This is a genomic window from Paenibacillus sp. 1SOY10, assembly GCF_056836745.1.
The window spans coordinates 1-115,343 of sequence record NZ_JBXENK010000004.1 but is presented as its reverse complement, the minus strand read 5'-3'; the positions used below and the strand labels follow the sequence as shown (position 1 = coordinate 115,343).

Sequence of the window (115,343 nt, the reverse complement as noted above, 5' to 3'; positions counted from 1 at the left end):
GGCGATCCTTCTATGCTGCTTAGCCAGTTTGGAGGCCCGGAGTTCTTTGGTTACCTGGCACCCGATATTGACCAGCAGGTGGGGGGCATTTTGATGAAGTTCATTCAGGAGATCATCTTCGCTTCCATGCTGGCCTACGTCTTCGTTCAATGGTACAAGCAGGAGAATCGGGAGTCTGCCGAAGAAGAAATACCGCCTCGTTCCATCATTTGAGGCTTTAAAAATATAAGAAACTCACCGTTTAGGAGGAAGAAACTTGGATCTTTATATGTTGTTCCCGACGATCAGCACTTCTTTTATCGTCATCAGTGCCGTGCTGGTAGCGATCGGATGGTGGCAAATTATTAAGGGCAAGCGGGAAACCCACAAGAAGACCATGATCGCGGCGGCTGTCGCTGCATTGCTGTTCTTCATCATTTATATGTCCCGTACTGTGTTTATTGGCAATACCTCATGGGGAGGACCCGACAGCTTGAAGGGCTATTATCAGACCTTTCTGATTTTCCACATTATCTTGGCAACAGTAGCCGCGGTCTTTGGGATTACCACACTGGTACTGGGCTTCAAGGCGAAGTATGCGAAGCACCGTAAGTGGGGCAAGGTTACCTCAATCATCTGGTTCCTGACGGCAATCACCGGTGTAGCGGTATATGTGCTGTTGTATCTGCTTTATCCGGGCGGTCATACGAAGCCGGTCTGGGAAGTTATTCTCGGCATGTAATGAATTTATGAAGTCATGAAAATAGCGATACGAGGGAGAGTTCCTTCGCATCGCTATTTTTTTATGTGCAATAAAACACCATGACGTGACTTGACTTCATGCTAAAGCACAGTATATAGTGTGTATAAAGATATATACAGTATACACACCTTTGTATATTCACATACTGTTAATACTGTAAAGGAATGAAGGAAGGTGGATGCGTGTTGAATCCATGGAAGGATGCATGGGCTCTCGCGGAGAGAGAGCTGCGCCATGACCGATTTTACGTAATCGCAAGTGTCATTTTCATGTTGTATCTGGGGTTAATACTGGCCACGATCGTTCATTCAGGAGATGAATCACAGTTTATGTGGCTACCTTTGGGCAATTACCTGATGCTGACGGTTGTCCCTCTGACAGGGTTCTTCTTCTCCCGCAGGAACTTTAATTACATCAAGGAAGATTCCTATACGCAGTTGCTCCGTTACTATCGGACATTGGCAATTCCGTTAAACACCATAATGCGAGGGAGACTGACCCAGTTGGCATTGGCAATATTGGTAAACAGCTTGTTTTTTTACGTGGCGTTTTATGTCTTTCTGGTCATGATGGGTAATTCATGGTTAGAGGCAGATACGATTGTGGCTTTTGCGTTCACCTGGCTAGGATATGGTTTGTTACTTAACGGAGTCTTCATTTATTATGAATTTCTCACTAGCGGCCGAGTCTATTTCTGGATAACGTTGCTTTTCATGATTATGTTGGGCTTGGTGGCTATTATCATGAATGTGTGGCGAATTAATCTCATAGAGATCACATTGGACTTCTCCCTGCGGTATGGCCTATTATCTCCGCTCCTGTGGGGGACGTTGCTTGTTGGAGGAATTGGACTTTCTCTTCTAAGCATGATCACGAGGCGGAAAATGGGGATGAGGGATTTGGCATAATGAGGAACATGCCATCGTGCAAAGGCGGGGGTGAGTAAAGGGTGTGGATTCCCATTCAAATCAATGAGAATAGCGCTGAGCCGCTATATCATCAAATCGAATCGCAGCTCAAGTCACTGATTGTTAGTGGGCAGATTGAAGAAGGAACATTGTTGCCGTCGATCCGGGAATTTGCAAGTGCCTTGAAGTGTAGCGTAATCACGGTTCGTCGAGTGTACCAGGATCTGGAGAACGAAGGCCTGCTCCGTACGAAGCAGGGTACAGGCACCTTTGTAGCCAAGGTTAGTTCGCAGGAACGTGATGAATACCGTGAGGCCGTCGTATGGAAGGCGCTTGAGGCCGCAATCGATGCTGCGAAATCACTGAATTATGATGAAGAAGAGCTAACTCGTTTATTTACACAAATGATGGAGCAAAGATATAAAGCAACGTAAGAGCGATAAGGGGGGAGACTTATGGAACAAAGCCTGGCTGTGGAACTGCGGGGAGTCGTGAAGCGCCGCCGTAGAAAAAAGATCGGCCCTATTCACCTGCAAATTCCGCAGGGGTACGTCGTAGCGTTGGTAGGAGCTAATGGATCGGGAAAGAGTACGATGCTGAAAATGATTCAGCGGACCCTCCGGCCGGAAGAAGGAGACATCTGCTGGTTTGGTGAGGCCTATGCTGGAGAACTGCCGCTGGAAGTACATCAGCAACTGGGATACGTAGGGGAAGTACCTGAGAGTGAAGAGAACTTAATGACTGCTGAGCAGGCGGCACGATTTCGTTCACGTTGGTATCCGACCTGGGATGAGGAACGATTGCAAGAGTTACTGCATCGGTTTGAAGTTCCTTATCATGAGCGCTTAAATCGAATGTCCAAGGGAGAACGACGCAAATTCGAAATTGCGGCTACTCTGGCGACCAGGCCCAAGCTACTGTTGCTGGATGAACCGTCATCAGGCCTGGATCCCTTTGCTTGGAAGAAGTTGATTGAGTTACTCCAGGAATGCATGGAAGAAGATGTAACCATCCTGCTGGCCACGCATGTCATAGATGAAGTGAAACGTTTGGCCGATTACATCGTACTTGTTCATCAAGGACAAACAATGGGAATGATAGAGAAGGATCAGCTTTTTGACAGTTGGCGAGAGGTATGGGTTCGTAGCGCCGGAGTGGGGCTGAAAGATCTGCCAGGAGTTGTGGTGATTCGGGAGGAAGGACCTTCTCTTAGCAAGCTGGTGGTGCAGGAGCCTCATCTTGGTGAACTGGAGCAAGTGCTTGAGAATAGCGGGGTACAGGTCCTGCAAACCCGAAGTCTGGAGCTTGAAGAAATATTGGAACTGTGGATGCAAGGTTATCCGCCTGCTGGACTTGCTCCAGAAGCAGCAACTTATTCATGAGATTAATCAATAGGAAACAGGGAAGGGAGAGAGAGTATGACACATCCATTAGTGTTAAATCAGGTCATGAAGCAGTTTGGAGAGAAGACGGCGGTAAGCCCAATTTCACTACAGGTTGAAGAGGGGGAGATTTACGGCCTCCTGGGGGCCAATGGCGCAGGCAAAACAACAACGATGCGTATGGTGCTCGGCTTGATCTATCCGGACGGTGGACATATAACGTATCATGGCAAGCCGTACAGCAAGGAGCTTCAATCCTTGATGGGATATCTGCCCGAGGAGCGGGGGTTGTATCCTAAGGTGAAGGTGAGCGATCAGATTATCTATTTGGCCCGTCTACGGGGGATGAATGGAGCGGAGGCTGATAAGAATCTGAAATACTGGCTGGACCGCTTTGATGTACCCGAATATTACGACCAAAGAATTGAGGAGCTGTCCAAGGGGAATCAGCAGAAAATGGGCTTTATTGCCGCCATCGTTCACAAGCCGAAGCTGGTCATCATGGATGAAGCGTTCAGCGGGCTTGACCCGGTGAATGTGGAGTTACTGAAGGCCACGGTGAAGGAACTGCGGGATCAGGGAACGAGCATCTTGTTCTCCACGCACCGGATGGAGCATGTGGAGGAATTGTGCCGGAACATTACGATACTGCACCGCTCACAAACGGTGCTGCAAGGCAGCCTACAGGACATTAAGAAGCGCTACCCCCGTGAAGAGGTGGTCTTGCATACGGCTGGAGAGGTCATGGGGCTACAAGAAATTCCGGGCGTGCAACGGGTGGATCGTAGCGACCGGGGGTATGTGATTCGCATAACTCAAGAATCGGCCGCACAGCAGATTTTACGCAAGGCGATGGAACTTAGTGTCGTTGAGCATTTCGAAATCAAGGAGCCAACCCTGAATCAAATCTTTATCAAAGAGGTAGGTGAATCCAATGAATAAAATGCAGACGGTAATTGCCTTTACATTCATGAATAAGGTGAAAACGAAGTCTTTCGTAATCACTACGCTGGTGCTGGCTTTGTTGGTATCTGTAGGTCTTCATGTGCCGTACTTTATCGACCGCTTTACTGGAGGAGGGGAAGCGTCGTCGCAGCAGATCGGTATCGTTTATAACGAACAAGCCGAGCTGGCAAAATCGCTGGAAGCCTATATAGAGAAACAGCCTACGGAAGATTACAAGCTGGTTCCTTACGAGGATGCGGAGGAGGCTGTGCTGCGTCAGGCGGTTCAAGCCGAGGAGATCGATGGTTACCTTATGTTTGGCCAAAGTGCAGAGGGAAGCTTCCCGACGGTTACCTATACCTCGGAATCCGGCACGATTAGTCCGGGTCTGCAGATGACGCTGCAAGCCGCCCTGCAAAACGTCAAGGCAGAATATTTGACCAAGGGGATGCTCAGCGAGGAGCAGATCGCGGCTTTAAATGCTCCTGTACAGCTTGGTTTAGCTCAGGTCTCTACCGGTACAGCGCAAGCGGAGGGGGAAAAGGCCGGGGTATTCAATTATGTACTGGTCTACGTGCTGATTATTCTGTTCTTTATGACGATTATGATGACCGGGAATATGATCTCGGCTGAGGTCACTGCGGAGAAGAGTTCGCGAATTATGGAAATTCTCATTACCAGCGTGTCTCCACTGGCCCAGATGTTCGGGAAAATCATCGGGATGTTCTATATCGGACTGCTGCAAATCGGCATCTTTGCCGGCGTTATTGCACTGAACATCTCACTGCCTTACAATCGGTCGGTCTTGGCTGACTTCAACTTGAATGTATCCGATATTCGCGTCGAAGTACTCATTCTGGGGTTAATCTTCTATGTACTTGGTTACTTCTTGTATGCGACGTTGTTTGCGGCAATCGGCTCGCTGGTGAGCCGTACAGAGGAACTGGGGCAGGCGGTTATGCCTATCACCATGCTATCCCTGGCCGCCTTCTATATCGGTATCTTCAGCCTTAGTACACCTAATTCACTATTGATGAAGGTGAGTTCCTATATTCCCTTCGTCTCGCCGGTATCAATGATCGTGCGGGTAGGTATCGGTTCACCGCCAATCTGGGAGATTGTCTTATCGTTAGTAGTGTTAGTTATTGCCATTTTCGTCTTCGGGTGGTTATCCGCGAAGATTTATCGCACAGGCGTCTTGCTATATGGTAAACGTCCGACCTTCAAGGAACTGCGCAAGGCGATGAAGGCTTACAAAATATAAAAAATAAAGAGCAGGGAGAGGATTATTTTGATGAAGCATTGGAAGAGGTTATTACTATCCTTAACATTATCGGCAAGCTTACTGGTTACTGCGGTACCGGCTATGGCGGCTCCACAGGATGCGGCGGTCAAGGTTGACCAGGCTTTGCTGGATTATGATGCCCATACACCGATCATTGAACAAGGCACAGCCCTGGTTCCGTTACAAGCTACACTTGAAGCCTTGGATGGAACCTTAACGGAAGCTGCGGACGATACGATTACTGCGGTAATCGACGGTCAGACCATCACACTCAAGAGCAAGCTCGTTCAGGTTGATGGCGTAACCTATGCACCGATTCGCATAGTGGGCCAGGCAGCAGGCTATGATGTACATTGGGATGCGGCTACCCGTACTGTCTTCCTGCTGTCCAAGACGGCTCCCGATACCGTCCAGTCAGGTGGACGGGGCTTCCTGTGGGAGGTCGAGAGCAATGGTAATACGGTCTACCTGGTAGGCTCCATGCATATTGCCGATGACAGCTTCTATCCGCTCCGTGAGGAGTTTGAGGAAGCTTTTGCTGAAGCGGACTATCTTGGCGTGGAGATTGATGTCAGCAAGGCGGCCGATGAGGCTAATCAGAAGCTGATTACGGATTTGGGGACCTATCAGGATGGAACCACGTTGAAGGATCATATTTCCGGCGAAACCTACGCCAAGCTGGGCGAGATCCTGGAGCAGGCCGGGGCGGAGGCTAATTCGCTGGATGCCTTTAAGCCTTGGGTAGCGGAGACCACAATCAGCAGTCTGAAATGGATGCAGTCGGGATATGAGGCCTCTGCGGGAGTAGATTTGTATTTTGTTCAGAAAGCGATAGAACGGAATATGCCGGTTATTGAACTCGAATCCTATGAATCCCAACTTAGTATGTTCAACGACTTCTCCAAGGAACTGCAAGAGAAGAACCTGAAGGCCGTGTTGGATAATTATGATGAGCTGGACGATAGCGTAGATCAAATGGCCGAGATGTGGAAGACGGGTAGTGATGAGGACCTGCTGGAGATGACCAATAGCATGGCTGAAGACGAGGAATATTATAAGGCTATGCTCGTAGACCGCAATATCGGGATGGCTGATAAGATTGCTGGGTACCTGAAGAACGGCCAAAATGAAGAGTATTTCATTGTGGTAGGTGCAGGCCATTACCTGGGCGATCACGGTGTCGTGAAGCTGCTGGAGGATAAAGGCTATACCGTAGTTCGTAAATAAGAAAAAGCTGATTCAAATGAAACGTCAACCCCTGAAGTGCGTAAAGAAGGTCCCTGGCCTCATTTTTACGTCATTTCTGGAGCGGGTTGACGTTTTTTGTGTATAATGAAGCTTAATTTAAGCGGGAGGGAATGCAGGATGGAGAACGAGGAAAGATTCAAAGCCTGCCTGCTGGGCGGAGCCATCGGAGACGCTTTGGGCTATCCTGTGGAGTTTATGAGCCTGGAGCAGATTAGAACGCAATACGGACCCGAGGGAATTACAAGGTTCACTTTGGACAAATATACAAAAAAAGCCTTGGTGTCGGACGACACGCAGATGACGTTATTTACGGCGGACGGCATTGTGCGGGGATATGAACGTTGCAGTGAACGGGGCATCGGTTCCTTTGTGGGCAGCGGGGTATACCCGGCTTACTTAAGATGGCTGTATACACAGACTGGGCGCCTGGATCATGAACATTGGCTGCGTCCTGAGAGGGGTTTGGGAGACGCGGGAAGACGCTGGATTCTGGATGTGGAAGAACTGCACGCTCGCCGGGCTCCCGGACTTACCTGTCTTTCCGCTCTGGAAAGCGGTAAGGTAGGCACGATGGAGCAGCCGCTTAACGATAGCAAGGGCTGTGGGGGAGTGATGCGGGTAGCGCCCGTAGGGTTGTTTTTGTATAATGATCCGGAATATGCGTTTCGTACAGGTTGTGAAGTAGCGGCGCTGACGCATGGGCATCCTACCGGGTATCTGGCGGCTGGGGCCTTGGCGCTGATGATTGCCGAATTGTTGAACGGTAACACGATGGAGGGGAGCGCAAGCTCCGCCATTCAGGAGCTGACCAGGTGGAAGCAGAGCGCAGAAACGTTGACGGCCATGGAGCAAGCGATGGAACTGGCGAGCAGCCATCTTACTGCGGAGGATGCCATCTCCCGTTTGGGCGAAGGCTGGATTGCCGAGGAGGCGCTGGCGATTGCTTTATATTCCGCTTTACGGGAAGAGGAATTTACGCAGGCTCTGGCCGTGTCCGTGAACCATAACGGAGATAGCGATTCAACCGGGGCCATCTGCGGGAACCTGCTGGGAGCGCGGGACGGGATGGCGGTCATCCCAGCTACCTGGCTGAGTCAACTGGAGATGAAAGACTTTATCGAGGAAATCGCGGATACGTTGCTGCGTACTTGTGAGCGGAAAAATCATAGATAGTAGAGGCAGGGGACTTCTTTGGCGGAGGTGAGAACGGGTTGAGCGAGACCACGATACTGGTTGTAGAAGATGAACGCAAGATTGCCCGTCTTCTGCAAATTGAATTGGAAAGCGAAGGCTATGCCGTTAGCTTGGCCCCGGACGGCGTTGAGGGATGGGCTGCGTACAAGGCAGGTGGAATCGCACTGGTTCTGCTGGACGTCATGCTCCCCGGGATAACCGGTATTGATTTATTACAGCGAATCCGGGCGGTTGATGTAAAGACGCCGGTTATGATGCTGACGGCCAAAGGCTCGGTCACAGACAAGGTCACCGGGCTTGATCTGGGGGCTAATGACTATGTAACGAAGCCTTTTGATATGGAAGAACTGCTAGCCCGCATCCGCGTGCTCCTGCGCCAGACTCCAACTGCTAATGGTGCCCAGGCAACGGGAGAGCCTGATCCTGATGAGTGGCTAAGCGCTGCTGATCTGCGTCTTAATGAGGCTACCCGGCAGGTGGAGCGAGCGGGTCAGGAGATTGCACTAACCCAGCGGGAATTCGATCTGCTGGCGATGCTCCTTCGTCATAAGCGACTTGTTCTGGGCAGGGAACAATTGCTTAACCAGGTGTGGGGGTTTGAATACACGGGGAACACCAATGTGGTAGACGTATATATCCGCTATGTTCGCAAGAAGGTGGATGAAGGCTTTTCTCCGGAATTGATTCATACCGTAAGGGGCGTGGGGTACGTGCTCCGCGATGCCACATGAAGCTGGGGAGCAAGATTCATTTATACTCGTCGGTGTTGTTTGCCGTCTTGCTGCTTGCGGCGAATGTGACGGTGTATACGGTGTTCCACAGACTGATGATGGATCGGGAGATGAGCCAGCTATTGGCCGAAAGTCAGCAGGCGGCGGACGCTCTGCGCACGGCGGAAGGACGCACGGCGCTAAACGGGTTATTGCGGGCCTATGTACCGCTGGACGGAACGCTCCGCTGGGTGGAGCCCTCGGGCGAGGGCAGCGCCTTGGTTGCTTCCGGCAATCAACTGGAGCTGGGACGAGAGGAGCAAACCTTCTATAGCGAACGCAGGCTGGAGCAAGTGACGATTGACGGGGAGCGCTACGGCTTCGTATCGCTTTCGGTGATTGGCCCAAGCGGCTCGGTGGCCAATGTCCAGATGATGTCCAGTCTGGTGGAGCTGACGGAGCTCCTGCGTATTTTGCGTCTGGTGCTGATCAGTGTGTCGGCAGCCGTGCTTGTCCCTGTGGTCATTTCCAGCGGCATTCTGGGCCACCTTGTGATGCGGCCGATTGCAAGCATGACGGGCACCATGCGGCGTATTATCCGTAGCGGGGAATTCGCCCGGCTGAAGCAGACCGGCAAATCCCGGGATGAGCTGGCCGAGATGGGCGATACATTCAACGAAATGATTGGGCTGCTGGAGGAAAGCTTTGTCCGTCAGGAGCAATTCGTATCTAATGCTTCTCATGAATTAAAGACTCCACTGACGATCATTGAGAGCTATGCCAGTCTCTTAAAGCGGCGGGGAGCAGAACGACCGGACTTACTGGAGGAATCTGTAGAGGCGATTCATTCGGAGGCCGTGCGGATGAAGACGATGACGGAGCAACTGCTGCTCTTGGCGACCTCCAAGCGGGAATGGAAGGCAAATATGCAGGCTGTCCAATTGGTTGCTTTCGCCGAACAGGTCTCCACCGTGTTCTCCCAGGTGCACCAGCGCAACGTTACGGTGATTACGGGCTTGGAACCTGTACCCGTAGCTCCTGTGGTCCCGGAAGATAGCATTGCCCAAGCGACAGATCATGATGTAACGGCCTGGGCAGACGAGGATATGTTGAAGCAGGTTCTTTTTATCTTGCTGGATAATGCTCGGAAATATAGCCAGGGCGATATTGAACTTGTGGTAGGGAGACGGCAAGAAGCCGTATTTCTTGCGGTTAAGGATAGAGGAGAGGGAATTCCGCCGGAGGATCTTCCTCATGTATTTGAACGGTTTTACCGGGTAGATAAAGCACGCAGCAGGCAGCAGGAAGGAGCCGGGGGAACGGGACTCGGCCTGTCGCTTGGAAAGGAACTGTGCGAAGCGATGGGAGCTCGGCTTGAACTGGAGAGTGGTCTTGGAGCAGGAACTACAGCCAGAATTTGGTTGACGAGTTCTATGCCGGAGGATTTGGCTTGACTATTAGCCCTGACAGACAGGAGGAGAGAAGCATGCAGAGGTTCACTTGGAAGAGTAGGCGGCTAGCGGCTCTCGCTCTGGCTGGAGGGTTGCTGTTAATCGTCATTGTGGTATGGATGGTGTATAGAGCCGATAGCGGTCCCAAGCTCACGCTTGCCGAAGCCGAGCAGAGAGTGCTGAACACCTACGAAGGGAGTATTGTAGATAGTCGTCTACAAGGGGCTGACGTTGTGGTCTTTCTGAAAACGGGACAGGGCTTATACGAATTGATTGTAAAACGGGACAACGGAGATATCGCGGAGATTCGGCGGTTGGAGGAGTACGTTCAGGAACCGCCAACAGTGAGCGATGACACGGAGGGAACTGCCCCTGGTCAGGATGATTTGTCTGCGGGTCCCTCTGATCCTGAGGGTGAACCTGCCACAGAAGACCCTGGAACGGTACCGCCGCCAACCCAGCCGGACAATAAGCCGTCTGCACCGCATACGGATGGTTCCATCTCGGAGAAGGAGGCAACCGAGCTGGCCTTGAAGAAGGTGTCTGGCCGTGTGAAGGATATTGATATTGAAGATGAAGGCGGGACGTGGTATTACCTGATTGAGATCGAGACTGCGGATGGCCGCGAGGCGGAAGTGCAGTTAAACGTTGCTTCGGGCAAGGTAATCTCCGTAACCTGGGACGATGATGATACCGACGACGATGACGACGATGATTCCGAATAAGCTTTTTTATCATCAAATTCTAATCTTCTTGTAATGCTTCTCTTAGATTGCCCCGGTAAAGTAGTAAGCGTACCGAAGATACCAGAGTCACCAAAGAGAACGAACAAGAAGAACTGAAGGAGATGAATTCGGATGAATAACAAGAAATCATGGATGCTTGGCGTTGGACTGGTGGTGGCGTTGGCAGGCACGAGTGCTGTCGTTGCTGCTGAGGCTGCGACTGCCTACATTGGCAAGGAGAAGGCCAAGCAGATCGCGTTGAAGGAAGCACCAGGCAAGGTGACGGACGTGGACTTGGAGCGCAAGCTCAGCGTGGCCTACTATGAGGTAGAGATTGATCGGCAGGATAGCCAGCGTGAAGTGGATGTTCATATTGAGGCTATCACCGGTAAGGTACTGAAGGTAGAAGAGGATGATGATAATCGCAAGTGGGCAGCTACTCCAGTAATAGGTAATGGCAAGGGTACAGCTTCAAAGCCCGCAACAGCGTCCAAGTCCATTACGAAGGAACAGGCTACCAAGCTGGCACAGCAGGCAGTGAAGGGCGAAGTGATTCGCGTGGAGACGGACTGGGATGATGACGATAAAGAATATGAGGTTACGCTTAGAACCGCTTCCGGTTATGCGGAGGTAGAGATATCGGCTTCTACCGGCAAGGTGCTGGACATTGATTATGACGATGATGACGACGACTACGATGATGATCATGACGATGATCACGATGACGACGATGACGATGACAGAGATTAAGTTTAGGCCTCCAATCACGCATGGCGTGGATTGGAGGTTCTTTTTTTGTATATTCAGGTGGAGCAGAGAGCTTAGGAACGTGGCTCTTTGCTTCGTGTGAATCGTTGTCGATATTTGCGTGGGGACAAGCCTTCCAGCCGGGTGAAGCAAGCCGTGAAGTAGGCAGCCTGACTGAAGCCTACTTGCTCGGCGATCCGTTCTACAGCCAAATCCGTTTGCAGCAAGAGCAGCTTGGCTTGCTGGATGCGCAGGCGCATCAAGTAGACGGCGGGGGAGCAACCGAACACCTTCTGCATACAGCGAGCGATATATACCGGGTGAAAGTTAATACTTTCCCCTAATTTTCGGGCAGAGAACGGCTGCTGATAATGCTCGCGCAGGTAGGATGCTGCTTTCTCCGCACAGGCTAATGTTGGAGATGGATTGGTATCCGCAGCAGAGGCGGATAGCTCCACAATGATGTTCTGGAAGAGAGCTTGTTGCCGCAAGCGCACGCCGTCCATGTGCAGACTTTGATTCATCTCGACCAATTCATCCAGCCAGCCGAATACCTTCTGCGGCTGCGCCAGCTTGGTGAATTGTCGCAGTGGAACCGTATATGGAGTTGCCGTGAATGCAGGTGAAGATAAATGGCTTTGAAGATCTGGCTCACCCCCCAGAGTTCCGCGTTCCGATTCCTCATTTTCTTCGATAACTTTCCATTCCCCCAAGAGCTGAAAATGCAGCCAATGATGCAGTGTATTCTCTGTACAGCCGGTAATGGCATAATGATAGCAATCCGGGCGGAGAATCAAGGAATGTCCTGCTCGAACCTCATATTCACGTCCTTCTTCGCCAATGTAAAGACAGCCGTACACGACAACCAACAGATCGAAGGCGCCGATATGTTGCCGACTGGGGTGCTTGCCGCCAGCAGGAATAATTGATGAACCGCTTACAATGTAGTGGGGCAAGGGAGGAGCTACAAATTCGATAACGGGGGTCATCTTCGGGCATCCCTTCTTAGGTTGGAATAATGAAAGATTGGGTTGATTCATTGATACATTGAGCTTAGTATAACATCTATAATGTGTTTCATGCTAACAAGAAGATAGAGAATTCGTAAGGCTTCTCGTTCTACAGGAGGTTGTAATAGTGAAAAAGAATAAGAGCGCTGAAAAGGATAAATTCTCCTTATGGCTGCTCGCCTGGCCCATATTCATTGAGTTGTTTCTGCAAATTTTATTAGGTACTGTCGACACACTGATGGTTAGCCGAATATCCGATAATGCGGTGGCGGTTGTTGGCTTCTCCAATCAGCTCTTTAATGCCTTGACCACGCTGTTCGCCACAGTGGCGAGCGGAGCGGGAATTGTGATCGCACAAAAAATCGGCTCAGGGCAAGAAGAAGCTGCCCGTACGGTAGCCATTATTGCTTTTAAAGTGACGGCCGGAATTGGTATCTTCCTCAGTGTTCTGTTGGTTGCCATACCAGGGCCTATTGCAACGATATTACAACTTCCTGCGGAACTGCTACCTCTGGCGAGAATATATATATCCATCGTTGGCGGCGGAATGATTCTGACAGCGATGATCTCCATGCTCGGTACGGCCATCCGTAATACGGGGAATACGAAGGGGCCGATGTATACCGCGGTGGCGATGAACGTCATTCATATTATTTTGAACTACGGCTTTATCTTCGGGGCATTTGGCTTCCCACAATGGGGCCTGACAGGGGTCGCTATCTCAACAGTCGTCAGCCGTCTATTGGCTACGATTGTCCTGCTGTTCATCTTTGTCGGTACCTTCCGGCGAAAGATTGGCCTTAAGGATATGGCCATATTCGACCGTGGCTTGTTCAAGGAAGTGCTGGTAATTGGTTGGCCGCTCGGGGTCAATTCGGCAAGCTGGGTATTCTCGCAATTGGCAATTTTCTCGTTCCTTGCCGTATTGGGCTCCACTGAGCTTGCGGCGCGAACCTATATGAATACATTGGAATCATTTTGCTTTATGTTAGGCTTCTCCCTGGCGATGGCTGCCCAGATCCAGATTGCTCATTTGTACGGGGCAGGCAAGACGAAGGAGGCCTATCGGGCTGTGTTCCGCGTGCTCATTCTCGGTTTGCCACTGGTAATTGTTAACGCCTTTATCCTTGTCTTATTTGGACCAAAGCTGCTTGGGGTGTTCACCCAGGATACAGAGATTTTGGCCTTGTGTGCTTCCTTGCTCTGGCTGAATCTATTGTTACAGCCCGGCAAAATGATTAATATGGCGATAGGCAATTCGCTAAATGCTGTTGGCGATACGCGATATACCATGAATATTTCACTAATCTTCATGTCCATCGTAGCCACTGGTGGCTCCTACCTGTTCGGTATTTCGCTGGGCTGGGGCATCATTGCCATTTATGCCAGTATGATTGCCGATGAATATATTCGCGGAATACTGTCCTATTTCCGCTGGAAGGGCCGCAAATATTTATTAATGAAGGAAGATGAACTGCTTCGCGAGCAGGCTGCTGAACAAGAGACGGTATTGCAGCCTGGAGTGAAGGGGCTGGCTAGCCCCTTGTGATCTTCTCATAGCAAAAAGCCGCAGGTTATTTCCCGATCATGGGAAGCAGCCTGCGGCTTTCTTAATATCCTGTTCAGTTATTCCTCGGGTTTCACTCGGTCGGGCAACTGTTGTACATAACTATCTGACAGGCGGAGCAGTTCAAGGGCACGATTGAACTCGTCCTCGGTCGTCAGTGATTGCTGAGCCTTATCTGTAGCCAGCGGATGCTCTGTCCCGTCGCTGTATCCGGCGCCTGGTATGAACAAGGCCTCTTCATTCAGGAAAGAGCCGGAAGGCAGGTAATAACGCTGTGGTAGCAGGTTATATCCGGTTTGGTTCAACAGGTCCTCTCCAAAGTGCAACTGCTGGTCCAGATTAATGCCTAACAAATTAGCCACTGTCGGCAAAATATCGACCTGACCTCCCACATTGTCCTTCACCGACGGAGGTTCTCCAGGAATGTGTAGAATTAGCGGGATATTAATCATATCCTTGTACGTATATTCCCGTCCGTAAATCTCCTGCATCAGCGCCAAGCCTTGCTTATCCAGCGAATACATAGGTAAGCCAAGATGGTCACCATAAATAACAATGACGCTATTGTCCCAAATACCCTTTTGCTGCAAGTCTTCTACAAATTTCCCGAGCGCATAGTCCGCATAGCTTTGAGCCCGCAGGTAGTCACCCACCATATTGTCCTGGTACTGCTCCGGCAATACAATCTTATCCTTCTCCGGCGGCGTCGTGTACGGATGATGCGCAGTCATGGAAATAACATGAGAGTAGAATGGCTGACCACTTTGCTGTGTTTTGTCCATCACTTCCGCTGTTTTCTTATAGAGCACCTCATCGGATGGGCCGAAAAATACAGTATCTTCGGTTCCGAAGAAAGGCTGATCATAATACCGATCGAAGCCAATCGCATCGTAGAGCTCCGCACGATTCCAGAATTCGACCACATTGGTATGGAAGGTTGCCGTATCGTAGCCTTGCTCACGCAGTAATTTCGGCAGGCTCGGCAAGTCCTTGCTAGGATAGTTCTGCGTAGCCGCTTCATTATATGGAATATAGAATGACGTATTGACTACAAATTCAGCGTCAGACGTATTTCCTTGCCCTACCATCTGATAGAAATGCTTGAAGTAGATGTTTTCTTTCGCGAGGCGATTCAGGTTAGGTGTAATTTCCTTACCATCCACCTTCAGATCAATCAGAAAGTTTTGGAACGATTCCAATTGAATAATAATCAGGTTCTTACCTTCGGCAACGCCAAAATAATTCGGTTCATCCGGAGCAGTAATGCCCTTCAATTGATTGACTTTCGCTTGAGTAATCTCCTTGGCATCGACCAAATCTTCCTTCTTGCTGCTGGAGAAGATCGTGTAGGTCTCATAGTTGAGAATACCCATTTGCTCCGCCTTCTTAATCTCGTTCATGCTAGCCCGGTTCGGCCAAATATTAAATAGGCAGACCAGGAGCGAAATACCAAAGATGACGGCAATCACTCCGGTGCTGGCTTTCTTTAAGTTAAATAAATTTTTCAGCTTCTCTGCGCCCTTCTTACGGAACAGCCAGAAGCCAATAACAATGATATCCAGGAAAATGAGCAAATAGTAAGGGGCCAACAATGAGAATACGCTATTTTTCACAGCCGTAACCTGATTGACCTGCTCCAGAGCATGATAGGTTACCATAACTCCATAGTATTTGTGATACATGATAGCCGCAAAGAACACGGCAGTAACGACCAGGTTCACAGTCAGGTAGAGCCCGATCTTCCGTTTGGAGGCGAACCATTCAATCAGGCAGAACAGAACCCAGACGAACGGAATTTCCTTGAGCAGTGGCCCCCATGGAGGGACCCCATCAAAGATAGCCATCCAAACCAGATAAATTTTCAAAATCATAATAGCGGAGAAAAAAACAAACGGCTTGATGTTTGCGAGCCGAATGCGATTTAGTTGTAGCACGGCGTGTTCCTTCCTTTCCGCAAAATGGTTCGCTATGACGTGCAGGGAGCATTGAACTGCTTTGCGCGTTTACATTAGCTTTACATTTTTGACGCTCCTAATATAATACATGAAATGAACGCAAGAAGAAAATAATTCAATTCACTCAATTAGCAGGAATTTCCACGCAAATCCAGATTTATGTGAGGTTTCTGGTCATTATCGAGAGCTTGCGACCTTTTTGGCCTGATTCATGGAGAAGAATGAAGAGGGAGAAGCCCAGGGGGCTGGAATCGGAGTAGAAGCGCAATGAGGTAGCTGCCTAACATAGAAAAGGCAACGGCACAAAAGGCAGGCCGCTGCCAGATCGGAAAACTTTGCTAGCTGTTGGTTATACGGGTGTGGGAAGCTCTGCATTTAATATAGAAACAAAACGTTCCAGGAAGACTTGATCTTCGGCATCAAACCGTCCCTTGAGCGGGCTGTCTATGTCCAGAACACCTAACAAATGATTGTCCTTAACCAGTGGCACGACAATTTCGCTGTTGGAGGCTGCATCGCAGGCGATATGTCCCGGAAATGCGTGGACATCCTCGATGCGAAGTGTTTCCCGGCGCTCTGCACTTGTTCCACAGACACCCTTGCCCAGAGGAATGCGGATGCATGCCGGCAAGCCCTGGAACGGACCAAGAACAAGTTCCTTACCATCATATAAATAGAAGCCAACCCAATTAATATCTGTTAAATAGAAATTAAGTAATGCAGCAGCATTAGCCAAATTGGCTACCATGTTGCTCTCTCCCGCGATTAACGCTTCCAGTTGCGTCAACAGCGCCTGTTGCTGCTCTTCACGGGAGCCTGAATAAGTGTCCGTCTGAAACATGTATACATCCTCCTTGATCGCCCTTTGCTATAACAGCGAGACTAATCTCATCTCATTATAATAAAGTGTGCTAAATTTTATCAAATTTGCAAAATATGTTTTTTGGCATCATGAGGTAAAATAGGGTCAAGATTAAAGAAAAGGTGATCTTATGGTACCTGAATCCTCAAAGGGCGTACGCCTTAATAATAGAAAAGTAAGCAATGATTTGAAAGCGACTATCGAGCATTTGCGGTTGGAACTGATGAATGCGGCCACGCAGGACAATTTTAGCAGCGGAACTGTGCTGGAATTAAGCCAACGTCTGGACCGTTATATTGTGCTGGCCCAAAGCCAAATGTTGGGCAAGCAGGTCTCTTCCTTTGACTCGTAAGCCTCAAGTGTGATTAGCTAGAATCATGCTGGCTTGATGAGACAAGGGAGGATACAGACGTGTACAAATGCGGCGGAGATATTCCCGCGTTGGAAGGAGAACGTATTCGGCTGCGTCGTATGGGGCGCAGGGATGCCGAGATCATGTTCCAATATTGGAGCGACCCGGTGGTTACGAAGTATATGAATGTTCCAGCCTTTGCTTCCGTACAGGAGACATGGGAGATGATCAGCTTGCTCAACGGCTTGGCCGAAAGCGAGGATGCGTTGCGTTTTGGCATCGAATTGAAGGAAGAGCGCAGACTGATCGGCAGTTGCGGCTTTAATGTCTGGGAGCTGTCCGGTGCCTACCGTGGTGAGATTGGCTATGATCTGGGGCTTGAATACTGGGGGCACGGCTATATGTCGGAGGCGCTGCGTATGCTGCTTGCCTACGGTTACGAGACGATGGGGCTGAATCGGATCGAGGCTTTGGTGGACCCCCGCAACAAGGAATCACGCAAACTGCTACAAGCCTTCGGCTTCACAGAAGAAGGTCTGCTGCGAGAGTATCAACAAGTGGGTAACGGCTTTGTTGACCTGCTGATGTGTGCTTTGCTTAAGCAGGAATACTACTTGTCAGAAGCGTAGGAGAGTCGTTATCGTCGAGCGTTTGGACCCATTTGCTTGGGTCTGCTACCTGCTTCCTTCATCTTTCTTTTTTTCACACGTTCCTCTATAATTGAGGCTTATGGAATCATTGACATGTGATGGAAGAGGAAAGGAAGTCAGGTTTGGTTATGGCGAAGGTTACGCTCAGACGCAATTACATACTTATTGGACTGCTCTTGTCCACATTTCTGGCCGCGATTGAAGGTACGGTGATTGGCCCGGCTGGTCCGCGCATCGTCGGCGATTTGGGTGGGGCTCATTTGCTGGGCTGGGTATTTACCGCCTATTTGCTGGCTATGGCTGTCACTACGCCTGTTTTTGGCAAGATTAGCGATTTGTTCGGCAGAAAGCCGGTATTCGTCATCAGCTCCCTGTTGTTCCTGACAGGGTCTATTTTGTCCGGGATTGCTCAGGGCATGGGGGAGCTTATTGCCTTTAGGGCGCTGCAGGGCATCGGAGCCGGGGGCTTGATTCCGGTTACGTTTACAATTATTGGTGATATTTATTCGATAGAAGAACGCTCCAAAATTCAGGGCTGGCTCAGCTCTGTTTGGGGCATTTCGTCGTTGATTGGACCGCTGCTTGGGGGATATGTGGTCGACTCGCTCAATTGGCGCTGGGTCTTCTATTTCAATATTCCGTTTGGACTACTCTCTCTGATCTTTATTATTCGTTATTTGCATGAAGAAATCGAGAAGCGGAAGGCGCGTATTGATTACGCGGGGGCAATCACCTTTACAGTCGGAATATCGGCCTTATTGATTGGGCTGGCTACGGGTGGACAGCAGCTTGCCTGGTCTTCCCCAGCTATGCTGGCACTGCTAGGCGGGGCGGTGGTCTGCCTTGTCCTGTTCTTCCTTGTAGAGAAGCGGGCGGCGGAACCACTCGTTCCGCTTAAGCTGTTCCGCATTCGCGATATCGCCTTCTCCAACCTGGCCAGTCTGCTAGCCAGTGCACTGCTCATTGGCCTAACCTCGTATTTGCCGCTCTGGATTCAAGGTGTTCTTGGGAAGAATGCGACAATCTCCGGTCTGGTTCTGGCACCGATGTCTATCGGCTGGATGCTGGGATCGGTACTCGGCAGCCGTTGGCTGATTTCTCGTGGTTCTCGCTATACGTCACTTATCGGCATGATTATCATTGGGGTGGGTGCTACAGGCCTTTCCTTAATGAGTGAAACTACACCGCTTTGGATTATGCTTGTATGCAATGCTTTGTATGGTATTGGCTTTGGCTTTTCGTTTACCGTCTTTACAATTATTGCGCAGTCTTCGGTGGGTTACAGTCTGCGTGGTGCCTCTACGGCCCTCAATTCGTTCGTCAAGTCTATGGGCCAGACGATCGGGGTGACCGCCTTTGGAACGTTGATTAATCTTCATATTGCTGCGCAAACGGTAGGTAAAACCTTTAACGGAACACCGATCTCTCAGGATGATATCGATCAGTTGCTCTCTCCGGAGAAGGTCCATCTGCTCCCCCCGGAGCTGTGGAGTGAACTGAAGCATGTCCTTGGAGAGAGTCTGCATACCCTGTTCATCGTCATGGCGGTCATTGCCGTTGTAGGCGTAATTAGCGTACTCGGTCTGCGGAACCGGACGCCAGGCGAGGAGCAGAACCGTGCTTCCAGAGATATTGCACAACGCGACTTATAGTGCGTGTTCAGAAGGTTGGTTTTTCAGGACCAAAGCTGATGCTTCCGATGTGCGTTTTTTCAAAACGCTTGAGTTAAATGAAGCTAGGGACGGCAGGAGCGGAGCTATAAGTTTTCGGAGAAAACTACTTCGGAAGCATGGGTACGTGAGCAACTAAAATGTTTCTGAAGGAAACATGCTACGGAAGCATACGCTAGGCCCGGCTGAATTCAAGATTCGATGTCGAATTTACTTTTTATAACCGAAGCTCTAACGAGGTATAAAATAAGCTGCACCTCCACAACTTAAAATGGGACTTTAAAAAGTCGAGTTTCACTTCTCAAGTTACTTCGTGATCAACAGGCGACTTTTAAAATACCTTTTAAGAAAAGGGGAGGTGCAGCATGAGCAGAGAACTGAATATAGATCAATCCACGTTGGTCAACGCCTGGCAAACTCAGCTACCGGAGTATTTGAACCCCGGAGATTCTGCGCAGGTCCAGGCCGATCTTGCCGACCCGGATAGCTTGCGGATTCATATCAATGCCGCAGGACGTCAATTTTATTCCTTTGATTTTCAGTGCTCCTATATGGACCCACGTGAGGTTCGTGTCGAGTTGGTGGATGTGGAGCGGGAGGGCCGCACAGTTGCGGAGAGCAGCACGGAGATTCAAGAACTGACCGGAGACTATGTCCGGCATATTCATGAATGCGCGCAAGCATTGGCATCGTTAACCAATCCGTAGATGAGGCCCATTCAACGAATAGAGGCTGTTCCCCCAATCACGATTAGAGTGAAGGGAGAACAGCCTCCGTTTATTTTCGCAGGAGCGGGGCCAGTTTCTCAGCTTCGCGTCCCATTTTCTTCAGTAGCTCAATCATCGTTTGCTTCTCCTCATCGTTCAGGCCACTGAGGGCATGGTCGATGCGATCGGAAAATTCCGGATAGAGCTGGTCCATCAGTTCCTGTCCTTGCGGGGTCAACTCCGCGTAGATCACGCGGCGGTCACGTGGGCAAGGGGTACGGTGCAGGAGACCGGCAGCCTCCAGCTTATCAATGACATAGGTGACATTGCCGCTTTGTAGCAGTAGCTTGGCCCCAATTTGCTGAATCGGCTGAGAACCTTTGTAATAAAGAACCTCCAGTACCGCAAATGCAGTAGGGTTAAAGCCTTGTATTTTACTTCCCGTAACCGCGTGCTCGTTAACGCTCTTGAACGATTTGGCAAAGACCCTGTACAAATGCAGGGATAAATCCGTTCCGCGTTCTTCGGTTTTTAACATGTGCATCCCGCCTTATATTTTACTTGTGAATATTTGAACTTGGTTGGAATTAGTGTAATCTTAATGCACCGGAGAATTAAAAAAAATATAATTTATCACAATTTTCAGTTTTTTTAATGTAAATATTTTGCTGATTTTTCGAGGGGATCGCAAACTGTCCCGGCTGAATTCAAGATTCGATGTCGAATTCACTCCTCGAACAGCTTCGTTCTGGGAAGACGACTTTTTGAAAATCCTCTATAATAGAAAAAACAAGCAGAGATGGAGAGATGAGACTTGGAGCAGGCGTGGCTGGAAGTACAAATTGATGAAGCAGGCTATGAACCGGGTCATCCTGCCATTGAGCAAGTGTCGTTCAGCGTCCGTCCGGGGGTATTGACGGGGCTGATCGGTCCCAATGGAGCCGGGAAGAGTACAACGCTGAAAGCGATTCTTAATCTGCTTCCCTTTGCAGAGATGTCGGTGGAGTTCCATGGTGGACAGGAGCATCATTATGCTTATATTCCCGAGCAGCCGGTATTTTATGACAGCCTGACGTTGTGGGAGCATCTGGGGCTGGCGGCAGCGGTATACGGGATGGAGGAGCCGGTGTTCGAAAAGGAGGCCGGGGCATTGCTGGACAAGTTCAGGATGACGGAGGCCAGGGATTTGCTGCCGGGAAGCTTCTCCAAGGGAATGCAGCAAAAAATGATGCTGATGATCGGCTTTCTAAGCCGGCCCAATATATATATTGTCGACGAGCCCTTTATCGGGCTTGATCCAAGGGCGACGAAGGATTTTCTAGGCTTGCTGGAGGAGGAGAGGCAGCGTGGAGCCGGAGTGCTTATGTCAACGCATGTCCTTGATACAGCGGAACGAATTTGTGATGATTTTGTACTCATTTCCAGTGGTCAGATTAAGGCGAAGGGGACACTTGAGGACATTAGGGCAATCGCTAATTTGCCGGGCGCTACGTTGTTTGATTGCTTTGACGTATTGACATAAGGTTATGGGGAGGAAGAGCATATGTGGCTGGCCAGCCTTAAGGCTCTTACGATAAATCGTTTGTTTGTGCGACGGTGGAAGGATCGTTTGCGGGAGAAGCGAGATATTTTACGCTTTACCTTTGACGGAATCGTGATGCTCTATATCGGTGTTCCCGCCTTATTGCTGGGGGGACGGGCCTATTACGGATTGTGGCAGGATGAACTGCCGAGTTGGCTTGCCGAGCTACCTTATTCCTATATTCCGGCAGCGCTCATTCTCTTTATGTATGGTACAGGGGGAGTCTCGTTCTATATTGAGAGGGCGGACATCTTATTTCTCCGGCAACGGCCGAAGTGGATCAACGGCGTCATGCTGCGGGGACTCGTTGTTTCTGTAGCTGCGCAGGCTTTATTACTGCTGACTGGCTGCGCTTTGCTCAGCCCGGTGCTTGTCCGTGTCTTCGGGATGAACTTGATAGATATGGGGTTGTTGTATGTTTTGCTCTTGGCCAGTAAGTGTGTGCATATGCTGCTGGCCCAATTGCTGGGGATATTGACGCGAGGCTTGCGACAAGTGCTGCTTCGCGCTTTAGGGTATTCAATGCTGGCTGCCGGTTTGGGCGTATCCATGACGCTTGGAATCCTTGGCAATGACGGTAGCGTATGGCCCGCTATATCGTTGCTGAGCGTGCTGGCAGTCTGTCTCGCCTGGTTTCGGTTCCAATTGCGGGGGAGATTCGCGGAAGAAGTGCGCGAGGAGGAACGCCAGAAGACGAGGCTTGTTTCTTTGTTGCTATCCTCCGTAGTGGAGCGACCCAAAGCACCCCGTACCGGGGCGCAGAAGCCTTGGCTATTCCGCCGTATGCGCAGATTGACCCGTTCTCGTCTGCCAGCGGCCCGCATGGCTGAAGCATTAACAAAAGCCTTTTTTCGCGGAACAGAACGGAAGCAATATATTCAATTTACGCTCATCGGGGTGGGGGCCATTTTGCTCATACCTTCTCCCGTCCATCTTATCGTATATGTAGCGTTGCTCTTACTCATGTTGTTTTGGCTGGGAGGGCACCGGCGGGCCTTCTTCCGCTCGGAGTGGATGAAGCTGGTCCCGCTGACGGATACAGCGGAATATCGAAGTGCCGCTACCGCCATGATGCTCTTGTTGCTTCCCGCTGCTATCCTGTTCACGGCTGCGTTCGCGCTCAAGCTGTTCCCCCTGGTGTGGGGCTTGCTTGGTAGCGTCCCAGCGGGAGTTCTTATCGCCTGGTGGCTTGGCCATCTGTATGGAAGTGTGGGGTTGGCATTCAAGCGTACACGCTAAAATGTCTTACGATCGCTGCCCCTCATATATAGCTACGAGCCTCTTGTCCCGCATGATGTCCTGCTGTATAGCCGGTGGTGAAGGCGGCGGTAATGTTATATCCGCCCGTATAGCCGTGAATATCGAGAACCTCCCCGCAGAAGTAGAGGCCATCCATCAGCTTGGAGCCCATGGTCCGGGGATCGATTTCCTTAAGATGTACACCTCCGCCTGTGACAAAGGCTTCTTCGAAGGACCGGGTACCGGTTACCTGGATACCAAAGGTCTTAAGCTCCGCAACAAAGGCTTGCCACGGTCCCTTGGGCAATTGCTCGAAGGTTGTTTCTGCGGCAAGTCCCGCTCGGGCGAATAGCAAGGGAAGCAGGCGCTCGGGCAGGGTCCCTTTCAACACATTCTTAAGGGCCTTCTTTGGCTCATCCGCTGCCAGATTCCGCAATTGTTGCTCCAATTCCTCCGTGCTTAGATCCGGGAACAGGTCAAGAATCAGGGTGACATCTTGTCCGCCGTTCTTTTGCTTCACGCTCCGAATAAAACCGCTACAGCGCAAGGCAATAGGTCCGGATAAGCCGAAATGAGTGAATAGCATATCGCCAAGGTGGCTCACCACGATCTTGCCCTTAGGATTCAATACAGACAAGCGGACATTGCGGAGCGATAGGCCTTGTAACTCTCGGCTCTGAATGAACGGTTCGCGGGATACGATCGGCACTTCGGTGGGATACAGATCAGTGATGGTGTGGCCAGCCTGCTGGGCCCAAGGATAGCCATCGCCAGTGGAGCCCGTATGTGGAACGGATTTCCCTCCGGTAGCGACGACGATGGCCCGAGCATCTATGGTTTTGCCGCCTTCCAGGGTAACGCCCAAGGTTCTGCCCTCGCCATAGCGGATTTCCTTGACGGGATGATGGACCAGCAGGTGGACACCCAGGGAACGGGCCTTGCCAATCAAGGCATCAACCACAGATTTGGCCTTATCGGAGACGGGGAACATTCTCCCGTTATCCTCCTCCTTCAAAGCGATGCCCAGCCCTTCGAAGAAAGCGATAATATCCCGGTTGCTAAACAAAGAGAAGGCGCTATACAAGAACCGTCCGCCCCCGGGAATGTATGTGATTAACTCATCAATTTCCTTGACATTGGTTACGTTGCAGCGGCCTCCACCGGAAATACCCAGCTTTCGCCCTAGCTTATTCCCCTTGTCCAGGAGTGCAACTTCTGCACCTTGCTCTGCGGCGGCGATGGCAGCCATGAGACCAGAGGGGCCCCCTCCGATGACGATGACGTCGACCTTTTTCATATTTTTCTCTCCTTTATTTGTACTTAAATACTTATTTGAGCAGATGCCTCATTGTAAAACGTCAAGCCCTGTGATTTAATCGAAGCAAGAATGGCATTCTTCCGTCCGGGGAGGGAGAACATGGATGTTGTAAAAGAAATGGTGCTTCAATTGCTGCTCGCCGGCCTGCCTGCATTTTTGTTTCCATTAATATCTGAGAATAGAGGCTCGTTCGCCTGGCGGCGTACCGATGTTGCCGAGGGTGCTTCTTTCGTTACCGGACTAACATTGATTTGCACGCTGAGCATCGTGTTATGCAATATCTTTGCTACCCGCTTGTGGGACGATGTTCCGCTGAACTTTGCCATACTCCCCTTGTTTGCCCTGATGTTGTATGGTCGACTCAGTGCCGGACTTATCATGACTTTCCTGCAGCCATTACTTTATTTATTATTGGGCTGGGGTCACACACCCACCGGATTTATATATGAGACAAGCTTACTGCTGTACCCCTTTGTGCTGCTGTCCTCACGCTTCTTCAGAAGACAGGGAAGGCAGGGGAAGGTCATCATTCTGTCGTTATTCTTCATGGCTGGAGAACTATTGATGAATGTCTCGCCCTTTCTGACAGGTACCCCTCTGATATTACCTCAAACTCATTTCCTTATAGCGTTATCCACTGGAATTTTAGTCTCATTGGTGGCTGGCAGTGTATTTGTGCATATGATTGAGAACGCGCTCGACAAAGCCAAGTTGCGTGGGCAGGTTGCTCGGCTATCGCGGGAATATTTCCGTGAAGCGGAGAAGCTTCAGCAGATGATGGATGCGGCGCCCCTCAGTATGGTATTGCTCGATCAGCAAGCTTCTATTATAGCGATAAATGATACATTTCTACAATTATACCGTACTCAGCGTAAGGAGGACGAGCATGTCAGCCGCGAGGACCTATTGCTTCGCAACCTTAACGATGTTCTTGCAGGGGGGCCCATTGAATCGCTTGCCGCTCGGGTTAATGCCGCACTAACGGGAAATGCCAAGACCACGGAGCTATTGAAGAGTAATGATCATATTTATTTTACCAGCATCTCAACACGCTATAAGAGTCATTCGGACGAAGTGCTTGGTGCTGTGGCCATCATTCAAGATATTACAGAGCTCGAGATGCTGCGTATGGAGCTTAACCATGCCGAGCGGCTTAGCCTGGTGGGGCAGATGGCCGCAGGCATCACCCATGAAATTCGCAACCCGATGGCTGTTGTCCGAGGATTCCTGCAATTAATGCGGGAGAAAAGTCCGCCCACGCTGGATCATTATTACCGTATTGTCATGGAGGAACTGGACCGGGCTAACAGCATCATCAGCGACTTCCTTTCTTTGGCCCAGAATAGACCGATCGTCAGTGAAACATGCCATCTGGAGGAGATTGTTAAGGAACTTACGCCGTTGCTGTGGGCGGATGCCAACCTGCGTGGGCAGACTATCGAGGTGAAGCTGGACGACTCGCTACCTGCATTAATATTGAATCCTAAGGAAATCAAGCAGCTCATTCTGAATTTGGCGCGTAATGCTATGGAGGCCATGGAGGATAAGGGGGAACTGACGCTCGCGGCAACTACTACGACCACTGGAGTTGTCCTGATGGTCAGAGACACGGGTCCGGGCATTCCCTCTGAGCAGCGGGACAAGCTGTTTGAACCATTCTTTACGACGAAGGCGAAGGGAACGGGGCTGGGCCTCAACCTGTGCTTAAGTATTGCGGAGCGTCACGGAGGAACGCTAAGTGTGGATTCTCAAGAGGGGAAGGGGACAACGGTCACCGTATTTCTCCCGTTCTCCGCTGCTCCCGATTAAGAGCCTACACGCGGGTGAAAGAGTTGCTATCCGGTGCTAGAAATGTATAATTAAATTGATATGGCAAAAGGCATTGTTCATGCGGCCGATACGCCATTTAAGTATGCCTAAGGAGTGATTTGGAAAATGTCGATGTCATTTGACCAATATATGCGTGATATGGTTCAACCGATGAGAGATGAGTTAACGGTATTGGGTATTCAGGAGTTGCGTACGCCAGAAGATGTAGAGGAGAAGGTGCCTGCATCTCAAGGAACGGCACTGATTGTTGTCAACTCGGTCTGCGGATGTGCAGCAGGTCAATGCCGTCCGGGCGTCGCGCAGGCGCTGGCGCATGATTTGACGCCGGACCATCTGTTCACTGTATTTGCCGGACAGGACAAGGAAGCGACAGCCAAGGCCCGTGAATATTTCGCACCTTATCCTCCTTCATCCCCATCCATCGCCTTGATGAAGGATGGAGAATTAGTTCATTTCATCGAGCGCCACCAAATCGAAGACCGCTCGGCCGAGGAGATTGCTGCCGACCTTACCGGGGCATTTGATCGCTTCTGCCGATAAGGCAGCGATTGGAGCGGTAGCGCAGGTATAAGGCTAGCGCCCCGAAGTAACGGTAACTCACCGGTACGTTCGGGGCGCTTTTTAATTTCTATAGAGTTATTCAGGCTCAATCCAAAAATCAGTGTTTGACCAAAGACATCTATAGAACGGAGGGTCGTAGGGATTCTGGAGAAACGAAGTGTTCGCCTTTGCGAGTGGATTTCTACCTTATAGGAATTTAATAAATCAGGAAATCCAGGAACAATAGCGATCGGAAGAATCCTACGAACCCGGAGGGCCTCATTGCTCCCATGTCAAGCACTGATTTCGGTGTTGAGCCATTATTCAAACCTTACTTTTTGAACGCGCATTGATTTGTGACAAAACAGAAATTTGGAGGGGCTGAAGAGAGATGAGTTTGCAGCAGGAGATTATTGAACGCCTGGGCGTGAAGCCTGTCATTATTGTGGAGGAGGAAGTCCGCAAGCGGGTGGATTTTCTGAAGGAGTACGTCAAATCCTCCCGCACCACTGGTTTGCTCATTGCGATTAGCGGCGGTATTGATAGTGCGGTGGCTGCTGCATTATGCAAGCAAGCTACGGATGAGCTGACCTCGGAGTCAGGCCAGTCCTATATGACGCTTGGGGTATTTCAGCCTTATGGTCAACAAGAGGATATCGGGCATAGTTATGAGGTAGCCAAGGCCTTCCATCTGGAGCACACAGTAGAGACCAATATTGAAGAGGCTGTTAATGAGATTGCCCTGGAAGTGGAGCATAATTTCAAAAATATTGGCAAGCCCCGTCACATCAGCCATCAAGGCAAGGGCAATGTCAAGGCACGGACACGGATGGTCATGCAGTATGCGCTGGCTTTCGAGTTTAACCTGATTGTGGTTGGTACGGATCATGCCTCTGAGGCAATTACGGGCTTCTATACGAAATGGGGCGACGGGGCGGTTGATATTACTCCGCTCAGTTCATTGAACAAACGTCAGGTTCGGCAGCTTGCTGCTCATCTGGGCGTACCCCAAAGCATTCTGGACAAGGCTCCATCCGCCGGCTTGTGGGAAGGGCAGACTGATGAGAAGGAACTGGGCATCAGCTATGACGATAACAGCGATTATTTGGAAGGTAAGGAGATTGATCCGGCCGTCAAGGAGCGCCTGGAGGCTTTCTACCTGCGTACTGAACATAAACGTAGCCCCATTCCCGGTATTTAAAGGTGAACATGCCATCATACGCAAAATATGAACGCGAGCAGAAAAGGGACACCAGACTGCCGCGTTTTTTTATTTTAACGAGCTTAATAGCTATTGATTGAATCTTTCGAGCTTCTTATTCGTATAAATACATGACTGACTACATAGCGTTTGATTCTGAATTATGTAACATTAATGGTATGAAGTAGTAAGAAGCGGGTTTTACTTTGTGGGGAGGGAACAGTTTTGAAAAATGTATTTACGGTTTTTGTTTCTCCAGAGGAGACGTTCAAACGGGTAAGGGAGAGCAAGCTTGCCTGGCTTTACGCCTTGATTGCAATAGTGGTTTTGTCGGCTGCTGTTATCTTTATTCAATCATCCATGCTGGATAAGGAAATTATTCGGTCGCTGCAAAGTCAGCAAATTGATACTTCATTGCAGGAAACTGTGATGGCCACAGCCAAGACTACTGCCTATGTCATGGCTATCATTGTGCCAGTTATTCTGGCGTTCATCACGGGGCTGCTGCTGATGTTGCTTAATCTGGTCGTTCGCGGGGAAGGCAAGTATATGCAATTCGTATCCGTGGCGGCTCTTTCGGCAATGCCGGGAGTAGTGGGCAGCATCATTGCCAGCGTTGTGGCTCGCGCGGCGGGTGCACAGTCAATGACAGACGTGTCGCTTAGTCTAGGTGCGTTCATCACGGATAAATCCAGCGCTCTGTATCATTGGCTGTCGATCATTAATCCATTCAGCTTGTGGAGCTTGTTCTTGTATGTTGTCGGTGCTTCGGTCATGATGAAGCGTCCGCGCAAAACCGTAGGGACCTGGATTGTGATAGCCTGGCTGCTTCTGTCGGTCGTTTCGATTCTTATGCTTTGATGCTTGGATACAGTAATTATTGCTTGTGCTCCTTATACATTCTTTAGATACGGGATAGGTGATGGACTTGTTTAAGAAAAAATGGTTCTGGGGCGTTGTGATCGGACTGGTTGTAATCGTCCTTGTGCTGGTAAATCTGCTGAATACAAACGGAACAGCTAAAGTAAGTACCGCTGAAGTGACAAAAGGCTCCATTGTTGAACAGGTATATACCAATGGTAAGCTTGAGGCGGGCGAGGTTACTTCGGTCTATTCACCAGCCAGCGGCGTGGTCCAGACAGTCAAGGTGAAATTGGGAGATACAGTGAAGAAGGGGCAACCGTTGTTGTCCCTTGAGATGGATCAGGTCAAGGAACAGTTGGACAAGGAGCAAATTAATCTCCAGTTGACCCAGGCCGAGCGCCTGGCTGCCAAGAAGCAACATTTTGAGAGCTTCAAGCAGGCAGTGGGTGAGAACCCGGATCAGGAAATGGAAGAGCTTGACCTGACTTCCTTTGATTTGCGCATTCGTAGCAGCGAGCTAACGATCCAGTCCTTAAATAAGCAATTAGCTAACTCCAGCGTACTGGTTCCGGCGGATGGTGTGATTACTTCGCTTGCAGTTGAAGCGGGTCAAATGCTGGCGGAAGGAACTGCGCTTGCCACTATTGCTGATGTGAGCAGCTACAAAGTGACAGCCTATCTTAACGAGCTTGATGCAGGCAAAGTATCCGAAGGGATGCAGGCGGTGGTGACGGGAGAAGCCTTTGAAGGAGAATATGAGGGGAAGATTACTTATCTGTCGCGTACCGCTGGCCTGGCAGATCAGACTTCCAAGGATACTTCGGTAGAGATGACCGTTACATTGGACAAGGTGTCCCCGGAACTGCGAGCAGGTTATAATGTGACGGTTGAAATGGAGATTCCGGATAAAGAGCGACTCCTGGTACCTATCAATGCCGTTCAATACGACGGAGAGAAGGCTTATGTCTATCAGGTGAAAGAAGGCATTGCAACACGGGTTGAGGTGACCACTGGCAAAGAAAGTGAAGATCAGATTGAATTGGTTACCGGAGTTGTGGTTGGCGATGTTATTGTTACCGAGGGGGCCGATACTCTGCACGACGGAGCCAAGGTGGAGACGAAATGATTACGCTACATGGTATTACTAAGGTGTATAAGAACGGGCCACTAGAGGTGCAGGCGTTAATGCCCTTGGATCTACACATCGAGAGTGGAGAATTCGTCGCGATCATGGGTTCGTCCGGCTCCGGCAAATCGACGCTGATGAATATCATCGGTTGTCTGGATGTGCCTAGTGATGGCAGCTATGAGCTGGATGGGGAGCCCGTGCAGACGTTAAGTGAAGAAGAACTCGCCAAGGTACGCAACCGCAAAATTGGCTTTGTCTTTCAAAGCTTCAATCTGTTGGGTCGGCAGACAGTTCTGCAAAATGTGACGCTTCCCATGATGTATGCAGGCCTCTCCCGCGAGAAACGCAACGAGCGAGCCCTTGATTTACTGGCCAAAGTTGGCTTGGCTGAGCGGGTCAAGCATCGTCCAACCGAGTTATCCGGGGGACAAAAGCAACGGGTCGCCATCGCCCGGGCGCTAACGATGAATGCTCCATTACTGCTGGCCGATGAACCGACAGGGAATCTGGATACCAAGTCTTCTTATGAGATCATGGCTTTATTCAAGCAAATTCATGACGAAGGCACAACGATTGTATTGGTTACTCATGAGCCGGATATTGCGGAGCATGCCGATCGCGTTATTACGTTCGGGGATGGCAGAATACTGAGCGACAAACGCAAAGGAAGTGAACGCTCATGAGCATATGGGAAAGTATTCTCGTTGCCCTGGACAATCTGAGAATGAACAAGCTACGCTCCTTCCTGACCATGATTGGTATCGTGTTCGGCGTGGCTGCGGTAGTGACGGTCGTCTCCATTGGACAGGCTGGGCAGTCTTCTATCATTTCCATGGTATCGAATTATAATGATGGCTATTTCGTTGTCTATCAGAATTATTCGGAGGGCGATACGCTTGTGGACTTCCGGATGCGCGACCTTGCTGATATCCGCAAGCTGCCAGGAGTACGTTATGTCTCCTCTTCGACCACGTATGGGATGAGCGGTAAGTATAAGAAGGATACCCTTAACATGACCATAACGGGGACAACTGCAGATTTGCACAAGATGCAGAAGGTTGAGATGCTGACCGGGCGCTTCTTCACCGCCCAGGAGGAGCGGGCTCGTCAGAAAGTGATTATCGTAGATAATAAATATGCTGAGAAGCTGTATGGCTCTTCTGAAGGGGCCATTGGCCGCAAAGCCACTTTATCGGGCGGTGTCTTCCGTATTGTGGGGGTATACAAACCACAGGATAACATTATGAGCGGTATGGGCGGGGAGCAATACAGCGGCTTTGCCCCGGTAACAGCAATGCCTGCCGGAGAGAATGGAGATAACGAGCGGTTCAATATGATTGAGGTATTGGCCGCTTCTCCGGAAAAAATCGATGACACCGTGGTAGACGTCAAGAAATGGCTGGCTGAGAAATACAAGCTGGAGGTCGATTCCTTTGCTTCGCAAACAGGAAAGGAGGCCGAGCAAATGGTGGCCAGTACCTTCTCCATACTGCAGACGATTATCGGCTCCATTGCGGGAATTTCCTTGCTGGTCGGAGGGATTGGCGTCATGAACATTATGCTGGTCTCCGTGACAGAGCGGACCCGGGAGATTGGGATACGGAAAGCCATTGGGGCGACGCCTGGCACCATTATGCTGCAATTTATGATCGAGGCTATTATATTATCATTTATCGGAGGAACGCTGGGTGCACTGTTGGGGCTATTAGCCGCTTTTGTATTTTCGTTAATCTCCGGGTTGCCGTTTGTCGTCTCCGTAGGAGCGATCTTGCTGGCCTTTGGCTTCTCGGCAGCCGTGGGAATATTCTTCGGTCTATACCCGGCGAATAAAGCCTCCAAGCTGCATCCGATTGAATCACTGCGTTACGAATAAAGAGGATAAAAGTGCGAGTTCAAAAAGTGGGGTTTGCAGGACCAAGAAGGTTGGATGAAGCCAGGGACGTAAGTAGCGGAGCGTAGACAGATCTACGTGAGCAACGGAAGGCCCGGCTGAATTCAAGATTCGATGTCGAATTACTCCTCGAACAACTTCGTCCTGGGAAGACGACTTTTTGAACAACCTCTAAAAGCATCTATTGTCCATCACCTATGAACGATCTCCTCTTTACTCTTTACAAAATTGTGGTAAACTTGTTTTGTTACAAGAAAAATAAATCAATGCAAGTTATATTCTCATTTTGTTGTAATAAGTGTGAGTTCAAAAAGGGAAGACGACTTTTTGAATAACTCCTATAAGATGATAAGTAGGTGGACAATAGATGCTGGAACTGTCTATTAATGATCCTGACCGCTTGGTCAAGGTGGCGCATGCGCTGAGTACGCATACACGAATCGGCATAATTAAGTTGTTGTTGGCCAAGCCCAATGTGAATGTCTTGGAAATTGCGGAGAAGCTTGATATTCCAGTCTCTACGGCGGCCAATAATGTCAAGGTGCTTGAGGACGCTGAGTTAATCGTAACTGAACTTCAGCCAGCGACGCGCGGAGCGATGAAAGTGTGCAGCCGCAATTTTGACGATGTGCATATGATATTGAACCCAAGCGCCTATGACCACAATAGGGGCAAGGTGCAGGAAGTTGAAATGCCAATCGGCCATTTCATAGATTTTGACATTGTGCCGACCTGTGGGATGGCTAATGGGGCCGGGATCATCCTTCAAGAGGATGATCCGAACAATTTCTATCATCCGGACAGCCGGAGTGCTGAGCTTATTTGGCTTCGCAAGGGCTGGATTGAGTATCGCTTCCCACGTAAATTCCCTGACGGGGCAAGGCTTCGCTCGTTGGAGTTCTCCGTAGAGTTATGCTCTGAAGCGCCGAACTACAACAATGATTGGCCTTCGGAGATTACCGTATGGGTTAATGATATTGAGATTGGCTCATGGATATCTCCCGGCGATTTCGGTGATCACAGAGGGAAGCTGAACCCTTCATGGTGGTATGATAATAGTACGCAGCATGGGCTGCTCAAGACGTGGTCCATTGATATGAGCCGTAGCACAATCGACAAAGAGAAGTGCTCCGATGTAACGTTGTTTGATTTGCGCCTCGACACCAAGCCGTTCATTACGTTTCGAATTGGCCTCAAGCCCGATGCCAAGCATCAGGGAGGACTTAACTTGTTCGGCAAGGGTTTTGGTGACTATGCGCAAGGAATTATCATGCGTCTGGAGTATGATTGACGGCTGCGGTAACAAGAGTCGTTGTTCAATTTCCAACAAGCTTTAAAAGGAAATACAAGGAAGCCCTCATATCCCCGAATCAGGTGGATAAAGGAGGGCTTCTTTTTTATGTAAAGAAACAATAATAATAAAAGAAAGCGTTGACAATAAAATAGACGGAGGGTAGTATCTTAATTAAATACGAAATAATTGTAATAAATTAATTATTTTGTGAAGGAGAAAAGAGACTACATGACGACAGAAGTGTATATCAAGGACTACCCTAGGCCGCAGTTTGTTAGGAAGGCTTGGGTCGATTTGAATGGGCAATGGGATTTCAAGTTTGATGACGGCAACAAAGGTGAGCTGGAGAAATGGCAGGATGATTTTTCCGGTGATATGAAAATTACTGTTCCTTACACTTATGAAACTCCAGCCAGTGGTATCGGGCAACAAGATCATCATTCGAATGTTTGGTATAATCGTTCCTTCGAGGTTCCAGAGGACCTTCAGGGCAAGCGATTGATCTTGAATTTTCAGGCAGTAGATTATGTCGCTAAGATCTGGGTGAACGGAGTTTACGTGGGCAGCCATCAAGGCGCTTACACGGCTTTCTCATTTGACATTACTCCTTATGTGACGGCAGGCGCGGATAATCGCTTGACGGTGAAGGCTGAGGACAGCATGGATGCCACCCAGCCGAGGGGGAAGCAACGTTGGGTGGAGCAGAATTTCGAATGCTTCTACGTGCAAACGACAGGGATATGGCAATCGGTATGGATGGAGGTCGTCGATCCTGTTCATCTCGGATCAGTGAAGATTACCCCTGACATTGATCATGCCTCGGTGAAGTTTCAATTTCAGGTCAATGGGCCATTAAATGATCAGGAAGTACGCTTGGAGACGATTATTCGGCTCAAGGGGCGTCAGGTGAAGAAGACAAGTCTGGTTATCGACCGTGCCTGGCTGGATCTGGACGTTGATCTAATACATGAAGCCAATGGACCTTGGAAGTTAAGTCTATGGGCACCGGGTAGCCCCAACCTTTATGACGTGGAATTCAATGTCTACCAGGGAGAAGAAAGAATCGATCAGGTGCATTCCTACTTCGGGATGAGAAAAATTTCTATCGAGAAGGGTAGAATTCTGCTTAATAACCGTCCGCTGTACCAACGTCTGGTGCTGGATCAGGGATATTGGCCGGATACTCATTTAACTCCTCCGTCCGAAGAAGCTTTGATTAAGGATATTGATTTAACCATGCAGATGGGGTATAACGGCGTTCGCAAACATATGAAGGTAGAAGACGCGCGCTTCCTTTATTGGTGTGATGTTAAGGGGCTTCTGGTCTGGTCTGAAATGGGAGCTACCTATGAATTTAACGATACAGCTATGCAGAAATTCTCCACCGAGTGGATGGAAGTAGTTCGTCAGCAATACAATCATCCGAGTATTATTACTTGGGTTCCGTTCAACGAGTCCTGGGGTGTCCTGCAAATCTTCAAGAACAAGAACCAGCAAAAGTTTACCGAATTTATTTATCACATGACTAAAGCCTTCGATCCAAACCGTCCAGTTATTACGAATGATGGTTGGGAGCATACGGTGTCGGATATTCTCACTTTGCATGACTATATCGGCACTGGAGATGAATTCACCAAACAATATAAGAACAAAGAGGTCATCGTTAACAATGAGCGGACCTTTAATCATCACAAGTATGCCTTTGCGGACGGTTATTCCTATAAAGGCCAGCCTGTACTGATCAGTGAATTCGGAGGAATTGCCTTTACATCGGATTCCGGCTGGGGTTACGGTAAGCAAGAAGCTTCTGAAGAAGCTTTCCTGGAGCGGTTCCAGGGCCTGCACGAGGCGATCAAGGATCTTGATTATATCGTAGGTTATTGCTACACCCAAATTACCGATGTGCAGCAGGAAACCAATGGTCTACTGACAGAAGATCGTCAGCCGAAGGTCTCACTGGAGGCTATCCGCGAGATTAATCTAAAATAAATGTGAGTTTCAGGAGGATACGATATGAGCACGGCCTTATTTCGCAACCCGCTTCTGAATAATGGTCCAGACCCCTGGATCGTTAAGCAAAGTGACGGATTCTATTACATGATGGTGACGGCGGGGAACCACCTGGCTTTGCGGCGCAGTCGTACGATTACGGGATTGGCAGATGAGGAGCCCACAGTCATATGGGCTCCCTCGTCGCCAGGACCATATTCGCATCATCTATGGGCCCCTGAGTTGCATGAGATTGACGGGGTTCGGTATATCTATTATACGGCGAATGACGGAGGAGGGGACGATACACGCAGAGTCTGTGTACTGCAGCTCTCCGGAACGGACCCGATGAAGGATGAATGGGTGTTCAAGGGGGCTGTAAACACCGAGCATCCCGGATTGGATGGTACGGTGCTGGCCCATAACGGAGAGCTGTATTTCTTCTATTCCGGGTATGGGCATTTCCCGGATTACGGTTCTGCTATCTACGCGGCCCGAATGGTTAATCCCTGGACGTTAACCGGTCCAAATGTACTAATCACAGCGCCAACGGCGGATTGGGAGAAGCAAGGGGGCATGGCAATTAATGAAGGACCTGCCTTCTTACGGCGATCCGGTCGTATTTTTCTCATCTTCTCGGCGAGTGCTACATGGTCTGATGACTACTGTTTGGGACTGACTTCTATTTCGGAGTCAGATGATTTGCTGGATGCCTCTGCTTGGGATAAGCATCCTGGTCCGGTATTTGCTCAATATCCGGATCATAAGGTTTACGCTCCCGGTCATAACAGCTTCACCGTATCCCCTGATGGACAAGAGGACTGGATTGTCTATCATGCCTACGATTACTCTGAGGCTGAGCAGAAGCGTTCTGAGGCAAGACCACGTAGTACAAGGGTTCAACGCTTCGGCTGGACAGATGAGGGAAGCCCTGACTTCGGCAAACCCAATTCGCTTGATACGCCGCTTGATCGCCCTTCCGGTGAGGTATAGGAACGAAATGTGGATATTCAAATAATTTGATACAAAAAAAATGTATCAAATTATTTTTTATCACTATGAAAGCGTTGACATAGAGCGGTGAAGGGCCTATAATTTCGATATAGATACAAAATAATTGTAACAAAACATAATATTAATTTGTATCTGACTTATATCTGAACGAAGGGGGATATCATTTCTTTATGAGATTTGATCATGGGAGGATTACTATGAAAAACACTTCAAAACGCATTCTTCATCTCTTATTGGTTGCGATCCTGGTTATGGTTACGGTGACGGCGTGCAGCGGCGGCGACAACAAGGCTGACAAGGCCTCGGACGAATCGAAGAATACGGAGAACGTCCCGAAAAAAGAAAATAATTTTGCTGATATAAGTCAGGATATTCGTGGAAATACGGCTCCAACGCAGGAGCAAATCGATCAAGTGAACTTATCCTTGAATGATACTTATCTGGGTGATCCGTTTGATGAAGTTATCCCTAGTGATTACTCAGCCTATCCGGTAGAAGGCGATGTGACGCTGGAGGTATGGATGCCAGCCAACTCCGACATCCCCGACATGAACAAACATGCCATTCAGAAGCAAGTAGAGAAGCTTACAGGCATTAAAGTGAATTTCATCACCCCGCCGATCGGACAAGAGGCGGATGCCTTTACCCTGATGATCTCTTCCGGCGACTTGCCAGACATCATCATTGGCCCGGGGCGTTACCCAGGAGGATTTGAAGCCGGTGTGAATGATGGCGCTTATCTCGATTTAACAGATTTGATGGACAAACATGCACCTAATTATACAGCATGGCGCAACTCCGATGAAATGCGTAGAAAGACAACCGTTACGGATAATGGTAAGCTACTGGGCTTCTACGGCATCGCTCCTTATTCGGAGTGGACGTGGTTCGGGATGCTCATTAAGCAAGAGGCGCTGGACAAGACGGGACTGGACGTGCCGAATACGATTGATGAATGGCACACGTTCTTGACGAAGGCGAAGGAAGTAGGGTTTACGGAGCCTTTGAACTATGGCTCGAATTACGGTCAAATCTTTACAGGGATTCTTAATGGCGCCTACGGTGTGTGGGACTGGACCTTCCTTGATGGAGATGGCAAGGTAGCATGGGGACCTGCACAGCCGAAAGCGAAGGAATACTTGGCAACGATGCAGCAATGGAACAAGGAAGGTCTGCTGAATCGCGACTGGGCTACGGCTGACTTTAACCAAAGAATGGCCTCGGCAGTGTCCAGCAAGACTGCAGTCATGATGGACTCTCCGGATACGATGTGGAGCTATTGGAAGCAGCAAAATGACATTGATTTCGTTGGAGCGCTGAACCCGATACTGAACGAAGGAGATAAGTCCGGTACCACTTACCGGAACTTTAAGAGAGCGGGCATTGAAGCCGCCATCACGACTCAGGCTGAGAATGTCGAGGCAGCCATGGCCTGGCTTGACTTCAACTTCTCCAAGAAGGGCTGGGAAATCCTTAACTATGGCGAGTATGGCACGGTACATTTGATTGACGAAGCCGGGATGCCATATTATCCGGCAGACAGCTACATTTACAAAGACCCGGATGGTCAGCCTGTTTCGGTAGCCTTGAATAAATATCGGCGTCATGCTTGGCCGAGCATTCGCGATGAGCACAACTCCAATCCGTTAATTGTGGCCGAAGGAAGCTACTCAGGAGATATTCGAGAGTATTGGACGGAGAATATGGATGCCAGCATGGCGCCGCCGCCGATCTCCTTTACGAAGGAAGAAGCCTCCAGGGAAGCAGAATTAGGTAATCAGTTATCCACACTTCGGGGAGAATATTTCGCCAAGATCATTAAGGGTGAATTACCGGTGGATGCTTATGATAAATTCCTGACAGAAGCCAAGAAGATGGGGCTGGATGAGTTCCTTAGCATTCATCAGGCCGCACTGGATCGTTATAACGAAAGATAAGGTTGTTCAATTATTTAAATAATAGGTAGGGTGACGAGGGGATGCATCGGCCAAAGCCAGTACCCCTCGTTAGCTGTACCGACGTCAAATCTGGGACATAAGAGCAGGTGATAGGTCATGGAAATAACCCCGGGATTAGAGAAAGCAAAACCTCCCATTAAGCCCACGAAAACAGGAAATATCGGAAGCGTCATTAAGAAAGATTTCAAGAAGCATTGGTTCGCCTATATGTTGGCGATACCGGTCATTGCCTGGTATTTAATCTTTTGCTACGGACCGATGTGGGGCGTGATGATTGCCTTTAAGGATTTTAAACCGTTGCTTGGTTTTGCCCAAAGCGATTGGGTAGGCTTTAAGCATTTCGTTGATTTCTTCCAGGGTCCTTATTTCTGGCGGGTTGTGAAGAATACGTTGATGCTGAATGTGTGGGGCCTTGCCTTCGGGTTTACGGCACCCATTGTTTTGGCGCTACTTCTTAATGAGGTGCGTGACGGAAAGTTCAAGAAGTCCATTCAGACGATTACGTACATGCCTCACTTTATTTCGCTGGTCGTTGTTTGTGGTATTATTCATATCTTTACGGCGGACGAAGGGGTCGTTACGCAAATCATTCAGTTTTTTACCGGCAAGGAATATACCTCGCTTCTGGGGTATTCCAATTTCTTTAGACCGATCTATACCTTCTCGGGTATATGGCAAAATATAGGCTGGGATAGCATCATCTACTTGGCTGCCATGAGCTCCATCGACCCTGCGTTGTATGAAGCAGCGGATATCGATGGGGTTGGGCGAATCAAGAAAATGTGGTATATTACGCTGCCGCAAATCGCACCGATCATTGTCATTCTGTTCATCTTTGCCGTGGGTGGCTTGATGGCCTCCGGGCATGAGAAGATCATTTTGCTCTATAACCCATTGACCTATGATACAGCGGATGTCATTGCCTCCTATGTGTATCGACGAGGCTTGAGGGAAGCAAGCTTAAGCTTCTCCACGGCCGTTGGCCTATTTAGTGCAGTGATTAACTTTGGCTTGCTGTGGGCGACGAACAAAATCGCCAAGCGGACATCAGAGGTTAGCTTATGGTAAGAAAGAAGGATGCGATATGACAGGACAGGGAGTTATCAGCAGAAGAAGACGGAAGCCCCGGGGAGACCGGGCGTTCGACTATTTGAATTATACGGTGCTGACCGTAATTACATTGGTCTGTTTCTACCCGCTATTGCATATTTTATTTGCTTCAGTCAGTGATCCAAATGCGCTAATTGCTCATAAAGGGGCGCTGTTCAAACCACTTGGTTTTACGCTGGACGGGTATAGACTCGTATTCAAGGATACCAGCTTGCTAATCGGTTACCGCAATACAATTATTTATGTAGGCCTCGGCACGTTTGTTAATATGGCCATGACCATCATGGGGGCATTCGTATTGTCGCGGAGAGATTTGTATTTTAAAAATTACATCATGATCATGATTACGGTCACCATGTTCTTTGGCGGCGGGTTGATACCGTGGTTCTTGCTGATGAAGGATATCGGTATGTACAACAATCTGTGGTCCATGGTTCTGCCTACGGCCTTGAGTACATGGAATATCATTATTCTAAGAACCGGATTTCAGGCCCTTCCGGTTGAGTTGGAAGAGGCGGCGACGATTGACGGAGCTAGCCAAGCTAAAATTTTGCTGCGCGTTATTTTGCCTTTGTCCAAAGCGACCTTGGCTGTTATTTTCCTCTATTATCTTGTAGGGAACTGGAATTCATGGTTTAACGCTATGGTTCTGTTGAAGGATCGCCATCTATTTCCGTTGCAGCTATTAATGAAGGAAATATTGGTGGCCAATGATTCCACGGCGACGACGATTGGTAGTGCAGGTGGTGTAGTGATTAACAGTGCCGAGAGCTCGACGGCTTTCCGGGAACTGGTTAAGTATTGTGCCATTGTCGTGTCTACCGTACCGATCTTGATGGTATATCCGTTCCTGCAGAAATACTTCGTTAAGGGTGTATACGTTGGTTCGATTAAAGGCTAAACGCTTCATGAACCCAAATAAGCATAGCATTGGAGTCGATAACAGTGACAGTGAAATCTAATGATGTGGCCATCCCGCGTTCGGAATATCCAAGGCCTCAATTTGTCCGTCAGGATTGGTTATGCCTGAATGGAGAATGGGACTTCCTATTTGATGATGCCGATGAAGGCGAGGGGGCAGGCTGGTATTTTAAAGGAGCTTCGGCTCCGTTCACGCAGAAAATATCGGTTCCCTTCACTTTTCAAAGCAAGCTGAGCGGCATAGCTGATCCTGCCTTCCATGACATCGTGTGGTATCGCCGTACTTTCGAGGTACCAGAGAGTTGGAGTGGCAAGCGAACGGTACTGCATTTTGGCGCAGTTGATTATGTAGCCAAGGTATGGGTGAATGGTCAACTGGCGGCAATTCATGAAGGTGGGCATACTCCCTTCCATGCGGATATTACTTCGCTGCTGAAAGCCGGGAGCAATACGATTGTACTGCGGGCGCAGGACTACAGCCGTGATGTAACCTTGCCACGGGGCAAGCAATATTGGCTGGAGGACTCAGCCAGCATCTTCTATACGCGGACAACGGGCATCTGGCAGAGCGTCTGGCTGGAGCCGGTGTCGGCCGTTCATTTGGACAAAGTGATGGTTACCCCGGATATTGACCGCAATGAAATTCGCTTGCGTACTTTTATAGAAGGCTTGCCTATCGGTAGCGGTTCCGGTGTTAAATTACGAGTGCGGATTTCGTTCCAGGGAGAAATGGTAGCCGAAGATGAATATATGGTTAAGGGTGCTGAGCAGACTCGCACCATCGGCTTGAATGACTTTACTGATCATGGTCACGGACGGTTGTGGAGCCCGGAGCATCCGAACCTGTACGATATAGAATACAGTCTGGTGCAAGCAGGGGAATGTGTCGACGAGGTATCCAGTTATTTTGGGATGCGTAAGGTGTCTATTGAGAATGGCAAATGGTCGTTGAACAACCGTCCTTATTATCAGCGGCTTGTATTGGATCAGGGGTACTTCCCGGAAGGTCTGCTGACGGCTCCTACGGATGAGGATATAAAGCGTGATGTGGAACTGACAAAGGAAATGGGCTTCAATGGAGCGAGAAAGCACCAGAAGACGGAAGATCCGAGATTTTTGTACTGGTGCGATAAGCTGGGTTTGCTGGTCTGGAGCGAAGCGGCGAATGCGTATGAGTATTCGGAGCAATATGTTCGCCGTTTTACGAAGGAATGGATCGAGATTATGGAGCGGGATTACAGCCATCCTTGTATCGTAGTTTGGGTGCCGCTCAACGAGAGCTGGGGTGTGCCTAATGTGCAGATTGATCAGCGTCAGCAGCAGCATGGGCTCGCAATGTACCATCTGACCAAATCGCTGGACCTGACCCGTCCTGTCGTATATAACGATGGGTGGGAGCATATGCTTACAGATCTGGTCACGATTCACGATTACGAGAGCCGCCAGGAAGTGCTGGAGGAACGTTATGCAACTGCGGAATCAGCAGTTCAGGCCATGCCAGCGAACCGTCGTATCTTTGTAGGGGGCGCATCCTATCAAGGTCAACCGATCCTCGTGTCTGAGTTTGGCGGCATTGCCTTCAAGAAGAGCGATTGGGAAGGCTGGGGATACTCTGGTGCGGACAATGAAGAAGACTATCTCCGCAAGCTTAAGGCTGTGGTGGATCCGATGTTCTCTTCCCCGATCATTCAGGGGTATTGTTATACCCAATTGACGGATGTGGAGCAGGAAATCAATGGCTTGTTGACGTATGACCGGGTGCCGAAGGCGCCGCTTGAGGATATTCGCAAGATCATGACCGGAGCATAACATTCGCGAAAGGCGGGATTGCGACAATGGCAATAGCCGGGACGGGAGTCGTAAACTTTTATAATGTGCTGCTACAGGATGGAGCTGACCCATGGGTGTATAAGCACACGGACGGGTATTACTATTTCACAAAAACCACCGGCAATAACGTGACGATTTGGAAATCCCGGCACTTGACGGATCTCGATGCGGGTCAGACCCGGGCCATTCCAACAGGAGGACATAACATATGGGCGCCCGAGCTTCACTATATTAACGGAGCCTGGTATGCGTATTATGCCAAGGATGACGGGGACAATGCCAATCACCGCATGTATGTTCTGGAGAATACCAACGCCGATCCACTGCAAGGTACATGGCAGGACAAAGGGAAAATTACCGATGCGACCAATAAGTGGGCTATCGATGGCACGGTATTACAGGTGAATGGACAATTGTATTTTATCTGGTCCGGCTGGGAAGGCGACGTGAACGTCAGTCAGCAATTATATATCGCCCATATGAGCAATCCGTGGACCATCGATTCTGCGCGGGTGGAAATCTCGCGTCCTACCCTGGCGTGGGAGACGAATCATTCCCCCCTCATTAATGAAGGGCCGCAGGTTGTCGTGCGAGGGAGCCAGATTTATCTGGTGTACTCCGCCAGCGGCAGTTGGACGGATGATTATTGTCTGGGCTTGTTGACGGCGGATGTCTCGGCAAATTTGCTTGATCCGGCTTCGTGGCACAAGCGCAACCAGCCGATTTTCAAATCCGGGGGCGGGTTGTACGGGCCGGGACATCATTCCTTTACGAAGTCGCCTGATGGCACCGAGGATTGGATTGTCTACCATGTTGCTAAATACCAAGGGGCAGGCTGGAATCGCGAGGTGCGATTGCAGAAATTCACTTGGCATGCTGATGGTACGCCGAACCTGGGGGTGCCAGCTAATCCGAATGCCCCGATTGCCTTGCCTTCGGGCGAAGGCTCTCGTGTTCGGTACGAGGGAGAACAGGGGACGTTTGCCGGTGTAGCGTATGCCTCGGGAAGTCCAAACGGTTCGGGCGGGCAGAAAGCAGGCCATATTGATACGCCAGAAAGCTATGTACAGTTCGAGATTGAGGTTGCGGTGTCAGGTGAATATGTATTGCTGGCCCGAACGGCCAACGGTACCACTGGTGCTTCATGGTCTCATCTGATGCTCAGTGTAAATTCCGCTCCCGCCAGTCCATTCTATATTACGCATAAGGGCTGGGAGAACTGGGGGCTATCAACCGCGAACATTCATCTTACAGCGGGGACGAATACCATTCGCTTCTCCAAGGGAGATGGATATGGCGAAGTAGACTTCTTCGACATCAAGCCGAAGTAAGCTTAGAGTTTAGAAAGCCAGTGCAGGGAGCTTGTCAAAGCTTCCGGACACTGGCTTTTTTTGATGTAACCGCTCATTGGGGGGAAGTGCAAATGCACAACTAGTGGGAAATTCTCCCTCAAATCTATAGAAAAAGGCTGAATTTTGAGATTTAACTGGAAAACCTCCCTATAAATCCGTACTTTACGGCCATATTTGGCGCTTTAGTCCGAATTATATGGAGGAATTCCCTATAATCATGTTTTATTACTCTCAAAGCGATTTTTATATGGAGATTTTCCCGTTAATTAGAGAGATTCAGAATGTTGAGAATGGCCTCTCTTCTGCAAACAGCTTAGTCTATAGAGATAGAGATGGTAGCTGTATCCATTATGATTTGGCTACGGGTTGAACCGGAATATAGATGTCGATTTGCTTGCCTTCCTTCGGCCAGCAACGTTCGTCGTACCACTCAAAATCAGGGGCAGCTACTTGTTCATAGCCTGATGTAGGGAACCAGTCGGTAAAAATATCGTCCCAGGTTTGCTGAATGGAAGCAACGAATTCGGTCTGGCTAGCTGGGGGCGTTGTGAATATGGCATATGTCGTCGCCGGAATGGTGTATTCGGTCAGTCCCTCGGGAACGGGCGTTGATTCACTGACTTCGAAGCCGATGATATAGAGGAAGGAACCGTCCTCATTTAATGTAGTACATACGCCTAATTCAACATTGGGATTTGTCTTGCCTGGTACGGTTCTTCCCCATTGCTCCTGAATATATTGTTGCCAAAAGGCGGGGATCTGGGCGTTGTTCTGTCCTTCAACGGTGGTTGTGTTCATAGAGTAGCCCATAATGCGCATGGCTGGCAGTGACTCGATACGATATTGCATGTCATAATCTCTCCGATCATAGGTTATTGGGTTGTTCATGTTACGCAGCAAATTGGCTTTGGATACAATGCAGGTCAGATGACCTTGCTTGCGGCATTCCGTCGGTAACATACCGAACATTTTGCGGAATGCCCGGGTGAAGGCCTCGTGGGAACTAAAGCCGCAGCTCAAAGCGATGTCCAGTACCTTCAACTCGGATGTGGTTAGCAGCTCAGCCGCTTTGGAGAGTCGCCGCTTGCGGACGTAGGAAGTCATCGTGTCTCCTACAAAATACAGAAAGGTGCGGTGGAAATGGTATTCAGAATAGCCCGCAGCCTTGGAAACCCCGGCTAGTGTAAGTTCTTCCCCTAGCCGTTCTTCAATATAGTCGACACTTTGTTGAATGATGGTGATTTGGTTCATGAACCTATCCTCCAGACCGGTCAATAAGAGGTAGTGATTAAGTTAACTATAAGCTTAGTATAGTCCAGTATAACGGTAGTTTCTTGATCATGCTTGCTCTTTATAACGCAGATTCGCGTCGTGGGTCGTTCCCTGTTACAATGGGAAATGGCAGTCGCTTACCGACAGGGAAGCTGGCCGGGTAACGAAGGAAGAGGGGATTTGCCTTGATTCTTGGAGTAGGACATGATGTAGTGGACATTGAGCGTATTCAGCGCATGCTGAACGGAGCCGCAGGCGAACGTCTGCGCAGAAGAATTCTAACACCTGCTGAACTGGAGCTACCTGGGCAATCTGCTCGACCTGCTGAATTTCTGGCGGGACGCTTTGCGGCGAAGGAAGCGCTCAGTAAGGCTTTTGGCTGTGGCATTGGAGGTGTCCTCGGCTTTGGCGATATGGAGATATTGCCAGATCAGGCGGGTCGTCCGGCTGTCACGTTATCAGCAGCAGCATGGGATCGCTTGGCGCTGGACAAGCAGGGGAGTGGCCGCTGTGTCATACATCTTAGTATTACGCATGAACGGCAGTTGGCTTCGGCCTTTGCCGTTGTGGAACGCGTGGAATAGAAGGAGAGCAGGATGCAGGAGAGCAAGGTTTTCTTTAGTACGGAGTTGCTGATATGGTACGAAGGGGCGAAGCGGGATCTGCCTTGGCGCAGACATCGTGATCCTTATTATATATGGGTGTCGGAGATTATGCTTCAACAGACGCGGGTCGATACGGTGATTCCTTATTTTCAGCGTTTCATCGAGCGCTTTCCGACGGTAACGGCTTTATCGGAGGCGCCGGAGGAGGATGTCCTCAAGTGCTGGGAGGGGCTCGGCTATTATTCGCGGGCCCGCAATCTGCAAGCAGCGGCCCAGCAGGTTGTACAGCGGCACGACGGAATCGTGCCGGATAATAAGGCGGAGATCTCCGCCTTGAAGGGGGTTGGCCCCTATACGACCGGGGCAATCCTTAGTATTGCTTTTAACCGCCCGGAGCCGGCGGTGGATGGTAACGTCATGCGGGTGCTATCGCGTTACTTCATGATTGAAGAGGATATCATGAAGACGGGGACGCGCACCTTGATGGAAGGATTGGCCGCGGAGCTGATCCCGCAGGGACGGGCCTCGGACTTCAATCAGGCGTTGATGGAACTGGGCGCGCTGATTTGCACACCCAAATCCCCGCAATGCCTGATTTGCCCGGTCATGGCCCGCTGCACCGGCAGGCTTGAGGGCGCGGAGGAGCGCCTGCCGGTCAAGACCAAGGCGAAGCCGCCGCGGCCGGAGTACCGGCTCACCGCCGTCGTGGAAGGCGGCGGTGACCTGGCCGGCCGCGTGCTGGTGCGCCGACGGCCGGACACGGGGCTGCTCGCACGGATGTGGGAGCTGCCGCATATCCCGGCCGCCGCCGTGGCGGGCGAAGGCGCCGGGCTGCCAGACGGCCCGGCGATGGACCGCCTGGCCGCGGAACTGGCCGGGGCGGGAGTTATCGCCCGGCCGCAAGGGGCGATGATGAACGCGGAGCACACGTTCAGCCACATTCATTGGAACCTCCGCGTCTTCCGGTTTGCGGCGGAGGTTTCAGGCACAACGAGCCGCGGCGTGCCGGGCGCGGCCCGGATCAATAGCGCTAGCGCCAGTGGTTTTGCTCAAATGGCTGCCGTTGCCGAGAGCACAGCCGGGTACGAGACGGCTGGTGATGCTGGTGACGTTGACGTTACTGGCAGCGCGGGCAGCACGACTGAATATCGTTGGATTACCCGGCAGGACATGGACAAGCTGGCTTTTCCTAATGTATTCTTGAAAATATTAAACAGTTACTTTCAATAACTAGGTCGATTCTTATGACTTGCGCATTAGCGGGAAATAGTCATGCTAATTGGCTGATATCAGGCCTGAAACTCGAATTAAAGGGAAATTCTCCTTATAATTTGAGCGATTTCTCTCGAATCACTGTGAATCGGAAGAATTAACTGGAGGATTTCCATATAAAAGCAGCAGATATAGGTGTTTGCAGCATTTTAGCTGTAGAATTTCCTTCTAATTATAAGTTGAACGATAATTACATCCAACCCGTACAACAACAGCCTTCTTATCCATGTCAAAAGTAGATAAGGGGCTGTTATTTGTTGGTTTGAGGACGGGTTCTCCCGGCATCGGCTTTTGAGGAACAAAAGGGTAAGGTATGTCGGATGTTAGGATGAACCACTTTAACCAACGAATCGAACCAATTTAACTCAACCAGCACGACCAACTCACCAGCAACCCAACCCCTCACCTCACACACCCTAACTTTTCCACTAACCTTACGATTTTTCTATCCTCTTCTACCCACCATACTGACCCCTCCACCATAAGGAGCCACATCCATGAACCCAAGTATCCGGTAAGTCTCATTAATGGTATATTTATACGTATATTGATAGTAGTTAACCCTACGGATGCAGCTTGGACACTTTGCCTCAAAGGAGAGAAGCGGATCATGAAATTGGCCGAATTGGGGGGAGCTATCCCCAGGGAGAAAGTATTGCTGGACAAGAGATATCCACTTTACATTGCAGAAACGGTCGGTGTGAATACCCACTACCAGAAGCTGCATTGGCATGACGTGCTGGAGATTAACTATATTTCTTCCGGGTGTGGCTACTACATTATTAATGGGAAGTCCTTTGAATTCAAGGAGGGGGATATTCTCCTGATCAATTCCAATGATCTGCATTGTGCCTACGAGATGCGTGATCTGGTTATTCTGGTCATTGAATTTGATATGGCCTGGTTCGCCGGGAGCCTCCGTTATGATCCGGAGATTTTGGCTCCATTTAAAGAAATGGGCATTCATTTCACGAATCTGCTGGATCGCAACTCACCGTACATCAATGAGCTGCGCATTTTATTACAAACCATGCTGAGGGAGCATGAGCAAGAGCAACGTTCTTACATCTCTATGGTGCATGCCTTGCTGCTGCAATTCCTGTCCTGCGTCAATCGCTATTTTCGTTCAAATGTGGCACATCAAAGTCGCTCGGAGATCGGTTCTATGCAGCTAGAGAAGGTGCGGCAAATTATCCATACCATGGAGGAGAAGCTGGCTCATCCCTGGACTCTGGAAGAGTTAGCCGCTTCCGCCTATCTTAGCCCCTCCCGGTTCAGCGATATTTTTCGCCGGGCAGTGGGTCGACCTCCCCTTGAATACCTCATCCAACTACGTCTGGAGCATGCGCTTCGACTGTTGGAGACTACTCCGCACAAGATCAGCGACATTGCGATGGAATGTGGCTTCCGCAGTCTGTCCAATTTTAATCACTTATTCCGCAAGCATTTTGATATGTCTCCTAAGCACGCTCGAACTCATATAACCTCAAAATAAAGAAAAGCGCTTTCAATTTCCATGAAAATAACATAAACATAACATTGGAAGTTTCATATGTACGAATTTAACGTTAATCATCCAATTTTCAGTAAAATATCGTTGCTTTTCAGACATTTAACGGGAGAATGTAGCTAAATAAGCTTATAAAATAGTCTCAAATGGAAGAAAACCTTACGCAAGAGAAGGATGCGTAAGGTCTTTTCTTCAAAAAAAGGGGGGGACGCTGCTGCAACCCGGTATACACAAAGAGAAAAAGGGTTTGAACCGGCCTAGCCGAAGCTTCAAGCCTAAATTGATGGAGAACTTCCTCAGACAGTGGGATGTTCAGTTGATGGTCTTGCCTGCCCTGTTGTTCATCCTGGTGTTCAGCTATATCCCCATGTACGGGGTACTGATGGCGTTTCAGGATTACAACATTTTTACAGGCTTTATGGCAAGTCCGTGGGTGGGCTTCAAGCATTTTGAAATGTTCTTCCATGCCCCAGAGTTCTGGAGTGTTATCCGTAACACGGTAGTCATCAGTTTGCTTAAGCTGTTTATTGGATTTCCAGCTCCGATTCTGCTCGCGTTAATGCTGAACGAAGTGCATAACCGGGTATTCAAACGGACCATCCAGACTATTAGCTATTTGCCACATTTCATCTCGTGGGTTATCGTTTCCGGGTTTGTTACCTCGCTATTGTCAACGGATAACGGAAGCTTCAATATTCTGCTGCAGCAGCTTAACCTGATTGACAAGCCTATCAATTTCTTGTCTATTCCAGAGTATTTCTGGACCATTCTCGTGACGACAGGGGTTTGGAAGGAGATTGGCTTTTCCTCCATCGTGTACCTCGCCGCCATTGCAGGAGTAGATCCCCAACTCTATGAAGCGGGAGCTATGGACGGAGCCAGCCGGCTGCGACAGATGTTCTCCATTACGCTGCCTTCCATTTTACCGGTTATTATCATTTTCCTCATTTTGAACATCGGCAATTTGCTGAACGCAGGGTTTGAGGACATTTTGCTGCTGGGCGCAAATCCGGTGCTACGGGATGTGGCCGATGTCATCGACACTTACGTGTACCGTGTTGGGATTCAGAACAACAGATATTCTTATGCTACGGCTGTCGGATTGTTTAAGGGAGTGCTTAGTGTGGCGCTGTTGGCCGGGGCTAACTATGCAGCGCGCCGATCGGGGAACAGCCTATGGTAGCCACCGTTTATCCTGACAAGCACGCCAATCGGAAGAGAGGGAAGACGCAATGAAGCTGACTCTGGGCGACAAGACGCTGTCCGCGGTCATTTACATCCTGCTGTTCGTGCTGGGGTTTGCCGCTTTTTATCCCTTCTGGAACGCCGCTGTGATTTCTTTCAATAGCGGAAACGACACGATGCGAGGGGGCATCACCTTCTGGCCTCGAGAGTTTACCTTGGAAAATTATGCGGTGGTATTCAAGGACGACCGGCTGCTGGGTGGCTTTGGCGTATCTGTGCTGAGAACGGTAGTAGGCACCTTTTTATCGATTCTGGCCACCGCTATTTTTGCCTATGGGATGACCAAGACCTGGTTGATCGGCCGCAAGTTCTATATGGTTGTTTGCATCGTTACTATGTTCTTTAGCGGTGGACTTATCCCGACTTATCTGTTAATTCGCGAACTACAACTGATTGATACATTTTGGGTCATGGTCGTGCCGGGACTGATCAGTGTGTGGAACATGATAATATTCCGTACATTCTTCAAAGGAATGCCAGCCGGTCTTGACGAGTCGGCCCGCATTGACGGTTGCTCCAACTGGGGGGTGTTGTTCCGAATTATTTTGCCGCTGTCCGGACCTGTGCTGGCAACGTTGGCTTTGTTCACTGCCGTGTATCACTGGAATGACTGGTTTGCCCCTAGTATCTATATCTCCAACGTTGATCTGCTGCCGATACAAACCAAGTTGCAGCAGATATTGAACTCGAACATCATGCTTGAGCAGATGTCGCAGATGGATTCAGCCGCCGCCAGTCATTTGAACCGAATGAAGACGGTAACTACCAAGTCATTGTCCATGGCCACGATGATGGTCGCGACAGTACCCATCTTGTGCGTATATCCGTTTGTGCAGAAGTATTTTGTGAAGGGTGTCATGATCGGGTCTTTGAAGGAATAGTTCCGCAAATGAGGGGGAGTCTTGTATGAAGCATTGGAAACATTGGAAAACAACAAAAAGGCTGGCGTTCATTTCCATGTTGGCGGCTGTGCTGGCGCTGACCGCTTGTTCGGGCGGAGGGGCTGACAACAAGGCTAATGAAGGAGCTCCGCAAGGTGGAGGGCCATCTGCGGGTGAGTCGGGTCCGCTGACCTTCACCTTCTATGGCCACTACGATTGGTATACGATGCCTAACTGGGGAGAGGACCTGTCCACCAAATGGATTCAAGAGAACAAGCAGATTACCGTAGAGCCCATCAGTTCTGGCGGCAACGCCAAGCAGAAGCTGAGTACCATGATTGTATCCGGGCAATTGCCGGATGTGATCTGGATGGAACGGGGAGCGGATGTGGAGAAGCTGCGCTCTGCCGGAATGCTGGTCCCCTTTGACGACTATTTGGAGAAGTACCCTAATTTGAAAAAATGGGCAGGAGACTCAACGCTCGATATGCTCAGGTCACCCGACGGGAAGTTATATCAGTTCCCTAACTGGTATACGACGCAGCCTAACGGCAATGCAGGATATCTGGTCAACAAGAAAATCTATAACGAGCTTGGTGCTCCGGCGCTGGAGACTACCGATGACTTGTATGCTTATTTGAAGCAGGTGAAGGCCAATTATCCGAATGTTGTGCCGTTGGAGGTTGGGCAGGGAGGGGCCGGTATAGAGATATTAACGACGGCATTTGGCGAGAATTATCCCGCTACGTTCACCGCAATGAAGGGTGTCCCTTCCGGAGATCAATTAAATTCACTGTTCACTGACCCGGTGTTCAGGGAAGGCATCGGATTTGCCAATAAGCTATACCGTGAAGGATTAATCTCGCAAGATGCATTCACGCAAAAGCTGGAGCAGGTCGAGCAGAAGGTACGGAATGGACAGGTCGCTATGTATGTGGCCTCAAGCCCAACGGAGTTTGGAGCTATCGGCAATGCCTTGCTATCGGCAGAAGATCCGGAGGCTGGCTACATTATGGTATGGCCTATTCATAAGGCAGGGCTGGATAAGAACAAGATTTATCCCGGTGATTACAAGCAGCAGGGCTGGAATGTGAATGTGATTACCCGCTCAGCCAAGGACCCAGAAGCGATCTTTGCGTTCCTCGATTGGATGACGGGTCCCGAGGGACAACGGATCATTATGTGGGGACCAGAGGGGTTGTATTGGGACGGCGCGGATGAAGAAGAAGCTCCTTTGTTCACGGAGAAGTTCACTTCGGATACGAAAGGCCGCGATGAATTGATGAATGCCACCGTCAACTTCCAGTGGGTGGGCAATACCGTATATGTGGATAATTCGAAGATGAAATTTGAATCCACCCTTCCGCCGGAGAAGCAGAACTGGGAGTCAAGATGGCAGTCGGAGATTACCTGGAAAACACAATACAACACAACAGAATTTACGAACCTTGATCCGGCGGGGGATAGCGAGGAAGGAATCGTGGCACAAAGTGTACTCGATATCTATACCAAGGTCCTGGCGTCGGCCGTCATGAACGCGAAGTCTGAGACAGAGGTGGCTGCGACGCTTGATCAGGCAGAAGCGGATGCGCAGAAGGCGGGATATGACAAATTGCTGAAGTACAAGACAGAAAGATGGCAGGAGAACCTAAGTAAGCTGAAATAGGAGAGGACGGCGTTGAACTACTATTTGGGATTAGACGGTGGTGGAAGCAAAACTTTGGCCGTCGTCACCGATGAGCAAGGCAGAATTATGGGACGGGGGCTGAGTGGCTGCGGCAATCACCAGGTCCAGGTGGAACTGGCAAGGCGTAGCATTCAACAGGCATCCGGAGAAGCGATGAAGCAAGCCGGTATTACTCGTAGTCAGATTAGCTATGCCATGTTTGGCCTGGCCGGCGCCGACCGGGAAGCAGACTTTCAGGTGCTGAGACCGATGATTGCAGATATGGAATTTCCACAGCATGGCATTGTATGCGATACAGAGATTGGTTTGCGGGCAGGCACACGGCAAGCGGACGGAGTTGTCCTGGTTTGCGGCAGTGGCACCAACTGTTACGGAATTAACAAGCAGGGCGAATCGCTGCAGGTCGGGGGCTTCGGATACATGTTCGGCGATTTCGGCGGGGGCGGGGAATTGGCGGTGGAGGTATTCCGCACAGTTATTCGCGCTTGGGAGGGGAGGGAGAACTCAACCCTCCTGACCGAAGCGGTTCTGCAAACCCTGGATTATCCCTCAGTGGAGCGTTTGTTCCATGATTATCTGGATCGCGGAGCACGGGCTCCAAGACATTTAACGAAGCTGCTGTTTCAGGTGGCAGAGCAAGATGAGGCAGCAAGGGGAATCCTCCAGCGACAAGGCCGCGAGTTGGGGAAGGCTGCTGCTGCGGTCATTGGTAAGCTGGGTATGATGCAGGATCGTTTCGACCTTGTGTTGGTTGGCAGCGTGTTAACCCGAGGCGATCGTCGGTTCATTACACCGCAAATCGAGGAGATGATCATGCCGTTAGCTCCCGGGTGCCGCTTGCGGCGGTTAACGATGGAACCCGTGGCGGGGGCTGTCCTGCTAGCTATGGAGAAGTCCGGGCATCCCGTGGAGGATGGGGTGTATGACCGACTTAATGAAGGGTTGTCAGTAAAGGAGGAGCAAGCATGAAGCGGGAACTGAAAATCGCCGTTATTGGTGGAGGATCGTCGTATACACCCGAGCTGATAGAAGGGTTTATTCAAAATTATGAGACTCTGCCAGTCACTGAAATTGTACTTGTCGATATTCCGGAAGGAGCGCACAAGCTGAAGATCGTGGGGCAGCTTGCCGGGCGTATGATCGAGGCATCTGGGCTACCCATCAAGCTTGTCATGACGATGGATCGGCGTTCTGCGCTGGTCGGGGCAACCTTCGTTACCACTCAGATGCGGGTGGGGCTGTTGCAAGCACGGGCCTGGGATGAGACCATCCCGTTGAAATACGGCATGATTGGTCAGGAGACAACAGGACCGGGCGGAATGATGAAGGCCTTGCGGACCATCCCCGTGCTGCTGGATATCTGCAAAGACATTGAAGAGCTCTGCCCGGATGCCTGGATGCTTAATTTCACCAATCCGGCGGGTATGGTGACCGAGGCGATTTACAAGCATTCCCGTGTCCGCTCCATTGGCTTGTGTAATTCTCCTATTGCGGCTTACAAATGGTTGTCTTCCTTGTACGAAGTGCCGATTGAGCGTATTCACTGCGAGTTCGTGGGCTTGAATCACCTGCATTGGATCAGTCAAATTACTATTGACGGCAAGTCCAAGCTTGCGGAACTGTTAGCCAACCAGGAAGGGTACTCCGCGCGCAATGTTCCGCAGTTTGCCTGGAACGGTACTTTGCTGCAATCTTTGAAGGCTATTCCATCTTATTATTTGAAGTATTTCTATTTGCAGCGAGAAATGCTGGAGGAGCAACAGCAAGCGGCCTCCCGTGGAGAGACGCGTGCCGAGACGGTTCAGCGCCTGGAGGATGAACTATTTGAAATCTACAAGGACCCTGAGTTGAAGGAAAAGCCAAAGCAGTTGGAACAACGCGGAGGAGCCTACTATTCCGAAGCGGCTGTAAAATTAATGAATTCTCTGTATAATAATTCCAGGGACATCCAGACACTGAATGTTGCCAATGGAGATACCTTGGACTTTCTCCCGAAGGATGCCTGCATTGAGGTGAATTGCCAAGTAACGAATGAGGGGCCCCTGGTTCAGCCGATCACGGTTGTTCCAGAAGCGGCGAAGGGGTTGATTCGATCTGTAAAAACCTATGAGCAACTGGCTATCGAAGCAGCCGTTACCGGTGACCGGGGAATGGCACTACTGGCTTTGACACATCATCCGTTGACCTATTCCGTAAATGATGTTGAGAGAATGTTGGATGAAATGCTGGAGCAGAACCGGCCTTATCTCCCGCAGTTTTTCACCCAAAACCATGAGGAGGGATAATTAAGATGAAGAAGATGATGTTAGGGAAAATCCGCGGTATATTGAGTGCAATGATGCTAGGCGTAAGCTTGCTACTGGTCATCCCGGCGTCAGCGGCAACCGGGTTCACAGAGAATTTGAACGCTGCAAACCCAAGCATGTTCTACATTTCAGATGGCTGGGCGAACGGCTCTGACTTTGGCGTGGCCTGGAAAGCCAGTAATGTTGAATTTAACAACGGAGTGATGGCTCTTCGATTGGATAACGTCGGGTGTCCGGCTAATTGCTTGGGCAAGCCCTATGCATCGGGGGAATATGCCACGAATACCAAATACGGATTTGGACGAGTTGAGGCGCGTATGAAAGTTGCTAAAGGAACAGGTCTTGTGACCTCCTTATTCACGTATTATAACCCAGATCCGAACGTGAAGCTGAACGATGAGATTGATATCGAAATTCTCGGGAAGGATACAACCAAATTGGAAGTCAATTATTTTACGGCAGGGGTTGGTAATCACAGCACGATTATAGACCTTGGCTTTGATGCTGCACTGGACTTCCATAATTATGCCTTTGAATGGTCTCCTACCTTCATTAAATGGTATGTTGACGGTCAACTAGTGCATACGGAGACGGGATCGCGTGGTCCATTGCCTACGAATCCGGGTCATATCATGGTTAACTTCTGGGCCGGAGCCAATGCGGCAGAGCAATATTGGACAGGGAAATTTATTTACCCAGGCTCCCCAGTGCGAGCGTACTATGACTGGATCAAGTTTACGCCAGCCAGCTAAGACTCTCTGACAATATAAATTATAGGCAAAAGAACCCCCCCTTGGGTGACAGGTGAACACACCGTCTACCAAAGGGGAGGGTTCTTTTTTGGCGCAGCCTAACTTAACAGGCTATCCATCCCTTGTGAAGCGGCTACCGGGCATTGGAGGGAAGATCCGGGTTCAGAAAGGTCAGGTTCTCTCAATTCAGAAGCCGGACAATCGCCTGCATTCTCCCGCTGGGTTTCCCATTTGGCCGGGTTGGTGGTGTCTGGGCTGGTCCCTTCCATAATGGCCTGGTATTGGCGGGCCTTCTCTTCCAAATGGGCCACGCGGCGCTTGGCCTCTTCAAGCTGAACCAACGCAGCCTCCCGGTACTCCATCATCATTTCAAAGCGCTGAGGGACGGTTGAATCCCCCTCAAGACAAAGGTCGACATAGGTTTTAATATTCTCAATCGGCAGCCCCGTCTGCTTGAGACATTTGACGCCGTATAGCCAGTTAATAGATTCTTCGTCAAATAACCGAATGTTATTTTTATTACGTTGCACGCTAGGAACAAGACCTTTATCTGTGTAAAAGCGTACCGCGTGTTCGGTCAATCCTGTCATCAAGGCGGCATCTTGGACGGTATACACTTGGTAATTCCTCCCCTTAAAAAATATGATTAAAGACCGCTTGACTTCGTGTAACACGAAGGCGATAGGCTTATTGTAACGCAAATGAGCCGAAAGCGGAAATCCCCGCTGTGGTGCTGGATTTCAGGGTAAGGCGACCATTTGCCAATTTTATATTTAATACTAGGAGGAATAAATATGCACACCGTAACTCTAAATAATGGAGTGAAAATGCCGATTATTGGCTTTGGTCTCTATCAGGTTCCCGATGCCGAAGAAAGTGAGAATACCGTATACGAGGCGTTAAAGGCTGGTTATCGTCTGATTGATACCGCTGCCGGTTACCAGAATGAGGAGGCAGTTGGGCGGGCGATCAAGCGGAGCGGCGTGGCTCGGGAAGAACTGTTCATCACAACCAAGCTATGGGTTCAGGATGCCGGCTACGAAAAGGCCAAGCTGGCGTTTTCCAAGTCTTTGGAGAAGCTGCAGCTTGATTATCTGGATTTGTACCTCATCCACATGCCTTTTGGCGATTACTACGGGGCTTGGCGTGCGATGGAAGAACTGTACGACGAGGGAAAAGTTAAGGCGATTGGTGTTAGTAACTTTTCATCGGACCGTCTGATGGACCTGATTGGTCATAACAAAATCGTACCTGCGGTTAATCAAATTGAGACGCATCCGTTTCAACAACAGCTAGCAGATGCTGCTTTCCTGAAAGGGCAAGGAGTGCAACATCAGTCATGGGCGCCATTCGCCGAGGGACGCAACAACTTGTTTGGCAATGAGATGCTGGTCACTATTGCACAAAATCACAACAAAACCGTCGCTCAAGTTGTGCTGCGCTGGCTAACTCAACGTGAAATCGTAGTTATTCCAAAATCAGTACGTAAAGAGCGACTTATCGAAAATATCAATATATTTGACTTTGAATTAAGTTCGGAGGAGATGGCCTCCATTACTGGTCTTGATACAGGGAATAGTCTTTTCTTTGCACTCAACGACCCGGAAGTTGCCAAGATGATGGCCAACTGGAAGGTCGAGCTATAAACATTTGAATCAAATAAGACAACATAAAAAACAGCCCGCCTGATATTCAGGTAGGCTGTTTTATTAGAAGTACCTATACTTTTCTTCACCATATCATCAGTTTCGGAGATTCTCCACTGATTTCATATGGTTTTGCATATCCGGCTCCCGGTGTTCCTCCTCGGATACCTTTCCGGCATTTTCGGAAGCGTTGGTGCTGCCAAGAGTCTGAACGAATTCCGTAAATTGCTGCTTTTGGGCGTCGTCCGCTTTCTTGGACTTCAACATTTCCTTGGGATCATTGGTTAGCCGTTCGTTTTCTGGTGTCATAAGTAACCTTCCTCTCTTGGAGTTGGTTTTATTATGGCCTAGCAACCGGCTTTTCAATGCCTATTTTTTGGCTTCCTCGTAGAGTCGATTCACTTCGTCCCAGTTCACGACATTCCAGAAGGCTGCAATATAGTCTGGACGTTTATTCTGATATTTCAAATAGTAAGCATGCTCCCAGACATCCAGACCCAGAATTGGAGTTAAGCCCTCCGAAATCGGGTTATCCTGATTGGCCGTGCTGGTAACCGCAAGCTTGCCATCCTTGCCCACAACGAGCCAAGCCCAGCCGCTGCCGAAGCGGGTTGTTGCAGCTTTGGCGAACTCCTCTTTAAATTTATCGAATCCGCCAAGTTCGCTGTCGATTGCCTTAGCGACTTCTCCTGTTGGTGCGCCTCCCCCTTTGGGGCCGATGACCTTCCAGAAGAGGCTATGATTCGCATGTCCTCCACCATTGTTGCGTACAGCGGTGCGAATCGATTCCGGGATGGCGTTCAGGTCGGAAATAAGTTCCTCTACACTCTTGTTTTGCAGCTCTGGTGACTTCTCCAATGCTGCATTCAGGTTCGTGACATAGGTATTGTGGTGCCGATCATGGTGGATATTCATGGTCTGCTCATCGATGTGAGGCTCCAATGCGTTTGCAGGATAGGGTAAAGCCGGTAATTCATGTGCCATGATAATAACCTCCGATTTAATTGGACTAAAGAGTCTCCCACTTTCTATATAAACATGTACAGTGGACTGTAATCATGAAGAAGGTGGCGAAAAACGTAAATTCTCGGTCATAAGATAGTAAAGCTGGTAAGCTCCTTTACATACTCAATACATTCCTATTATTGGTACTAGATAAAAATATATGCATTTCTGTGAACCATCTGAGGACATTTCGAAAAAGTTCACAATTGTAAACGCTTAATATGAAGCGTTTACAGAAGAAAAATGATGTATTTGGGAGATTTATATGTTTTAATGGACAAGCAAGCAGTTTTTTCTCGTTTTTTGTCTGGATTCAAAATATTAGGTTGATGTAAAAAAACAAGGAGCTTGTTTTCCTGCATCAGCCCATCTTGTATGAAGAAAAGGGAGATCATAGCATGCTTATTCGTTCCTTTCAGTTGAGTGATGCAAATCAAGTGATGGAGCTATTGCAGGTGGCCTTATCAGAGGATTGCTACGAAGACACCAAGTACGCGTTTGCCAGACAACTATCTTGGGATTCCGAACTGATTATGGTCGCAGAAGTGGAAGAAGAGATAAAAGGGGTCTTAATCGGAACAATTGATCAGAACACAGGTTGTATCTATCGAATGGCGGTTCACCCGGATTTCCGTCGGCGCGGAGTAGGACGTAGCCTGGTATCTGCGATGGAGCAACGGTTTCAACAACGGAACGTACGCCGCATCATGGTTGCAGGAGACGAACATAATAAAGCAATCATGCCGTTATACGAAGCGATGGGTTACGGGGCAAGCAAATTTCTGGAGGCATTTCAGAAGCTTGGCATTGCCGCAACGCGTTCCTTATCAGGTTCCAATTGAACGATATTCCCTGGAATATATCGGGAAATGTTGAAGCATATTCTTTATCCATTGCAAATGGATGGAGGATATGCTTTTCTATTATAGAGATTGTTTAAAATTTTGTAGAATACATGAAGGTTACGATGGAATTTATCGAGCTTAGACGAGGTGTAGGATGGAACCGGGCGTATACACGGATAATCACGAATTGGCGGAGGAGAGCAGCCCTAGGGCACCTCATCACCCGCCTCAACACCACCCAGAGACTCATTGGGTTGCTGAATTGTGGGATATACTGAAGACGATGGTAGTGGCATTTGTCATTATGCTGCTGCTGAATGTGTATGTGTTTAATTTGTCGATGGTTAAGGGGCAATCGATGGAGCCAACGCTAAAGGAGCAGGAGCGTTTATTTGTAGACAAGCTGGTGTATTGGTTCATGGACCCCCGGCAGGGAGAGGTCGTTATTCTTAAGGACCCAAGTATGGATGCTGCCAAAAAGTCATTTCTTGTGAAAAGGGTGGTTGCCGTGCCAGGCGATACGGTAGAGGTGCGCAACCAGCTTCTTATCGTGAATGATCAGCCGCTGAATGAGGTATATACGGATGCTCTTATCGAGGATGGAGACATGGAAGAGCTGAAGCTTGGCGAGGGGCAGTATTTTGTCATGGGCGACAATCGTCATGCCGGACGCAGTAAGGATAGTCGCTATTTTGGTAGCGTCAGTGAAGAATTGATTATCGGACGTGCCGAGTTTGTATTTTGGCCTGTCGGAAAAATACGTGGATTATAGCCTTTTACTGTGGAGGGAAAACCGTGAAGGAAGTTATGATTTATACGGATGGAGCCTGCTCTGGTAATCCAGGTCCCGGAGGTTGGGGGGCTGTGCTGTTGTTTAACGGGCATCGCAAGGACTTATCCGGTGGGGAAGCGATGACGACCAATAACCGAATGGAGATTCAGGCAGTTATTTCTGCGTTAAGCCAGCTTAAGGAGCCATGCAAAGTGCAGGTATATAGCGATTCTGCTTATGTCGTGAACTGTTTTCAGCAGAATTGGATACGCGGTTGGTTGAAGAACGGATGGAAGAACAGCAAGAATCAGCCCGTGGAGAACCGCGATTTATGGGAAGAATTATGGCGGTTGATGGGGATTCATCAAGTGGAATACGTGAAGGTAAAAGGCCATAGCGATAACGAGTTAAATAATCATTGTGATCTGTTAGCCCGGGAGGCGATCAAGCGCTTGTCTTCATAATAAAGAGGGAATGTGAAGCAGGTAAAACAGGGCATCGCCTTCGTTGTGGCAGGAGTACATGAGCAGTCGGGAGGGACCATCAAATGTCAAAGACAGCACCCGAGCAGGTCAGTCTCCAGCAGGGCGAGAACCGCTGGGCCAAATTGAAGAGGGAAATTAAGGATGTAGCCGTGGAGCTTGGCATTGATGACATCGGCTTTGCCTCCGCAGACCCGTTCTTGTCCTTGAAGGCAGTGCTGCAGGATCGTCGTGACAAGGGTTACGAATCCGGCTTCGAGGAGCGAGACATCAATAAGCGCATATATCCGGAACTATCCTTGGAGCAGCCAGCTTCGCTCATTTCGGTTGCGGTAGCCTACCCGTCAAAGATGGAGAATCCTCCAAAGTCGGAACCGGGCAATCGCCGGGGCATTATGGCACGGTCCGCCTGGGGCCGGGACTATCACTATGTGCTGCGCGAGGCGATGGACCGACTGGAGCGCTTCATTCTGGAACGCGTGCCTGAAGCGAGGATCGAGAACATGGTGGATACCGGCGCATTGGTGGATCGGGCGGTGGCCGAGCGGGCCGGGATCGGTTTTAAGGGGAAGAACTGTGCGATCATTTCCCCTAAATGGGGCTCATGGATTTACCTTGGTGAGCTGATTACGAACTTGCCATTTCCACCAGATACCCCGGTAACGGAAGGGTGCGGGGATTGCACTAAATGTATTGATGCTTGTCCAACCGAAGCACTTGTAGGCCCCGGCGTACTGAATGCCCAACGGTGCATTTCTTTTTTAACGCAAACCAAGGGCTTTGTAGAGGATGACTTCATGGTCAAGATTGGCAATCGGCTCTATGGTTGTGATACATGCCAGATCGTTTGTCCCCAGAACAAGGGGAAATCCTGGAATCATCGGCCAGAGCTGCAACCCAATCCTGAGCAAGCCAAGCCATTGCTGCTACCGCTGCTAGACCTAACCAATCGGGAGTTTAAGGAGCGATTCGGAGATACCGCTGCTGCCTGGCGAGGCAAGATGCCGATTCAGCGGAATGCGGTCATTGCGCTGGGCAATTTCAAAGATGCCGCTGCCGTACCGAAATTAATAGATGTAATGGTTCGTGATCCCAGACCGGTGCTACGGGGGACCGCGGCATGGGCGCTAAGCCGAATTGGTGGAGAGGAAGCCAGGGAAGCCGTTGAGCAGGCACTTCGTACCGAACAGGACGAAGAGGTGCTGACGCGATTGAAGCGTGCTGCCCGGAAGCTGCAAGCCACTGATGATGAGACGGATAAGACATGATCGTAACGTGAGCGTGGAGGGATGACATATGCTATATATCAGTATCGATGATATTGAACCGGGGCAGTATCTGGGCAAGACCGTCTATTCGGCGAATGGAACCGCTCTATTGTCGGCAGGCATTCAGCTTACCGTATTTATGATTAATACCTTAAGACGGATTGGCGTGACCATGCTGTATATTCAAGATGTCAATTACGAGGATGTTGAGCCGGAAGAGGTGCTCAGCGAAGCGACGAAACAAGCTGTATTTCGGGAGATGTCCGAGACGTTGCAGGTCATCAGGTCGGGCAAGGACTGGAGTGCACGCAAAATCAGCGCTAGTGTGGACAGCCTGCTGAATGATGTGCTCGGCAACAAGGAGGCACTGCTCCAACTTACAGATATTCGCACGGCGGATAATGCTGCCTATTTGCATGCTGTGAATGTATGCCTTATTTCCTCGATGATCGGACTAAATATGGGCTTGAATTTCTCTCAGCTTAAGGACCTGTCCATTGGAGCCATGTTACATGATATCGGTAAAGCCACGTTAACTTCAGACGATGCCATTTCGGGTGACCCCAAAGATCACCATACCTGGCGAGGATATGAGCTGTTGCGTCACAAGCGGGAATTCAATTTGCTGATTGCCCATGCGGCGTTGCAGCATCATGAGCGCCCGGATGGCGCCGGCTTCCCTCGTGGCATCTCGGGGGATGAAATTCATTTGTTCGCCAGAATTGTCGCGGTAGCTAACATGTATGACAACCTCATTAGTGGGGGTGGCAAGGATGGTCGCAGGATGTTGCCCCATGAGGCTTGCGAACATTTGATGGCTTGCTCGGAGCATGAACTGGATCATGAGGTGCTTGTGGAGTTTACACGAATCATATCCGTTTACCCCAATGGTTCCTCTGTCCGGCTATCCACCAAGGAGACCGGGGTGGTCGTAAGGCAGCATCGGGGCCTGCCAGGCCGTCCGGTGATTCGGATTGTACGGGGAGCGGGCGATGAGATGAACGTATCTGAAATTGATCTGGCCACGGAGACCACCTTATTTATCGAGGCCGTTCTGGCCTAAGCTGTTGAATCACGGAAGGGTCAATGCTATTATATTTGAAGTGCGCCCGCCCGTCGGAACCGCACGATATTAAGGCAGGGGTGGCAAAAAACATGAATATTGTAATTCCAATTATTACTTTGGTCGTCGGATTAGTTGCTGGGTTTGTAATCGGGATATTCTATCTGCGCAGACAGATGACCAAAATGCAGAGTGATCCGGAAGCGCTGCAGAAAATGGCGAAGCAGATGGGCTATAATTTAAATGGCAAACAGATGCAACGTGCGCAACAGATGATGAAGAACCAAAATGGCCCATCTCGTCAACGTCCAAAGAGAAAATAGCAACTTTACGCATGTAAGATGAAATGAAGGGAAGGAGGCGCTAAGAATGGCCGGAGTAAAGGATTATCTAAATAAGCAGGTAGGCGATAACAGGGAGCAGATCGAACATCATGTACGCGAGATATTGAAATTGATCGGGGAAGATGTAGAGCGGGAAGGCTTGCTGGATACTCCTGCAAGGGTAACCCGTATGTACGAGGAGATCTTTGCCGGATATGCGATAGAACCTCGCGACGTGCTTGGGGTTACCTTCGAAGAGAATCACGAAGAGCTTGTTATCGTCAAGGATATTACGTACTACAGTCAATGCGAACACCATATGGCGCCTTTCTTCGGCAAGGTGCATATCGGCTATATTCCAAGTGGACATATTGCCGGTCTTAGCAAGCTGGCCAGACTCGTTGAGGCAGTATCCCGCAGATTGCAGGTACAGGAGAGAATCACATCGCAGATCGCTGATATTATGGATGAAGTATTGCAGCCCCGAGGCGTCATGGTGGTTGTGGAAGGCGAGCATCTTTGCATGTGTGCCCGAGGCGTCAAGAAGCCAGGCAGCAAGACGGTAACCTCAGCCGTGCGGGGAACGTTCCGTAATGATGCAGCTTCACGTGCAGAGTTCCTGTCATTGTTGAAGAATTAGGTTAGGACAGCATATAACCAGAGAGCGCCTTTCAGGGCCTAACGGGGATTATACCCGCAGGCTAAGGAAGGCGCTCTTTGCTGTATACGATGGGGCCGCTTTTTTAGTAGGGCTGCCATTTCAGCTTCCTGGCGGCCTCGAATCGCTGCGCTACGGCTGGCCAATAGACCACATTCCACCAGTCCTTGATATAGTCGGCCCGAACATTTTGATGCTTCAAATAATAGGCATGCTCCCACACGTCGAGGGTGAGCAAAGGGACGACATCCCATTGCGACAAGTTCTGATGCTTCTCGGCCGTAAGTATCTCCAGGCGGTGGCTGCGCGGACTCCATACCAGGATGGCCCAGCCTCCTCCTTCCACCTTGGCCGCGGCTTCGGAGAATTGCTTGTGGAAGGCTTCGTAGCTGCCGAAGTCACGTTTAATTTGCGCCAGCAGTTCACCTTCCGGCTTGCCGCCCCCCGCAGGATTCATAATGTCCCAGAAGATGGTGTGAAGATAATGTCCTGCTCCATTAAAGGCCAGTTCTCGTTCCCAATGCTTCACCAGATCGAAATTTCCGGACTTGCGGGCTTCCTGAAGCTTCTTCTCCGCTTTGTTCAAATCGTCAACATAGGTTTGATGATGCTTGTCATGATGAATACGCATCGTCTTCTCATCGATATAAGGCTCAAGGGCATCGTAAGGATAGGGTAGTGGGGGGAGAGTATGTCCCCCGATGGGAACAGGCCGTTCTTCTGCTTGAGGGGAGCGCCAGCCACCCGTCTCCAGGGGAGCCGGGAGCACCGGAGGCGTCCCGCTAATGACGCTACGGGTTATTTCTCCAGGATGATTCCAGCCTGCAAGCCGATTCAGATAGTATTGGGACTTCGGAATGATATGCCCGCGAACGAAGGGAGCGGCTTCCGCGGTTTGAGCAGCACGGCTGTCTTCCAGCATGGAATGAAGCTGGCTGATAAATTGCTCTGATTGGCGGAAGGCAGCTCCAAGCAGGCGTTCTGTATGCCGTGGGAGCTCTTCTGCATGAAGCGAGACAGCCGAATCAGAAGACGCAACGCGCAAGAGCCGATCCGCAGCAGCTTCCATATCGGAGAACACCTGGCGCCAATCTTCCAGAGTCTCGTTGTACTCCTCTTCGAGTCCACCCGAGATGCTGGAGATCAGCTTCGTATGCTCTGCCTCTTCCTGCTTCCAGGAACGGATATCTTCGAGAATACGTATAGGCAAATAAGGTCCATACATGAACAACATCAGGTTTACCTCCTCAGGTACTCAGCGTACACTCTTGATCAGCTTATGCTGGAGAAGGGTTGACCTATGCTATGCAAATATGGACCTATGGCCGGGCTTGATGCGTCACTTCTAGTTCCCTGAAGGCGTTCTGATGTTGCCAAGGAACAGGGAGACTTTGCGAAGATATTCCTTCGGGTGCTCCCGGAAAATTAGCTCATGGTGCGCGCCTTCAACAATCCAGACATCGGAGACGGGGTTGCTCTGATGAGCGGCGAGCTTCTCGGCAATGGGATAAGGTGCCTTCTCATCCTCGGTCCCATGGATAAACAGAATAGGGAACGGATAATCCTCAGACTTCACTTGAGTATAAGGGATTTGCCGCATGCTGGTTCCGTTCAGCACGGGCAGTAGCATACCGATAATCTCCAGCGACGGATGGCGTGGCAAGCCGATATGCTGGCGGATATTATGGTACATGGTATCCGGCTCGAGCAGGAAGGTGCTGTCCAGAATCATTCCGTCAATATCCTCGTTATTTAGCGTGGCCTGTAATGCAGTTCCGGCCCCCATCGAGAATCCCCATATGATGATCTCTTCTGCGCCACGTTGTTTGGCAACCTGAATGGCTCCGAGTAGCTGCTGGGCTTCCTTCTTGCCACCGGTTGCGACCTCCTTGCTATTCTGGGCAGCAAAACCGAAGTCAAACATGACGACATTAAAATTTTGGCTATGGGCGTAGTTGGCCAAATCATACATCGGTATCCAGGTTTCCTCGCGATTTGCCCCATATCCGTGACTAAACACAATCGTTTTTGCGGAATCCTCCGCAGGGATATACCACCCTTGCATCATTCGGCTGCCATCCGCCGCCGGGAACACGATATCCTCGTACTCCAGATTTTTGGATAGCTTAGGGTTGGAGTACAGAGGCGCTACCGTAGGATTGGACAGCACCCAGGCGATATAGCCATGAAGAGAAACAAAGCAGAACAGCAGGAAGAACAGCACGGAGAGTAAAAATGCCACTATGACATGCTTAATGCTGATTCGCCGTGTTGCCGTTGCGGAAGTGTCGCCGGTGATGTAAGCCGAAGAGGACAAGGGAAGATCATCCTGGCCGGTGTGGCTCATGTTCTTCCCTCCTTGTAGTACATATAGTTTGCAGCTTGAAAATGTATGCAAATGACAAAATAAAGGAAAAAATGTCGAAATAACACGATTATCTTAAATTAATCGTAAGGCGATTGCCCCTCAAAGTCAATGGAAAACAGGGATGGATTGACGGAAAAGAGCATCTTTCATATAATTTATGTAACCGAGTTTCATATAGTGAAACATAAGGAGAGCTGATACGGGGTGGAAGATCGAAAGCTAACGGTTCGTGCAGTAGAGCGGGCTTTGGATATATTGATTTGTTTTACCAGATCCAGCAATTTGGGATTAACGGAAATCGCCAGTGAAATTGGCTTGCATAAAAGCACGGTACATCGCTTATTAACCACTTTGGAGGAGCGGGGTTTTGTCGTTCGTGACCCCCAGACAGAGAAATATCGTTTGGGTCTGAAAATATGGGAGCTATCCGCGCATTTGGCGAATAGCGATGATCCGGCTATCCTGCTGCTACCGCTAATGGAGCAGCAGCGGGATCGGCTGGGCGAGACAGTTAGCTTATACTTGCGGGACGGCTACGAGCGACTGCGAATTCAGGCTGTACAGAGCAATCAGGCAGTTCGAAGAGTGGCCCCGGTTGGAGCAAGGCTCCCGCTCTATGTAGGCGCATCGAGCAAGGTGCTGGTCGCTTATTCGGGCGAAGAAGTGCTGCAAGCAGTGCTGAACAGCCCGGATTGGCCTGAATCCATTGATCGGGACACTTACGTGATGCAATTGGAAGATATTCGCAAGCAAGGTTACGCTACCAGCTATGAGGAGAGGGAGCAGGGAGCTAGCTCGGTGGCCGCCCCTATCTTTGATCGAACGGGTAAGCTGGCGGCTGCCCTGTCCGTGTCAGGACCTACCAGCCGCCTGACGCGGGAACGCCTGGCGGAATACGGGCCGATTCTCATTGAAGCAGCACGAGAGATGGGCGTGATGATGCCTTCTTAAGAGGCACCATGCATATAAACTCAGTCAGTTATGACATTAATAAATTACCTTGGCAAATGAGAGGTTTAGTCATGAATTCAAAACTTATAACAGCATTATTCACATTTGCATTATTCCTGTCGTTTGGTTATGTGGCTCATGCGGAGAGTCTCCAAAACACTTATGAAGATATAACCGAAACCGACTTGAACAACAGTATTATCCTCTCTCCCGAAAGCGCCGTAGGCTTTGTTAACGGGCAGGAAGTTCCCGCTGTTCAGCCCATCATTAAGGATGGAAGAACACTGGTGCCCCTTCGCTTTATTTCCGAGGGGTTCGGGGCAAAGGTAGATTATAATACAACGACTCAATCCATTATCATTGAGCATAATGACAAAGCCATTTCCTTGAAGCTAGGAAATAAAAAAATCTTAATTGACGGTCAGACAAAAAGTATGGATGTGGTACCAAGAATTCAGAATAAGGTTACATACATTCCACTGAGAGAGATTGGCGAGGCGCTAAACAAGAAAGTGGTCTATTTGCCGAAGAAATTCTCTCAAGCTTATAGTTTAATTATTTTAAGAGATAAGGATGGCACAGCGATTGAAGACCAAAGCTTGACCCGTGTCCTGGATTTACTTTACCAAGGAAAAGCTGTGATTTATAGCGACCGTTATATGGTTGTCATTAAAGAAAATGATAAATTACTGGTGAGTCAGCTTTCACCTAGTTTTGACACTCAATTCATCCCTTTTGCTTACGAGAAATATATGGAGGCTCCCGATAAAATCAAACTTGGAGATCTATGGTTTAAAACGGAAACGAGTTCATTTTATTTAAATTATGCATGGGACACAACGCAGGAATTTAGTTTGTATCGCGTGGATGGCGAGGATATCTCCAGGGTAGGGATTGAACAAGCACCGATTAAGGATGTGAAGACCTACCAAGATGAGGTTTATTACTTGATGAGATATGAGCGCGGTCTACTCGATGCCCATGAAACAAGCAATCTAAAGAAGGCAACGTTGATTAATGGGAAATGGTCTGTGGCCCATTTGGGCAAGCCGGGGTTCTATTATGGTTATGACATCACGGGCAAGGCCTTTGATTGGTCCATTGAGGAGAATGGTATAACAACTCTTGGCTGGCACCGTTATGGAAATCTGAGTAAAGAAGAGCGATTAGAGACGTTGGGATACTATCAAATTGATTTAAAGGACCATCACCATAAGCTTATAGCTCCCTAAATAAAGGTTTATCTGCTAACCTAATAATAGAACTCCCCCTTCCTCAGCCTAAGCTGAATGATAGAAGGGGGAGTTTCTATTTATTTATTCCAGTGTATCCAGAATGTCTTGCAGAGGAATATCGGCCATGGCCATCACTTCATCGGCTGCACCGTAATACATGCGGACTGTATCGCCTTCCAGTAAAGCGCCGCAAGAGAAGACAACCTTACCAAAAAATCCGTTGACTTCATAATCAGCCTCTGGCTCCAGGAAGGGGCGAGAGGAGCGGGCCAGCACCCGGCCAGGATCATGCAAGTCAAGAAGAACAGCCCCCATGCAGTAGCGGTGCTTACTGTCTGCCCCATGGTACAGGGCCAGCCAACCCTGCTCGGTCTTGAGGGGCACAGCGCCTCCGCCCATGCGAGCGGAATCCCAGCCCTGCTCGCTGAGTCCCATCAGGAAGCGGTGGTTCCCCCAATGCAGCAAATCTGGCGACTCGGCGATCCACATTTCTGGCTCACCAAAAGATTTGGGAACAGGCCGATGCAGGGCAACATATTTGCCCAAGATGGGTTCAGGGAACAGCATGACGTCTTTATTCTCAGGGGCCAGCATCATCCCGTGCTTCTTAAAGCTGCGGAAGTCCTTCGTTTCAGCCAGAGCGGCACCCACACCCCGGCTGGAGGCCGAGCTATACGTAATATAGTAGGTATCGCCGATCTGGGTCACTCGGGGGTCTTCGATACCCCAGGCCTCTAATTCATGCTCAGGAAATAGGGCCGGTTGCCGTTCGATTTCAAAGTTTATTCCGTCCTTGCTTCGCGCCACCCGCAGATGGGAAATCGAAGTTAGCATAATCATTCTACCGTCCACTGACACATAACGGGCATCGGAGAAATCATAACGGGCATCTGATTTGTTATAACGTTGAATTTCGATGCGGCCGTCTTGCCCCAGCAGGGGAACGAGCACCTCATTCTCTTGCGTGGCAATGGGGGCTTCAGCTACACGAAGTAGAAGAATGGTCTCGTCGCCATATTTGGCTACACCGGCATTGAAGGCTCCCAACACCTTGAAATCCGGCCGGGAAGGAGTAATATCTGCTACTTGGATAATCGGGTTCTTCTCACAGCGAATAACATGCATGGTTTGATCTCTCCATTCCTATATTTATCCGTTACTTTCCAGCCGTAACCGCATCGACTTGTGCTTGAATCTCCTCAATTACCTTTTGCCCGCCAACACTATTAATTTTGTCTTCCAGCTGTGCTTTGCCTTTATCGGCTGCCAGGACGCCTTGGGCCAGCGGCAGGAACAGTGAATCATGGAACGGGGTAAGCTTGGCATATTCTGTCTTGACCTTCTCTGCATCAAATGTAAAGCCCGCGGTAGGACTAAGCGTAAAGTTGGCAGGGTCTGCTGAGAAATCGAACCACTTCTTGTCGTCCTCCATCATCGTATCCGGTGTGCGGTTGAGCGTTGGACGCCAAGTGAGCGTATACCCCGGGAACGAATAGTTAGAGAGAACCTTATAGCTTGAGTCTCCAACCGCTTCCCAATCCTTGCCCGGAATTCCGTATTCCATTAGATCATGGTTCTCCTTGATGGACAGCCAGTTAGCCACATCCATGGCCAAATCGGCATGCTTGGAGGAAGCCGGAATGCAGAGGAAGTTCCATTGCTGGAAGGCGGTGTAAGGCTTAGCCGTGTCTCCGTTAGGGACAAATACCTCCAGCTTATCACTGCCATCAGCCAACATCTCGCTGTATTTCAAGCCTTCAACCCCGTCTGCCGCATAATAAGTCACAGCATACTTGCCTTGCTTGAACAAGGTTTCCGCATTTTGCTCCTGAGCAATATTTTTGGATAGAATGCCGTCGCTGTAATATTGGGTTACTCGTTCAAAGGCATCGGCAATCATGGGGCTCTCCCACTGACCAACGATCTTCTTATCCTTAACCGAATAAGCAAACATATTGACTCCGATCTCCAGCACTTCGTCCAGAGCTAGATTAGCCGAATCACTCAAAATGAACGGGAGCTTATCTGCTTTGATTCCATTAATGACAAAGGGTCTCACATCGGTTTCTTTTTCCTTGATCGTATAGAGGAAGGTCTCCAGATCCTCCAATGTCTTAATCTCGGGGAGACCATGCTTCTCACGCAGGTCCTTGCGAATTAACAGGCCATATACGGGACCTTGGGTGGTTCCTAGCGGAATGCCCATAATTTTTCCGTTAAATTTATTGTACTCCCACATCTCATCAGGGATGGAAGCTTTCAACTCCTGGCGCTCAGCCACCATGGCATCCAGCTCTTGCAATGAATTACTGGCTATCATTTGGTTCATGGATAACCAGGGAGCATCGAGATACATATCGAATTCCTCGCCTGCCGACATTTTAACCGCTACCGAATTGCCGTAATCCGACCAAGGTAAGAAGTTAATATTCAACTGTGCTCCAACGTTATCGGTCTGCAATTTGTCATTGACGGCTTGCAGCACCTCATCAAAGCCTACCGGCTTGTCACCGGGGAAATAGGCTTTTAATGTAATCGCTTCCTTTGTTTTTGACACGTCGGCCTGTGCATTGTTCTCTGATCCGCCAGAATTACTCTGGCCGTTATTGGTATTTCCATTGCTGCAAGCTGCGAGCAGTAGGGATGAGACCAATAATAGTGATAAGGCCAATCCTGCAAATTTGCTTAATTTCATTGCTTTAACCTCCCTGAGTTTGGTTGTCTGCATCTATGCTTAACCGGAGGATTCCGGTTAGAGCCGGAATCCGTGGCTATCCTTTGACAGCGCCTACAGTAAGACCTTTGACGAAATACTTTTGCAGCATTGGGTAGAGCAGTATGATCGGTCCGATCGTCAGTACAGTGGTGGCCATTCGTACCCCATAGGTTGGTGGTGTAACCGAAATTGCCGCGCCCGAGGGAATAAGATTCTTGGCCGCTTCCATATTGGATACCATTCTGCGTAAGATCAACTGTAAAGGAAACAGCTTCTCATTGTCCACAAACATAAGACCCATAAACCAGTCATTCCAGTAATTCAGAGCGTAGAACAGACCTACGGAAGCCAAGATCGGTTTTGAGATAGGGACCATGATCTGAAAGAATATCCTCATCTCGTTGGCGCCATCCATCCGCGCGGCCTCCTCCAGTTCCTCCGGGATGGTCCGAAAGAAGCTAACCAGCAGAAAGACGAGGAAAGGCTGGCATAACAGGGTCAAGATCAGAACCCATACGGTGTTCTGCAAATTCAGCCATTGGCTGACCACAATATAGAACGGGATAATACCTCCCGAGAACAGCATCGGCAAATAGCAAAATAGCAGAAACGGAGTTTGTAGCACGTTGCGTTTATTAGCCAAAGAATAAGCCAGCATAGCGGAAATGCACAATGCGCTCAGCGTACCGACTAAGGTGACAAAAATAGTAATGGCATAGCCGTTATATAGTACATCGGATTGCAGGACGGCCTCATAGGCGGCCAGCGATAGCTTGCTAGGGAACAGCGTATAGCCGTGCGCAATCAATTCGCCCTCATCGGTGAAGGAGCCAATGACCATCAGCAGAAACGGAAACAGGCAAAACAAGGTGAATAAGGCCAGAAAGGTGTAGGCGGTCCCCGTAAAGATATGGTCCGACATACTTTGCTTCTGTTTCATAATTACCTCCTAGAATAGAGCTGATTCTTTCGATAATCGGCGGGTTACAGCATTCGCAGCCAGGACGAACAGCAGTCCCATGACGGACTGGAACAGGCCGACCGCCGAGGACATCCCGAAATCATGCAGTTGCCGCATCGAACGGAACACAAAGGTATCAATGACATCGGTTGTAGGATACAGCAGCGAATTGTCTCCGATAATCGCGTAGATCATCGCAAAGTCACCGTTAAAAATTTTACCAACCGAGAGCAAGGTCATAATCATAATGGTTGGGACGAGTAGTGGTAAGGTAATGCGCAACATAATTTGCAGCTTGGAGGCTCCGTCTATTCTTGCAGCTTCATATAGATCCTCGGGTATGCCCGTAATAGCGGCAAGGAAAATGATAGAGAGATAACCGGCACCCTGCCACACTCGAATTACTGTTAAAATAGCTGGCCATAGCTTGGCCTCAAACATCCAGTTCACCGGCTCCATACCAAGTCCTGCCAGCCAGTTATTGATCATAGGCTCCTCGCCCCCGAATAAGGACTGAACAATCATGCCAACTACAATCCATGACATGAAATAGGGGAGGAAGATTAGCGATTGAGAGATACGCTTGAAGTATTTATTGCGTATCTCATTGAACATCAAGGCAATCAGTACCGCAGTAATCGTCGTAAACAGGATGAACAGAAGATTCAATCCCAGCGTGTTGCGCAGTACGATCCAGAAGTCGTCGGAGGTAAAGAAGTAGTCGAAATTTTTAAAGCCTACCCATTCACTTCCCGTGATTCCCTTGGAGAAGTTGTAATCCTTGAAGGCAATCGTAATGCCGTAAATCGGCAGATAGCTGAATATCAAGAAGAACAGCAGCCCCGGCGCAGCCATTACATATAGAAATGGATTGTTAGCAATTTGCTTCAGCTTGGCCGTAATTCCTGCCTTTCGCTGCACTTGCATAGTGGTTCATACCCCCTTGTGTCTTTAAGTAAGAGTTCAAAAAGTCGGGTTTGCAGGACCGAGAAGGTTGGATAAAGCCAGGGACTGAGTAGCGGACCGTAGACAGATCTACGTGAGCAACGGAAGGCCCGGCTGAATTCAAGATTCGATGTGGAATTTACTCCTCGAACTGCTTCGTTCTGGGAAGACGACTTTTTGAACTACCTCTTTAAGCCTTAACCGGGAATTTCAGTGCCTTGTGGGCAGCCACGCTGTTCCCGATGAGGCAACCATAGCAAGCTGTGAGCAGCCAGACAATTCCGACATCCTCCGCTTCCTCCTGAATACAAAGAAATCAGCAATTCCCAAAAGCAACGGTCATTCAGAAATGAACGATTTGCAGGTGGAGACCTTCCGGTATGCTACAATAATGAAGCGCTTTATATAAATACAGGGGGGCCTGTAGATGAAATTTCGTTGGCCTTGGTTAAATTCATTTCGGAAGCATCCGACCTATATGCGCATTATCTTTTATTTCGTTAGTGTCAATGTGTTGGTACTCGCTATTTCCTTCTTAGTGCTCTACTGGCAGTCCTCTCGTACGCTTGTTGAAGAAATCGGCGAGCACTCGGAATCCCTGCTGATCAATGGGGCCCAAAACACAGCCCGGCTGCTGGAGTGGTCGCTGGACTTCGCCTTCTCCTCCAGTAACGATAACGATCTGAAAGTGTATGCTCTCTCCGACGAGTACAGCGATTATGAAACCTATAAAGTATGGAGCCGATTAATGAGCATAAAAATGTCGAATCCCTCCATAGATTCGGTGTACTTAATTAATGATTACACAGACACGGTGATCGATTCCAAGCTGGGGTTTAATGAAGCTAGCGGCTTCTATGATCAGGATATCTTGGAGCGGCTACGCCATCCCAAGCAAGCGGATCAAACCGTGCTTATACCTAGGAAACTACCTGTTCCGCTTCGCACGGATACATACAAAGATGTCATTACGATTATCCGGCTTTATGAGAAGGGCAATTCCATTTCCGCCTTTGTGCTGAACGTGGATACCTTGGAGGTAATGACATTGCTCCAGAGCAATTCCCAGTATCAGAACCGGAACATAGCTGTGCTGAACGATCATGATGAACTGGTGTTCAGTAGCGTTTCACTGGATCAACAGCAGATTCAGGAATATCGCAGCCGAATACGTGGAGCCAGCGGATGGGAGATGTTCAAGCCTGCCCAGCAGGAGACGCAATTAATGGTGTTCTCCAACACTGCGGTTAAAGGCATTCAGAACTGGAGCTTTATCGAGACAATACCCAGGGATGTGATTTTGAGGAAAATTGAGGTTCTTCGCAATCTGAGCCTTATTTTGTTCAGTGGCCTATTCTTTGCTTCATTAACGATAACCGTACTCATTTCCAAGCGAGTGTACTCCCCGATTCAGGACTTGGTTCGGAGTGTGATGAAGCAACATCAGGCAGAAAGCTTTGGGCAAGAGAAGTCTGCGGACGAACTGGATTACCTGTCCAGTGTGTTCACTGCTCAGCAGGAGCAAATTGTGGAGCTAACAGCCCATTGGAGAAATAGCAAGGTGCTGGGACGAGAACGCTTCCTGCGAGAACTATTGGAACGTGGTCTGTTGTCCCGCGGGGATATGCCAGGGCAATTTGCCGAGTGGGGAATTGAACTGCCGGAGAAATACTTGTCCATTGGCCTGTTCCGTATTGATCGATTTCAGGAATTTACAGAACGTTATTCCGAGAAGGATCGTCGCTTGCTCCGATTCGCCATGGGCAATATTGTTCATGAATCTCTTAAGTTGTCAGGGCAACTCGTACAAACGGTAGATATGGGGACTGACCATGTTGCCGTTATTGTTAATGTCAGCAAGGAGGCAGCTCATTTCATCGCCGACCTCAGAAATGCCCAGCAGTTAATCAAACAATATTTATCGTTAGGGACTACTGTGGCGTGGGGAGGGGAGGTTGAGCGGCTCAGTGATCTTCACGAGGCTTATATGGAGACCTATGAGCTGTCTCAGGAGCGCTTCCGCCTGGGTTATGAAGCTCTTATCATCAAGGCACCTTCCTCAGAGCCAGTCTCTGGCGAGGTCTATCATTTGCCGATTGATAAAGAACGCCAACTGGCACAAGCCATTCACAAGACGGATGGGGAGCAAGCCATGGCTATTATCCGGCAAGCGGTGGGGGCACTTCGTTCATTGCCTTATTTTGAAAGTAAGATGTCGCTGATTACCCTGTTTATGGATGTTCGCAGATTGTTGCAGGATCAGGCCGCCGGGCCGCTGCCCAGCTCATTTGGATTGACTTCGGTGGAGAATCAAATTATTCAGTTGGAAACCCTGGATCGTGTGGTCTCCTGGATGGAGCAGCTTCTAATCAAGGCCCTGGAGGACTTGGCTGTCGCCCGTAGTCAGTCTAAAAATGCAGGTTTTGTCCAAGAGGTAGAACGCATTATTACCGAGCAACTCAATAACCCGAATTTATCATCTAAAATGCTGGCCGATGAGCTTGGCTTGTCCGTTAATTATTTACGAAGTCTGTACAAAGCGGAAACCAGCCAGTCCATCACCGATACAATCTCTGCAAAGCGGCTCGAATGCATCTGTCGTGAGCTGTTGACGTCGGATTCACCCATTGAACCGATCATTTCCTCTTACGGCTTTTCCTCTTTGAATACGTTCTATTCTGTTTTTAAAAAAGTGTACGGCATCACTCCGGCCCAATATCGCAAAATGCATAAAGGTGAGTAGCAGACAATGAAATAAAAAAATCTCCCCTCTTACAAAGAGGGGAGAGAGCATACTTATGTGATGAGGCTAATTAGACATGTGCCTGAATCATTTGTCGCAATACCGTCTGCAGGATGCCTCCGTTATGGTAGTAGTCTACATCAACCATGCTGTCGAGGCGGGCAATGACCGGGAAGGTAAATGTTGTGCCATCCTGGCGTGTAGCAGTGACGGTCAGTTCCTCACCAGGCTTCACTTCATTGCTAAGCCCGGTAATGTGGAATGTTTCCGTACCATCAATTGCCAGCGTGTTCCAGCCGGAGCCTTCCTGGAATTGCAATGGCAATACGCCCATGCCGACCAGGTTACTACGGTGAATCCGTTCGAAGCTTTCTGCAATGACTGCTTTGACACCAAGCAAATACGTGCCTTTGGCGGCCCAGTCGCGGGAGCTACCTGTGCCGTATTCCTTACCGGCAATGACGATAAGCTCCTGTCCTTCCGCCTGATATTTCATCGAAGCGTCATAGATAGACATCACTTCGTCCGTTGGCAGATACTTTGTCACTCCGCCCTCGGTGCCCGGAGCCACCTGGTTACGAATACGGATGTTAGCGAAGGTACCCCGCATCATGACCTCATGATTCCCCCGGCGTGAGCCGTAGGAGTTGAAGTCCTTGCGTTCTACATTGTGGTCGCTCAGGTAACTGCCGGCAGGACTGCTTGGCGAGATATTCCCGGCTGGTGAGATATGGTCCGTCGTGACGGAATCACCGAGCAGAGCCAGCACGCGAGCGTTGCGGATATCCGCAATATCGTGCATTCCATCCCCAAGCTGCTCGAAGAACGGTGGATTCTGGATATACGTCGATTTGGCATCCCATTCGTACAACTCACCTTGCGGCACGGGAATAGAATTCCAACGTTCATTTTGCGTAAATACATGCTCGTATTTGGCTCGGAACATATCCGGACTTACCGAGAGGCCTATGGCCTCCTTAATCTCAGCGGAGGATGGCCAAATGTCTTGCAGATATACCGGTTGATTATCACGATCATATCCGATAGGGTCATGCTGCAGATCGATATTGACCGTTCCGGCAAGGGCATAAGCAACAACGAGCGGAGGCGAGGCCAGATAGTTAGCTTTCACCTGAGCATGGATGCGGCCCTCAAAGTTCCGGTTACCGGATAATACGGCAGCAACCGTCAAGTCATTGTCCGCAATCGCTGTGCTTACCTCATCCGGCAATGGGCCGGAGTTGCCGATGCAAGTGGCGCAGCCGTAACCAGCGACGTGGAAGCCAAGTGCTTCCAACGGCTCGATCAGCCCGGCCTTTTGCAAATACTCGGTTACCACCAGAGAGCCTGGCGTCAAGCTGCTCTTCACGTAACCCGGCTTGGTCAGCCCGCGTTCTACAGCCTTCTTGGCCAAGAGGCCTGCCCCGACCATCACGCTTGGGTTCGAGGTGTTGGTGCAGCTCGTAATCGCTGCAATCACGACGGCACCGGTACTGAGCTTGCTCGTGGAGCCGTCAGGATGCTTGACCGGTACTGTTTGTTCGATCTTCTCATCGCTTAGCCCATAACCACCCTTATCGAGAGGTGTACGGATGATATCATTGAAGCTTTCCTTCATGGCAGTCAATTCAATCCGGTCCTGTGGACGTTTGGGTCCGGCCAGGCTCGGTACGACCGAACCGAGGTCAAGCTCAATGAGGTCGGTGAATTCAGGGTCCGGTGTATCACTGGTGCGGAACATACCTTGTGCTCTATAGTAAGCTTCGACGAGGGCGATTTGCTCCTCGGAACGACCGGTACCACGCAGGTAAGCGAGGGTCTCGCTATCTACTGGGAAGTAACCGATGGTAGCCCCGTATTCCGGTGCCATATTGGCTACGGTAGCGCGATCCGCCAATCCGATGTTAGCCAGTCCAGGGCCATAGAATTCTACGAACTTACCGACGACGCCTTTTTTACGAAGCATTTGCGTAACCGTGAGAGCAAGGTCAGTTGCCGTTGCGCCTTCAGCCAGGCTACCGGTTAGCTTAAAGCCGATGACTTCCGGTGCCACGAAGTACAATGGTTGCCCCAGCATACCCGCTTCTGCTTCAATACCGCCTACGCCCCAGCCAACGACACCAAGGCCGTTAATCATTGTCGTATGCGAATCGGTTCCTACAAGGGAGTCCGGGAATACCACGGTTTCTCCGTCTACCGTCTTGGTTGCGGCAACCGATGCCAGATATTCCAGATTCACCTGGTGAACGATCCCGGTAGCGGGAGGTACGGCACGGAAATTATCAAAGGCCGTTTGCGCCCAGCGCAAGAAGCGGTACCGTTCTTCATTGCGTTCAAATTCCACGTTCATATTGTACTCAAGCGCATCTTGGGAGCCAAAGGCATCCACCATAACCGAGTGGTCGATGACGAGATCGACAGGCACCAGCGGGTTGATTTGCTTGGGGTCACCGCCAGCTTTCTTCACGGTGTCGCGCATGGCCGCAAGGTCAACAACGACCGGAACGCCAGTAAAGTCTTGTAATACGATACGAGCGGGGATAAACGGAATCTCTTTGTTATCATCGCGGCCCTCGCTCCAACCAGCGATTTGCTTCACATGTTCTTGGGTGATGGCTCTGCCGTCATATTGGCGAACAGCAGCTTCAAGCAATACCTTAATCGAGAATGGCAGCTTGGCGATATTGCCAAGCCCTTGTTGTTCGAGGGCCCGCAGATCGAAGTAACGGTAACTCTTACCGCCAACTTCCAGCGTGCGGGCTGCGGAGAAAAAATCACGAACTGACATGGATGAACCTCCTTGTTTCATTAGGTGAAACCATATTTCATAAATGATCTATCTCAAGTATACCTTTCCTTACGCTGCGAGTAAAGAACTTTTTGCCCTAGAAAAAGCTGGTTTATGCCCACTCCATAAGGATGTAGAGGCTTTCAGACCCGTGCGGAAGCGGAACATACTTGCCTATGAAGCCACATACACATATAGATGAAAGTCATTCGGTTATAGGGGGCGAAGGTGTGGCGGACGATTGGAAAAAGACGTTGTCGGTGTACGTGAATGAGCAGAATCAGGATGAGGTGGATTATCGCGCATCTGGCGGAGGGAGCGTCGTGACCGATGTCGAGCATTTGCTGCACCGAGGAGAGCGAAAGCGGAAGCTGCAAGCTTGGTATCATGGCCGCCGGGCGGTGCCGCTACGCTGTGAGACCCGGGCCAAGCTGATTCGTGAGATCGAGAAGCGCGCAGGAGAGATTGAGGTGGATCTGCAACTGATGCGAAAGATTCACTACGAGAAGGGAGGTGCCCGTCATCAGGAGGAACGAATCGATCGGCAGCGGCTGACCTTGCAGCAGGATGGCCTGGGCTGGACGATTTCCCGGGTTGAGCAGCGGGTCCCTGAACGGCACCCGGATTTGGTGCTGCCGCCCTCTGTAGAGGCTGCCCATTCCGGACGAGGTGAGGTCTTACCCCGCCCGTTCCTGAATCGCAACGTTTTGGGGGATGGGGGAGGCGCTTCCCGAAGCACGCCTTATCGCCGGGAAGAGGCCGTTCTATATGCTGATCGCTGGTGGGATGGATTCAACCCGGAATTTGCCGCTTTCGAGGTGGATTGCACCAATTATATCTCCCAATGCCTCTTTGCAGGCGGCGCCCCAATAAACTATACTGGAAAAAGAGAATCAGGCTGGTGGTACAAAGGGTACATCGGCGGACGGGAAGCCTGGAGCTATAGCTGGTCCGTCTCCAATGCGCTGGAGCGCTACCTGGGACAGAGTCAGACCGGACTTCACGCGGAAGCGCTGGAGCGTCCGGAGCAGTTGCAACTCGGAGACGTCATTCTGTATGACTGGGACGGCAATGGTGCGTATCAGCACAGCACAATCGTGACGGCGTTTGACGCTGGCGGTATGCCGCTGGTGAACGCTCATACGACGCCAAGCAAGCACCGCTATTGGGACTATCAGGATTCCTATGCCTGGACGGACCAGACCGTGTACCGTTTCTTTCATATCGCTGACCGTCTATAGAGGTTGTTCAATAAATGAAAAGAGGTTACTCATGGGACAGGACAAATTGACCGTAGGACTTATCTATGGAGGTAAATCAGGAGAGCATGAAGTATCGCTACAGACCGCACTGGCTGTATCACAAGCTTTTGATTATGCGAAATACGACTTGCTTCCTTTCTATATCGACAAGTTGGGGAAATGGAAAGTGGGCAGCAAGCTGGCAGGCCCTTTCACTGAGCTTGCGCAACTCAAGCTGGCGGATGATGCGGGGGATACTACGGCGGCTATGAGCTTGTTATTCTCCAAACTGGCCACGGGAGAATCCAGGATTGATGTGGCTTTCCCGTTGCTGCACGGTACGAACGGCGAGGATGGCACCATTCAGGGGTTATTTGAAATGGCCGACCTGCCTTACGTTGGGGCTGGTGTGTTGGCATCCGCGGCAGGGATGGACAAAGTGATTATGAAGAAGCTGTTTGCCGATGCGGGCCTGGCCCAATGCAAATACAACTATTTTACCGCTACGGAATGGGAACGCTCGAGTCATGCACTGATTCAGGAGATCGAGGAGAATTTGGGTTATCCTTGCTTCGTCAAGCCGGCTAATTTGGGGTCCAGCGTTGGTATCTCCAAGGCCAGAACCCGCGATGAGCTGGTAGCTTCGGTGGCCCTTGCCTTCCGTTATGACATCAAGGTCATCGTTGAGGAATTTGTCGATGCCCGTGAGGTGGAGGTTGGTGTGCTCGGCAATGACGAGCCGATGGCTTCCGTGCCGGGAGAAATTGTGTCTTCTGGTGAATACTACGATTATCAGGCCAAATATCTGGACGGTAAATCCCAAATGCTGATTCCTGCGCAGATGGACACAGAGCTTGCCGACCGGATTGGCGAATTGGCAGTCAAAGCGTTCAAGGCCGTTGCGTGCAGCGGCTTGTGCCGGGCTGACTTCTTCGTCCTGAAGTCTGACCAGACAGTGTGGATTAACGAAGTGAACACCATGCCGGGCTTTACTCCATTTAGCATGTATCCTTTATTATGGAGAGAGACCGGGGTAGCCTATGAAGTATTATTGGATCGTCTGATTGAGCTGGCTCTGGAACGTCATGCCACTCGGCAAAATCTCGAATTCGAAAGCGGCGTGAACTAGGCGGAACAATCGCCGGACCAGACCGCTTGGAAAGGAAGGTACGACGAATGGGTTTTCAAACAGAATTCAACTCGGTGTGTAAGTTCAAGAAGGAGCAGGAGCTTTACGAATTACTGGAATATGGACGTGGCAAGATGCTTAAGGAGGGACTGCGTGTTTTTCCAACGGGACAAAAGGTGATCGCGTACACTCCTGACAATAAGGCAGTTGCTATCGTAAAAATCACGGCTTGTGTCGCTGAAATCAACTTCAATGGAGAGGAAGTTACAGCGGTTGAACTAGAGCTCATTCGTCAATTGACGGAGGAGGAGTCTGCAGTGCAGACGGCTCTGGCCTACGAAATGTTCTTTGGAGATCCTGCCAGAGCATGATCGTTAGATTTGGTTATGTAGCTATGTCGACCGTAATTGGGGAAGCATCGCCATCCAAGACGATGACGTTCAAGACATTTAGCGGACTTGCTGACCGTGAGGCAGCCGTGCGCAGACTTGAACGGATTGCGGAACATAATCTACATAACACCCTGCGTTTGTTACGTCATAACGTGGGTAGTGATATTCGTGTATTTCGCTTCTCTTCGAAGCTAATCCCGCTGGCGACGCATGAGGCGTTAGCTGATTGGAACCCTTATGAGGCGCTCGCGGAGCCATTTGCCCTTGTGGGCGAATACGTCAGGAAGCACAGGCTGCGGGTTTCTTTTCACCCGGATCATTTTACGGTACTGAGTACGCCCCGGCCTGAGGTGCTTCGCTCTTCGCTTAGGGATCTGAACCATCATGTGGCCATGCTGGATGCTATGGGGCTCAGCGGTCAGGCGAAGAACAATATTCATGTTGGCGGAGCATATGGGGACAAGCCTTCTGCGGCTGGGCGCTTCTGTGAGAACGTAATGGCTTTGCCGGAGCATATGAAGCAGCGCTTGACGTTCGAGAACGACGACAAGACCTTCAATGTTCCGGAGACGCTGGAGTTGTGCGAGACTCTGGGCATTCCGATGGTACTGGATATCCACCACCAGGCCGTGAACAATGTTGGTGAGGATTTGCTGGAGCTTTGGCCGCGTATTCAGGCAACCTGGACTTCGCCCTACGCACAAGCTGACTCACCGTTCGATCAACCGCTTGCTCCAAAGATTCACGCATCCAGTCCCAAGAGTGCCAGCGACCCAAGAGCGCACGCCGATTATGTTCTCGTGGGGCCTTTGCTGGAGTTCTTGCGTGGCATTGCGTCTCATACCGCTCAAGTGGATGTGATGCTGGAAGCCAAGCTGAAGGACAGCGCTTTGTTCATGTTGATGGAGGACTTGCAGAAGTTCGGTGGAGACGGTGTAGATATTCTGGATGGGGCCAGCATACGTGTTCACCCTTGAAAATTGCAGGCAAATAAGGTAAGTTGGACAAAATGGAACAATTACAATGTATATGTGTTACACCATAAAGGAGGATTATCATGGGGGATTTGTTAGCTGGAAAAAATATTGTCGTCATGGGCGTGGCCAATGACCGCAGTATCGCTTGGGCTATTGCTCAGAGCTTGTCTGCTCAGGGGGCACGCCTTGCATTTACATATGAGAGTGAACGCGTGGAAGGACGGGTGCGTAAGCTGGCTGAGACATTGCCAAATTCACTGGTACTGCCGTGTAACGTAACGGTAGACAGTGAAATTGATCAACTGGCGGACTCGCTGCGTACGGAGTTTGGCGTATTGCATGGTCTGGTCCACAGCATCGCCTTCGCCAAGGCTGAGGATTTGGCCGGGGATTTCGTAGATACATCTCGTGAGGGCTTCGGCTTGGCTAACGATATTAGCGTTTATTCACTGGTGGCTGTTTCGCAACGGTTGTCACCGCTGATGACTGAAGGCGGAAGCATTATGACCATGACCTACATGGGTTCCGAGCGCGTCATGCGCAACTACAACATGATGGGCGTGGCAAAGGCTGCTTTGGAGGCTTCCGTTCGTTATCTGGCTAATGATCTGGGTCCGAAAAATATCCGTGTCAATGCGGTGTCAGCCGGACCAATCCGTACGCTCGCAGCCAAGGGAATCAGCGATTTCAACTCGATTCTCAAGCAAGTTGAGGAGAAGGCGCCACTGCGCAGAACAACGGAAACGGCAGAAGTGGGCGACACCGCTATGTTCCTGCTGAGTCCTCTGTCCCGTGGTATTACGGGTGAAGTTATTTTCGTGGATGGCGGTTACAACATCGTTGGTGCGTAAATCAGGATAAATGGCTCAAACATGAAGAAGAAGTTCGTTTCCGGCGGGAGTGTCCTGCTTTCGGACACGAACTTTTTGTTCGTCGTGACTATTGTAGCGGGTTAGCGCCCGAATGCGGCCTGGACGGGACGAAGGCTCGCAACTTTGCAGTAGCGGCGGCGTATAGTTTTTAAGGGGTTGTTCAAAAGGTTTAAGGGATAGATTAACAGTTTAAGAGGAAAGTAGAGTGAATCGATTGGAATCGAATCCGAAAGTTCCATATGTAGTAGGCAGCAAAAGCCCCACAGCCGTCGCGATCAATAGTGCCTCAAAGGCGGGGGAATGGATCAAGAGTCGGCTGGGCGCGATTCATGAGCTGAATACGAAGCAATCTCCCCATGATCTGGTGACAGATGTGGATAAAGGTGCTGAGGCGATGATCCGCAAGTTGATTTTGACACATTTTCCGGATCACGCGATTCTTGGGGAGGAAGGAGTGGCGCCGGGAGCAGCGGCTTCAGCGGCAGCACTGAGCCAGGCGGGCACATCGGATTATTTATGGATTGTTGACCCGGTAGATGGAACAACCAATTTTGTTCATGGATTTCCGTTCTTCTGTGTCTCGATTGCGCTCGCCTATAAGGGCGAAGTCATTATAGGTGTTATCTATGATCCGATGCGCGATGAGTTGTTCGTAGCGGAGAAGGGGAAAGGCGCTTATTTGCATGGACAACGGGCCAAAGTATCAGGCGATGGAGTGCTGGCGGAGAGTGTGGTGGCTGTAGGCTTCAACCCGGATCGTAATTTTGCACTGCCGACCAATCTGCGAGGGCTTAATGCGCTATCGGGAGAGGTGCGCAGCTTGCGCGCTGCGGGCTCGGCTGCGTTGCATCTGGCTTATGTAGCGGCTGGCCGGCTCAGCGGTTACTATGAGGTTGGCCTTAACGCTTGGGACGTGGCAGCGGGTGCGCTGATCGTCGCCGAGTCAGGTGGCCGCGTAACCGATACAGCCGGGGCTCCGTACAACCTGGGAGTGCGCCATTTGGTCGCCAGTAACGGCCATGTACATCAAGAGCTGCTGGACGTCATTCAGAAGGCAGATGCTACAGGACTGTAGCTCTTGCGAAGGCGACTGGGATAGGCATCTTTAAGCGGGGATTCGTCCACAGCGGGACGGGTGCCCGCTTTTGCGTTGTGCTAGTTCTAGTTCTTATTTCCTCACACTTCCCATTTCACTCATTCACTCTGCTCTGACTCACTACTACACTCCGTTTTATTAACATCCACAGTTGCACATCCACTCCCATACTCGCAAATCCGAATTAGCGGGAAATCCTCCAGCTATTTTGGCGAAAATTGCAGCTACGGACTGATTATATGGAAATCCTCCAGTTAATTCGGCGCTTTACTGAGTAAATCCAGGTTTTCCTAAAAATTAGATGGAGCTTTTCCATCTAAATAGGGTAAAAATGGCCTTTTGCCCAATATTAGCAGGAGTTTTTCCATATAAGTAATTTAGCTAGTAGGTTGCCACCTGCCAGATCTCCATTCACCAGTTATCATCCAGTTACCAACAGCACAACAGCACCAACTAGTTATCTATTACGCACTTCACTTATCCTTACGCAACTTCACTCATCCTACGCAGATTGTACTCCATTTCATCACGTTGTCTTTTTAAACTAAAGCTAGTTTCTTCCCCTTCAACATAGCCTCCCAACTGGAATTACACTCACGCTTGTTCACTACTACTTCTATGAGCTTATCTTGTTTGCTGCAACTCCGTATGATTACACATAAGCTGCTTAGTCCTGGACATTTGGCGAGGTGAGGGGTTTCGGTAAGCTGAAGGGGAGTGGCCTTGCTTATTAGGCATCATATGCCGGTGAGATAGCTGGAGGGATTCACAGTGGCACCAAGCGAAGTGCGCAGCCCGATGGTGTACCATGACGCAGCATGACGCATCAAGCCAGGCCAAATATGAGGGTATGAGGTAGGAGGAGAGGGTGGAGCATGCCGAAAATTGCGGATAAATATTTGCAGGTCGATCCTTGGAAGGTTGTGGAAGAAGGCTTTGATGCTGAACGCAACCGGGTGAGTGAGTCGATTTTTTCCTTAGGCAATGAATATATGGGCGTTAGAGGTTACCCGGAGGAAGGGTATAGCGGGGATATGCTGCTGGGCAGCTACTTCAACGGACTATTTGAGGAGAGCCCGGTTACGGCCCATTATAAAGGAATAATTAAGTCATTGCGCTTTATGGTCAATGCGGTAGATTGGCTGCATACACGGATTACGCTGGATGGCAAAACCTTGGATCTGGCAAAGAGCAAATTTAGCGGCTTCCGCAGGGAAGTGGATTTTCGCACGGGGGTTTACACTCGGGAGTTTGTCTGGCATTCGGCTGGGGGGAAGGACCTGAAGCTGACGTTTGAGCGCCTGGTCAGTATGAAAGTATCGCATCTGGGAGCGCAACGGATCACCCTGGAGCCATTGAATTTTTCAGGCACGGTGAGCGTGCGTACAGGGCTGGATTTGGCCGTGCTTCATGAGGACCAAGGTCGGCATTATTGGCAAGTACAGAAGCAAGGAGAAGGAGCTGGCAAGATTGCCGGGCTGCTTGGCGTAACGGCGAACACAGGCAATCGGCTGTTCTCGGCATTCCATGTAGAAGCTACCGAAATGGTAGATAGCAAACTTGTAAAGACCGAAAGCTACATTGGGCGAGAACTGGTGTTGGCCCTGGAGCAAGGCAAGCCAACCCAAATTGACAAGCTTGTGGTCAATGTGGCGGAGAAGGACCACTCCAAGAGTACGGATGATCTCTGGCAACGGGGAATGGAGCTAGCGGCGACATATGTACATGTGGGATACGATACGGTTGCTGCTGACCAGCGCAGCTACTGGGACCAAGTATGGGCTGACTCGGACATCGCTATTGAGGGTGACCCGGAGAATCAGCAGGGGATTCGCTTTTGCATTTTCCAATTGTATCAGACCTATCACGGGGACAACCCCGGATTTAACATTGGAGCGAAGGGGCTGACCGGGGAGGCTTATCGTGGTCTGGCCTTCTGGGATACGGAGTCCTACTGCTTGCCATTCTATATCTTCAACAATCCGAAGGCGGCGAGAAGTTTGCTGGAGTTCCGTTACAAATCGTTGCCCGAAGCTTTGAAGCGGGCCAAGGAACTCGATTGTGAGGGGGCTTTTTATCCGATTGCAACCATTGATGGAACGGAGAGCTGTGACCTGTGGCAGCATTCCAACTTGCAATTGCATGTCGGTACGGCGGTGGCTTACGGATTGCGTCATTATGCGAGAATTACGGGGGATACGGCATTCCTGTATGAAAAAGGGGCGGAGATGCTGATCCAGATTAGCCGGTTCTACGCAACCCGTGGGCAGTGGGGCTCGCAAACGGGGCTTTATGGCTACTACGGCGTTATGGGTCCCGATGAATTCCAACTGATGGTCAACAATAACTGTTACATCAATCTTATGGCGAGGAAGCTGTTCGAGTACACCCTGGAGGTGCTCAGCGCCATGCAGACGGAAGCGGTCGAGGCTTACCGGGAGTTGGAGGCACGTCTGGAACTGACCACGGAAGAACAGGAGGACTGGCGCAATAAGGCCCAGCATATGAAAATACCGCAGGATAAGCAGACGAGGGTCTACGAGGAACATGACGGTTTCTTCGACTTGCCGCATCTGGATATCCACTCTATTCCGGTCACGCAGTTCCCGCTGTATTCGCATTGGTCCTATGATCGCTTGTACCGCTATGACATGATCAAGCAGCCCGATGTGCTGATGTTCATGTTCCTGTATAGCAGCGAATTTACTGCTCAGGAGAAGCAGGCCAATTATGATTATTATGAGCCGCGCTGCATTCATGAGTCGTCCCTCTCTCCATCGATCCACTCGATTCTGGCGGCCGAAATTGGACGATCGGATGAGGCTTATCGCTTCTTCGAATTTGCCACACGTCTGGACCTGGATAATTACAATCGCAATACGCGGGAAGGGCTACACACGACTTCCATTGCCGCAGCGTGGATGAACATCGTGTATGGCTTCGGCGGCATGCGCTCGGACGGGGATCAGCTCATGCTGAATCCGAGCATTCCGGAACGTTGGAATAGCTATCGCTTCCCGGTTACTTACCGCGGTACTAAGCTGCTTGTGGAAGTTGATCAAGAGCGAGTGTCCATTCAGGCATCCGGTGGAACGGTGGAGGTTATGCTGTATGGGGAATCCTGCGTAATTGGTGAGGCGGGTGTGCAGGTGCCTGTACGAAAGGCGGTTGTCTCATGAACTGGATTGTAAAGGAAAACGGGTTTGACCCGGAGCGGATTGCGATGAACGGCAACAAGTTCATGACCGGGAACGGGGCATTGGGAATTCGGGGAACCCTGGAGGAATTCGGAAAAGAAGAGCTGACGGCAACGATCATTGCCGGGCTGTATGATCAGGTTGGTGACCAGTGGCGGGAGCCGATTAATGCGCCGAATGGCCTGATGACGAAGCTGCATTGGAACGGTACTCCGCTGAGTGTGCTTGAAGCGAAGGAGGGCAAGGTAGAGCTGCCCCAGCATGAGCAGTCTCTGGATATTCGCCACGCAGTACATCATCGTAAGTCGGTATTCAGCATGAAGGATGGAGCCCAAGTGACGGTGACCTCCGAGCGTTGGTGCAGTGCGGCCCGGCCGCAGTTGATCGTTCAACGATTTACGCTACAAAGCAGCCGGGACGGAGAACTCGTCATCAATACGGGGATCGATGGCGAAGTCTGGGACATTAACGGACCGCACTTGGAGCGGCTGGTTAGCGATGTGAACCCGGAGACGGATTCAAATAGAACCACCAACTTATTAACGTTGACCGGTTGGACGCATGAACTGAATGTTCCGGTAACTACGGCAGATGTGCTGGAAGGTAGCGGGCTGCCGGAAGGGTACGAGGAGCAAGTGGAGCTGCAGAGAGAAGGCTGCTCCATCTCACGAGTTATTCGCCAGAATGTTTCGGCTGAAACGCCCTATACATGGATCAAATACATTTCCGTAACCGCCGGATCAGTCGGGGCCGGGGAAGCACAGCCAAGCTCCGCCCAGGCAGCGCTATCCTCCATCCGCGAAGCGCAGCAGCTTGGATATGACAGGCTCTATCAAGAGCATGCCGAGCAGTGGGAGCGGAAGTGGTCTGCTTCGGATATTGTAATCGAGGGTGATGAGGACGCTCAGTTGGCACTTCGTTATAGCATGTATCAACTGCATATTATTGCTCCGGACCGCTCCGAGAAGGTGTCGATCCCGGCGCGTGGATTATCCGGCCAGGTCTATAAAGGTGCAGTGTTCTGGGATACGGAAATGTTCATGCTTCCGTTCTTCCTGTATACACGGCCGGAGGTGGCAAGAAACCTGATGATGTACCGGGTGCATACGCTGGATGGAGCCCGGCGCAAGGCGGCGGAATATGGCTACGAAGGCGCGTTCTATGCTTGGGAAAGTCAGGAGACAGGGGATGATGCCTGTACACTGTTTAACGTGAACGACGTATTTACCGGGCGTCCGATGCGGACCTTTTTCAGGGATAAACAGGTCCATATCAGTGCCGATGTCGCTTGCGGCATATGGCAGTATTACGTCTTTACTGGAGACGAAAGTATCTTGCTGGACGGAGGGGTAGAGGTCGTATGGGAGTGTGCGAAATTCTTCTACTCTTACGCCTATTACAATCCATCCAAGCAAAGGTATGAAATTCTCGACGTGACCGGTCCTGACGAATACCATGAGCGTGTGGGCAATAATGCCTTTACGAACCGAATGGTTAAAGAGGCCTTGCGAATTGCTTTAGATGTGATGGAACTGCTGCACAAGCAAGATTCCAGTAAGTATGATCGGCTGCTAACGGGAAGCTCAATTCAGCCAGAGCACATTCGCGAAATGCACGACGGCTTGTATGTGCCACAGCCCGATTCGGCTAACGGAATTATCGAGCAATTTGATAGATATCATACGTTGGAGGACGTAGCTCTACCCGAGCTAAAGGCAAGGATGCTCAATCCTCATGAATATTTGGGGGGAGGCAACGGGTTAGCTACGACAACGCAAATTCTCAAGCAGGCGGATGTAGTGCTGATGCTGCATCTGTATAAGGATGAGTACGCTCCGGCGATCAAGCAGGCCAATTGGGAGTTCTATGAACCACGAACAGAGCATGGTTCAAGTTTGAGTTCCTGCATTTATGCCCTGGTAGCTGCCGATATCGGTTCTCCGGATTGGGCGTATCCGTACTTTCTGAAGACGGCGACCATTGATCTGACCGGGGAATCAAAGCAATACGTCGGAGATTTGTATATCGGCGGGACGCATCCGGCTGCTAATGGCGGAGCTTGGATGGCAGCGGTGTTGGGCTTTGCCGGCTTGCGCTACGACGGAGTCAAGGCTACCTTGAAGCCTGCGTTGCCTTCTGCATGGCATGCCATGGAGTTCCCTGTTCGGCTGCGTGAAGGGGGATACCGGGTACGCGTTGGACGTGAGGATATTTTAATATGTGCCGAGGCGGATAATACCGGAGCCGCGCGATTTGTTATTGGGGAACAGGAACTGGTCGTAGCGCCAGGACGACAAGTGAGCCTATCAATTTAATGAGTCTATAAAGGAGAGAATAACATGCTGCAAACGATGAAGGGAGCCATCTTCGATCTCGACGGTGTGATTGTGGATACGGCCAAATACCATTACCTCGCTTGGCGTTCGCTGGCTCGGCGGCTTGGCTTCGAGTTCACGGAGGCTCATAACGAGCGCCTTAAGGGAGTCAGCCGAATGGAATCCCTGCGCATTTTGCTGGAAGTAGGAGGCGTAACAGCTAAGGAAGAGGAACGCGAGAGCATGGCTGTGACGAAGAATGATGAATATGTTGATTACATCTCCAGGCTGGAGCCCTCAGAGATATTGCCGGGAGCGAAGGAATATTTGCTGGAACTGCGGGAGAGGGGCGTGAAGATTGCGCTGGGTTCGGCCAGCAAGAATGCGGGCTTCATTCTGTCGCGGCTAGGAATCAGCGATCTGTTCGACGCGGTGATTGATGGCACGAAGGTATCCAAGGCGAAGCCGGACCCCGAGGTATTCCTCGCAGCCAGCGCAGCCTTGGGGCTTGCCCCCTCCGAGTGCATCGTATTTGAGGATGCCGAGGCGGGCGTACAGGCCGGGCAAGCGGCTGGCTGTCGCGTCGTTGGCATCGGCAGTCCCGCCATCCTGGGGGCAGCCGAACTCGTTGTAGGTGGCCTGGATGAGCTCACAAGCCAATCCAATACCAAGGCTTCCAGCTAGGGGCATGCAATAACAATAACCGAAGATAATTAGAAGGGCCTTCACCAGTCTGGTGAGGGCCTTTCTTGATGGTTTGCACAATCGTGCATATCTTAACTTTTTAATGCGCTATCCATAATGAATGAGTGGCCCATCAGAAAATCATGCCTGATCCAATATAGTTAAAATTAGGACTGGCAAGAACGAAAAAAAACTCTAAACTAGGAGGATGGAGGACTTTCTTCCGGGGGAGCTATCGGAGGAAACACCACAATTTCCGTAGAAACGCGCATACCTGGCGCGTTTTCAAACTTGATATAGTTAAAGGGCCGGAGGTGGCAGGCGGATGAAGGCAGGTTTTAAGAATCCATTGAAGCAGATCAACTTGAAGCAGCAGATTGTCTTGGTATTTCTGGTGCTGGTCATCCCTCTGTTCATATTGAATTGGTATGGGAACTATCGAACGGACCAAATTTTGAAGCGTAATGTGTCCAATGCCTACATTGAATTGAATAAACAAAATTTCAAGCTGATTAGTCGGGATATCGAATCGATTAACAAGGTGACATCCACCGTATTTCAGCACCCGACGGTGCAGCAATTAAATCCTGACGTGGATAACAGTATGCTGGAGCGTGTCAAAAATTACGAACGTTTGGAAGGTTTGCTAAACAGCTATTCCCAGGAAGCGGACCAGCAGGCGCCGCTATTTTATTCACTGTTCGTGTACGATCCTTCCAACTCGTATTCTTTTGCCCCTTATTATCCGGAATCCATGAAGGCCGGGGTTTATTTTTTTCTGGAGGAAGAGAAGCCGGAATGGTTCGACGAAGCGGTCGCCAAGAAGGGGAACGGCTACTTGCGGTTAATCGAGCATTTGTCTCCTCCCGCCCAAGGGCAGAAGAATCAGCACACACTGGCCTATATCCGAGCGATTAATAACATTGATCGAGGCGGCACAATTGGCGTTCTGGTCGTATCTAACGTAGATGCACGCATCGGTGAATCCCTGCAAACGGTTTCTATTCCCGATGGCGAGCTTTACTTTACGAATTGGGGCAATCGGGTATTAACCTCTTCGGCCTCAGGGGTAGGCGAGATATTGGAATTGCCGCAGGATGGAGAGGTGCTCAGCTCGGGAATTGGCGCCAAGGATATCATTACGAGTGATTTCATTTACGTTGTTAATTATAATGAGGTGCTACAGCAGAAATTGATTTATAAAGTGCCACTGAAGGCACTGCTCCAACAGCAAAATGAAATCAAGCGAATTATTTTATTGATTTCGGTAGCGTATTTCGTGGTCGGGCTGATCATGATTTTGTATTTCTGGCGGGCCTTGATGACTCCGCTGCAGCGTCTGGTTTATTTTGTGAGAAGATATGAGCCTGGGAAGGTCGTACCGGAAACTCCAAAATGGCGCAGGAATGATGAAGTCAGCGTTCTGATCTCCACGATTTACGAGATGGCGCGCAGGCTGAATAGCCTGGTCCACTACAAGTACCATATGGACATTAAGCAGAAGGAAGCCCAATTGCAGATTTTGTACCAACAGATTAATCCGCATTTGCTGTACAACACGCTTGAAAGTATTTATTGGAAGAGCAAGATGGAGGGGAACTCGGATTCCGCGGAAATGATTAAGCAGTTATCTAAATTGATGAAAATTAGCTTAAGTCGGGGACGGGAGCTAATCCGGTTAGGTGAGGAACTTGAACATGCGGAAGCCTATATCAAGTTGCAGGAGCACCGATACGAATACGGCTTCCGGGTAACCTGGGACGTGCCTGCTGAACTGCATGGGTATGCCATACCCAAGATTACGCTCCAGCCGTTGATCGAGAATGCGATTATTCATGGCGTGAAGCAGATGGGCGAAGACGGTGAAATCTCGATTCGTGCTGTTTTACAGGAGGATCGAATCGAAATCGTTATTGAAGATAACGGCTATAAGCCGGTGGATTTTGCCGCAATCCACAAACTGCTGAATCATGAAAGTCCAAGCCCCTCGGTTGGCTATGGCATCCGTAATATTCACCAGCGGATTCAGCTACACTTTGGGCCGGAATATGGACTTGACTATGACGTGAGAGTCGGGGGAGGCACGGCTGTGACCGTCACGCTGCCCAGAAAGGAACTATCGGAGGACTAACGAAAGAGGGGAAGCCAACTATGTACAACATCCTGGTCGTTGATGACGAACCGCTAATTTGCAAAGGCTTGACCGGGCTATTATCGGCCTCGGGACTGGAGATCGGACAGATCATCACCGCTCATAATGCTCACGAGGCACTGGATTATGTTCGGATGGAGGACATTGATCTGATTGTAACGGATATCCAGATGGGCGAGATGAGCGGGATTGAGCTCATGTATCAAGCGAAAATTTTGAAGCCATGGGTACAGACCATTATCATTTCAGCCCATGAGACTTTCCAATATGCGCAAATGGCTATACGCCTGGGCGCGAGGGATTACCTGATCAAGCCGCTGAACAGCGATCAATTTCTCGATTCCGTACGCAATACGCTACTTAAGATGGATAAGCCCGTCCTGAAAGTTGATGAATGGCTATCGGATAGCCGGGAGAACTTCCGTATGGAGGAAGCGCGACCGGAGCGTGTGGAGTGGCTGCGGCGTCTGCTGGATGCATCCGCAGAACTGACAGAGGACATGTGGCAACGGGAGGAGGCACAGTGGCTGCGGGGATTAGGCCCTTATTTTTCTGTGATCAAAATGAAGCTGGCGCTCCCTCCAGGCAAAGAGACAGTAGGGTACAACGAGCGGGACGTTCAGTTATTCCAATACGCTGCGCTGAATATTATCAAGGAATTGCTACATGAAGAGTGGAATGCGTTGTCCTTCTACACCCGCGATATGGAAATTTCCATTATTATGCAATGGGGTGAAGGGGAATACGCCGAATCCAGCGTTAATAAGATCAATCAGCTTGAGATGATTGGCAGAAGCTTGCATCACCATGTACATAAATATCTTGGCATTGTATGCACCGTAGGAATTAGCCAAATCCTCAAGGGAATTCGCTTCCTGGGTGAACTGAATCTTCAAGCGGACAAGGCGATTGAATGGAGCGGTGAGCACGGTGAATACCATATTTTCTACTATGGAGACTACAACTGGCATAGCTATGCCAAGGACCCCTCCCAAGAGGAATTGCATACGCAGACGAACCGGATCGTGGACAACGCCAAGGATTATATCGAGCAGAACTATAACCGCAAGGGCTTAACCATTCATGAGGTGGCGAAGGAGAATCATGTCAGTCCCAACTATCTCAGTTACCTGTTCAAGAAGAACACGGGTTACAATCTGTGGGAGTATGTGATCAAGCTGCGGATGGAGGAGAGCAAAGCGCTTATTCTGAACACGGACCTTCGTCGTTATGAAATTGCCGAGCGTGTGGGCTATGAATCTCCCGAGCATTTCAGCAAGATTTTCAAAAAATATTTCGGAATCAGCCCCAGTGAATTGAAGAAGTAAGATCAAGCATACTCTACATAGTTTTAGACATGTTCGCGCCTCCGCCTCTTTTCTACAATTAGGGATAGATACAAAAGATACTACGAAGAAAAGAGGGAGAAGATGGGGGAGACGACCTTTACGCCGCAGCATACGCAGCATGAGCCTGCAGAGAAGCCGCTTAGAAACAAACCGCGAAGAGGGATGCAATTTAAAAAATATATGATGGGGTATTTGTTCCTCGTTCCGGCGATTGCTATATTTATCGTCTTTTTATGGGTTCCTATCATCAAGGGAATGGTGTACAGCTTCTATCATATCGACTTTGTTAATGGGAACACGTTTGTCGGGCTGGACAACTATATCAAGGTGCTGAACAATCCGGATGTGCTTATTTCGATTCGGAACACCTTGTATTACATGCTCTTATGCCTGGTTATCGGGTTTTGGGTGCCTATTGCGGCTTCCATTGCTATTTCAGAGCTGAAATTCTTCCAGGGTTTTGCGCGGATTGCCGCCTACCTGCCCTATGTGGTGCCAGGGGTTGTCCTCTACGGGCTGTGGAGATGGATGTATGATCCGGTGGGACCTATCAATGCGTTGCTGAGCTCGTTTGGCGTTGATCCGATTGCGTTCATTTCCGATCCAAGATGGTCGATGGTCTCCCTGGTCTTCATGGAGACATGGCAACAGTTCGGCTCGGCGATGCTCATTTATTTGGCTGGCGTACTCAGTATTCCTCGGGATTGGTATGAAGCAGCAGAAATCGACGGTGCCGGGGTATGGAGCCGGATTAAGTATATTACTTTGCCATCCATGCGCAATTTGATTGTGCTGATGCTGATTCTCCAGTTAATCGGAACCTCCCAGGCTTATCAATCGCAACTGGCGATGCTGGATGGTGGTCCGAATAAGGCTACGCTCACCTATGCTCTGTTGACGGTGAAATACGCCTTTACTCAATTGGATTACGGTTCAGGAACGGCGCTGGGTGTGTTGATGTTCCTCGTGCTGGCTATTTTGGGTGTCATTCAATTCAAGCTGAACAGGGAGGAGTACTAGCATGAAGGAAAGAGGCATCTTATCGCCCGCTGATCTGCGCAAGCCTTTAAATAAAGTCGTGTACGGATTCATGTTGTTATGTCTTGCCATCATGATCGTGACTATGTTATATCCGATCGCGATGACGATGTTCAACGGACTCAAGAGCAACCCGGAGGTGAACTCCTTCCCACCGCACTTCTTCCCGCAGGAGTGGCACTGGGAGAACTTTATCAGAGGTTGGCAGTTTATAAATTTGCCGGGTTATTTGAAAAATACGATGTTCGTGTTCCTCGGAAGTCTGGTTGTCACCGTGCTGGTGCTGGGGCTAGCTGCATTCAGCATCTCCCGCATCCGGGTTCCCTTTGGGCGGGCCGTTTATTTCTTCATCCTGATGACCTTGTTCATCCCGGCCTCCAGCTATATGATTCCTAACTTTGTTAACCTGAAGGAATTAGGCCTGCTGAATACATTTTGGGCCTTCTGGCTGCCAGCGGGAGCCAGCGCCTATTATTTCTTGCTGATCAAGAACTTCTTCGACGGGATACACCCGGAAATATTTGAAGCGGCTCGCATCGATGGGGCCTCGGATTGGACCAACTTTATCCGGATAGCTATTCCGTTGTCCGTACCGATTTTTGCTACGCTGTCGATCTTTATTTTCTCAACGGCTTGGAATGATTGGTTCTGGCCATCACTTGTCATGCAGACCGAGGATAAATACACTTTGGCGACCGCCATTTATAAATATGTGGTGAATGCCCGAAGTCTGGATACAAACGTGAAGTTCACCATTTTGTTCATGGCCATGATTCCACCAATCTTCGTATTCCTGGTGTTCCAGAAGTTTATTATGCGCAGCGTCAACCTGTCGGCAGTGAAGGGATAACGCTTACAATATCGTAGGGCTGCACACGAAAGGAATATGATTGCACATCGATTGCCGGAATGTTCTCTTCTATGATGAGAAGGTAACAACAAACAATTTACGAAAAGGGGAGTTTCAATGCGCAAGTTTACTGTACTTCTGATGTGCCTCGTGCTGTTCGGCTCTTTGCTGGCAGCTTGCGGCGGAACTGGGAATCAGACACAAGGAAGCAACACGGGGAATGCCGGTACGGGCGGCAATAGCGGTAATGAAGCTGGAGCAGCAGAGGAGCCTGGGGATATCGCAGACCGTAAGGTAACGTTGAAGATCCATTATCCGTTGCCGGATGAAACGACACTGCGCAAGCAGGAGGATGACAAAATTGCCCGCTTCCAGGAGAAGTATCCGAACGTTACGATCGTCAAGGACGATTGGGCTTACAACGTGAATGAAATCGGAGCAAAAATGGCGTCCAATGAAGCTCCAACCTTCTATAATACATGGGCAACGGAAGCCCAATTGCTTGTAGAGCGTGGCTGGGTTGCTGATATTACGGAGCTGTGGAATGGCTGGGAGTACAAGGATGAGATAAATCCTGTATTGCAAAATCAGTTTGTCGTCGATGGCAAGGTGTACGGCGTGACGCAAAACGGTTATGTCACCTCGACGGTAGTGAACAAGAAGCTGCTCGACGATAAGGGCGTAGCGGTACCGGCGTTCGACTGGACGTGGGATGATATGTATAACACAGCCAAGGGCGTAGCCGATCCCAAGAAGGGGATCTCCGGGATTGCACCGATGGGTAAAGGTAACGAAGCCGGATGGAACTGGACCAACTTCCTGTTTGAAGCGGGAGGAGATATTCAGCAGAACGATAACGGCAAGCTGACCGCGGTATTTAACTCGGAAGCAGGTGTTAAGGCACTGGACTTCTACAAGAAGCTGAGATGGGAAGCCAACGCCATTCCGCAGGATTGGGCGCTCGGCTGGGGGGATGCAGTAAGTTCCTTCAAGCAAGGCCGTACGGCTATGGTCATTGCCGGAGCATTTGACGTCATTCAGGCTGCACTGAATGAAGGCGGCATGAAGCCGGAGGATGTGATTGCCTATCCAATGCCGGCAGCCGAGAAGGGCGGCAAGCACTATGGTATTCTGGGCGGTAACTATCTGGTTATCAACCCGAATGCAACCAAGGATGAGCAGGAGATGGCCTTCCGTTACATTACCTTTGATTACTTTACAGATGATGCGTTGAAATCGGTGGAAGACACCATCAAGGCGCGTAAGGAAGAAGGGAAATACTTCATTCCAACTCCGCTTGAATACTTCAGCGAGGATTCGGAATATGCTGCGAAAGTGAAGGCTATTTACGACCAATACGACAATGTGTATAAATATGATCCACAACTGTTCAGCTTGCTGGAAGGCAAGCCGGAGGCGCAATTCGGAACGCAGGACTACTATGCTACTATGTCCAACGTGGTGCAGGAGTCGTTCTCCAAGAAGGATACCGATTCCAAGCAACAATTGGATGTAGCGGCGCAATATGTACAAGAGAATTTCTTCGATAAGGCACCACAACAGTAATAAATCAAGTTGAATTCTTATAAAACAGCAATCCCCGTCAATTCAAAGATTGACGGGGGTTGCTGTCTTTCTAGATGCCTATTTCCACACGTCGTTGGCGATATCGACTACGCTGAGTAGCTTGGCCCATTGTTGTTCCTCGGCCAGCAAATTGCCTTCCTCGGTCGAGGCGAACCCACATTGCGGACTCAGGCAAAGCTGATGAAGACCTACATAACGGGAGGCTTCTTCAATCCGGCGTTTGATGGCTTCCTGATCCTCAAGCTCACCGAATTTGGAGGTAACCAGCCCCAGCACAACCTGTAGGTCAGGGCGATGCACGTAACGAAGTGGCTCAAAGCCGCCAGAGCGTTCGTCGTCGAATTCCAGGAACAATCCGTCCAGGTTCAGGCCAGCAAAAATAGCCTCAGCCGCTGCGTCATAACCGCCGGAGCCCGTCCAGGTGGAACGGAAGTTACCACGGCAAATGTGCATCGTAATATACATGTCTGCCGGACGATCTGCAATCGCTTCGTTGATTATTCGAGTCGATATTTCAAGTAATTGCTCAGGATCTTTTCCTTGGGCAATCAGTTTGTCGCGAGATTCCTGAGTGAAGAAGGCGGCCCAGGAGGTGTCGTCCAGTTGCAGGTACCGACAGCCAGCGTCATAGAAGGCGCGAATCGCTTTCTTATAGGCCTTGGTGAGGTCCTGGAAGAATTGCTCCTTGTCCTCATACAAGGGTGTTTCGATTTTACCGCGATAATAAAGCATATTTGGGCTGGGAATCGTCATCTTGGCGGTATGCGTACCTGCCAAACCATGCAGAAATTTATAGTCTTCGAGCATCGGGTGATTGTTGAAATCAATTTTGCCCGTAACCTTGATACTGTGAGCCTTTGATTGTACTCCGTGGAACTGAATGCCACTTTCTGCTTCGTAGCCTTCCACGCCGTCCAGATTTTCGAGAAAATCAAAATGCCACCATGCCCGGCGGAATTCACCATCCGTCACTGCCTGGAGGCCGATTTCCTTCTGCTTGTCCACCATGCGGCGAATTTCTTCATTCTCGACTTCCCGGAGTTGCTCGGCTGTAATACGCCCAGCAGCACGTCCTTCACGGGCTTGCTTAATGGCTTCCGTCCGCAGCAGGCTGCCTACCTGATCGGCTCGGAAGGGAGGGATATTGCGTTGTAGTTTGACTTCAGCTTGGTTCAAGGGACTCCCATCCTTCTGATGTGTATTTGCAGCCATTGGCTACTGGGGCCAATGGCTGCAGATCTTGTACGTATCTATTCATGATATCGCAATCTATCGACAAAGAACATAGATCTATCTAAGCAGAGCTTTAGATCACCGCGTAGTACGGTGATCCGTCTGCTGCAACATATTGTTCCTTCCTGCTTGGCTGACTGGCTACACACGAAGTAGTCGGCAATGGGAAATCCTCCTGCTAAAATGCGTAAATGGGCTGAATTTCGCTAATTAACTGGAAAAGCTCCCTATAAATCCGTACTGTAGATCCATATTTGGCATTTTGGACGAGATTATATGGAGGTATTCCATCTAATAGCTAATAATGCGGCTCAATGTGAATTTTTAGATGGAGGATTTCCCGTTAGTTGTAGCATAGTGCCTGGCGGAGCTTGGGCTTACGCAGCAGAAGCCGTGTCGGTCTGATGATGCCCGCGATTTTGACGTCCAAGCACCAGGCCGATCAGCGAGGCTGTCAACTGCTGGAATACCATACCCAGCACAACCGGAACAGCCACCGGCGCAGGGAAATAGGTCACGGCCAGCACTGCGCCCGCGCTAATGTTGCGCATACCGCCATTGAAGACCAGAGCGACCTTATCCGACTGGTTAAGCCTGGTCAGCCGGGACAAGCCGAAGCCCAGTAGATAGCCTACCAGCGCCAATGCGATGATGACGGCGGCCAGTCCAAGCAGCTTGGGACTGAAGTCGCTCAGATACGGCGCGACCACCGCACCATTGATGGCCACTACGCAGGCCATCCCTAGCTTGGAGAAGGGATTAAGCCACGGTCCCCAGGATAATATGATCTTTCCTTTGCTCCATTCGTTGAGCAGCATCCCCAGCAGGGAAGGGGCGACAATCATCCAGAACAAGCTGCCGATCATCGACAAGGCATCCAGGCGAACGCTGGCACCGACCAGTAAGGATAGTACCCCGGGCACGATGAAGGGAGCCAGAAGCGTATCAATCAGGATAATTGATAAGGTCAAAGCGATGTTTCCTTTGTAAATACTCACCCAGACAAAAGTGCTGATCCCGGTAGGTATGACGGCTGCAAGCACAAATCCGGTCAGCATATAAGCGTCTCCAGGGAACAACAGGTGGCTTACCGTCATGGCTAGCACGGGCATGGCCAGATGTAAAATGAACAGGCAGAGCATCAAGGGGAGTGGCTTTTTGAGCACGTTCAGAAAGTCCCTGAAGCTCAGGCTAATGCTGCCGGCAAAGGTCATAAAGGCAAATAACCACGGAGATAGATAAGTGTAGGAGGCCAGACTGCTCCCGCAAAGGATGCCCACGAGAATGCCGGTAGGTGTAATTAAGGGCATTAACTTGTTTAATTTGCGGTTGAGTTCAATGAGCACAGGTATGGCCTCCTCTCCAATTTATTGCGAAATTTCTTCAAATGCAGCATCGGCTGCTTCCAGGGTGAAATCGATATCGGTATCCGTATGCGCCGTGGTCAGGAACCAGGCTTCATATTTGGATGGTGCCAGATTCACGCCCCTATTCAGCATCGCCCGGAAGAAGGCGGCAAAAGCTTCACCGTCAGTATCCTGCGCTTCCTCATAGTCCGTGACCGGATGATCGCAGAAATGAGTGGAGAACGAGCCACGAATACGGTTGATTGTCAGGGGTACGTTGTGGCGACGGGCTGACTCAGCCAAGCCGTCCGTCAGCTTGATGGTTAGTCGGTCCATCTCCTCATAAACGCCAGCGCCTTGGAGAACCTCCAGGCAGGCAATCCCTGCAGAGATGGAAGCAGGGTTACCTGCCATCGTACCCGCCTGATAGGCTGGACCGAGTGGAGCTACCTGCTCCATGACTTCCTTGCTGCCGCCGTAGGCACCAATCGGCAGGCCTCCGCCGATGATCTTGCCAAGCGCGGTCAAGTCTGGCCGGATGGCTTCATGATTTTGCAGCCCGTCAAAGGTTTGCGCAGAGCCGTAATGGAAGCGGAAGGCGGTAATCACCTCGTCATAGATGACGAGAGCACCATGCTGCCGTGCCAGACGGCAGAGGTCTTCCAGAAATCCCGGCTTAGGCATGACCATGCCGAAGTTGCCAACGATCGGCTCGACCATAACTGCCGCAACATCGTCGCCCCATTTCTCAAGTGCCTCCTGCAAGGCTTCCGTTTGATTGAACGGCACGGTAATGACTTCGTGAGCAATACTGGTTGGAATCCCCGCACTGTCGGGAATGCCTAGCGTGGATGGGCCAGAGCCTGCCGCCACCAGCACCAGATCGGAGTGACCGTGGTAGCAACCGGCAAATTTGATGATCTTGTTCCGCTTCGTATAAGCACGGGCGACGCGAATGGTTGTCATGACGGCTTCGGTGCCAGAATTGACAAATCGCACCTTATCCATGGACGGAATGGCTTCCTTCAACATACGCGCCATGCGAATTTCCAACTCTGTAGGTGTACCGTACAAGGTGCCGTTTGCCGCAGCCTCCTGAATGGCCTGGGTTACGTGCGGATGGGCATGACCGGTAATGATTGGGCCGTAAGCAGCCAAGTAGTCAACGTAACGGTTGCCGTCCACATCCCAGAAATGGGCTCCTTCGGCTTTCTTCATAAAAACAGGCGCCCCGCCACCAACCGCTTTGAAAGAGCGGGAGGGACTGTTGACGCCTCCTACGATATGTTGAAGTGCTTCTTCATACAGTCGTTCTGATTGCAATCGCTTCATGCTTCATGACTTCCTTTCCAGAAAAATAAAGTTTGAAAGAGAAAATGTTCTTGCGGAGTGGTATTAACGCAAAAAAACTTCCCCCGGTCATGGACCGGAGGACCCTTCACTGCTCACGCTGCCGTTGCCCGAGCCGCCATTATTGCTACTGTTTGTCTCGCTATCTGTACCGTTGCCAGATGCGCCCTCGCTATCCGTCCCGGTTTCTTCGATTTTATTAAATACGTCCTGTACGTATTGCTTCAAGCCTTCCTCACTCCGTACGCCAAGCACGGACGAGCCGCCTACGGTCTTCTCCTCCAGCAATTCCATCGGAGGAATCTGCTCACTCGCCACCATCTGGCTGTCGTAGCCAACGGTTGCCAGCTTCCACATATCCTGAATGGATAGATTGGTGTCGATATAAGGATTAATTTTCTCCAGGATAGAAGGGAGCTTCATGATGGATGTGGTCGACTTCATCTTGTCTGCCACCGCCTTCAGGAAATTCCGTTGCCGCTCGGTTCGCGTATAGTCAGACATGGCATCATGGCGAAACCGTACATATTGCAGGGCGGTGTCCCCATCCAGATGCTGCTGTCCTTTCTTGAGATCAATGTCAAATTCGTGATTGTCCGCCTTACTGGTATAACGCATATCCTTCTCTACGTAAAACTCAACGCCGCCCACGGCATCCACCAGCTCGATAAATCCCTGAAAATCGGTATATACGTAATATTGGACGGAAATGCCGAGCAGATCAGACACGGCCTTCATCGCGGTGTTAGGACCATGCGTAATCGCCGTATTAATGCGGTCCGTGCCATACTCCGGTATCTTGGTGTACGTATCGCGCAGGATGGAGAACAGATAGGCTTTCTTGCTCACGGGGTCAAGAGAAGCAACCAGCATTGTATCAGAGCGGGGAATCTCCCCTTTTCTGAGCCCACGGGCATCCACACCCATCAGCAAAATATTAACGCGTTCCGTGCCTTCCCATTTGGGCGGTTCAGGAACCTTCGTTTCCGTCGGAGGTACGTTATAGAATGGAGATTGCTCCCCTTCTTTTTGAAAATTATCCACCTGATTATAGACCGCAGTAAAGAAATAAGCAGCAAAGCCGGCCACGGCAACCAGGACTCCGATTACGGACCAGAGGATGATTCGTTTTGTGCGTTTCGTCATTAGGTTCGTTCCTTTCGCAGAAGGCGATAAATTCGGTTATCATATAGATATACTACACAACATTACATTATAATTTCTTTTAGGGCTACAATCAATTTTAGCTTCATTTCGTTGAAGGAGGAATAAATTATGTCGGAACAAGCAGAGTTGGCCAGATTGGACGAGCCGGTCCCGGATTTTCGTCTTCCCGCCAGCGGAGGAGTCGAAGTCTCGCTATCTGAATTTCGTGGCCGCAAGGTGGTCATTTATTTCTATCCCAAGGATATGACACCAGGATGTACGCAGGAGGCTTGCGATTTCCGCGATCTTCAGCAAGTATTTGGTGAGCATGGCGCAGCAGTCCTGGGCATTAGCGGGGACACGGTCGCCTCGCATGATAAATTCATTCAGAAAAAGGAGCTTAACTTTCCGTTATTGTCGGATGAAGATCATGAGGTGAGCCGCATGTTTGGGGTTTGGCAGCTTAAGAAGCTATATGGACGCGAATATGAGGGAATCGTGCGCTCCACCTTCCTGATTGATGAGGAGGGCAAGCTCATTCGCGAATGGCGTGGAGTGAAGGTCAAGGGGCATGTGGAGGAAGTACTGGCTGCTATTCAGGAGACGACAAAATAGAGAACAGGCAAGAAAGGGCGATGTCCGGAGGAATCCGGCATCGCTCTTTTTTTTGAGTCTATTTATTTGTCTAGCTTCATACAATCTACCAGAACGCAACTGAATTCATATAATAACCATTAACTTGAATGGCGGAGGTAGAGGGTAAATGAAACAAAAATGGATTTCCAAACGATGGTTCGCAGGCATGATCGCAATAGTGTTAGGCAGCATGATTATGCTTCATATGCCGTTCCCGCCAAGTCTTGGGGAGGTGGTTCTTCCTGAGGCCAAGGCCCATGAGACAGAGAATACCCCACCCGCTAAGCCATCTATAGATACAACAATTAAGGAAGTACACGCTGATTCGATTCAGGCAACCGAGGAGGCCGACTCCGTCCCTGTCCCGGAAGTAAAACCTGCGCCGGTGTCCTTGAGTGCCGCCAAGCCGAAGGCAGTGAAAGAGACCAGGAAGGCCGAACCTGATAAAATCGTATATTTGACCTTTGATGACGGGCCCAGTCCGCTCACGGATCAGGTGCTCGAAATTTTGCAAGAGGAAAAGGTGAAGGCTACCTTCTTCGTGCTTGGGGAGCAGGCTAAGGGTTCCCCGGAAATCATTACACGTATTGTGGATGGGGGACATGCTCTAGGCAATCACACGTATGATCATAAATACGATGTGCTATACGCCAGCTTCGGCCACTTTTGGAAGCAGATTAAGGCGACCGAGGAGGTGCTGCGAGAAATTACTGGCACGCGGACTTCGCTGGTGCGAGCACCCGGGGGCACGTATGGCCATTTCGATCAGACCTATTTCGATCTGCTGGAGCAGGGAGGGTATACCGTCTTTGATTGGAACGTGGACAGTGGCGATTCCAAGCGCAAGGGTGTGCCTGCGACTGAAATCGTGAATAACGTTAAGGGGTCCAGGCTTCAGAATAAGATGATCGTCTTGCTGCACGATGGGAAGGGGCACGCCGAATCGGTCAAGGCGCTTCCGGAAATTATTCATTTCTATAAGAAACAAGGTTACGTCTTTCGTACGTTATCGTCTGAACAACCCGCTGTTCACTTTGCCGTCTCTCCGGCAATGAAGGACAAGGCGCGACTCCAGCCCTCCAAGGACTGGGTAGCGGCTAATGTATCGCCTAACTCTGCTTTGTTTGGTCCGGCCTTACCGCTTAAGGTTGAGGCTGGAGGGGTTCAGACCAAGCTGGCTGCCGGAGAATACGAATTGGTGAAGCAACAATATTGGGTGCCGGTACGCTCCGCCATGGAGCAGCTAGGTGCGGAAGTTCGTTGGAACGGGAAAGAGCAGAGCGCGGTAATTAAATGGGGGGATGCTTCTGTTACGCTGGATGTGAAGGAGGGCGTGCTGACAAATGAGCGGGACGGAGTGACCTTCGTGACGAAAATCGCTGGCGTGGAACGGAAAAATGATACGTTGTGGATTCCTTTGCGACCTTTGCTGCAAGCTCTGGGGCATCCGGTCATTCAGGCGTCTTCCACGATAGACGAACATTGGGTTAAAGCCCTTTAGTAGCCTGGGGGAGCCAGTCACCCTCCCGTTGGTAGATTTCCTGAGATCCTCTATCTTCTATGTCTATTTCCCCTAGTTTGTGGGGACACTGATTCATAGATTACCGGTACGGTAGGTACTTACTGGGATGGAGGGAGTTTACGATGAATCAGGATCACGCACAACATCTGCTAGAGCGGCTGGTTGAACGAGTGGATCGTGTGATTGTCGGAAAGAAGAAGGAAATTGAGCTGGCGGTAGTAGCGATGCTATCGGGTGGTCATATTTTGCTAGAGGATGTGCCCGGAGTAGGGAAGACTTTGCTCGCGCGTACGCTCGCGGCTTGTATTGGTGGGACGCTGGGACGTATTCAGTTCACATCTGATTTGTTGCCTTCGGATGTCACCGGGGTGAACGTCTATCATGCCAAGCATGGAGAATTCGAGTTTCGCCCAGGTCCTGTATTTGCGCATATGCTGCTCGCTGATGAGATTAACCGGGCGGCTCCGCGGACGCAGTCTGCTCTATTGGAGGCGATGGAAGAACGCAAGGTAACGGTGGATGGGGTAACCCGTTCCTTGCCGAAGCCGTTCTTGCTGCTGGCCACGCAGAATCCGCTGGAATATGAAGGGACCTACCGCTTGCCGGAGGCACAGTTGGATCGTTTCCTCATGCGGCTGGCACTCGGTTATCCCGAGCCCGAGCAGGAAATCGATATGTTGGGGCGCATGGATATGTGGACTTCAGAAGCTGCGGAGATGAAGCCAGTATTGATCCCGGAAGAAATGATCGCGATGCAGCGACAGGTTCGCAGTGTATTGGTGGATGATGCAATCAAGCGCTATATGGTTAGCGTAGCGGACGCCTCACGGCGCCATCCGCAGATCGCGCTTGGCATCAGTCCGCGTGGAACGCTGGCCTGGATGGGCGCTGCCAAGGCGATGGCTTATTATAAAGGTCGCATGTTCGTCACGCCCGATGATGTGCAGGCTGTAGCTGGGGCGGTATTGCCGCATCGACTTGTATTGAAGACGGAGGCCAAATTGACTGACCTGCGCGGGGAGCAGGCGCTTGCGGATGTGCTGGCCCGAGTCAACGTGCCTATATTTGCCCGGTTAGGGGCTTCATCATGAGATTTACAGCAGGGGCTTGGCTGATTGTTCTTGGGGCCGCAGGTTTGCTAGGAGCCTGGTATGCCTGGCGAGGCGGAGTGTCGACCTTATTTCTGCTGCTGCTAACTGGCTTCATTATGATACAGGGGACGATGCTGGCCTGGTTCGGGCCACGCCGACTGAAGGTGGAGCGAACCTGGCTTCCCGAGCATCCCCTGGCAGGCGATGAGATCAGAATGAATATAATGATAAGCTGCGAGGGTGGTCTGCCACCGCTCTGGCTTCAGGTCGAAGACGAATTGCTTGCTCATACTGGAGGGGAAAACACGGCTGGTCCTGGTTCGAAAATTTTCCTATCTGGATTCCGCCGGAACTATCAGGCGGAGTATACAATGCCCGGCTTGCCCCGAGGCATATATAAGGAAACAATATTACGGCTTAGCTGGGGTGATCCCTTCGGTTGGTTCAAGCGCAGCCGAAGCATCGGGACAGAGACGCCGTTGGTAGTCTATCCGGCTACCTTGGTAGAAGGCCTGCCCGAGGCATCGGCTCAAGGAGGACTTGAGGAAGGCGGGGCCTTCTCTTCAAACTCTGCATTATTCTCCTCGTCACCCGGAAGGTTGAGAGCTTATATGCCGGGCGATCCACTCCGCTTCATTCATTGGAAATATTCCGCCAAGAAGGGGACATTGCTGTCCCGCATTTCCGAGGAGCAGGAGGCGGAGGCCAGTTATTTACTGCTAAGCACAAGTACAGACGATTATAGTACCAGTTCTTCTTCCGCTAGCATGGGGTCCTTTGAGACAGCCGTTTCTGCTGCTGCGTCTTGGCTTCGCCGGGAGGCGGGTGCAGGTGATATCCGCAAGGCACGGTTATGTCTTGGCTCATGGACGGGAGCTTCTCTGCCTATTCAGGCCTACGGGCTCTATGACCGTCTGAAGCCGTTAGCCGGATTACGGCTCGGGACCGGCGGGTCTGCGGAGCATTTGCTTAAGCGAGAGTGGCCGGGATTGTTAGCTCAAGGTATGGGCCTGACCGTCATTACGGGGTGTATCACCTCGGAACTGGCGGAAGGTGTGCTCCATCTCACCGAGCTTGGGATTGCGGCAGAAATTTGGTGCGCCTGCGGATTGTCCGCATCGGCTCCTTCATCCCTGTTGGCACAGAAGCTTAAGGAACGTGGGGTTGGGGTTGTGGACTTGTCTCTCTTCAAGCTGTCGCTCCAGAAGGAGGGAACTTCCTATGTCAGCGCCTGAGCCTGAACGTATGACGGCCACGGCGGGAGCGGGCGCAAGGTTGACGGTTGCTCCTGAGACTTCCCGGATTCTTCATGAAGGGCAAGCCTCTCATTCCGCCCGGATGCGTCTGGCCATTTCATTGTTATTGTTTGGTTTGTTTAGCGAGTGGCTTTATCCGCTTCAACATTTGGTTGCAGAAGGCAGCAGCCGGGCAACTACTTTATTCTTTGTTCTGACGGGGCTATTGCTGCTTATGGGTTGTTTTCGTTTACCGTCCAGAATATTTGTCGCAGGGCCACCGCTGTTGATTGCTGCTTCCATGCTTTATCTTTATGGCAGCGAGGAGGGATTGGGTTGGTTCTTTAGCTATGCCGATCTATTTCGTACGGACCTGTCCGAGTTCTTAAGCTCGGGAAGACTTTACTCTGTCAGTATGGAAAGCCGAGCGTTATTATTACTCATCGGCTGGACCTTGCTGGTGGTATCGGTACAGATGCTGGCGCTTGCCCGTCAGAGCATTTGGTTGTTCCTCGCTGCGACCTTTGTGTATCTGCTAACACTAGAAGCTGTAGCTGGCCTGGAACTTTATCTGGGAGTCATTCGTGTAGCTGCAATGGGACTGGTGCTTCAAGCCATGGCCTTTCAGCGAAGTGAATCTGCCGCCTCCAGGGGCACGGGTACGGTGACCGCCGCAGGCTTTGTGCTGGTGGGGGTTGCTGGCGCCGCTCTGCTCAGTTCTCTGCTGCCCTTGCAGCCCATAAGGACAATATCCTGGGACCAGATGGTCCGAAGTGTATCCACCTGGAGCGGTGCAGAATGGGGTGAGGGGAAAGGAAGCGTGGCAGCGTTCAGCGTGTCCGGCTATGGCTTGGACGATTCCAGGTTGGGTGCGCCATTGCAATTGCGACATGATCCTTATTTTACAGCCTTATCTCCCTACAGCACTTACTGGCGCGGAGAGAGCAAAAGTGTGTATACCGGTCGCGGCTGGGTTCAATCCTCAGATATTTCGGGAGAGGCCTTGGAATCGGCAGTCCAAGATACCCATATGGACACGATTAAACAAACCATCATGTTTGAGGAGCCCGTATCAGGAAGGGTTCCCTTACTGTCCGGGGGGCTTCCCTTCAAGCTGGAAAGGGTTATTACCGGCAATCGAAGTGCCCCTATACAGGTTCAGCCCCGTTATGATGCCCTGTCTGATTCGTTGTTCATTGAGGATGCGGCTCTGTCGGAGCAAATCTATGGTTACGAGCTAACGTCCAACATACCCCCATCTTCCAGAGCACCACTGCTGGAGGACCAGGGCCAAGATTCGTCCTATATCAGCGAGCGCTTCCTGCAACTTCCCGATTCCTTGCCCGAACGGGTAAGGGAGCTTGGTAGAAGGCTGGTGGCCGGGGCGGACAATCGGTATGAGGCTGCTACGGCTGTACAGAGACATCTGCAAGAGAATTACGAATATCAGCTTAACTCCACAGTTCCGCCAGATGGCGCTGATTTTGTTGACCATTTTTTGTTCGAGGGTGGGATAGGCTACTGTGATCACTTCTCTACGTCAATGGTTGTCTTACTGCGTAGCGGGGGGATTCCGGCTCGTTGGGTCAAGGGATTTGCACCAGGAGAACCAGCGCCAATTACCGACACGAAGGATCTTGCCACGGCAGGTGAAGGCCTGCATCGTTACACGGTCACCTATGCTGACGCGCATTCATGGGTAGAGGTGTATTTTCCAAGCTCCGGCTGGGTTCCCTTTGATCCGACTCCCGGTTTTGACGGCTTCACCGGAACGACGGGAATGGATACTAAGGCTTCATTAGATGGGCAACTCCAGGGAATCGCTAATCAACTTACTGCCCTATGGGAAATTCGAGCAGAGTTACTCAAGTTATTTACGGTTAAGCTTGCTGCTCTGGTTGCGGATTGGCGAATGACCGTAGGAACTTGGAGATTAACTCCATTTGTCACAGCGGCGTTGTTGTTGGGTTTGGGGTTTGTCCTTTTATTATGGCGGGAAGTGCCGCATTATGTTCGGCGTATACAGTCCTGGCTGGACCTGTATCCGGCAAGCCGCCAATTCCCTGGTCGCAAGGAGCTGCTGCGGGCAGCGGACCGGGTATGGACGGAGCTTGCCCGAACGCATGGGCCGAAGCCCTTCAGGATGACGGCGAGGGAGTATATGGAGTTTGTGTTTTCAAATCAAGCGGGTGCATGGGAAGATTCAGAAGGATTTGTGCAGGCCTGGGAGCGGCTTTACTATGGAAGAGAGCAGTTGAATCGCAGAGAAAGCGTGAAATTTTTGCAGCAGTGTCGTGGTTTCGTGGCAAGCTGTGGAGCAAATCTCTCCAAATCGTGATAGAAGGCTGTACGGTGGCGGCCGGACTTCCTTGACGACCTCTTTTAACCTTGCGTATAATAGGTGTCATAATTCTAGGGAGGCCAGGTATGAATAAGCCAAATGAAATGATTGTAGTGCTTGATTTCGGAGGACAATACAATCAATTGATAGCAAGAAGAATTCGCGATTTGGGCGTGTACAGTGAATTGCTGCCTTACAATACGTCAGTGGAGCGTTTGCGTGAAATTTCGCCAAAAGGAATTGTGTTCTCGGGTGGACCCTCCAGCGTTTATGCAGAGGATGCTCCCCGCATCGATCCCGGTGTATATGAGCTTGGCGTGCCGATCTTTGGCATCTGCTACGGGATGCAGCTCATGGCGCATCAGCTTGGCGGGAAGGTAGAACGTGCCGAGAAGCGGGAATATGGTAAAGCGGACGTTGATTTTACTGAAAGTTCTGCCCTGACACGCGGACTTGAAGCCAAACAGACCGTTTGGATGAGTCACGGAGATCATGTGACCTTGCTGCCAGAAGGCTTTGTCGTGGATGCTTCAACCGAGCATGCCCCGATTGCCGGGTTTGCCCATCCTGATCGGAAGATGTACGGCGTACAATTTCACCCGGAGGTTCGTCATTCCATTCACGGCAATGAGATGATTCGTAATTTCCTTTATGAGATTTGTGGCTGTGAAGGCAATTGGAGCATGGAGACATTTATTGAGGACGCGGTGCGTGATATTCGTAACCAGGTCGGCGATAGCAACGTGCTTTGTGCTTTGAGTGGCGGCGTGGATTCCTCCGTCGTGGCGATGCTGATTCACAAGGCGATCGGTGATCAATTAACCTGTATGTTCATTGACCACGGACTGCTGCGCAAGGGTGAAGCGGAGAGCGTTATGGAGACGTTCGTTGGCAAGTTTGACATGAAAGTAATCAAGATTGATGCGCGTGAACGCTTCCTGTCGAAGCTGGCAGGTGTGGATGATCCGGAGAAAAAACGGAAAATCATCGGCAACGAATTTATCTATGTATTCGATGAGGAGTCGGCCAAGTTTGACGACTTCAAATTCCTGGCCCAAGGCACGCTGTATACGGATATCGTAGAGAGCGGCACAGCTACGGCGCAGACGATTAAGTCTCACCATAACGTGGGTGGCTTGCCTGAGGATATGAAGTTTAAGCTGATCGAACCACTTAGCTCGCTGTTCAAGGACGAAGTGCGTAAGGTTGGTGAAGAGCTCGGTCTGCCGAAGGAAATCGTCTGGAGACAACCCTTCCCGGGTCCAGGACTTGCCATTCGCGTATTGGGCGAAGTCACCGAGGACAAGCTCAAGATCGTTCGGGATTCGGATTACATCCTGCGCGATGAGATTGCCAAAGCCGGTCTTGACCGTGAAATTTGGCAATACTTTACGGCCCTGCCGAACATGCGCAGCGTAGGCGTGATGGGCGATGCCCGTACTTACTCCTACACCGTAGGCATTCGCGCCGTAACCTCCATCGACGGCATGACCGCCGACTGGGCGCGTATCCCTTGGGACGTGCTGGAGAAGATTTCGGTACGTATCGTCAACGAAGTAGACAACGTCAACCGCGTGGTGTACGACATCACATCGAAGCCGCCGGCTACGATTGAGTGGGAATAGACTAGATAGTTCTATAAAATAAGGTCCTCTGCCAAAACCACTGAGAGGTGGGCAGAGGACCTTTTTATTATTTAATAGGAATGCAGATTTCACACTTATGCTGATTAATTAACTCTGGTGTATATCTTTCCAAAATAGGTCTGTTATTATCTACCGTCAGGCCTGACTGCGATATGGCATCAAACATAGTGTGCCAGGTATGTTGTATTGCTTCTGCCGTATGCTCAAGCCTGATCACGGCATAGCTACCACCCGCTACCGTTCCTGTCAGAATATTAGGATCGTCTTTAAGGATGTCAGGCACAGGTACAATAGTACCGACATCATAACGGCATTTCTCAGGTTTAACCCAAGAAGGGTTATCTTGTACAATGCCTAAAATGACGGTGTTTTCATTTAGAAGACCGTGAGTATGAGTATCTGACCATGTTTTGAATCTATCCATCAATACTTTATTCTCCGAACCATATGGCCCTACTCTTCGCATATAGGTCATTTGCATATCAGGGGATTGTTCAATTTTCATAAGGGTTACTATTCCTCTCAATGAAGTGTACCGGTACCTGCCATCATCTTATGTTGCATTAAAATGAAATACAATCCCCTATTTAAATAACTCAGTTTTCGCACCTGGAAAATCGACGTATACTCTTAAAATTTAACCCATTGTTGATATTGAGTAATGTTCACCATTTCTAACCCCCGGTATATTTAATATAATATAATGATAGCATAGACAGAATGGAGTGTTATTGAGATCATGCAGGTTACAGTTTATTGCGGGGCAGCTCTTGGACATGATGAGAAGTACCAACGAATAGCCAAGGAATTGGCAGAGTGGATTGCAGGAGAAGGACATGTACTGGTTTACGGTGGGGGAAATGTTGGCTTGATGGGAATGCTTGCAGATCACGTTTTAGCTCATGGAGGACAAGTCATAGGTGTGATGCCGGAGTTCCTGGTAGGGAGAGAATTGGCTCATCCGGGACTCACGCGTCTTGAGATTGTACACACCATGCACGAACGGAAAATGAAAATGATTGAATTTGGCGATGTATATATTGCGCTTCCGGGGGGCCCCGGTACATTGGAGGAAATCACGGAAGTTATCTCCTGGGGAAGAATCGGTCAGCATACTCATCCCTGTATTTTTATGAATCAGACCGGGTTTTACGAGGATTTAAAGCAGCAGTATACAAAGATGGTGCAAGAAGGATTTTTAACTCATGCAGACTTCGAGAAGATTTTGTTCGCAGAGGATATAGGGGAGATTGAGCCATTTATTGAAACTTATACGCCGTGCGCTGTGCGTGAGTATAAATAAAGGAGATAACTATGGAATTCATCCAGAATTGGCTTGCACAGATGGGAGTTGCTGATGAGTTAGTTGGCGGCTTGGCCACTGCTATTGGCATCGTGGGAATTATCATTTTAAGCATGGTTGCGCATTTTGTGGCCAAAGGTATTATTTTGAAAGTGATTACTTATTCCATTCGCAGCAACCGCATCAAGTGGGATAACTATATACTGGAACGCAAGGTGTTTCATAAATTGGTACATGTGGTTCCGGCCATCATTATTTATTATGCGGCTTCTCTGTTCCCGGCCTACCAGCCACTTATAGTGAAGGGCGTTGTTCTGTATATTATCGTGATATCGTTGATGGTCGTGAATGCGTTCCTGAACGCCGTTCATGATATTTATGCCACCTATGAAATTGCCAAGGCTCGTCCGATTCGCGGTTATATTCAAGTGGCGAAGATTTTTGTGTTCATCGTTGGTGGCATTCTGTTGATCTCGACCATGATTGGACAAAGTCCGGTTATCTTGCTTAGCGGCATCGGGGCTTTGTCAGCTATCATCATGCTGATCTTCAAGGACTCCATTCTGGGGCTTGTTGCCGGAGTCCAGCTCACCTCCAACGACATGGTACGCGTGGGCGACTGGATTGAGATGCCGAAGTATGGGGCAGACGGGGATATCGTCGATATTTCCTTGAACACGGTGAAGGTACAGAACTTTGATAAGACCATTACGACGATTCCGACGTATGCGCTGATCTCGGACTCCTTCAAGAACTGGAGAGGGATGCAAAGCTCTGGCGGACGGAGAATCAAACGGTCAATCTTCGTGGATACTAGCAGTATTGTCTTCGTAGGACCGGAGATGCTGGACAAATTCAAGAAGATTCATTATTTGCGGGATTATATTGCTCAAAAAGAGACCGATATCGAGCAGTACAATTTGGAGCATCAAATGGACCGTTCAGTCAAAGTAAATGGCCGGGCTATGACGAATATTGGCATCTTCCGTGCCTATATCCTGCGCTATCTTCAGCATCACCCAAGCATCCACCAGAACATGACCTGTATCGTTAGGCAGTTGCAGCCGACGGAAACCGGAATTCCGCTGGAGATCTACGCCTTTGTCAACGATATTAACTGGGCTGTTTATGAAGAGGTACAATCGGATATTTTTGACCATATTTTTGCCGTAGCGCCGGAATTTGGTCTAAGAATCTTCCAGAACCCGACGGGATACGATTTGCAGCATCTGCTCAAGAACGAGTAATTCATGACATATTTGTCTAGATGTCGAACGTTAAAGTGTAAAACCTTGTTGAATATTCGTTTTTTCTGTTGACATCTCCAGCGTGTCCGCCTAGAATGAATCATGTGATAAGCCTTCATTGCAGGGCTTTCGAGGATATCGACAAAGAAAATTTAATCCTTTCGTATAATTCCGGGAATAGGCCCGGAAGTCTCTACGAGGTCACCGTAAATGATCTGGCTACGAAAAGAGGAACCGCTGGGTTTGGCCGCTCCGATGACGTGTCGTTACGTGAATTTTTCGGGATGGTGCTGGACTTCCACCAAGGCTTTATGCTTTTGGAGCGATTCTTCTGGATGTACGGAACCCGGGGGAGAACACCTCGGCTTTTTGTCGTTGTCCGACTCATCATAAGGGGGAGTATTTTAATCATGGATCGGTTTTTTAAACTGAAACAGAATGGTACAACGGTGCGTACGGAGATTATGGCCGGCTTGACTACATTTATGGCTATGGCCTACATCCTGACAGTCAACCCGAATACGCTGACCGCTTTTGGTCAAATCGACATGGGCTGGTATTCTGTATTTCTGGCAACGGCTCTTGCCGCCGGGATCTTCACCATCGCCATGGGGCTGTTCATTAACTTTCCTGTAGCGCTCGCACCAGGCATGGGGTTGAACGCCTATTTTGCCTCCGTGGTTCTTTCATCAGCATCAACAGATCATCCTTTTACTTGGGAGATGGGTTTGACCGCTGTCTTTATCTCCGGTCTGATCTTCATTCTCTTGACTGTGACCAAGATTCGTCAAATGCTGCTGGATGCCATTCCGGATTCGCTGAAGCATGCGATTACGGTCGGGATCGGTTTGTTTATTACGATTATTGGCCTGAAGAACAGTGGCCTCATGACAGTTGGCGTAGAAGCGGGCAGCGACATCCCTGCGCATACGTTCACAGATGTGCTTTCCTTTGAAACCGTGATTCACCTGGGAAGTCTGCATAATACAGATGTACAGCTTGCCTTGATCGGTCTGCTCCTGATCGGCATTCTGATGGTTCTGAACGTGCGTGGTGCAATTTTGCTAGGTATTGTCGGAACAACGATTGCAGCTATCCTGATGGGTGCGGTTGATTTTAACTCGGTATCGGCTAGCGAAGCCAAATGGATTCCAGATTTCACTCAAATCAACTTTATGAAGTTTGACTGGGAAGGTATTCTGCATACCGGGATTATCTCAGCCATCGCTACGTTTACATTCGTTGAATTGTTCGATACTTTCGGTACTTTGGTGGGTACAGCTACTCGCGCGGGTATCATGAAGGACCCACAAGAGGGCAAGAAACGCGTAGGTAAAGCGATGCTGGTTGACGCCGTTGCTGTAACGGGCGGCGCTATGTTGGGAACCTCAACTACGACCGCGTATGTAGAGAGCGCAGCGGGGGTTGCCGAAGGTGGACGTACTGGTTTGACCGCAGTAACCACAGGGGTGTGCTTCCTGCTTGCCTTGTTCCTGGCTCCAGTAATTGCTTTGATTCCAGGCTCAGCTACAGCAGCAGCTTTGATTATCGTAGGTGTGCTGATGGTTCAATCCATCAAGGAAATTGACTTCCAGGACATGGTCGTTGCGATTCCTGCCTTCTTGACCGTAACAATGATGCCTTTCACTTACAACATCGCTAACGGGATTTCGTTCGGGGTTGTATTCTATGTAGTTCTGGCGTTCGTCGCCAACCTGTTCGGCAAGAAGAAATACGATATTCACTGGTTGATGTGGGTTCTGTTTGTTCTGATTATTCTGCGCTACGTGTTCCTTGGAAGCGCAGGCTAATATACTGTATAGTGTTATAGCAACTTTATTGGCTTAAGTCCTTAACGCCAAGTAACTCCCCTTTCTCCGCAGACGGGTTCACCTGCTGCTGGAAAGGGGAGTTTTTGTGTTGTGGGTATATTTAAGCGACTGTAACGGTTACGTTGACGTTACCGCTAATCGCTTTTGAGTATGGGCAATAGTCGTGGGCAAGCTTAACATATTTATTTGCTGTTTCATCATCTAAACCATCAATTTTAACTTCTAGTTCAACTTCAAGCTTAACTCCATTATCGGCGGGGTCCGTTTTTAGCATGACTGTGGCAGTAACAGAGCTTTTTTCGATTTTGACATTATTTCTTTTTAATTGAGCTTCAAGTGCTGAATTAAAGCAGGCGCTGTAACCTGCTGCAAATAGCTGTTCAGGGTTGGTGGCTGTCGTCGGTTTACCACCAAGCTCTGGTGGTGTGGCTACCTCAAGCATAAATGTAGAGTCTGGAGACTGCACAACACCTGAGCGCCCACCTGTATTATTAACCGTTGTTTCATATAATGTTTTCATAAGTTATCTCCTTTTTAATAGGTTTTTAAATCTTATAAATTGTTAACAATTAAATTGTATACAATTTATATTGAAATGTAAAGGACTGATTGAAAACAGTCACTCTGTTTAAATAACTTATCCGTTTTTTCAGTATATATACCCTTTGCTTATATGAAGTAAATAAATAAAGCACTTACTCAACCGTTTTTGAAAGTCATCAGTCTGTTCTCTCCTAGCTATATGCCTCGGTAGTCGGATCTACCATTATGGGAGGAGGTCATGGTCAATCAGGGACAAGTTCAGCGGTGTATTCATTTATTCCTGAGAGTGGAAATAGCCGTCCAAGCCCTATTCCTGCAACCGGAATATTGTTGGTAACAGGCCTGTTTGCTTGGTATATATCTTTTTTGAAAAAAACTCTTGCATTTATATTGAGCAGTTGATATTATATAGAAGTTGCCGCTGAAACACGGCGGTCGACACGAAGATAAGTTGATCTTTGAAAACTGAACAACGAGTGAGTAAGAAATACAGAGAATGAAAGTTCTCGTCAGCAAGTTTAA

Annotated in this window: 100 protein-coding genes and 1 riboswitch (1 of these 101 running past the window's edge); of the genes, 78 read left to right on the top strand and 22 right to left on the bottom strand. The window is 49.9% G+C overall.

All coding sequences use genetic code 11. The annotated features are described in order from the left end of the window. From ctaG to AC1VOR_RS13115, 13 genes are all read left to right on the top strand, one after another. Positions 1-213 carry the 3' portion of a cytochrome c oxidase assembly factor CtaG gene (gene ctaG, locus AC1VOR_RS13175; RefSeq protein ID WP_482618420.1) on the top strand. It extends 693 nt beyond the left edge of the window, so only the last 213 of its 906 coding nucleotides appear in the window; its start codon lies off the left edge, out of view; its stop codon occupies positions 211-213. A 43-nt stretch (positions 214-256) separates the two neighbouring features. Beyond that, entirely contained in the window at positions 257-721 is a 465-nt protein-coding gene (locus AC1VOR_RS13170; protein WP_482618419.1) for a DUF420 domain-containing protein, read from the top strand. A 203-nt stretch (positions 722-924) separates the two neighbouring features. Then, the gene (locus tag AC1VOR_RS13165) at positions 925-1,650 is read left to right on the top strand and encodes a hypothetical protein (protein WP_482618418.1); all 726 of its coding nucleotides are present in this window, start codon (positions 925-927) and stop codon (positions 1,648-1,650) included. 41 nt (positions 1,651-1,691) lie between these two features. Continuing rightward, on the top strand, positions 1,692-2,084 hold the full coding sequence (locus AC1VOR_RS13160) for a GntR family transcriptional regulator (RefSeq protein ID WP_482618417.1): 393 nt from the start codon (positions 1,692-1,694) through the stop codon (positions 2,082-2,084). Between the two features lie 21 nt (positions 2,085-2,105). Further along, positions 2,106-3,032 (top strand): ATP-binding cassette domain-containing protein, encoded by a 927-nt coding sequence (locus tag AC1VOR_RS13155; RefSeq protein WP_482618416.1) that lies wholly within the window; start codon positions 2,106-2,108, stop codon positions 3,030-3,032. 36 nt (positions 3,033-3,068) lie between these two features. Continuing rightward, positions 3,069-3,974, top strand: a complete 906-nt coding sequence (locus tag AC1VOR_RS13150) for an ABC transporter ATP-binding protein (protein WP_482618415.1) — start codon at positions 3,069-3,071, stop codon at positions 3,972-3,974. Further along, on the top strand, positions 3,967-5,241 hold the full coding sequence (locus tag AC1VOR_RS13145; protein WP_482618414.1) for an ABC transporter permease: 1,275 nt from the start codon (positions 3,967-3,969) through the stop codon (positions 5,239-5,241). The genes AC1VOR_RS13150 and AC1VOR_RS13145 overlap by 8 nt, the downstream gene beginning before the upstream one ends. 30 nt (positions 5,242-5,271) lie before the next feature. Further along, positions 5,272-6,489, top strand: a complete 1,218-nt coding sequence (locus AC1VOR_RS13140; RefSeq protein ID WP_482618413.1) for a TraB/GumN family protein — start codon at positions 5,272-5,274, stop codon at positions 6,487-6,489. 138 nt (positions 6,490-6,627) lie between these two features. Beyond that, positions 6,628-7,683: an ADP-ribosylglycohydrolase family protein gene (locus tag AC1VOR_RS13135; protein ID WP_482618412.1), complete on the top strand. Its 1,056-nt coding sequence runs from the start codon at positions 6,628-6,630 to the stop codon at positions 7,681-7,683. Between the two features lie 38 nt (positions 7,684-7,721). Beyond that, complete coding sequence (locus tag AC1VOR_RS13130) at positions 7,722-8,435, top strand: response regulator transcription factor (RefSeq protein ID WP_482618411.1); 714 nt, start codon at positions 7,722-7,724, stop codon at positions 8,433-8,435. Beyond that, complete coding sequence (locus AC1VOR_RS13125) at positions 8,432-9,868, top strand: sensor histidine kinase (protein ID WP_482618410.1); 1,437 nt, start codon at positions 8,432-8,434, stop codon at positions 9,866-9,868. Before AC1VOR_RS13130 ends, AC1VOR_RS13125 begins: the two co-directional genes overlap by 4 nt. Positions 9,869-9,900: 32 nt before the next feature. Continuing rightward, entirely contained in the window at positions 9,901-10,590 is a 690-nt protein-coding gene (locus AC1VOR_RS13120) for a PepSY domain-containing protein (protein WP_482618409.1), read from the top strand. A gap of 132 nt (positions 10,591-10,722) precedes the next feature. Continuing rightward, positions 10,723-11,340 (top strand): PepSY domain-containing protein, encoded by a 618-nt coding sequence (locus AC1VOR_RS13115; protein WP_482618408.1) that lies wholly within the window; start codon positions 10,723-10,725, stop codon positions 11,338-11,340. Positions 11,341-11,411: 71 nt separating this feature from the next. Here the strand turns inward: AC1VOR_RS13115 and AC1VOR_RS13110 are convergent, their stop codons facing one another. Next, complete coding sequence (locus AC1VOR_RS13110; RefSeq protein WP_482618407.1) at positions 11,412-12,326, bottom strand: helix-turn-helix domain-containing protein; 915 nt, start codon at positions 12,324-12,326, stop codon at positions 11,412-11,414. A 148-nt stretch (positions 12,327-12,474) separates the two neighbouring features. On the opposite strand from AC1VOR_RS13110, the gene AC1VOR_RS13105 reads away from it, so the two are divergent. Continuing rightward, positions 12,475-13,896 carry an MATE family efflux transporter gene (locus AC1VOR_RS13105; RefSeq protein WP_482618406.1) on the top strand — a complete coding sequence of 474 codons (1,422 nt, stop codon included), beginning with the start codon at positions 12,475-12,477 and terminating at the stop codon, positions 13,894-13,896. A 77-nt stretch (positions 13,897-13,973) separates the two neighbouring features. Here the strand turns inward: AC1VOR_RS13105 and AC1VOR_RS13100 are convergent, their stop codons facing one another. Together AC1VOR_RS13100 and AC1VOR_RS13095 are read right to left on the bottom strand one after the other, a co-directional pair. Then, on the bottom strand, positions 13,974-15,848 hold the full coding sequence (locus AC1VOR_RS13100) for an LTA synthase family protein (RefSeq protein WP_482618405.1): 1,875 nt from the start codon (positions 15,846-15,848) through the stop codon (positions 13,974-13,976). Positions 15,849-16,218: 370 nt separating this feature from the next. Then, positions 16,219-16,710, bottom strand: coding sequence for a GAF domain-containing protein (locus tag AC1VOR_RS13095; RefSeq protein ID WP_482618404.1), 492 nt, complete (start codon positions 16,708-16,710; stop codon positions 16,219-16,221). Positions 16,711-16,861: 151 nt separating this feature from the next. On the opposite strand from AC1VOR_RS13095, the gene AC1VOR_RS13090 reads away from it, so the two are divergent. The 4 genes from AC1VOR_RS13090 (at position 16,862) to AC1VOR_RS13075 (ending at position 20,110) form a co-directional block, all read left to right on the top strand. Next, on the top strand, positions 16,862-17,083 hold the full coding sequence (locus AC1VOR_RS13090; protein WP_482618403.1) for a Spo0E family sporulation regulatory protein-aspartic acid phosphatase: 222 nt from the start codon (positions 16,862-16,864) through the stop codon (positions 17,081-17,083). Between the two features lie 59 nt (positions 17,084-17,142). Then, positions 17,143-17,712, top strand: a complete 570-nt coding sequence (locus AC1VOR_RS13085; protein WP_482618402.1) for a GNAT family N-acetyltransferase — start codon at positions 17,143-17,145, stop codon at positions 17,710-17,712. Between the two features lie 149 nt (positions 17,713-17,861). Further along, entirely contained in the window at positions 17,862-19,385 is a 1,524-nt protein-coding gene (locus AC1VOR_RS13080; protein WP_482618401.1) for an MDR family MFS transporter, read from the top strand. 383 nt (positions 19,386-19,768) lie between these two features. Then, complete coding sequence (locus AC1VOR_RS13075; RefSeq protein ID WP_482618400.1) at positions 19,769-20,110, top strand: hypothetical protein; 342 nt, start codon at positions 19,769-19,771, stop codon at positions 20,108-20,110. Between the two features lie 70 nt (positions 20,111-20,180). Here the strand turns inward: AC1VOR_RS13075 and AC1VOR_RS13070 are convergent, their stop codons facing one another. Further along, positions 20,181-20,648 carry a MarR family winged helix-turn-helix transcriptional regulator gene (locus AC1VOR_RS13070; RefSeq protein ID WP_059049780.1) on the bottom strand — a complete coding sequence of 156 codons (468 nt, stop codon included), beginning with the start codon at positions 20,646-20,648 and terminating at the stop codon, positions 20,181-20,183. Between the two features lie 276 nt (positions 20,649-20,924). On the opposite strand from AC1VOR_RS13070, the gene AC1VOR_RS13065 reads away from it, so the two are divergent. After that, positions 20,925-21,632: an ABC transporter ATP-binding protein gene (locus AC1VOR_RS13065; protein ID WP_482618399.1), complete on the top strand. Its 708-nt coding sequence runs from the start codon at positions 20,925-20,927 to the stop codon at positions 21,630-21,632. 21 nt (positions 21,633-21,653) lie between these two features. Next, positions 21,654-22,931: an ABC transporter permease gene (locus tag AC1VOR_RS13060; RefSeq protein ID WP_482618398.1), complete on the top strand. Its 1,278-nt coding sequence runs from the start codon at positions 21,654-21,656 to the stop codon at positions 22,929-22,931. A 22-nt stretch (positions 22,932-22,953) separates the two neighbouring features. Here AC1VOR_RS13060 and AC1VOR_RS13055 read toward each other — a convergent pair whose 3' ends face one another. Continuing rightward, a complete protein-coding gene (locus AC1VOR_RS13055) occupies positions 22,954-24,228 on the bottom strand; it encodes a BaiN/RdsA family NAD(P)/FAD-dependent oxidoreductase (protein WP_482618397.1) in 1,275 nt (424 codons plus the stop codon). A 120-nt stretch (positions 24,229-24,348) separates the two neighbouring features. Here AC1VOR_RS13055 and AC1VOR_RS13050 point away from each other — a divergent pair, with 120 nt between their 5' ends. From AC1VOR_RS13050 to AC1VOR_RS12980, 15 genes are all read left to right on the top strand, one after another. After that, positions 24,349-26,058: a two-component system sensor histidine kinase NtrB gene (locus AC1VOR_RS13050; protein ID WP_482618396.1), complete on the top strand. Its 1,710-nt coding sequence runs from the start codon at positions 24,349-24,351 to the stop codon at positions 26,056-26,058. 126 nt (positions 26,059-26,184) lie between these two features. Further along, a complete protein-coding gene (locus AC1VOR_RS13045; RefSeq protein WP_059049775.1) occupies positions 26,185-26,619 on the top strand; it encodes a BrxA/BrxB family bacilliredoxin in 435 nt (144 codons plus the stop codon). 391 nt (positions 26,620-27,010) lie between these two features. Next, the gene (gene nadE / locus AC1VOR_RS13040; protein WP_482618395.1) at positions 27,011-27,820 is read left to right on the top strand and encodes an ammonia-dependent NAD(+) synthetase; all 810 of its coding nucleotides are present in this window, start codon (positions 27,011-27,013) and stop codon (positions 27,818-27,820) included. Between the two features lie 225 nt (positions 27,821-28,045). Then, positions 28,046-28,681: a YIP1 family protein gene (locus tag AC1VOR_RS13035; RefSeq protein WP_482618394.1), complete on the top strand. Its 636-nt coding sequence runs from the start codon at positions 28,046-28,048 to the stop codon at positions 28,679-28,681. A gap of 61 nt (positions 28,682-28,742) precedes the next feature. Beyond that, positions 28,743-29,810, top strand: coding sequence for an efflux RND transporter periplasmic adaptor subunit (locus AC1VOR_RS13030; protein ID WP_482618393.1), 1,068 nt, complete (start codon positions 28,743-28,745; stop codon positions 29,808-29,810). Then, positions 29,807-30,496 (top strand): ABC transporter ATP-binding protein, encoded by a 690-nt coding sequence (locus tag AC1VOR_RS13025; RefSeq protein WP_482618392.1) that lies wholly within the window; start codon positions 29,807-29,809, stop codon positions 30,494-30,496. The genes AC1VOR_RS13030 and AC1VOR_RS13025 overlap by 4 nt, the downstream gene beginning before the upstream one ends. Beyond that, positions 30,493-31,686, top strand: a complete 1,194-nt coding sequence (locus AC1VOR_RS13020) for an ABC transporter permease (RefSeq protein ID WP_482618391.1) — start codon at positions 30,493-30,495, stop codon at positions 31,684-31,686. Before AC1VOR_RS13025 ends, AC1VOR_RS13020 begins: the two co-directional genes overlap by 4 nt. 385 nt (positions 31,687-32,071) lie before the next feature. Beyond that, positions 32,072-32,995 carry an ArsR/SmtB family transcription factor gene (locus AC1VOR_RS13015; RefSeq protein WP_482618390.1) on the top strand — a complete coding sequence of 308 codons (924 nt, stop codon included), beginning with the start codon at positions 32,072-32,074 and terminating at the stop codon, positions 32,993-32,995. 231 nt (positions 32,996-33,226) lie between these two features. Beyond that, a complete protein-coding gene (locus tag AC1VOR_RS13010) occupies positions 33,227-34,987 on the top strand; it encodes a glycoside hydrolase family 2 protein (protein WP_482618389.1) in 1,761 nt (586 codons plus the stop codon). A 24-nt stretch (positions 34,988-35,011) separates the two neighbouring features. Next, complete coding sequence (locus AC1VOR_RS13005; protein ID WP_482618388.1) at positions 35,012-35,980, top strand: glycoside hydrolase family 43 protein; 969 nt, start codon at positions 35,012-35,014, stop codon at positions 35,978-35,980. Between the two features lie 218 nt (positions 35,981-36,198). After that, positions 36,199-37,938 (top strand): extracellular solute-binding protein, encoded by a 1,740-nt coding sequence (locus AC1VOR_RS13000; protein WP_482618387.1) that lies wholly within the window; start codon positions 36,199-36,201, stop codon positions 37,936-37,938. Between the two features lie 117 nt (positions 37,939-38,055). Continuing rightward, the gene (locus AC1VOR_RS12995; protein WP_482618386.1) at positions 38,056-39,027 is read left to right on the top strand and encodes an ABC transporter permease; all 972 of its coding nucleotides are present in this window, start codon (positions 38,056-38,058) and stop codon (positions 39,025-39,027) included. 16 nt (positions 39,028-39,043) lie between these two features. Beyond that, on the top strand, positions 39,044-39,970 hold the full coding sequence (locus tag AC1VOR_RS12990; protein WP_059049764.1) for a carbohydrate ABC transporter permease: 927 nt from the start codon (positions 39,044-39,046) through the stop codon (positions 39,968-39,970). 44 nt (positions 39,971-40,014) lie between these two features. Beyond that, positions 40,015-41,799: a glycoside hydrolase family 2 protein gene (locus AC1VOR_RS12985; protein WP_482618385.1), complete on the top strand. Its 1,785-nt coding sequence runs from the start codon at positions 40,015-40,017 to the stop codon at positions 41,797-41,799. A 26-nt stretch (positions 41,800-41,825) separates the two neighbouring features. After that, positions 41,826-43,151, top strand: a complete 1,326-nt coding sequence (locus AC1VOR_RS12980) for a family 43 glycosylhydrolase (RefSeq protein WP_482618384.1) — start codon at positions 41,826-41,828, stop codon at positions 43,149-43,151. 369 nt (positions 43,152-43,520) lie between these two features. Here AC1VOR_RS12980 and AC1VOR_RS12975 read toward each other — a convergent pair whose 3' ends face one another. Continuing rightward, complete coding sequence (locus AC1VOR_RS12975) at positions 43,521-44,423, bottom strand: AraC family transcriptional regulator (protein ID WP_482618383.1); 903 nt, start codon at positions 44,421-44,423, stop codon at positions 43,521-43,523. A 206-nt stretch (positions 44,424-44,629) separates the two neighbouring features. Between AC1VOR_RS12975 and acpS the strand changes: the two genes are divergently transcribed. The 9 genes from acpS to bglS all read left to right on the top strand — a co-directional run bounded on the left by acpS (position 44,630) and on the right by bglS (position 54,702). Continuing rightward, the gene (gene acpS, locus AC1VOR_RS12970) at positions 44,630-45,028 is read left to right on the top strand and encodes a holo-ACP synthase (RefSeq protein WP_482618382.1); all 399 of its coding nucleotides are present in this window, start codon (positions 44,630-44,632) and stop codon (positions 45,026-45,028) included. A gap of 12 nt (positions 45,029-45,040) precedes the next feature. Beyond that, entirely contained in the window at positions 45,041-46,279 is a 1,239-nt protein-coding gene (gene mutY / locus AC1VOR_RS12965) for an A/G-specific adenine glycosylase (protein ID WP_482618381.1), read from the top strand. Between the two features lie 652 nt (positions 46,280-46,931). After that, positions 46,932-47,816 carry an AraC family transcriptional regulator gene (locus AC1VOR_RS12960; RefSeq protein ID WP_482618380.1) on the top strand — a complete coding sequence of 295 codons (885 nt, stop codon included), beginning with the start codon at positions 46,932-46,934 and terminating at the stop codon, positions 47,814-47,816. Between the two features lie 298 nt (positions 47,817-48,114). Next, the gene (locus AC1VOR_RS12955) at positions 48,115-49,014 is read left to right on the top strand and encodes an ABC transporter permease (protein WP_482618566.1); all 900 of its coding nucleotides are present in this window, start codon (positions 48,115-48,117) and stop codon (positions 49,012-49,014) included. 49 nt (positions 49,015-49,063) lie between these two features. Continuing rightward, on the top strand, positions 49,064-49,957 hold the full coding sequence (locus AC1VOR_RS12950) for a carbohydrate ABC transporter permease (protein ID WP_482618379.1): 894 nt from the start codon (positions 49,064-49,066) through the stop codon (positions 49,955-49,957). Positions 49,958-49,982: 25 nt separating this feature from the next. Continuing rightward, entirely contained in the window at positions 49,983-51,623 is a 1,641-nt protein-coding gene (locus AC1VOR_RS12945) for an extracellular solute-binding protein (protein WP_482618378.1), read from the top strand. Positions 51,624-51,635: 12 nt separating this feature from the next. Beyond that, positions 51,636-52,613 (top strand): N-acetylglucosamine kinase, encoded by a 978-nt coding sequence (locus tag AC1VOR_RS12940; RefSeq protein ID WP_482618377.1) that lies wholly within the window; start codon positions 51,636-51,638, stop codon positions 52,611-52,613. After that, positions 52,610-53,929 (top strand): 6-phospho-beta-glucosidase, encoded by a 1,320-nt coding sequence (locus AC1VOR_RS12935; RefSeq protein WP_482618376.1) that lies wholly within the window; start codon positions 52,610-52,612, stop codon positions 53,927-53,929. Before AC1VOR_RS12940 ends, AC1VOR_RS12935 begins: the two co-directional genes overlap by 4 nt. Positions 53,930-53,934: 5 nt before the next feature. Next, positions 53,935-54,702, top strand: a complete 768-nt coding sequence (gene bglS, locus AC1VOR_RS12930; RefSeq protein WP_482618375.1) for a beta-glucanase — start codon at positions 53,935-53,937, stop codon at positions 54,700-54,702. A gap of 98 nt (positions 54,703-54,800) precedes the next feature. Here the strand turns inward: bglS and AC1VOR_RS12925 are convergent, their stop codons facing one another. Further along, the gene (locus AC1VOR_RS12925; protein ID WP_482618374.1) at positions 54,801-55,319 is read right to left on the bottom strand and encodes a MerR family transcriptional regulator; all 519 of its coding nucleotides are present in this window, start codon (positions 55,317-55,319) and stop codon (positions 54,801-54,803) included. A 177-nt stretch (positions 55,320-55,496) separates the two neighbouring features. On the opposite strand from AC1VOR_RS12925, the gene AC1VOR_RS12920 reads away from it, so the two are divergent. Next, positions 55,497-56,348 carry an aldo/keto reductase gene (locus tag AC1VOR_RS12920; protein WP_482618373.1) on the top strand — a complete coding sequence of 284 codons (852 nt, stop codon included), beginning with the start codon at positions 55,497-55,499 and terminating at the stop codon, positions 56,346-56,348. A 96-nt stretch (positions 56,349-56,444) separates the two neighbouring features. Here AC1VOR_RS12920 and AC1VOR_RS12915 read toward each other — a convergent pair whose 3' ends face one another. Both AC1VOR_RS12915 and AC1VOR_RS12910 read right to left on the bottom strand, forming a co-directional pair. Continuing rightward, positions 56,445-56,657: a hypothetical protein gene (locus AC1VOR_RS12915; protein ID WP_482618372.1), complete on the bottom strand. Its 213-nt coding sequence runs from the start codon at positions 56,655-56,657 to the stop codon at positions 56,445-56,447. Between the two features lie 60 nt (positions 56,658-56,717). Then, positions 56,718-57,332 (bottom strand): superoxide dismutase, encoded by a 615-nt coding sequence (locus AC1VOR_RS12910; RefSeq protein WP_482618371.1) that lies wholly within the window; start codon positions 57,330-57,332, stop codon positions 56,718-56,720. Between the two features lie 419 nt (positions 57,333-57,751). Between AC1VOR_RS12910 and AC1VOR_RS12905 the strand changes: the two genes are divergently transcribed. The 7 genes from AC1VOR_RS12905 (at position 57,752) to folE (ending at position 62,746) form a co-directional block, all read left to right on the top strand. After that, positions 57,752-58,195, top strand: a complete 444-nt coding sequence (locus tag AC1VOR_RS12905; protein WP_059049748.1) for a GNAT family N-acetyltransferase — start codon at positions 57,752-57,754, stop codon at positions 58,193-58,195. A gap of 157 nt (positions 58,196-58,352) precedes the next feature. Then, on the top strand, positions 58,353-58,970 hold the full coding sequence (lepB, locus tag AC1VOR_RS12900; RefSeq protein ID WP_482618370.1) for a signal peptidase I: 618 nt from the start codon (positions 58,353-58,355) through the stop codon (positions 58,968-58,970). 23 nt (positions 58,971-58,993) lie between these two features. Then, entirely contained in the window at positions 58,994-59,434 is a 441-nt protein-coding gene (gene rnhA / locus AC1VOR_RS12895) for a ribonuclease HI (protein WP_482618369.1), read from the top strand. Positions 59,435-59,517: 83 nt separating this feature from the next. Beyond that, positions 59,518-60,720, top strand: coding sequence for a tRNA epoxyqueuosine(34) reductase QueG (gene queG, locus AC1VOR_RS12890; protein WP_482618368.1), 1,203 nt, complete (start codon positions 59,518-59,520; stop codon positions 60,718-60,720). A 28-nt stretch (positions 60,721-60,748) separates the two neighbouring features. Next, positions 60,749-61,783, top strand: a complete 1,035-nt coding sequence (locus tag AC1VOR_RS12885) for an HD-GYP domain-containing protein (RefSeq protein ID WP_482618367.1) — start codon at positions 60,749-60,751, stop codon at positions 61,781-61,783. A 92-nt stretch (positions 61,784-61,875) separates the two neighbouring features. Next, positions 61,876-62,106 carry a YneF family protein gene (locus tag AC1VOR_RS12880; protein WP_059050462.1) on the top strand — a complete coding sequence of 77 codons (231 nt, stop codon included), beginning with the start codon at positions 61,876-61,878 and terminating at the stop codon, positions 62,104-62,106. 46 nt (positions 62,107-62,152) lie between these two features. Further along, positions 62,153-62,746, top strand: coding sequence for a GTP cyclohydrolase I FolE (folE, locus tag AC1VOR_RS12875; RefSeq protein ID WP_482618366.1), 594 nt, complete (start codon positions 62,153-62,155; stop codon positions 62,744-62,746). Between the two features lie 103 nt (positions 62,747-62,849). Here folE and AC1VOR_RS12870 read toward each other — a convergent pair whose 3' ends face one another. Next, the gene (locus AC1VOR_RS12870) at positions 62,850-63,998 is read right to left on the bottom strand and encodes a Fe-Mn family superoxide dismutase (protein WP_482618365.1); all 1,149 of its coding nucleotides are present in this window, start codon (positions 63,996-63,998) and stop codon (positions 62,850-62,852) included. Positions 63,999-64,109: 111 nt separating this feature from the next. Next, positions 64,110-65,111, bottom strand: a complete 1,002-nt coding sequence (locus AC1VOR_RS12865) for an alpha/beta hydrolase (protein ID WP_089153437.1) — start codon at positions 65,109-65,111, stop codon at positions 64,110-64,112. A gap of 225 nt (positions 65,112-65,336) precedes the next feature. Between AC1VOR_RS12865 and AC1VOR_RS12860 the strand changes: the two genes are divergently transcribed. Both AC1VOR_RS12860 and AC1VOR_RS12855 read left to right on the top strand, forming a co-directional pair. After that, a complete protein-coding gene (locus tag AC1VOR_RS12860; RefSeq protein ID WP_482618364.1) occupies positions 65,337-66,083 on the top strand; it encodes an IclR family transcriptional regulator in 747 nt (248 codons plus the stop codon). A gap of 71 nt (positions 66,084-66,154) precedes the next feature. After that, the gene (locus tag AC1VOR_RS12855; RefSeq protein ID WP_482618363.1) at positions 66,155-67,315 is read left to right on the top strand and encodes a copper amine oxidase N-terminal domain-containing protein; all 1,161 of its coding nucleotides are present in this window, start codon (positions 66,155-66,157) and stop codon (positions 67,313-67,315) included. Positions 67,316-67,399: 84 nt separating this feature from the next. On the opposite strand, the gene AC1VOR_RS12850 is transcribed toward AC1VOR_RS12855, so the two are convergent. The 4 genes from AC1VOR_RS12850 to AC1VOR_RS12835 all read right to left on the bottom strand — a co-directional run bounded on the left by AC1VOR_RS12850 (position 67,400) and on the right by AC1VOR_RS12835 (position 71,922). Further along, the gene (locus AC1VOR_RS12850; RefSeq protein ID WP_482618362.1) at positions 67,400-68,443 is read right to left on the bottom strand and encodes a glycoside hydrolase family 130 protein; all 1,044 of its coding nucleotides are present in this window, start codon (positions 68,441-68,443) and stop codon (positions 67,400-67,402) included. Between the two features lie 31 nt (positions 68,444-68,474). Further along, the gene (locus tag AC1VOR_RS12845; RefSeq protein ID WP_482618361.1) at positions 68,475-70,013 is read right to left on the bottom strand and encodes a DUF3502 domain-containing protein; all 1,539 of its coding nucleotides are present in this window, start codon (positions 70,011-70,013) and stop codon (positions 68,475-68,477) included. 76 nt (positions 70,014-70,089) lie between these two features. Beyond that, positions 70,090-70,974, bottom strand: a complete 885-nt coding sequence (locus AC1VOR_RS12840; RefSeq protein ID WP_482618360.1) for a carbohydrate ABC transporter permease — start codon at positions 70,972-70,974, stop codon at positions 70,090-70,092. A gap of 9 nt (positions 70,975-70,983) precedes the next feature. Further along, a complete protein-coding gene (locus AC1VOR_RS12835) occupies positions 70,984-71,922 on the bottom strand; it encodes an ABC transporter permease (RefSeq protein WP_482618359.1) in 939 nt (312 codons plus the stop codon). A 445-nt stretch (positions 71,923-72,367) separates the two neighbouring features. Between AC1VOR_RS12835 and AC1VOR_RS12830 the strand changes: the two genes are divergently transcribed. Next, positions 72,368-74,683 (top strand): AraC family transcriptional regulator, encoded by a 2,316-nt coding sequence (locus tag AC1VOR_RS12830; protein WP_482618358.1) that lies wholly within the window; start codon positions 72,368-72,370, stop codon positions 74,681-74,683. A 70-nt stretch (positions 74,684-74,753) separates the two neighbouring features. Here the strand turns inward: AC1VOR_RS12830 and acnA are convergent, their stop codons facing one another. After that, positions 74,754-77,471 carry an aconitate hydratase AcnA gene (acnA, locus tag AC1VOR_RS12825; RefSeq protein WP_482618357.1) on the bottom strand — a complete coding sequence of 906 codons (2,718 nt, stop codon included), beginning with the start codon at positions 77,469-77,471 and terminating at the stop codon, positions 74,754-74,756. A gap of 230 nt (positions 77,472-77,701) precedes the next feature. On the opposite strand from acnA, the gene AC1VOR_RS12820 reads away from it, so the two are divergent. The 14 genes from AC1VOR_RS12820 to AC1VOR_RS12755 all read left to right on the top strand — a co-directional run bounded on the left by AC1VOR_RS12820 (position 77,702) and on the right by AC1VOR_RS12755 (position 96,329). Beyond that, positions 77,702-78,712, top strand: a complete 1,011-nt coding sequence (locus AC1VOR_RS12820; RefSeq protein WP_482618356.1) for an amidase domain-containing protein — start codon at positions 77,702-77,704, stop codon at positions 78,710-78,712. 31 nt (positions 78,713-78,743) lie between these two features. Next, a complete protein-coding gene (locus AC1VOR_RS12815) occupies positions 78,744-79,841 on the top strand; it encodes a D-alanine--D-alanine ligase (protein WP_482618355.1) in 1,098 nt (365 codons plus the stop codon). Between the two features lie 47 nt (positions 79,842-79,888). Then, positions 79,889-80,212: a hypothetical protein gene (locus tag AC1VOR_RS12810; RefSeq protein ID WP_059049732.1), complete on the top strand. Its 324-nt coding sequence runs from the start codon at positions 79,889-79,891 to the stop codon at positions 80,210-80,212. Further along, positions 80,209-81,210, top strand: a complete 1,002-nt coding sequence (uvsE, locus tag AC1VOR_RS12805; RefSeq protein ID WP_482618354.1) for a UV DNA damage repair endonuclease UvsE — start codon at positions 80,209-80,211, stop codon at positions 81,208-81,210. The genes AC1VOR_RS12810 and uvsE overlap by 4 nt, the downstream gene beginning before the upstream one ends. An 80-nt stretch (positions 81,211-81,290) precedes the next feature. Beyond that, on the top strand, positions 81,291-82,061 hold the full coding sequence (gene fabI, locus AC1VOR_RS12800; RefSeq protein ID WP_059049730.1) for an enoyl-ACP reductase FabI: 771 nt from the start codon (positions 81,291-81,293) through the stop codon (positions 82,059-82,061). Positions 82,062-82,287: 226 nt separating this feature from the next. After that, positions 82,288-83,157, top strand: coding sequence for an inositol monophosphatase family protein (locus AC1VOR_RS12795; RefSeq protein WP_482618353.1), 870 nt, complete (start codon positions 82,288-82,290; stop codon positions 83,155-83,157). A gap of 896 nt (positions 83,158-84,053) precedes the next feature. Beyond that, positions 84,054-86,357, top strand: coding sequence for a glycoside hydrolase family 65 protein (locus AC1VOR_RS12790; RefSeq protein ID WP_482618352.1), 2,304 nt, complete (start codon positions 84,054-84,056; stop codon positions 86,355-86,357). After that, positions 86,354-88,690 (top strand): glycoside hydrolase family 65 protein, encoded by a 2,337-nt coding sequence (locus tag AC1VOR_RS12785; RefSeq protein ID WP_482618351.1) that lies wholly within the window; start codon positions 86,354-86,356, stop codon positions 88,688-88,690. The genes AC1VOR_RS12790 and AC1VOR_RS12785 overlap by 4 nt, the downstream gene beginning before the upstream one ends. Positions 88,691-88,714: 24 nt before the next feature. Continuing rightward, the gene (gene pgmB, locus AC1VOR_RS12780) at positions 88,715-89,374 is read left to right on the top strand and encodes a beta-phosphoglucomutase (protein WP_482618350.1); all 660 of its coding nucleotides are present in this window, start codon (positions 88,715-88,717) and stop codon (positions 89,372-89,374) included. A 325-nt stretch (positions 89,375-89,699) separates the two neighbouring features. Beyond that, on the top strand, positions 89,700-91,505 hold the full coding sequence (locus AC1VOR_RS12775) for a sensor histidine kinase (protein WP_482618349.1): 1,806 nt from the start codon (positions 89,700-89,702) through the stop codon (positions 91,503-91,505). Between the two features lie 20 nt (positions 91,506-91,525). Beyond that, positions 91,526-92,854 carry a response regulator transcription factor gene (locus AC1VOR_RS12770; protein WP_482618348.1) on the top strand — a complete coding sequence of 443 codons (1,329 nt, stop codon included), beginning with the start codon at positions 91,526-91,528 and terminating at the stop codon, positions 92,852-92,854. 183 nt (positions 92,855-93,037) lie between these two features. Next, positions 93,038-93,895, top strand: coding sequence for a carbohydrate ABC transporter permease (locus tag AC1VOR_RS12765; RefSeq protein ID WP_392396857.1), 858 nt, complete (start codon positions 93,038-93,040; stop codon positions 93,893-93,895). Between the two features lies 1 nt (position 93,896). Beyond that, complete coding sequence (locus tag AC1VOR_RS12760) at positions 93,897-94,763, top strand: carbohydrate ABC transporter permease (RefSeq protein WP_482618347.1); 867 nt, start codon at positions 93,897-93,899, stop codon at positions 94,761-94,763. A 117-nt stretch (positions 94,764-94,880) separates the two neighbouring features. Beyond that, complete coding sequence (locus AC1VOR_RS12755; RefSeq protein WP_482618346.1) at positions 94,881-96,329, top strand: ABC transporter substrate-binding protein; 1,449 nt, start codon at positions 94,881-94,883, stop codon at positions 96,327-96,329. 78 nt (positions 96,330-96,407) lie between these two features. On the opposite strand, the gene AC1VOR_RS12750 is transcribed toward AC1VOR_RS12755, so the two are convergent. The 4 genes from AC1VOR_RS12750 to AC1VOR_RS12735 form a co-directional block, all read right to left on the bottom strand. Next, positions 96,408-97,526 (bottom strand): 5-methyltetrahydropteroyltriglutamate--homocysteine S-methyltransferase, encoded by a 1,119-nt coding sequence (locus AC1VOR_RS12750; protein ID WP_482618345.1) that lies wholly within the window; start codon positions 97,524-97,526, stop codon positions 96,408-96,410. A 434-nt stretch (positions 97,527-97,960) separates the two neighbouring features. Next, on the bottom strand, positions 97,961-98,929 hold the full coding sequence (locus AC1VOR_RS12745) for a bile acid:sodium symporter family protein (protein ID WP_482618344.1): 969 nt from the start codon (positions 98,927-98,929) through the stop codon (positions 97,961-97,963). A 21-nt stretch (positions 98,930-98,950) separates the two neighbouring features. Then, positions 98,951-100,261 (bottom strand): glutamate-1-semialdehyde 2,1-aminomutase, encoded by a 1,311-nt coding sequence (locus AC1VOR_RS12740; RefSeq protein WP_482618343.1) that lies wholly within the window; start codon positions 100,259-100,261, stop codon positions 98,951-98,953. 87 nt (positions 100,262-100,348) lie between these two features. After that, the gene (locus AC1VOR_RS12735) at positions 100,349-101,425 is read right to left on the bottom strand and encodes an LCP family protein (RefSeq protein WP_482618342.1); all 1,077 of its coding nucleotides are present in this window, start codon (positions 101,423-101,425) and stop codon (positions 100,349-100,351) included. Between the two features lie 129 nt (positions 101,426-101,554). Here AC1VOR_RS12735 and bcp point away from each other — a divergent pair, with 129 nt between their 5' ends. The 6 genes from bcp (at position 101,555) to guaA (ending at position 109,875) form a co-directional block, all read left to right on the top strand. After that, positions 101,555-102,040 (top strand): thioredoxin-dependent thiol peroxidase, encoded by a 486-nt coding sequence (bcp, locus tag AC1VOR_RS12730; protein WP_482618341.1) that lies wholly within the window; start codon positions 101,555-101,557, stop codon positions 102,038-102,040. A gap of 148 nt (positions 102,041-102,188) precedes the next feature. After that, entirely contained in the window at positions 102,189-103,562 is a 1,374-nt protein-coding gene (locus tag AC1VOR_RS12725) for a polysaccharide deacetylase family protein (RefSeq protein ID WP_482618340.1), read from the top strand. A 143-nt stretch (positions 103,563-103,705) separates the two neighbouring features. Beyond that, positions 103,706-104,674, top strand: coding sequence for an AAA family ATPase (locus tag AC1VOR_RS12720; protein WP_482618339.1), 969 nt, complete (start codon positions 103,706-103,708; stop codon positions 104,672-104,674). Continuing rightward, a complete protein-coding gene (locus tag AC1VOR_RS12715; RefSeq protein WP_482618338.1) occupies positions 104,671-105,909 on the top strand; it encodes a DUF58 domain-containing protein in 1,239 nt (412 codons plus the stop codon). The genes AC1VOR_RS12720 and AC1VOR_RS12715 overlap by 4 nt, the downstream gene beginning before the upstream one ends. After that, complete coding sequence (locus AC1VOR_RS12710) at positions 105,896-108,247, top strand: transglutaminase-like domain-containing protein (RefSeq protein ID WP_482618337.1); 2,352 nt, start codon at positions 105,896-105,898, stop codon at positions 108,245-108,247. Before AC1VOR_RS12715 ends, AC1VOR_RS12710 begins: the two co-directional genes overlap by 14 nt. Positions 108,248-108,336: 89 nt before the next feature. Further along, complete coding sequence (gene guaA / locus AC1VOR_RS12705) at positions 108,337-109,875, top strand: glutamine-hydrolyzing GMP synthase (protein ID WP_482618336.1); 1,539 nt, start codon at positions 108,337-108,339, stop codon at positions 109,873-109,875. Positions 109,876-109,942: 67 nt separating this feature from the next. Here guaA and AC1VOR_RS12700 read toward each other — a convergent pair whose 3' ends face one another. After that, positions 109,943-110,401 carry an AraC family transcriptional regulator gene (locus AC1VOR_RS12700; RefSeq protein ID WP_482618335.1) on the bottom strand — a complete coding sequence of 153 codons (459 nt, stop codon included), beginning with the start codon at positions 110,399-110,401 and terminating at the stop codon, positions 109,943-109,945. Positions 110,402-110,635: 234 nt separating this feature from the next. Here AC1VOR_RS12700 and AC1VOR_RS12695 point away from each other — a divergent pair, with 234 nt between their 5' ends. The 3 genes from AC1VOR_RS12695 (at position 110,636) to AC1VOR_RS12685 (ending at position 114,257) form a co-directional block, all read left to right on the top strand. Then, on the top strand, positions 110,636-111,199 hold the full coding sequence (locus tag AC1VOR_RS12695) for an LOG family protein (RefSeq protein WP_482618334.1): 564 nt from the start codon (positions 110,636-110,638) through the stop codon (positions 111,197-111,199). Positions 111,200-111,210: 11 nt separating this feature from the next. Then, positions 111,211-112,446: a mechanosensitive ion channel family protein gene (locus tag AC1VOR_RS12690; RefSeq protein WP_482618333.1), complete on the top strand. Its 1,236-nt coding sequence runs from the start codon at positions 111,211-111,213 to the stop codon at positions 112,444-112,446. A 141-nt stretch (positions 112,447-112,587) separates the two neighbouring features. Further along, positions 112,588-112,688: riboswitch (purine riboswitch) on the top strand. Positions 112,689-112,856: 168 nt separating this feature from the next. Then, positions 112,857-114,257 carry an NCS2 family permease gene (locus AC1VOR_RS12685; RefSeq protein ID WP_482618332.1) on the top strand — a complete coding sequence of 467 codons (1,401 nt, stop codon included), beginning with the start codon at positions 112,857-112,859 and terminating at the stop codon, positions 114,255-114,257. Between the two features lie 121 nt (positions 114,258-114,378). Here AC1VOR_RS12685 and AC1VOR_RS12680 read toward each other — a convergent pair whose 3' ends face one another. Next, positions 114,379-114,798 (bottom strand): organic hydroperoxide resistance protein, encoded by a 420-nt coding sequence (locus AC1VOR_RS12680; protein ID WP_482618331.1) that lies wholly within the window; start codon positions 114,796-114,798, stop codon positions 114,379-114,381. Positions 114,799-115,343 lie beyond the last annotated feature (545 nt).

Bases quoted from the DNA above. Each gene is read 5' to 3' on its own strand.
- AC1VOR_RS13110 (WP_482618407.1), bottom strand. From the start codon at position 12,326: ATGACCCCCGTTATCGAATTTGTAGCTCCTCCCTTGCCCCACTACATT.
- pgmB (WP_482618350.1), top strand. From the start codon at position 88,715: ATGCTGCAAACGATGAAGGGAGCCATCTTCGATCTCGACGGTGTGATT.
- mutY (WP_482618381.1), top strand. From the start codon at position 45,041: ATGCAGGAGAGCAAGGTTTTCTTTAGTACGGAGTTGCTGATATGGTAC.
- AC1VOR_RS12785 (WP_482618351.1), top strand. From the start codon at position 86,354: ATGAACTGGATTGTAAAGGAAAACGGGTTTGACCCGGAGCGGATTGCG.
- AC1VOR_RS12950 (WP_482618379.1), top strand. From the start codon at position 49,064: ATGAAGCTGACTCTGGGCGACAAGACGCTGTCCGCGGTCATTTACATC.
- AC1VOR_RS13000 (WP_482618387.1), top strand. From the start codon at position 36,199: ATGAAAAACACTTCAAAACGCATTCTTCATCTCTTATTGGTTGCGATC.
- nadE (WP_482618395.1), top strand. From the start codon at position 27,011: ATGAGTTTGCAGCAGGAGATTATTGAACGCCTGGGCGTGAAGCCTGTC.
- AC1VOR_RS12990 (WP_059049764.1), top strand. From the start codon at position 39,044: ATGACAGGACAGGGAGTTATCAGCAGAAGAAGACGGAAGCCCCGGGGA.
- AC1VOR_RS12815 (WP_482618355.1), top strand. From the start codon at position 78,744: ATGGGACAGGACAAATTGACCGTAGGACTTATCTATGGAGGTAAATCA.
- AC1VOR_RS12935 (WP_482618376.1), top strand. From the start codon at position 52,610: ATGAAGCGGGAACTGAAAATCGCCGTTATTGGTGGAGGATCGTCGTAT.
- AC1VOR_RS12855 (WP_482618363.1), top strand. From the start codon at position 66,155: ATGAATTCAAAACTTATAACAGCATTATTCACATTTGCATTATTCCTG.
- AC1VOR_RS12885 (WP_482618367.1), top strand. From the start codon at position 60,749: ATGCTATATATCAGTATCGATGATATTGAACCGGGGCAGTATCTGGGC.
- AC1VOR_RS13005 (WP_482618388.1), top strand. From the start codon at position 35,012: ATGAGCACGGCCTTATTTCGCAACCCGCTTCTGAATAATGGTCCAGAC.
- AC1VOR_RS12845 (WP_482618361.1), bottom strand. From the start codon at position 70,013: ATGAAATTAAGCAAATTTGCAGGATTGGCCTTATCACTATTATTGGTC.
- AC1VOR_RS13135 (WP_482618412.1), top strand. From the start codon at position 6,628: ATGGAGAACGAGGAAAGATTCAAAGCCTGCCTGCTGGGCGGAGCCATC.
- AC1VOR_RS13090 (WP_482618403.1), top strand. From the start codon at position 16,862: ATGGTACCTGAATCCTCAAAGGGCGTACGCCTTAATAATAGAAAAGTA.
- AC1VOR_RS12880 (WP_059050462.1), top strand. From the start codon at position 61,876: ATGAATATTGTAATTCCAATTATTACTTTGGTCGTCGGATTAGTTGCT.
- AC1VOR_RS12840 (WP_482618360.1), bottom strand. From the start codon at position 70,974: ATGAAACAGAAGCAAAGTATGTCGGACCATATCTTTACGGGGACCGCC.
- AC1VOR_RS12770 (WP_482618348.1), top strand. From the start codon at position 91,526: ATGTACAACATCCTGGTCGTTGATGACGAACCGCTAATTTGCAAAGGC.
- folE (WP_482618366.1), top strand. From the start codon at position 62,153: ATGGCCGGAGTAAAGGATTATCTAAATAAGCAGGTAGGCGATAACAGG.
- AC1VOR_RS13055 (WP_482618397.1), bottom strand. From the start codon at position 24,228: ATGAAAAAGGTCGACGTCATCGTCATCGGAGGGGGCCCCTCTGGTCTC.
- AC1VOR_RS12690 (WP_482618333.1), top strand. From the start codon at position 111,211: ATGGAATTCATCCAGAATTGGCTTGCACAGATGGGAGTTGCTGATGAG.
- AC1VOR_RS12740 (WP_482618343.1), bottom strand. From the start codon at position 100,261: ATGAAGCGATTGCAATCAGAACGACTGTATGAAGAAGCACTTCAACAT.
- AC1VOR_RS12960 (WP_482618380.1), top strand. From the start codon at position 46,932: ATGAAATTGGCCGAATTGGGGGGAGCTATCCCCAGGGAGAAAGTATTG.
- AC1VOR_RS12975 (WP_482618383.1), bottom strand. From the start codon at position 44,423: ATGAACCAAATCACCATCATTCAACAAAGTGTCGACTATATTGAAGAA.
- AC1VOR_RS12695 (WP_482618334.1), top strand. From the start codon at position 110,636: ATGCAGGTTACAGTTTATTGCGGGGCAGCTCTTGGACATGATGAGAAG.
- AC1VOR_RS12735 (WP_482618342.1), bottom strand. From the start codon at position 101,425: ATGACGAAACGCACAAAACGAATCATCCTCTGGTCCGTAATCGGAGTC.
- AC1VOR_RS12765 (WP_392396857.1), top strand. From the start codon at position 93,038: ATGCAATTTAAAAAATATATGATGGGGTATTTGTTCCTCGTTCCGGCG.
- AC1VOR_RS13025 (WP_482618392.1), top strand. From the start codon at position 29,807: ATGATTACGCTACATGGTATTACTAAGGTGTATAAGAACGGGCCACTA.
- guaA (WP_482618336.1), top strand. From the start codon at position 108,337: ATGAATAAGCCAAATGAAATGATTGTAGTGCTTGATTTCGGAGGACAA.
- lepB (WP_482618370.1), top strand. From the start codon at position 58,353: ATGGAACCGGGCGTATACACGGATAATCACGAATTGGCGGAGGAGAGC.
- AC1VOR_RS13045 (WP_059049775.1), top strand. From the start codon at position 26,185: ATGTCGATGTCATTTGACCAATATATGCGTGATATGGTTCAACCGATG.
- AC1VOR_RS12755 (WP_482618346.1), top strand. From the start codon at position 94,881: ATGCGCAAGTTTACTGTACTTCTGATGTGCCTCGTGCTGTTCGGCTCT.
- AC1VOR_RS13020 (WP_482618391.1), top strand. From the start codon at position 30,493: ATGAGCATATGGGAAAGTATTCTCGTTGCCCTGGACAATCTGAGAATG.
- AC1VOR_RS13080 (WP_482618401.1), top strand. From the start codon at position 17,862: ATGGCGAAGGTTACGCTCAGACGCAATTACATACTTATTGGACTGCTC.
- AC1VOR_RS13050 (WP_482618396.1), top strand. From the start codon at position 24,349: ATGGATGTTGTAAAAGAAATGGTGCTTCAATTGCTGCTCGCCGGCCTG.
- AC1VOR_RS13015 (WP_482618390.1), top strand. From the start codon at position 32,072: ATGCTGGAACTGTCTATTAATGATCCTGACCGCTTGGTCAAGGTGGCG.
- AC1VOR_RS12865 (WP_089153437.1), bottom strand. From the start codon at position 65,111: ATGAGCCACACCGGCCAGGATGATCTTCCCTTGTCCTCTTCGGCTTAC.
- queG (WP_482618368.1), top strand. From the start codon at position 59,518: ATGTCAAAGACAGCACCCGAGCAGGTCAGTCTCCAGCAGGGCGAGAAC.
- AC1VOR_RS12850 (WP_482618362.1), bottom strand. From the start codon at position 68,443: ATGCATGTTATTCGCTGTGAGAAGAACCCGATTATCCAAGTAGCAGAT.
- AC1VOR_RS12910 (WP_482618371.1), bottom strand. From the start codon at position 57,332: ATGGCACATGAATTACCGGCTTTACCCTATCCTGCAAACGCATTGGAG.
- AC1VOR_RS13095 (WP_482618404.1), bottom strand. From the start codon at position 16,710: ATGTTTCAGACGGACACTTATTCAGGCTCCCGTGAAGAGCAGCAACAG.
- fabI (WP_059049730.1), top strand. From the start codon at position 81,291: ATGGGGGATTTGTTAGCTGGAAAAAATATTGTCGTCATGGGCGTGGCC.
- AC1VOR_RS12700 (WP_482618335.1), bottom strand. From the start codon at position 110,401: ATGAAAATTGAACAATCCCCTGATATGCAAATGACCTATATGCGAAGA.
- AC1VOR_RS13070 (WP_059049780.1), bottom strand. From the start codon at position 20,648: ATGTTAAAAACCGAAGAACGCGGAACGGATTTATCCCTGCATTTGTAC.
- AC1VOR_RS13140 (WP_482618413.1), top strand. From the start codon at position 5,272: ATGAAGCATTGGAAGAGGTTATTACTATCCTTAACATTATCGGCAAGC.
- AC1VOR_RS12920 (WP_482618373.1), top strand. From the start codon at position 55,497: ATGCACACCGTAACTCTAAATAATGGAGTGAAAATGCCGATTATTGGC.
- AC1VOR_RS12710 (WP_482618337.1), top strand. From the start codon at position 105,896: ATGTCAGCGCCTGAGCCTGAACGTATGACGGCCACGGCGGGAGCGGGC.
- AC1VOR_RS12870 (WP_482618365.1), bottom strand. From the start codon at position 63,998: ATGTTGTTCATGTATGGACCTTATTTGCCTATACGTATTCTCGAAGAT.
- AC1VOR_RS12915 (WP_482618372.1), bottom strand. From the start codon at position 56,657: ATGACACCAGAAAACGAACGGCTAACCAATGATCCCAAGGAAATGTTG.
- bglS (WP_482618375.1), top strand. From the start codon at position 53,935: ATGAAGAAGATGATGTTAGGGAAAATCCGCGGTATATTGAGTGCAATG.
- AC1VOR_RS12995 (WP_482618386.1), top strand. From the start codon at position 38,056: ATGGAAATAACCCCGGGATTAGAGAAAGCAAAACCTCCCATTAAGCCC.
- AC1VOR_RS13030 (WP_482618393.1), top strand. From the start codon at position 28,743: ATGGACTTGTTTAAGAAAAAATGGTTCTGGGGCGTTGTGATCGGACTG.
- AC1VOR_RS12830 (WP_482618358.1), top strand. From the start codon at position 72,368: ATGAAATTTCGTTGGCCTTGGTTAAATTCATTTCGGAAGCATCCGACC.
- AC1VOR_RS13010 (WP_482618389.1), top strand. From the start codon at position 33,227: ATGACGACAGAAGTGTATATCAAGGACTACCCTAGGCCGCAGTTTGTT.
- AC1VOR_RS12685 (WP_482618332.1), top strand. From the start codon at position 112,857: ATGGATCGGTTTTTTAAACTGAAACAGAATGGTACAACGGTGCGTACG.
- AC1VOR_RS13145 (WP_482618414.1), top strand. From the start codon at position 3,967: ATGAATAAAATGCAGACGGTAATTGCCTTTACATTCATGAATAAGGTG.
- AC1VOR_RS12945 (WP_482618378.1), top strand. From the start codon at position 49,983: ATGAAGCATTGGAAACATTGGAAAACAACAAAAAGGCTGGCGTTCATT.
- AC1VOR_RS13150 (WP_482618415.1), top strand. From the start codon at position 3,069: ATGACACATCCATTAGTGTTAAATCAGGTCATGAAGCAGTTTGGAGAG.
- AC1VOR_RS12715 (WP_482618338.1), top strand. From the start codon at position 104,671: ATGAGATTTACAGCAGGGGCTTGGCTGATTGTTCTTGGGGCCGCAGGT.
- AC1VOR_RS13120 (WP_482618409.1), top strand. From the start codon at position 9,901: ATGCAGAGGTTCACTTGGAAGAGTAGGCGGCTAGCGGCTCTCGCTCTG.
- AC1VOR_RS13075 (WP_482618400.1), top strand. From the start codon at position 19,769: ATGAGCAGAGAACTGAATATAGATCAATCCACGTTGGTCAACGCCTGG.
- AC1VOR_RS12810 (WP_059049732.1), top strand. From the start codon at position 79,889: ATGGGTTTTCAAACAGAATTCAACTCGGTGTGTAAGTTCAAGAAGGAG.
- AC1VOR_RS12980 (WP_482618384.1), top strand. From the start codon at position 41,826: ATGGCAATAGCCGGGACGGGAGTCGTAAACTTTTATAATGTGCTGCTA.
- AC1VOR_RS12955 (WP_482618566.1), top strand. From the start codon at position 48,115: ATGGAGAACTTCCTCAGACAGTGGGATGTTCAGTTGATGGTCTTGCCT.
- AC1VOR_RS12790 (WP_482618352.1), top strand. From the start codon at position 84,054: ATGCCGAAAATTGCGGATAAATATTTGCAGGTCGATCCTTGGAAGGTT.
- AC1VOR_RS12760 (WP_482618347.1), top strand. From the start codon at position 93,897: ATGAAGGAAAGAGGCATCTTATCGCCCGCTGATCTGCGCAAGCCTTTA.
- uvsE (WP_482618354.1), top strand. From the start codon at position 80,209: ATGATCGTTAGATTTGGTTATGTAGCTATGTCGACCGTAATTGGGGAA.
- AC1VOR_RS12720 (WP_482618339.1), top strand. From the start codon at position 103,706: ATGAATCAGGATCACGCACAACATCTGCTAGAGCGGCTGGTTGAACGA.
- AC1VOR_RS12905 (WP_059049748.1), top strand. From the start codon at position 57,752: ATGCTTATTCGTTCCTTTCAGTTGAGTGATGCAAATCAAGTGATGGAG.
- AC1VOR_RS12725 (WP_482618340.1), top strand. From the start codon at position 102,189: ATGAAACAAAAATGGATTTCCAAACGATGGTTCGCAGGCATGATCGCA.
- AC1VOR_RS12775 (WP_482618349.1), top strand. From the start codon at position 89,700: ATGAAGGCAGGTTTTAAGAATCCATTGAAGCAGATCAACTTGAAGCAG.
- bcp (WP_482618341.1), top strand. From the start codon at position 101,555: ATGTCGGAACAAGCAGAGTTGGCCAGATTGGACGAGCCGGTCCCGGAT.
- AC1VOR_RS13060 (WP_482618398.1), top strand. From the start codon at position 21,654: ATGTGGCTGGCCAGCCTTAAGGCTCTTACGATAAATCGTTTGTTTGTG.
- AC1VOR_RS12680 (WP_482618331.1), bottom strand. From the start codon at position 114,798: ATGAAAACATTATATGAAACAACGGTTAATAATACAGGTGGGCGCTCA.
- AC1VOR_RS13115 (WP_482618408.1), top strand. From the start codon at position 10,723: ATGAATAACAAGAAATCATGGATGCTTGGCGTTGGACTGGTGGTGGCG.
- acnA (WP_482618357.1), bottom strand. From the start codon at position 77,471: ATGTCAGTTCGTGATTTTTTCTCCGCAGCCCGCACGCTGGAAGTTGGC.
- AC1VOR_RS13125 (WP_482618410.1), top strand. From the start codon at position 8,432: ATGAAGCTGGGGAGCAAGATTCATTTATACTCGTCGGTGTTGTTTGCC.
- AC1VOR_RS13155 (WP_482618416.1), top strand. From the start codon at position 2,106: ATGGAACAAAGCCTGGCTGTGGAACTGCGGGGAGTCGTGAAGCGCCGC.
- AC1VOR_RS12835 (WP_482618359.1), bottom strand. From the start codon at position 71,922: ATGCAAGTGCAGCGAAAGGCAGGAATTACGGCCAAGCTGAAGCAAATT.